The 108,825-nt window shown below is 64.4% G+C and carries 106 protein-coding genes, 1 tRNA gene, 3 pseudogenes and 2 riboswitches (1 of these 112 only partly in view); of the genes and pseudogenes, 42 read left to right on the top strand and 68 right to left on the bottom strand.

Features of this window, described 5'->3' with window-relative positions; genetic code table 11:
- Both L0D16_RS02310 and L0D16_RS02305 read right to left on the bottom strand, forming a co-directional pair.
- Positions 1-574: the 5' portion of a response regulator gene (locus L0D16_RS02310; RefSeq protein WP_243029732.1), read on the bottom strand. The gene continues 62 nt to the left of window position 1, outside the view; 574 of the gene's 636 nt are visible here — the first part of the coding sequence; its start codon is at positions 572-574; the stop codon falls past the left edge of the window.
- On the bottom strand, positions 571-2,256 hold the full coding sequence (locus L0D16_RS02305) for a histidine kinase (RefSeq protein ID WP_243029730.1): 1,686 nt from the start codon (positions 2,254-2,256) through the stop codon (positions 571-573). The genes L0D16_RS02310 and L0D16_RS02305 overlap by 4 nt, the downstream gene beginning before the upstream one ends.
- A gap of 384 nt (positions 2,257-2,640) precedes the next feature.
- Between L0D16_RS02305 and L0D16_RS02300 the strand changes: the two genes are divergently transcribed.
- From L0D16_RS02300 to L0D16_RS02275, 6 genes are all read left to right on the top strand, one after another.
- Positions 2,641-3,492: a 4Fe-4S dicluster domain-containing protein gene (locus L0D16_RS02300; protein WP_243029728.1), complete on the top strand. Its 852-nt coding sequence runs from the start codon at positions 2,641-2,643 to the stop codon at positions 3,490-3,492.
- Positions 3,493-3,501: 9 nt separating this feature from the next.
- Complete coding sequence (locus L0D16_RS02295; protein ID WP_243029726.1) at positions 3,502-6,687, top strand: molybdopterin-dependent oxidoreductase; 3,186 nt, start codon at positions 3,502-3,504, stop codon at positions 6,685-6,687.
- 73 nt (positions 6,688-6,760) lie between these two features.
- On the top strand, positions 6,761-7,198 hold the full coding sequence (locus tag L0D16_RS02290) for a hypothetical protein (RefSeq protein WP_243029724.1): 438 nt from the start codon (positions 6,761-6,763) through the stop codon (positions 7,196-7,198).
- Positions 7,199-7,207: 9 nt separating this feature from the next.
- Entirely contained in the window at positions 7,208-7,651 is a 444-nt protein-coding gene (locus L0D16_RS02285) for a hypothetical protein (protein WP_243029723.1), read from the top strand.
- Between the two features lie 15 nt (positions 7,652-7,666).
- On the top strand, positions 7,667-8,218 hold the full coding sequence (locus tag L0D16_RS02280) for a DOMON domain-containing protein (RefSeq protein ID WP_243029721.1): 552 nt from the start codon (positions 7,667-7,669) through the stop codon (positions 8,216-8,218).
- Between the two features lie 102 nt (positions 8,219-8,320).
- Positions 8,321-9,523 (top strand): YeeE/YedE family protein, encoded by a 1,203-nt coding sequence (locus L0D16_RS02275; protein WP_243029720.1) that lies wholly within the window; start codon positions 8,321-8,323, stop codon positions 9,521-9,523.
- Here L0D16_RS02275 and L0D16_RS02270 read toward each other — a convergent pair.
- Genes L0D16_RS02270 through carH form a run of 3 tightly spaced genes read right to left on the bottom strand, consistent with a single transcriptional unit; the run spans position 9,495 to position 11,797 of the window.
- A complete protein-coding gene (locus L0D16_RS02270; protein WP_243029718.1) occupies positions 9,495-10,376 on the bottom strand; it encodes a complex I NDUFA9 subunit family protein in 882 nt (293 codons plus the stop codon). The genes L0D16_RS02275 and L0D16_RS02270 overlap by 29 nt on opposite strands.
- The gene (gene ldrP / locus L0D16_RS02265) at positions 10,377-10,964 is read right to left on the bottom strand and encodes a transcriptional regulator LdrP (RefSeq protein WP_243029717.1); all 588 of its coding nucleotides are present in this window, start codon (positions 10,962-10,964) and stop codon (positions 10,377-10,379) included. It lies immediately after the preceding gene.
- Positions 10,961-11,797 carry an HTH-type transcriptional repressor CarH gene (gene carH / locus L0D16_RS02260; RefSeq protein WP_243029715.1) on the bottom strand — a complete coding sequence of 279 codons (837 nt, stop codon included), beginning with the start codon at positions 11,795-11,797 and terminating at the stop codon, positions 10,961-10,963. The genes ldrP and carH overlap by 4 nt, the downstream gene beginning before the upstream one ends.
- 107 nt (positions 11,798-11,904) lie before the next feature.
- Here carH and L0D16_RS02255 point away from each other — a divergent pair, with 107 nt between their 5' ends.
- From L0D16_RS02255 to fni, 9 genes are read left to right on the top strand one after another with little or no spacing between them, the layout of a single operon-like run.
- Positions 11,905-12,753, top strand: a complete 849-nt coding sequence (locus tag L0D16_RS02255) for a phytoene/squalene synthase family protein (protein ID WP_243029713.1) — start codon at positions 11,905-11,907, stop codon at positions 12,751-12,753.
- A gap of 24 nt (positions 12,754-12,777) precedes the next feature.
- The gene (locus L0D16_RS02250) at positions 12,778-14,031 is read left to right on the top strand and encodes a cryptochrome/photolyase family protein (protein WP_243029711.1); all 1,254 of its coding nucleotides are present in this window, start codon (positions 12,778-12,780) and stop codon (positions 14,029-14,031) included.
- Positions 14,032-14,075: 44 nt separating this feature from the next.
- A complete protein-coding gene (locus L0D16_RS02245) occupies positions 14,076-14,258 on the top strand; it encodes a hypothetical protein (protein WP_243029709.1) in 183 nt (60 codons plus the stop codon).
- Positions 14,255-15,418: a cytochrome P450 gene (locus L0D16_RS02240; RefSeq protein ID WP_243029708.1), complete on the top strand. Its 1,164-nt coding sequence runs from the start codon at positions 14,255-14,257 to the stop codon at positions 15,416-15,418. Before L0D16_RS02245 ends, L0D16_RS02240 begins: the two co-directional genes overlap by 4 nt.
- On the top strand, positions 15,415-16,116 hold the full coding sequence (locus L0D16_RS02235) for a lycopene cyclase domain-containing protein (RefSeq protein WP_243029706.1): 702 nt from the start codon (positions 15,415-15,417) through the stop codon (positions 16,114-16,116). The genes L0D16_RS02240 and L0D16_RS02235 overlap by 4 nt, the downstream gene beginning before the upstream one ends.
- On the top strand, positions 16,113-16,781 hold the full coding sequence (locus tag L0D16_RS02230) for a 1-acyl-sn-glycerol-3-phosphate acyltransferase (protein ID WP_243029705.1): 669 nt from the start codon (positions 16,113-16,115) through the stop codon (positions 16,779-16,781). The genes L0D16_RS02235 and L0D16_RS02230 overlap by 4 nt, the downstream gene beginning before the upstream one ends.
- Positions 16,778-17,818, top strand: coding sequence for a glycosyltransferase family 2 protein (locus L0D16_RS02225; RefSeq protein ID WP_243029704.1), 1,041 nt, complete (start codon positions 16,778-16,780; stop codon positions 17,816-17,818). Before L0D16_RS02230 ends, L0D16_RS02225 begins: the two co-directional genes overlap by 4 nt.
- Before the next feature lie 44 nt (positions 17,819-17,862).
- Positions 17,863-19,431, top strand: a complete 1,569-nt coding sequence (gene crtI / locus L0D16_RS02220; RefSeq protein ID WP_243029703.1) for a phytoene desaturase family protein — start codon at positions 17,863-17,865, stop codon at positions 19,429-19,431.
- Positions 19,428-20,441, top strand: a complete 1,014-nt coding sequence (gene fni / locus L0D16_RS02215) for a type 2 isopentenyl-diphosphate Delta-isomerase (protein ID WP_243029702.1) — start codon at positions 19,428-19,430, stop codon at positions 20,439-20,441. Before crtI ends, fni begins: the two co-directional genes overlap by 4 nt.
- On the opposite strand, the gene L0D16_RS02210 is transcribed toward fni, so the two are convergent.
- From L0D16_RS02210 to L0D16_RS02200, 3 genes are all read right to left on the bottom strand, one after another.
- Positions 20,419-21,363: a YbgA family protein gene (locus L0D16_RS02210; protein WP_243029701.1), complete on the bottom strand. Its 945-nt coding sequence runs from the start codon at positions 21,361-21,363 to the stop codon at positions 20,419-20,421. The genes fni and L0D16_RS02210 overlap by 23 nt on opposite strands.
- A gap of 257 nt (positions 21,364-21,620) precedes the next feature.
- Positions 21,621-24,206, bottom strand: a complete 2,586-nt coding sequence (locus L0D16_RS02205) for an arsenate reductase (azurin) large subunit (RefSeq protein ID WP_243029700.1) — start codon at positions 24,204-24,206, stop codon at positions 21,621-21,623.
- 12 nt (positions 24,207-24,218) lie between these two features.
- Positions 24,219-24,701: an arsenate reductase (azurin) small subunit gene (locus L0D16_RS02200; RefSeq protein ID WP_243029699.1), complete on the bottom strand. Its 483-nt coding sequence runs from the start codon at positions 24,699-24,701 to the stop codon at positions 24,219-24,221.
- 210 nt (positions 24,702-24,911) lie between these two features.
- Between L0D16_RS02200 and L0D16_RS02195 the strand changes: the two genes are divergently transcribed.
- The 3 genes from L0D16_RS02195 to mntR all read left to right on the top strand — a co-directional run bounded on the left by L0D16_RS02195 (position 24,912) and on the right by mntR (position 26,964).
- Complete coding sequence (locus tag L0D16_RS02195; RefSeq protein WP_243029698.1) at positions 24,912-25,256, top strand: ArsR/SmtB family transcription factor; 345 nt, start codon at positions 24,912-24,914, stop codon at positions 25,254-25,256.
- Positions 25,257-25,354: 98 nt separating this feature from the next.
- A complete protein-coding gene (locus L0D16_RS02190) occupies positions 25,355-26,263 on the top strand; it encodes a DUF72 domain-containing protein (protein WP_243029697.1) in 909 nt (302 codons plus the stop codon).
- A 29-nt stretch (positions 26,264-26,292) separates the two neighbouring features.
- Entirely contained in the window at positions 26,293-26,964 is a 672-nt protein-coding gene (gene mntR, locus L0D16_RS02185; protein ID WP_243029696.1) for a manganese-dependent transcriptional regulator MntR, read from the top strand.
- Here mntR and L0D16_RS02180 read toward each other — a convergent pair.
- From L0D16_RS02180 to L0D16_RS02155, 6 genes are all read right to left on the bottom strand, one after another.
- On the bottom strand, positions 26,946-28,112 hold the full coding sequence (locus L0D16_RS02180) for a serine hydrolase domain-containing protein (protein WP_243029695.1): 1,167 nt from the start codon (positions 28,110-28,112) through the stop codon (positions 26,946-26,948). The two genes, mntR and L0D16_RS02180, sit on opposite strands and share 19 nt — an antisense overlap.
- A gap of 32 nt (positions 28,113-28,144) precedes the next feature.
- Positions 28,145-28,882: an SDR family oxidoreductase gene (locus tag L0D16_RS02175; RefSeq protein ID WP_243029694.1), complete on the bottom strand. Its 738-nt coding sequence runs from the start codon at positions 28,880-28,882 to the stop codon at positions 28,145-28,147.
- Between the two features lie 117 nt (positions 28,883-28,999).
- Positions 29,000-29,311 (bottom strand): hypothetical protein, encoded by a 312-nt coding sequence (locus tag L0D16_RS02170; protein ID WP_243029693.1) that lies wholly within the window; start codon positions 29,309-29,311, stop codon positions 29,000-29,002.
- Positions 29,292-30,044: an ABC transporter ATP-binding protein gene (locus L0D16_RS02165; protein ID WP_243029692.1), complete on the bottom strand. Its 753-nt coding sequence runs from the start codon at positions 30,042-30,044 to the stop codon at positions 29,292-29,294. The genes L0D16_RS02170 and L0D16_RS02165 overlap by 20 nt, the downstream gene beginning before the upstream one ends.
- On the bottom strand, positions 30,031-31,059 hold the full coding sequence (locus L0D16_RS02160) for a FecCD family ABC transporter permease (protein ID WP_243029691.1): 1,029 nt from the start codon (positions 31,057-31,059) through the stop codon (positions 30,031-30,033). The genes L0D16_RS02165 and L0D16_RS02160 overlap by 14 nt, the downstream gene beginning before the upstream one ends.
- Before the next feature lie 3 nt (positions 31,060-31,062).
- Positions 31,063-31,917 carry an ABC transporter substrate-binding protein gene (locus tag L0D16_RS02155; protein ID WP_243029690.1) on the bottom strand — a complete coding sequence of 285 codons (855 nt, stop codon included), beginning with the start codon at positions 31,915-31,917 and terminating at the stop codon, positions 31,063-31,065.
- Positions 31,918-32,046: 129 nt separating this feature from the next.
- Positions 32,047-32,205, bottom strand: a riboswitch (cobalamin riboswitch).
- Positions 32,206-32,335: 130 nt separating this feature from the next.
- Here L0D16_RS02155 and L0D16_RS02150 point away from each other — a divergent pair.
- Genes L0D16_RS02150 through L0D16_RS02130 form a run of 5 tightly spaced genes read left to right on the top strand, consistent with a single transcriptional unit; the run spans position 32,336 to position 37,608 of the window.
- Positions 32,336-33,529, top strand: coding sequence for an ROK family transcriptional regulator (locus L0D16_RS02150; protein WP_243029689.1), 1,194 nt, complete (start codon positions 32,336-32,338; stop codon positions 33,527-33,529).
- Positions 33,486-34,721, top strand: a complete 1,236-nt coding sequence (locus tag L0D16_RS02145; protein ID WP_243029688.1) for an ABC transporter substrate-binding protein — start codon at positions 33,486-33,488, stop codon at positions 34,719-34,721. The genes L0D16_RS02150 and L0D16_RS02145 overlap by 44 nt, the downstream gene beginning before the upstream one ends.
- Positions 34,722-34,774: 53 nt before the next feature.
- Positions 34,775-35,884, top strand: coding sequence for a carbohydrate ABC transporter permease (locus L0D16_RS02140; RefSeq protein WP_243029687.1), 1,110 nt, complete (start codon positions 34,775-34,777; stop codon positions 35,882-35,884).
- Positions 35,884-36,690 carry a carbohydrate ABC transporter permease gene (locus L0D16_RS02135; RefSeq protein WP_243029686.1) on the top strand — a complete coding sequence of 269 codons (807 nt, stop codon included), beginning with the start codon at positions 35,884-35,886 and terminating at the stop codon, positions 36,688-36,690. Before L0D16_RS02140 ends, L0D16_RS02135 begins: the two co-directional genes overlap by 1 nt.
- 9 nt (positions 36,691-36,699) lie before the next feature.
- Positions 36,700-37,608, top strand: a complete 909-nt coding sequence (locus L0D16_RS02130; RefSeq protein ID WP_243029685.1) for an NADPH:quinone oxidoreductase family protein — start codon at positions 36,700-36,702, stop codon at positions 37,606-37,608.
- Here L0D16_RS02130 and L0D16_RS02125 read toward each other — a convergent pair.
- Positions 37,605-38,450, bottom strand: coding sequence for a Rossmann-fold NAD(P)-binding domain-containing protein (locus L0D16_RS02125; protein WP_243029684.1), 846 nt, complete (start codon positions 38,448-38,450; stop codon positions 37,605-37,607). The two genes, L0D16_RS02130 and L0D16_RS02125, sit on opposite strands and share 4 nt — an antisense overlap.
- Positions 38,451-38,459: 9 nt before the next feature.
- Here L0D16_RS02125 and L0D16_RS02120 point away from each other — a divergent pair, with 9 nt between their 5' ends.
- On the top strand, positions 38,460-39,362 hold the full coding sequence (locus tag L0D16_RS02120) for an AEC family transporter (protein ID WP_243029683.1): 903 nt from the start codon (positions 38,460-38,462) through the stop codon (positions 39,360-39,362).
- Here the strand turns inward: L0D16_RS02120 and L0D16_RS02115 are convergent.
- From L0D16_RS02115 to L0D16_RS02095, 5 genes are read right to left on the bottom strand one after another with little or no spacing between them, the layout of a single operon-like run.
- Positions 39,321-39,713 carry a hypothetical protein gene (locus tag L0D16_RS02115; protein WP_243029682.1) on the bottom strand — a complete coding sequence of 131 codons (393 nt, stop codon included), beginning with the start codon at positions 39,711-39,713 and terminating at the stop codon, positions 39,321-39,323. The two genes, L0D16_RS02120 and L0D16_RS02115, sit on opposite strands and share 42 nt — an antisense overlap.
- Positions 39,710-40,396: a 16S rRNA (uracil(1498)-N(3))-methyltransferase gene (locus L0D16_RS02110; RefSeq protein ID WP_243029681.1), complete on the bottom strand. Its 687-nt coding sequence runs from the start codon at positions 40,394-40,396 to the stop codon at positions 39,710-39,712. Before L0D16_RS02110 ends, L0D16_RS02115 begins: the two co-directional genes overlap by 4 nt.
- A gap of 3 nt (positions 40,397-40,399) precedes the next feature.
- Positions 40,400-41,164: a 50S ribosomal protein L11 methyltransferase gene (locus L0D16_RS02105; protein ID WP_243029680.1), complete on the bottom strand. Its 765-nt coding sequence runs from the start codon at positions 41,162-41,164 to the stop codon at positions 40,400-40,402.
- Between the two features lie 4 nt (positions 41,165-41,168).
- Complete coding sequence (locus L0D16_RS02100; protein WP_243029679.1) at positions 41,169-41,765, bottom strand: helix-turn-helix transcriptional regulator; 597 nt, start codon at positions 41,763-41,765, stop codon at positions 41,169-41,171.
- Between the two features lies 1 nt (position 41,766).
- Complete coding sequence (locus tag L0D16_RS02095) at positions 41,767-42,819, bottom strand: Mrp/NBP35 family ATP-binding protein (RefSeq protein WP_243029678.1); 1,053 nt, start codon at positions 42,817-42,819, stop codon at positions 41,767-41,769.
- Positions 42,820-42,912: 93 nt separating this feature from the next.
- On the opposite strand from L0D16_RS02095, the gene L0D16_RS02090 reads away from it, so the two are divergent.
- A complete protein-coding gene (locus L0D16_RS02090) occupies positions 42,913-43,518 on the top strand; it encodes a hypothetical protein (protein WP_243029677.1) in 606 nt (201 codons plus the stop codon).
- A 40-nt stretch (positions 43,519-43,558) separates the two neighbouring features.
- Here L0D16_RS02090 and L0D16_RS12365 read toward each other — a convergent pair whose 3' ends face one another.
- Positions 43,559-43,684 carry a hypothetical protein gene (locus tag L0D16_RS12365; RefSeq protein ID WP_279231110.1) on the bottom strand — a complete coding sequence of 42 codons (126 nt, stop codon included), beginning with the start codon at positions 43,682-43,684 and terminating at the stop codon, positions 43,559-43,561.
- 55 nt (positions 43,685-43,739) lie between these two features.
- Between L0D16_RS12365 and L0D16_RS02085 the strand changes: the two genes are divergently transcribed.
- The gene (locus tag L0D16_RS02085) at positions 43,740-46,328 is read left to right on the top strand and encodes a valine--tRNA ligase (RefSeq protein ID WP_243029676.1); all 2,589 of its coding nucleotides are present in this window, start codon (positions 43,740-43,742) and stop codon (positions 46,326-46,328) included.
- Here the strand turns inward: L0D16_RS02085 and L0D16_RS02080 are convergent.
- The 5 genes from L0D16_RS02080 to trpC are packed head-to-tail and all read right to left on the bottom strand — an operon-like array spanning position 46,312 to position 50,727.
- On the bottom strand, positions 46,312-46,875 hold the full coding sequence (locus L0D16_RS02080) for a DUF6812 domain-containing protein (protein WP_243029675.1): 564 nt from the start codon (positions 46,873-46,875) through the stop codon (positions 46,312-46,314). The genes L0D16_RS02085 and L0D16_RS02080 overlap by 17 nt on opposite strands.
- Positions 46,868-48,883: a single-stranded-DNA-specific exonuclease RecJ gene (locus L0D16_RS02075; RefSeq protein WP_243029674.1), complete on the bottom strand. Its 2,016-nt coding sequence runs from the start codon at positions 48,881-48,883 to the stop codon at positions 46,868-46,870. The genes L0D16_RS02080 and L0D16_RS02075 overlap by 8 nt, the downstream gene beginning before the upstream one ends.
- A gap of 42 nt (positions 48,884-48,925) precedes the next feature.
- A complete protein-coding gene (locus L0D16_RS02070) occupies positions 48,926-49,240 on the bottom strand; it encodes a LapA family protein (protein WP_243029673.1) in 315 nt (104 codons plus the stop codon).
- A gap of 4 nt (positions 49,241-49,244) precedes the next feature.
- Positions 49,245-49,955, bottom strand: coding sequence for a 1-(5-phosphoribosyl)-5-[(5-phosphoribosylamino)methylideneamino]imidazole-4-carboxamide isomerase (hisA, locus tag L0D16_RS02065; RefSeq protein ID WP_243029672.1), 711 nt, complete (start codon positions 49,953-49,955; stop codon positions 49,245-49,247).
- A 4-nt stretch (positions 49,956-49,959) separates the two neighbouring features.
- Entirely contained in the window at positions 49,960-50,727 is a 768-nt protein-coding gene (gene trpC, locus L0D16_RS02060; protein ID WP_243029671.1) for an indole-3-glycerol phosphate synthase TrpC, read from the bottom strand.
- 28 nt (positions 50,728-50,755) lie between these two features.
- On the opposite strand from trpC, the gene L0D16_RS02055 reads away from it, so the two are divergent.
- A complete protein-coding gene (locus L0D16_RS02055; RefSeq protein ID WP_243029670.1) occupies positions 50,756-51,595 on the top strand; it encodes a patatin-like phospholipase family protein in 840 nt (279 codons plus the stop codon).
- Here the strand turns inward: L0D16_RS02055 and L0D16_RS02050 are convergent.
- The 21 genes from L0D16_RS02050 to ychF form a co-directional block, all read right to left on the bottom strand.
- Positions 51,592-52,011, bottom strand: coding sequence for a hypothetical protein (locus tag L0D16_RS02050; protein WP_243029669.1), 420 nt, complete (start codon positions 52,009-52,011; stop codon positions 51,592-51,594). The two genes, L0D16_RS02055 and L0D16_RS02050, sit on opposite strands and share 4 nt — an antisense overlap.
- A gap of 2 nt (positions 52,012-52,013) precedes the next feature.
- Positions 52,014-52,757, bottom strand: coding sequence for an amino acid ABC transporter ATP-binding protein (locus L0D16_RS02045; protein WP_279231109.1), 744 nt, complete (start codon positions 52,755-52,757; stop codon positions 52,014-52,016).
- Positions 52,754-54,724, bottom strand: a complete 1,971-nt coding sequence (locus L0D16_RS02040; protein WP_243029668.1) for a TRAP transporter permease — start codon at positions 54,722-54,724, stop codon at positions 52,754-52,756. The genes L0D16_RS02045 and L0D16_RS02040 overlap by 4 nt, the downstream gene beginning before the upstream one ends.
- A 55-nt stretch (positions 54,725-54,779) precedes the next feature.
- Positions 54,780-55,730, bottom strand: a complete 951-nt coding sequence (locus L0D16_RS02035) for a TAXI family TRAP transporter solute-binding subunit (protein WP_243029667.1) — start codon at positions 55,728-55,730, stop codon at positions 54,780-54,782.
- 61 nt (positions 55,731-55,791) lie between these two features.
- A complete protein-coding gene (locus tag L0D16_RS02030) occupies positions 55,792-56,580 on the bottom strand; it encodes an amino acid ABC transporter permease (protein WP_243029666.1) in 789 nt (262 codons plus the stop codon).
- 55 nt (positions 56,581-56,635) lie between these two features.
- Entirely contained in the window at positions 56,636-57,358 is a 723-nt protein-coding gene (locus L0D16_RS02025; protein WP_279231115.1) for an ABC transporter substrate-binding protein, read from the bottom strand.
- Between the two features lie 386 nt (positions 57,359-57,744).
- Positions 57,745-60,204 (bottom strand): alpha-glucan family phosphorylase, encoded by a 2,460-nt coding sequence (gene glgP, locus L0D16_RS02020; RefSeq protein WP_243029664.1) that lies wholly within the window; start codon positions 60,202-60,204, stop codon positions 57,745-57,747.
- A 91-nt stretch (positions 60,205-60,295) separates the two neighbouring features.
- Positions 60,296-61,768, bottom strand: a complete 1,473-nt coding sequence (locus L0D16_RS02015) for a TrkH family potassium uptake protein (RefSeq protein ID WP_243029663.1) — start codon at positions 61,766-61,768, stop codon at positions 60,296-60,298.
- Positions 61,740-63,077, bottom strand: a complete 1,338-nt coding sequence (gene trkA / locus L0D16_RS02010) for a Trk system potassium transporter TrkA (RefSeq protein ID WP_243029662.1) — start codon at positions 63,075-63,077, stop codon at positions 61,740-61,742. The genes L0D16_RS02015 and trkA overlap by 29 nt, the downstream gene beginning before the upstream one ends.
- Before the next feature lie 12 nt (positions 63,078-63,089).
- Positions 63,090-64,394 (bottom strand): 30S ribosomal protein S12 methylthiotransferase RimO, encoded by a 1,305-nt coding sequence (gene rimO / locus L0D16_RS02005; protein WP_243029661.1) that lies wholly within the window; start codon positions 64,392-64,394, stop codon positions 63,090-63,092.
- A gap of 93 nt (positions 64,395-64,487) precedes the next feature.
- Positions 64,488-65,366: a helix-turn-helix domain-containing protein gene (locus tag L0D16_RS02000; RefSeq protein ID WP_243029660.1), complete on the bottom strand. Its 879-nt coding sequence runs from the start codon at positions 65,364-65,366 to the stop codon at positions 64,488-64,490.
- Positions 65,367-65,370: 4 nt separating this feature from the next.
- Positions 65,371-66,216, bottom strand: coding sequence for a pseudouridine-5'-phosphate glycosidase (locus L0D16_RS01995; protein ID WP_243029659.1), 846 nt, complete (start codon positions 66,214-66,216; stop codon positions 65,371-65,373).
- Between the two features lie 19 nt (positions 66,217-66,235).
- Positions 66,236-66,997, bottom strand: a complete 762-nt coding sequence (locus L0D16_RS01990; protein ID WP_243029658.1) for a DUF4388 domain-containing protein — start codon at positions 66,995-66,997, stop codon at positions 66,236-66,238.
- A complete protein-coding gene (locus L0D16_RS01985; RefSeq protein WP_243029657.1) occupies positions 66,973-67,761 on the bottom strand; it encodes a fructosamine kinase family protein in 789 nt (262 codons plus the stop codon). The genes L0D16_RS01990 and L0D16_RS01985 overlap by 25 nt, the downstream gene beginning before the upstream one ends.
- Complete coding sequence (locus L0D16_RS01980; protein ID WP_243029656.1) at positions 67,724-68,230, bottom strand: low molecular weight protein-tyrosine-phosphatase; 507 nt, start codon at positions 68,228-68,230, stop codon at positions 67,724-67,726. The genes L0D16_RS01985 and L0D16_RS01980 overlap by 38 nt, the downstream gene beginning before the upstream one ends.
- Positions 68,231-68,243: 13 nt before the next feature.
- Positions 68,244-69,791, bottom strand: coding sequence for a sensor histidine kinase (locus L0D16_RS01975; RefSeq protein WP_243029655.1), 1,548 nt, complete (start codon positions 69,789-69,791; stop codon positions 68,244-68,246).
- Positions 69,784-70,539, bottom strand: coding sequence for an RNA methyltransferase (locus L0D16_RS01970; RefSeq protein WP_243029756.1), 756 nt, complete (start codon positions 70,537-70,539; stop codon positions 69,784-69,786). Before L0D16_RS01970 ends, L0D16_RS01975 begins: the two co-directional genes overlap by 8 nt.
- A 22-nt stretch (positions 70,540-70,561) precedes the next feature.
- Positions 70,562-72,658 carry a transglycosylase domain-containing protein gene (locus L0D16_RS01965; RefSeq protein ID WP_243029754.1) on the bottom strand — a complete coding sequence of 699 codons (2,097 nt, stop codon included), beginning with the start codon at positions 72,656-72,658 and terminating at the stop codon, positions 70,562-70,564.
- Positions 72,659-72,735: 77 nt separating this feature from the next.
- A complete protein-coding gene (locus L0D16_RS01960) occupies positions 72,736-73,095 on the bottom strand; it encodes a response regulator (protein WP_243029654.1) in 360 nt (119 codons plus the stop codon).
- Positions 73,096-73,139: 44 nt separating this feature from the next.
- A tRNA-Gln gene (locus L0D16_RS01955) sits at positions 73,140-73,213 on the bottom strand.
- 74 nt (positions 73,214-73,287) lie between these two features.
- The gene (gene ychF, locus L0D16_RS01950; protein WP_243029653.1) at positions 73,288-74,412 is read right to left on the bottom strand and encodes a redox-regulated ATPase YchF; all 1,125 of its coding nucleotides are present in this window, start codon (positions 74,410-74,412) and stop codon (positions 73,288-73,290) included.
- A gap of 73 nt (positions 74,413-74,485) precedes the next feature.
- Between ychF and deoC the strand changes: the two genes are divergently transcribed.
- The 7 genes from deoC to L0D16_RS01915 are packed head-to-tail and all read left to right on the top strand — an operon-like array spanning position 74,486 to position 80,356.
- Positions 74,486-75,145 (top strand): deoxyribose-phosphate aldolase, encoded by a 660-nt coding sequence (deoC, locus tag L0D16_RS01945; RefSeq protein WP_243029652.1) that lies wholly within the window; start codon positions 74,486-74,488, stop codon positions 75,143-75,145.
- On the top strand, positions 75,135-76,286 hold the full coding sequence (locus tag L0D16_RS01940; protein WP_243029651.1) for a phospholipase D-like domain-containing protein: 1,152 nt from the start codon (positions 75,135-75,137) through the stop codon (positions 76,284-76,286). The genes deoC and L0D16_RS01940 overlap by 11 nt, the downstream gene beginning before the upstream one ends.
- Positions 76,262-76,837: a Maf family protein gene (locus tag L0D16_RS01935; protein ID WP_243029650.1), complete on the top strand. Its 576-nt coding sequence runs from the start codon at positions 76,262-76,264 to the stop codon at positions 76,835-76,837. Before L0D16_RS01940 ends, L0D16_RS01935 begins: the two co-directional genes overlap by 25 nt.
- Positions 76,834-77,622 carry a rod shape-determining protein MreC gene (gene mreC / locus L0D16_RS01930; protein WP_243029649.1) on the top strand — a complete coding sequence of 263 codons (789 nt, stop codon included), beginning with the start codon at positions 76,834-76,836 and terminating at the stop codon, positions 77,620-77,622. The genes L0D16_RS01935 and mreC overlap by 4 nt, the downstream gene beginning before the upstream one ends.
- Positions 77,619-78,077, top strand: a complete 459-nt coding sequence (locus tag L0D16_RS01925) for a rod shape-determining protein MreD (RefSeq protein ID WP_243029648.1) — start codon at positions 77,619-77,621, stop codon at positions 78,075-78,077. Before mreC ends, L0D16_RS01925 begins: the two co-directional genes overlap by 4 nt.
- Positions 78,074-79,819: a penicillin-binding transpeptidase domain-containing protein gene (locus tag L0D16_RS01920; protein ID WP_243029647.1), complete on the top strand. Its 1,746-nt coding sequence runs from the start codon at positions 78,074-78,076 to the stop codon at positions 79,817-79,819. The genes L0D16_RS01925 and L0D16_RS01920 overlap by 4 nt, the downstream gene beginning before the upstream one ends.
- Before the next feature lie 9 nt (positions 79,820-79,828).
- On the top strand, positions 79,829-80,356 hold the full coding sequence (locus L0D16_RS01915; protein ID WP_243029646.1) for a septum site-determining protein MinC: 528 nt from the start codon (positions 79,829-79,831) through the stop codon (positions 80,354-80,356).
- Here L0D16_RS01915 and L0D16_RS01910 read toward each other — a convergent pair.
- The 6 genes from L0D16_RS01910 to argF all read right to left on the bottom strand — a co-directional run bounded on the left by L0D16_RS01910 (position 80,343) and on the right by argF (position 85,293).
- Complete coding sequence (locus tag L0D16_RS01910) at positions 80,343-80,780, bottom strand: DUF420 domain-containing protein (RefSeq protein ID WP_243029645.1); 438 nt, start codon at positions 80,778-80,780, stop codon at positions 80,343-80,345. The genes L0D16_RS01915 and L0D16_RS01910 overlap by 14 nt on opposite strands.
- Complete coding sequence (locus L0D16_RS01905; RefSeq protein WP_243026703.1) at positions 80,777-81,055, bottom strand: hypothetical protein; 279 nt, start codon at positions 81,053-81,055, stop codon at positions 80,777-80,779. Before L0D16_RS01905 ends, L0D16_RS01910 begins: the two co-directional genes overlap by 4 nt.
- 28 nt (positions 81,056-81,083) lie before the next feature.
- On the bottom strand, positions 81,084-81,656 hold the full coding sequence (locus tag L0D16_RS01900) for a hypothetical protein (RefSeq protein ID WP_243029644.1): 573 nt from the start codon (positions 81,654-81,656) through the stop codon (positions 81,084-81,086).
- A gap of 521 nt (positions 81,657-82,177) precedes the next feature.
- Entirely contained in the window at positions 82,178-83,323 is a 1,146-nt protein-coding gene (gene argJ, locus L0D16_RS01895) for a bifunctional glutamate N-acetyltransferase/amino-acid acetyltransferase ArgJ (RefSeq protein WP_243029643.1), read from the bottom strand.
- Entirely contained in the window at positions 83,314-84,354 is a 1,041-nt protein-coding gene (gene argC, locus L0D16_RS01890; protein ID WP_243029752.1) for an N-acetyl-gamma-glutamyl-phosphate reductase, read from the bottom strand. The genes argJ and argC overlap by 10 nt, the downstream gene beginning before the upstream one ends.
- 33 nt (positions 84,355-84,387) lie before the next feature.
- Complete coding sequence (gene argF / locus L0D16_RS01885; protein WP_243029642.1) at positions 84,388-85,293, bottom strand: ornithine carbamoyltransferase; 906 nt, start codon at positions 85,291-85,293, stop codon at positions 84,388-84,390.
- Positions 85,294-85,383: 90 nt separating this feature from the next.
- Positions 85,384-85,507, top strand: a riboswitch (molybdenum cofactor riboswitch).
- 35 nt (positions 85,508-85,542) lie between these two features.
- On the opposite strand from argF, the gene modA reads away from it, so the two are divergent.
- From modA to L0D16_RS01870, 3 genes are read left to right on the top strand one after another with little or no spacing between them, the layout of a single operon-like run.
- The gene (gene modA / locus L0D16_RS01880) at positions 85,543-86,397 is read left to right on the top strand and encodes a molybdate ABC transporter substrate-binding protein (RefSeq protein WP_243029750.1); all 855 of its coding nucleotides are present in this window, start codon (positions 85,543-85,545) and stop codon (positions 86,395-86,397) included.
- Position 86,398: 1 nt separating this feature from the next.
- A complete protein-coding gene (modB, locus tag L0D16_RS01875) occupies positions 86,399-87,070 on the top strand; it encodes a molybdate ABC transporter permease subunit (protein ID WP_243029641.1) in 672 nt (223 codons plus the stop codon).
- On the top strand, positions 87,052-88,062 hold the full coding sequence (locus tag L0D16_RS01870) for an ABC transporter ATP-binding protein (protein ID WP_243029640.1): 1,011 nt from the start codon (positions 87,052-87,054) through the stop codon (positions 88,060-88,062). Before modB ends, L0D16_RS01870 begins: the two co-directional genes overlap by 19 nt.
- Positions 88,063-88,523: 461 nt before the next feature.
- Here L0D16_RS01870 and L0D16_RS01865 read toward each other — a convergent pair whose 3' ends face one another.
- Positions 88,524-88,859, bottom strand: a complete 336-nt coding sequence (locus L0D16_RS01865) for a hypothetical protein (RefSeq protein WP_243029639.1) — start codon at positions 88,857-88,859, stop codon at positions 88,524-88,526.
- A 39-nt stretch (positions 88,860-88,898) separates the two neighbouring features.
- On the opposite strand from L0D16_RS01865, the gene hisS reads away from it, so the two are divergent.
- The 5 genes from hisS to asnS are packed head-to-tail and all read left to right on the top strand — an operon-like array spanning position 88,899 to position 94,953.
- The gene (gene hisS / locus L0D16_RS01860; protein ID WP_243029638.1) at positions 88,899-90,155 is read left to right on the top strand and encodes a histidine--tRNA ligase; all 1,257 of its coding nucleotides are present in this window, start codon (positions 88,899-88,901) and stop codon (positions 90,153-90,155) included.
- 24 nt (positions 90,156-90,179) lie between these two features.
- The gene (aspS, locus tag L0D16_RS01855) at positions 90,180-91,925 is read left to right on the top strand and encodes an aspartate--tRNA ligase (protein WP_243029637.1); all 1,746 of its coding nucleotides are present in this window, start codon (positions 90,180-90,182) and stop codon (positions 91,923-91,925) included.
- Positions 91,918-92,811, top strand: coding sequence for a PhzF family phenazine biosynthesis protein (locus L0D16_RS01850; protein ID WP_243029636.1), 894 nt, complete (start codon positions 91,918-91,920; stop codon positions 92,809-92,811). The genes aspS and L0D16_RS01850 overlap by 8 nt, the downstream gene beginning before the upstream one ends.
- Complete coding sequence (locus tag L0D16_RS01845) at positions 92,811-93,626, top strand: HAD family hydrolase (protein ID WP_243029635.1); 816 nt, start codon at positions 92,811-92,813, stop codon at positions 93,624-93,626. The genes L0D16_RS01850 and L0D16_RS01845 overlap by 1 nt, the downstream gene beginning before the upstream one ends.
- A 10-nt stretch (positions 93,627-93,636) precedes the next feature.
- The gene (gene asnS / locus L0D16_RS01840; RefSeq protein ID WP_243029634.1) at positions 93,637-94,953 is read left to right on the top strand and encodes an asparagine--tRNA ligase; all 1,317 of its coding nucleotides are present in this window, start codon (positions 93,637-93,639) and stop codon (positions 94,951-94,953) included.
- On the opposite strand, the gene pdxT is transcribed toward asnS, so the two are convergent.
- The 14 genes and pseudogenes from pdxT to L0D16_RS01770 all read right to left on the bottom strand — a co-directional run bounded on the left by pdxT (position 94,950) and on the right by L0D16_RS01770 (position 108,714).
- The gene (gene pdxT, locus L0D16_RS01835; protein ID WP_243029633.1) at positions 94,950-95,525 is read right to left on the bottom strand and encodes a pyridoxal 5'-phosphate synthase glutaminase subunit PdxT; all 576 of its coding nucleotides are present in this window, start codon (positions 95,523-95,525) and stop codon (positions 94,950-94,952) included. The two genes, asnS and pdxT, sit on opposite strands and share 4 nt — an antisense overlap.
- A 7-nt stretch (positions 95,526-95,532) precedes the next feature.
- Positions 95,533-96,771 carry a Na+/H+ antiporter NhaA gene (nhaA, locus tag L0D16_RS01830; protein WP_243029632.1) on the bottom strand — a complete coding sequence of 413 codons (1,239 nt, stop codon included), beginning with the start codon at positions 96,769-96,771 and terminating at the stop codon, positions 95,533-95,535.
- Between the two features lie 7 nt (positions 96,772-96,778).
- Positions 96,779-98,857 (bottom strand): heavy metal translocating P-type ATPase, encoded by a 2,079-nt coding sequence (locus L0D16_RS01825; RefSeq protein ID WP_243029631.1) that lies wholly within the window; start codon positions 98,855-98,857, stop codon positions 96,779-96,781.
- A gap of 31 nt (positions 98,858-98,888) precedes the next feature.
- Positions 98,889-99,248 carry an ArsR/SmtB family transcription factor gene (locus tag L0D16_RS01820; protein WP_243029630.1) on the bottom strand — a complete coding sequence of 120 codons (360 nt, stop codon included), beginning with the start codon at positions 99,246-99,248 and terminating at the stop codon, positions 98,889-98,891.
- Positions 99,249-99,252: 4 nt separating this feature from the next.
- Positions 99,253-100,134 carry a pyridoxal 5'-phosphate synthase lyase subunit PdxS gene (gene pdxS, locus L0D16_RS01815; RefSeq protein ID WP_243029629.1) on the bottom strand — a complete coding sequence of 294 codons (882 nt, stop codon included), beginning with the start codon at positions 100,132-100,134 and terminating at the stop codon, positions 99,253-99,255.
- An 87-nt stretch (positions 100,135-100,221) separates the two neighbouring features.
- The gene (locus tag L0D16_RS01810; protein ID WP_243029628.1) at positions 100,222-101,433 is read right to left on the bottom strand and encodes a M23 family metallopeptidase; all 1,212 of its coding nucleotides are present in this window, start codon (positions 101,431-101,433) and stop codon (positions 100,222-100,224) included.
- A gap of 40 nt (positions 101,434-101,473) precedes the next feature.
- Positions 101,474-102,191: pseudogene (locus tag L0D16_RS01805) on the bottom strand (integrase core domain-containing protein); the annotation flags it as partial.
- Positions 102,187-103,122, bottom strand: coding sequence for a hypothetical protein (locus tag L0D16_RS01800; RefSeq protein ID WP_015717263.1), 936 nt, complete (start codon positions 103,120-103,122; stop codon positions 102,187-102,189). The gene L0D16_RS01800 and the pseudogene L0D16_RS01805, both read right to left, overlap by 5 nt.
- Positions 103,123-103,225: 103 nt before the next feature.
- Positions 103,226-103,522: pseudogene (locus L0D16_RS12360) on the bottom strand (helix-turn-helix domain-containing protein); the annotation flags it as partial.
- Between the two features lie 146 nt (positions 103,523-103,668).
- Positions 103,669-104,239, bottom strand: a pseudogene (locus tag L0D16_RS01790) (transposase); the annotation flags it as partial.
- On the bottom strand, positions 104,227-104,550 hold the full coding sequence (locus L0D16_RS01785; RefSeq protein ID WP_243029627.1) for a hypothetical protein: 324 nt from the start codon (positions 104,548-104,550) through the stop codon (positions 104,227-104,229). The pseudogene L0D16_RS01790 and the gene L0D16_RS01785, both read right to left, overlap by 13 nt.
- A gap of 393 nt (positions 104,551-104,943) precedes the next feature.
- Positions 104,944-106,536: an outer membrane protein assembly factor BamB family protein gene (locus L0D16_RS01780; RefSeq protein WP_038032562.1), complete on the bottom strand. Its 1,593-nt coding sequence runs from the start codon at positions 106,534-106,536 to the stop codon at positions 104,944-104,946.
- A 75-nt stretch (positions 106,537-106,611) separates the two neighbouring features.
- Positions 106,612-107,874 (bottom strand): MFS transporter, encoded by a 1,263-nt coding sequence (locus tag L0D16_RS01775; protein WP_243029626.1) that lies wholly within the window; start codon positions 107,872-107,874, stop codon positions 106,612-106,614.
- Positions 107,875-107,964: 90 nt separating this feature from the next.
- Complete coding sequence (locus L0D16_RS01770) at positions 107,965-108,714, bottom strand: C1 family peptidase (protein WP_028493938.1); 750 nt, start codon at positions 108,712-108,714, stop codon at positions 107,965-107,967.
- Between the last annotated feature and the right edge of the window lie 111 nt (positions 108,715-108,825).

Here is a 108,825-nt window from a genome sequence, read left to right as displayed (position 1 = left end):
TCAGCCCCAGCTTCTCCATGCCTCGCTCTCGGTAGGTGGCCACGGTTTTCTCTGAGATGCCGAGTTGCTCCGCTACCTCTTTATGGGAAAGCCCCTGGGCCAGGAGGCGGAGCACCTCCTCCTCTCGGGGAGAAAGGGCTCCCTCCTCCTCCTCCTTCCGCACCATCTCCATGGCCAGGCGCATGGCCAGGCTGGGGTTAAGGTACCGCTCCCCCCGGGCCACGGCCAACACGGCATCCAAAAGCTCCTTATCTACCGCCGCCTTGCTCACATACCCGTAGCCCCCCGCCTGTAGGAATCCCCGCACATACTCCAGGTCCTCGTGCATGGAAAGAGCGAGAAGCTTGAGCTGGGGCAAACGTTGATGCATCGTTCTGCAGAGCTCAATGCCCGTGCAGTCGGGAAGGGAGACATCCAAAATGGCCACATCCGCCTCCACCCCTTCCAAAAGGGCCAAAGCTTCTTGTCCCGTACTGGCCTCCCCCACTACACGGATGGGCCCTCGAGCCTCCAAAAGATGGCGGATGCCTGAACGCACCAGCGCGTGGTCCTCCACCAGCACCACCCGGATCACGCCGCCACCTCCAAGGGAAGCCGTACCTGGATGCGGGTACCCTCCCCGGGGGCGCTTTCCAGAATCAGCCTACCCCCCACCAGTTCCACCCGCTCCCGCATGCCCAGTAAGCCCTGATGGCCGAGGCCCACCGCCTTGGGGTCAAAACCCTTCCCCTCATCCTCCACAAACACGCGGACCTCCCCGCCCATCTCCAACACCCCCACCGCTGCCTTGGGGCTTCCAGAGTGGCGGGCCACGTTGGTGAGGGCCTCCTGCACCACCCGATAGATGACGATCTCCAGCTCCTGGGATAAGGGCCTACGCAAGTGGAAGGAAAGGTCCACCTCAATACCCGTGCGCTCGCTAAACTCCCGGACATACCGGCGCAAGGCTGCCTCGAGGCCCAGGTGGTCCAAAACGCTGGGCCTGAGGTCCAGGGCCAGCCGCCGCACCTCAGCCAGAGTATAACGGGCCAGCTCCTTTAAAGCCGATGCCTTTTCCCCCGCGAGCCCCTCCAGGCCCAGGATAATCCCCGTCAGGGCCTGGCCCACCTCGTCGTGCAGTTCCCGGGCGATACGCTTCCGCTCCTCCTCCTGGGTTCTCAGCCAGGCCCGCAAAAGCTCAGCCCGCTGCCTATCCTTCTCCTCCAAAAGCTCATACAGGCGGGCATTCTCCAAAGCGGTGGCAAGGGGACCCGAAAGGGCAGTCAGAAGACCCTGCAGCCAAGGCTCCACCTGGGGGCTTCCATAGAGGATCAATGCTCCTCTGGGAGGCACCGGCACCGCCAAAGCGCCCCTTGTACCCACCACCTGCCCCCGCCGCAAGGCCTCCTCCGCCAAACCCCCGGCCTCGCCCGCGGGGCAGGCCTCCGGGCGGCCCCGGCTCCTCAGCACCCTCCCCTCCAGCCAAAACTCCCCGCAGGTGAAGGCCAACTCCCGCACCAAAAGGGAAAGGACCCGGTCCACCAGCTCCTCCACCCGAAGGGCATGGCTTTCCGCCAGGATCCGGTTGAGGAGGGTGAGTTCCCGTTGCCGCCTTTTTACCTCCTCAACCATACGGTTCAAGGCCCGGCCCAGAAGGCCCAGTTCCCCCTTGGGCTCAGGAAAACGGACCCACTCCCCCTGGCCCAAACGGGCCGCGCCTTCCGCCATCTGGTAAAGGGGCTCGAGGGTCCGGGTGAGGAGGAAGTACCCCAGGCCCACCCCCAGGCCCACCGCCCATAAAAGACCAAAAAAGCCCGTCCGCACAACCCGCCCCACCTGCTCCCACAAGGGAGCCTGGTACAACCCCAGGCGCACCCAACCGGCCTCACCCCCCTGGACAGGAGCCTCCGATTGATAGACCACCTCCCCCCCTAACCTCAATACCCCTTCACCGCCCACTTGGGCCAAGGCTTCGGGAACCCCATCCTTAAAGGTGTGGGCCACCACCCTTCCCTGAGAGTCCAGGACATAGGCGTAAGCGAAACCTGGGTACTGCTCCTGGAGAAAGTGGAGCCTTTTCTGAACCTCGAGGGCGTCACCTTGCAGCAAAACGTCTGTTATCAAGGTGGCCAGATTCCAGGCCCCGAGGCGCACCTCCTGGCGAAGCGCCTTCTCTCCTTCGGCATACAGGAAAGCCCCTCCCCCCAGGATGAGAACCCCCCCGGTGGCCGTGGCGGCCAAGAGCACAGTGAGTAGGAGCTGAACGCTAAGCCTCATGGCAAAACCCCTTTGGCCCTTGGGTTTACGGCTCGGTTGCGACGGGCCTCCACCTTGTAAAAACCCGTAAGGCCCAAAGCCTGATCCCAACCCTGCGGGAAAACCCGGTACGGCTCTGGTTGCGTAGGTGACCGCATCCCCGCCACCGCCCCGCCCACCTCCGCCTCCTGAAGGTTAGGGTATAAGGCCAGGTTCGGGGGCCCGTGCAACCCAACAGGAAACAAGCCCAAACCAGGCTGGCCTCACTACCCCCAAGATAGTGAGCCCCCGGGAGTATAGATGTCCCCAGGACTGTCGGAAACCCACCCGACAGAGTTGTCCGTCCATACCCCGCTACCTGGCCCAACTCATCCGCCTTAGCGTAAGGGCGAGAGGAGGTGGAGGATGGATAAGGAAATGCGAGCAGGACCGGACGCTTCCCTGGAGCGGCGGCGTTTTTTGGCCAAGATGGCCAGCGCTGTCTTCGCCTCCATGGTGGCACCCGGCCTAGCCCAAGGTCTTCCCCAGGCCCCAACCACACCCCTTACACCCGAAGAGGAGGACGTCCTTCTTCGCATGCAAAAGGAGCTGGAGCGGGCCCTCAAAAACCCCAACCGCCGCTGGGGGATGGTTATAGACCTGCGGAAATGCGTGGGCTGCCACGCCTGCACGGTGAGCTGTATGGCAGAAAACCGCTTGCCGCCAGGGGTGGTCTACCGGCCAGTGAGCGAGGAAGAGATCGGCACCTTCCCCAACGTCACCTACCGCTTTGTGCCCCAACCTTGCATGCAGTGCGATGAGCCCCCTTGCGTTCCCGCATGCCCCTACAACGCCACCTGGAAGCGGAAGGACGGCATCGTGGAGATCGATTATGAGCTTTGCGTAGGGTGCGAAAAATGCATCCCCGCCTGCCCATACGACTCCCGCCATAAGGACGACGGTTACTATTGGACGGAAAACACCCCGGGCCAAGGCCAGATGCCCTACGAGGAGCTACCCGTATACGAGTGGGGGAAGAAGGTCAACCGGGATGACGAGGCCGGCCCCATGGACAAGGTGCGCAAGTGCCACTTCTGCCTGCACCGCATCGAGCGGGGCCTTCTACCCCAGTGCGTGGTCACGTGTATCGGCCGGGCCACCTACTTTGGGGACCTCGAGGACCCTTCCTCCTTGGTCTCCGAACTTATCAGAAAACCCAACGTGATGCGCCTAAAGGAAGAAGCGGGCACCAAACCCCGCGTCTACTACCTGGTTTAGGAGGTGAGCATGGAAAAGCTTTCCCGGCGCGAGCTTTTGAAACTTTCCAGCGCAGGCGCCCTGCTGGGACCTGTGGGCCTGGCGCTGCAGGAGCAAAGCGCCCAAGGCATGGAGGCCTACGAGATCCAACTTCCAGAAAACACCATCTACTCTACCTGCCTCCAGTGCAACACCGGCTGCCCCATCAAGGTGAAGCTCTACGAGGGCGTGGCCAGCAAGATTGACGGCAACCCCCTCTCCCCTTGGACCTTCCGCCCCCATTTGCCCCTCAACACCGATATCCACACCCTGGCCAAGGTGGATGGAGCCCTCTGCCCCAAGGGCCAGGCAGGCATCCAAACCACCTACGATCCTTACCGGATCCGCAAGGTGCTCAAACGGGCAGGCCCCAGGGGAAGCGGCAAGTGGGAAGAGATTCCCTTCCACCAAGCGGTTAAGGAAATCGTGGAAGGTGGGAAACTTTTTGCCCACCTGGGGGATGACCGGGTCTACCCTGGCCTTAAGGACCTCTGGGCCCTCAGGGACCCGGAGATCATGAAGCAGATGGCCCAGGCGGTGAGGGCCATTTGGGCGGAAAAGGATCGGGAGAAGAAGAAGGCCCTGGTGGAGAAGTTCAAGGAGGACTTCAAGGAGCATCTCCACACCCTCATTGACCCCGATCACCCCGACCTCGGCCCCAAGAACAACCAGGTGGTCTTCGCCTGGGGCCGGCTCAAGGCAGGCCGCTCGGACTTCATCCGCTGGTTCTTCTCGCAAAGCTTCGGTACCGTAAACCTCCACGGCCACACCACCGTCTGCCAGGGCTCCTTGTACTTCACCGGCAAGGCCATGAGCGAACAACCCACCTTTGATACCACCGGGAAGCTTTCCTGGTCGGGTGGGGCCAAGTTCTACTGGCAGGCGGACCTGTCCAAGGCCCGCTTCGTGGTGTTCGTGGGAGCCAACGTCTTTGAGGGAAACTATGGCCCTCCCCTAAGGGTGGGCTGGATCACGGAACGGACCAGCAAGGGGGAACTGGAATACGCCATCGTGGACCCGTGGGCGCAAAAGGCGGTAAAGGGTGCCAGCCGCTGGATCGCTCCTAAACCCGGCCACGACGCCGCCATCGCCATGGGGGTGATCCGGCTCCTGATGGAGTGGGGCAAGATAGACCGCAAGTTCCTCTCCGCTGCCAATAGGGCCGCGGCCAAGGCCATGGGTGAAAGCAGCTGGACCAACGCCACCTGGCTGGTGAAACTCAAAGACGGCAAGCCAGAAAGGCTTCTTAGGGCCAGCGACCTGGGCCTTGCCAAGCCTAAGGCCAAGGTGGGGGATAAGGAGGTGGAGCTGGACGCTCCTGTGGTCCTGCAGGAGGGCCGGCCCGTGGCCTTCAACCCCAACGACGAGGGCCAGCCGGTCTTTGGCGACCTCTGGGTGAACACCACCTTGAACGGCATTCCGGTGAAGAGCGCCCTCGAGCTGATCAAAGAGGAAGCCTTCCGCCACCAGGTGAGGACCTGGGCAGCCTTCGCCGGGGTACAGGAGGAGGACATCCGCTTCCTGGCAGAAAAACTTGCCCAATATGGCAAGAAGGCCGTAGTGGACGTCCACCGAGGGGCCAGCCAGCACACCAACGGCTTCTACAACGCCCTGGCTTGGTTCACGGTGAACGCCCTCCTGGGCAACATCGACCACCAAGGCGGGTTTGTCCAGGCCAGCACCTACGACATCACCGGGGGCAGGGCGGGCGGTCCCTTCCCCATGGGCAAGCTTCATCCCAAGCCCCTCTCTCCCTTTGGCATTAGCCTCATCCGCCATGAGGTCAAGTATGAGGACACCACCCTCTTTGCGGGCTTCCCCGCCAAGCGGCCCTGGTATCCCCATGCCTCCGACGTCTACCAGGAAATCCTGCCCTCCGCAGCCCAAGGCTACCCCTATCCGGTGAAGATCCTCTTCCACTACATGGGCTCTCCCGCCTACGCCCTCCCCGGGGGTAGCGAGCAAATCCAGGCCATGCTGGACCCGGACAAGATCCCCCTCATCGTGGCCTTTGACATCGTGGTGGGGGACACCTACCTCTTCGCCGACTACATCATCCCCGACCTCTCCTACCTGGAACGCTGGGAGTTCCACGGGAGCCACCCCTCCATCATCTGGAAGGTGCAGCCCGTGCGGCAGCCCGCCATCGCCCCCATTCCCGAGGAAGTGGAAGTCTTCGGGGAAAAGATGCCCATCTCCCTGGAAAGCTTCCTCATGGCCTTGGCGGAGCACCTAGGCTTGCCCGGTTTTGGGGAAAAGGGGTTCGCCAATGGCATGCCCTTCACCCACCCCGACCACTTCTACCTGAAGCTGGCCGCCAATCTGGCCTTTGGGGAGAAAGCGGATGGGTCCGATGCCCTTCCTGAGGCCAGTGAGGAGGAGCTCGAGGTCTTCCGCCAAGCCCGCCGCCACCTTCCCCCCACGGTCTTTGCTGAGGAACGCTGGCGCAAGGCCATCGGCGACGAGAGCCTCTTCCGCCGCACCGTCTACCTCCTGAACCGGGGCGGGCGCTTCCAGGAGTTCCACAAGGCCTACGCCCCGGGCGATCTGGTGGCCAACCGTTACGGAAAACAGGTCAACCTCTTCCTGGAAAAGCAGGCCCTATCCCTCCACCCCATGACGGGGAAGCCCTACTGGCCCTTGCCCGCTTACTTCCTCCCCTACCAGGATGTCTTGGGCAACCAGCTCCGCGACCCTGGATATGGCCTGACCCTCCTCACCCACAGGAACATCCTCCAGACCAAGAGCCGTACCATCAGCAACTACTGGCTCCTGGCCATCAAACCCGAGAACGAGATCCTGGTCAACGCCCAGGATGCGGCACGCCTTGGCCTACGGGATGGCCAGTTGGTCAAGGTAGTTTCCGCCACCAACCCCAAAGGGGAATGGGATCTGGGGCCTTTCGGCAAGAAGCCTATGGTGGGGAAGGTCAAGGTGGTGCAGGGGCTTAGGCCCGGTTGCGTGGCCTTCCCCTTAGGCTTTGGCCACTGGGCGTATGGCGCCAGCGACATCGTGATCAACGGCCAGGTGGTGAAAGGAGACCCCAGGCGGGCCAAGGGCATTCACGCCAACGCCGCCATGCGCCTGGACCCCTACCTCAAGGACATGGCCCTCACCGACGTGGTGGGAGGGAGCGTGGTCTTCTACGAAACGCGGGTTAACCTGATTCCCGTCTAGGAATGTCCCCCGGGGTTGCTCCCGGGGGACATCCTTCCTGGGCCACTTAGGATAACCTTTAAGGAGGTGAAGGATGATACCCGCCTTTAGAAGCGCAAACACCACAACCCAATGGGCTTTGGAGTTCATCCGCCTGGTCATGCTCCTCCTATGCCTGGTGGGATGGGTGATGTATCCGGTGGAGCTTCTGCTTCTGGACCACTGGACGGAAAGTTGGCAGAGCAAGATCCCTTTCTTTGTCGCTATCCCCGGCTTTGTCTTCACCCTGTGGATGCTCTTTGACCGTAGTACTCCCTGGGTGCGCTGGGCCTTCATCCTTACCATGTGGGCCTCGGTGTTCACAGGGGTCTTGGGGGCCTACTTTCACCTGCTTTGGAACTTTGAAGGCGAGGTGGCTTGGAACTTTGAAGCCGCCATGCAAGCCATGGCAGGAAGCCGCCCGGTGCTGGCGGCCATGGCCTTCACCCATATGGGGGTGACCGGGCTTCTGGCCATTTACCGGGCCAGGTAGGAGGGGGATATGGTAGAAGCCTTGATCAAAGCCAAAACCGAGGAGGAAAGGCTTCTGGAGTTTCTTCGCTCCGCCTTTCTTCTCATCGCCATGGTGGGTTTTGTCTTCTACGGCATGGAGCACTGGGTTTTGGACCACTGGACGGATAGCTGGCAGAGCCGAATTCCCTTCTTTGTTTCCCTGGTGGGATTTCCCCTGACCCTTCTCATGTTCCTCCACCGGGGCAAGTGGGTGCGCTATCCCTTCCTGCTTTGGATGCTGGTGAGCGTGCTCACCGGGGCCGTAGGGGCTTACTACCACCTGGTTTGGAACGCCCAGGATGCCGAGGTAAGCCTCTGGAGCCTTTCCGGTTTCCTCGAGGCCTTCAAGGGAAGCCGGCCGGTTTTAGCAGCTTTGGCCCATACCCACGTGGGCGCGGTAGCCTTCGTGGTGGGGATCACCATAAAGGACTAAGGAGGTGATGGGAAGATGAGACGATGGATCTGGCTTTTGGTGTTGGCCCTAGGCGTGGCGGGAGCCCAGGCTCCCAAGGTGGATGGAAGGATTGCAAGCGGGGAGTACGCCAAAACCTATAAGCACGAGAAAAGCGGCATTACCCTCTACTGGAGCGTCGTAGGGGATACCCTCTACCTGGCCCTCGAGGGCAAGAGCAAGGGCTGGATTGGCATCGGCTTCTTGTCGGAAAAGACCGACAAGAAGAAGGGGGGCGACCAATACATTTTCTACATGGACGGGGGCAAGCTGGTGGCCCTGGATATGTACCAGACCAAGCGGACAGGAGCCCCTGTAGCCGACGAAAAAGAGGGCGGTAAAAACTCCATCCTGGCCGCTGCGGCCACCTATGAGAACGATACCTGGGTGGTGGAGTTCAGCCGCAAGCTGAAGACTGGAGAGGCCACGGACGTGGAGATCGTACCCGGCAGGAAGATGTTGGTCATGTTGGCCTACGCCGGGAAGATGGACCCCAAGGAGGAGCACAAGAAGACGGAGCGCTGGTACCTGGAGGACTTCGCCTTCTAAGGGCTTCCGTGTTGCGGGCCTGGAAGAGGATTCCAGGCCCCTTACGTTTGGCCCGGATCATATACCCTTGACTTTTATAGGCTCATGGGTACCATGAATAGCATGAACCGCGCCCAACCCACCCAGCCCCTGTACCTGGGCCTTTTTCTCCTACCCGCCCTAGGCCTTTCCTACGCCGTTTGGCTGGCCTCCGGCTCTAGGCTGGTCCTGGCCTTCTGGGTAGCCATTCTCCTAGGCCTAGCCCTCTTCCACGCCAAGTTCGGCTTCGCCTCGGGGTTCCGCCGCTTCCTCCTCACAGGGGAAAGCAGGTTATTACGGGCCCACTTCCTCCTCTTTGCCCTCACAAGCCTCCTCTTCTTCCCCTTCCTGGTTCGGGGGGAGGCCTTTGGCCAGGCGGTACAGGGCTTCCTGGTACCCTTGGGGGTGGCCCTGGCGGTGGGGGCCTTTCTCTTTGGCATCGGTATGCAGTTGGGGGATGGCTGCGCCTCCGGTACCCTCTACCACACGGGAAGCGGGGACACGCGTGGCATCTTGGTTCTCCTGGGCTTTATGGTGGGCTCTTTGCTGGGGGTCTACCAGCTTCCCTACTGGCAGGGCCTGCCCGCCTGGAACCCAGGTAGCGCCCTCACCTGGTTTCCCTCCCCCTACATGGGCCTTTTCCTCTGGATCGGCCTTTTGGCCTTCCTCTACCTCCTGGTTTCCTGGGTGGAAAAAAGGCGCACGGGCCAGGTGGTACCCCTTTGGCAGAGGGAAGCCACCCACCCCCTCTTCGGCCCCTGGGGCCTGGTGGGAGGTGCGGCGGTTCTAGCCCTGGGGAGCCTCCTCATCCTCCTCCTTTTGGGCCGACCCTGGGGGGTAACGGCGGCCTTCGCCCTTTGGGGGGGAAAGCTCGCCCAAGGATTGGGTATACCGGTTCTGGACTGGGCCCTTTTCCACAACCCGGCCTTCGCCGAGAAGCTCCAGCAGAGCATCCTTCAGGACCCCACCAGCGTCACCAACTTCGGGATCTTCCTGGGGGCTTTCCTGGGAGCGGCCTTGGGTGGAACCTTTAGGCTTCGGGACCTTCGCCAGGTGCCCTGGACCACCCACCTGGGGGTGTTCCTGGGCGGGGTACTTATGGGCTACGGGGCCCGGCTGGCCGGGGGTTGCAACATCGGGGCCTACCTGGGGGGCACAGCCTCCTTCAGCCTCCACGGTCCCCTCTGGGGCCTCTTCGCCCTCCTGGGCACGGCCCTTGGGGTACGGATACGCCCCGCCTGCCGCTTGGAAAACGAGGCTAGGAGGGAAGGGCTCCCGAGCACCTGAGGTAGGTGGGTAAGACCTCCTCCAGGGCCTTGGGGGCCGGAAGGAGGTCCCTTAAGGCCTCGGGAAAGGGGGCGGTGTTCCCCTCCTTCAGCATCAGGTACTGGTCCCGGGTGAGGGGGGCAAAAGGCAGGCGGGATAGAAGGGGTACGGCTAGGTCCGTAAGCCACAGGGGTACGGAAAGGAAGGGCTTTTTCCGCCCCAGAATCCCCTGGCAAAGCTCCAGGAGCTCGCGGAAGGTGTACTCCTTCGGCCCCACCAGGTCAAAGGTGCCCTCGAGGACCCTTTCCAAGGCCTGGGCGAAGGCCTCGGCCACATCCCCCACGTACACGGGGCGGAAGGGGAAGCGGCCATCCCCAATCAGGGGCACAAAGGGCCAGGGCCCACAGATGAGGCCCCTAAGCACCTGGCCGAAGAACTCATCCCCTGGACCGAAGATCAGGCTCGGGCGGAAGATGGCGTAGCTTAGGCCGCTTTCCCGCACCAGCTCCTCCGCCTCGGCCTTGGTTTCGTAGTAGCGGCTACCCGTCCCCCGCCTGGCCCCTAGGGCCGACATGTGGAGAACCCGCTTCACCCCAGCTCGCTCTAGACCTTGCAGGAGGTTCCTTACCCCCTCCACATGAACCTGGTGGAAGGTCTGGCCCCTTTCCCGGATGATCCCCGCCAGGTAGATGCCGGCCTCCACCCCTCCCAGGTCCGGCACCTCCCGGGTGATGTCCCCCGGGAGGTGGACCGCCCCCGGGGGAAGGTGCCGGGGGGTGCGGGAGAGGACCAGGGGGGTATGGCCCCTTTGCAGGAGGAGGGCCACCAGGTGGCGGCCCACAAACCCTGTACCCCCCACCACCAGGACCCGCATCTAGGCCGCCTCGAGGACCCCCTGGGCCTCCCTTTCCAGGGCCTGCAGGTTTAGGAGGTAGACCTTGCGATACGCGGTGGTGATGAGCCCCTCGTAACGCAGGTCCGAAAGGATCTTGGAAACGGACTCCCGCGTGGAGGCGGTGGCATCGGCGATCTCCTCGTGGGAAGCGGTCACGTACAGGCCCTGCTCATCGCGGAAGGAGGCTGGGGTATCCGCCAAAAAGAGAAGGTAGCGGGCAATGCGGGCCCTGAGCTCCCCCGACTGTAGGTGGGCCTCGTAGGCCTGTACCCGCCGCATCTGCCGGGCCAGGTTGCGGGCTACTTGGTGGAGGGCCTCGTGGTTCATCCCCTTGGGATCCAACCCCTCCACCACGGCCTCCGTCATGGCCTCCGCGGCGTATCGGTAACGCTTGCCTTCCAGGGCCTCCTCGCCAAAGTAGTCCCCGGGAAGGACGTGCCGCAAGGTGAGGGTGCGCCCATCGGGAAGAAGCTCCACAATGCGCACCAGCCCCGACTGCAGACGGTACAGGGTGTCCGCCCGATCCCCGGCCAAAAACACCGTCTCCTTACGATTGAACCGCTTCATGCTGCCTCCTCCAACACCTGGGGCAAGGCCTCCAGGTCCTGCACATACCGGGCTCCAAGCCGTTTAGCCTCCTCGGGATTCGCTCCCGGCCCGCCCAGCAAAACCAGGGGGGCCAAATCCTCGAGGGCTCCCTCGGGAAGGGACTTAAGGGTCTCCGGAAGCAGGCACGAAAGCACCACCGCCTGCGCCCTAAGCTCTTGCGCCAGACCCTTGAGGTCAGGGAGGGGGGTATCGGGCCCCAAGTACAGGGCGGGAAATCCCCGCCGCCTGAGGTGGTAAGCCGCCAACATGGCCCCCAGCTCGTGCCGCTCCCCCGGGGGCGTGGTGACCAAAAGGGGTGCGCCCCGGGGATACCCCGCCAGGTCCAAAAGCTCCTGGAGCCTAGAGCGGAGGAACTGGGTGGCCAGGTGCTCCTGGGCCACGTTCACCTCCCCCCGGTGCCAACCCTCCCCCACCTCCTTAAGCACGGGCACCAGGAGGCCCCGCAAGGCCCCTTCCGGCCCCAGGAGCTTGACTCCCCGGCGAAAAAGGGCCTCGGCCCGGGAGAGGTCCGCCTGCAAAAGGGCGTTAAGGAGCTCCTGGGGAAGCCCCTCAGGTCTGGACTCCTGGGCCAGGTAGCGCCGGATGGCCGCCTGGGGAGAGGCCCCCTCCTCCAGCCAGCGGCGGATCAGCAAAAGGGCCTCCACCTCCTCTGGCCGGTACAGGCGGTGGCCGCCCGGGGTCCTTTCCGGCTTGGGGAAGCCGTACCGCCTCTCCCACTGCCGCAGCACCTCGGCGGAAAGGCCAGTCATGGCTTCCACTTGGGCAATGGTGTATACCCCAGCTTGGGTCATGACCCCAGCTTAGCGGGTCGTCCAAGTTCTGTCAAGGCTATGTACAATAGGGGAGTGTGGCAGGGACAAAAGTCTTTCCCTCCTTGTAGAAGGATGATAAAAAAGTTATGAAACCCGATTGGAAGGCCCTGGCCCGTATCCTCCGCCGCCACTCCGCCACCTTCTACTGGGGAAGCCTCCTCTTTCCCAAGGAGGAGCGCAAGGGGGCGTGGGCCGTCTACGCCGCCTGCCGCTTGGGGGATGAAGCCGTGGACGGGCCCAACGCTGGGGAGGAGGCCCTGGAAGCCTGGTGGCAGGGGGTGGAACGCGCCTTTTCGGGAACCCCCCAGGAGGAATGGGAAAGGGGGTTAGCCTGGGCTTTAGCCCGCTGGCCCATACCCAAGGAGGCCTTTGAACACATGCGGGAAGGCTTCCGCCTAGACCTCGGGCCCGTGCGCCTAAAAACCGAGGAGGAACTCCTGCGCTACTGTTACCAGGTGGCGGGAACCGTGGGCCGGATGATGGCCCCCATCGCTGGCGGTGGCAAGGAGGTGGAGGAAAGGGCCATCCTCTTGGGGCAGGCCATGCAGCTCACCAACATCCTCCGGGATGTGGGGGAAGATCTGGGGCGGGACCGGATCTACCTTCCGGCAGAACTCCTGGAGCGCTTTGGCGTATCCCTGGGCCACTTGGAGGAGGGCCGGATCACACCCGAGTACCAAAACCTCATGGCCTACCTGGAAAGCCAGGCCCGCCTCCTCTACCAGGAGGGGCTTAAGGGCCTTTCCGGCCTTCGGGTGGGCAAGGGAGCCGTAGCCCTCGCCGCCTTGCAGTACCAGGCCATTCTGGACAAGCTAAGGCTTTCCGGATACGACAACCTGCGCCAAAGGGCCCATCTGAAGCCTTGGGAAAGGCTTTGGCTTCTACCCCAGGCCTTCAGGATGTCGCAAAAAGCGTCCCTGGCCACGGAACTCTGACCCAAGGAAGGGTAGCCTCCTCCCATGTACCTGGTTTGGCACCGAGGGGATCTGCGGCTCGCCGACCACCCCGCCCTCCTGGAAGCCCTATCCCAGGGACCGGTGGTAGGCCTGGTGGTCCTGGACCCCAATAACCTAAAGACCACGCCCCGGCGCCGGGCCTGGTTCCTGGAAAACGTCCGCGCCCTCAGGGAGGGGTACCACCGGCGTGGGGGAAGCCTATGGGTGGTCCAGGGTTACCCTTGGGAAAGGGTGCCGGAGATTGCCCGCCGCCTTCGGGCCAAAGGGGTGTACGCCCTGAAGGCCTACACCCCTTACGGGCGGTACCGGGACGCCCGGGTGCGGGAGGCCCTTTCCATTCCCCTTCACCTCCTCCCTGCCCCCCATCTGATCCCTCCTGACCTCCCCCGGCCCTACCGGGTCTACACCCCCTTTAGCCGCCACTTCCCGGGGGTGGAGCCCCCCTTGCCGGCCCCCGAGGCCTTACCCCCGGCTTTGGAGGAAGGGGAAATCCCCCAGGAAGACCCCGGCCTCCCCCTGCCCGAGCCCGGTGAGGAGGCGGCTTGGGGAAGGCTGCGCCATTTCCTGGAGGGAGGGTTACCTGCGTACCACCTGAGGCGGGACCGGCTGGATGGGGAGGGGGGCTCGAGGCTCTCCCCCTACTTCACCCTAGGGGTCCTCTCCCCCCGACAAGCCGCTTGGGAAGCGCTAAAACGGGACGGGGAAGGGGCAAGGAAATGGGTTTCTGAACTCCTTTGGCGGGACTTTTCCTACCACCTCCTCTACCACTTTCCCAAGATGCAGGAAGAACCCCTAGACCCCAGGTTCGCCCACCTCCCTTGGCGGGAGGACGAGGAGCTTTTCCAAGCTTGGCTCTGGGGCAAGACCGGCGTGCCCCTGGTGGACGCCGCCATGCGGGAGCTCTGGGCCACGGGCTTCCTCTCCAACCGGGCGCGGATGTGCGTGGCCCAGTTCGCCGTGAAGTACCTTCTCCTCCCCTGGAAGCGGGCGGAGCGAGCCTTCAAAGACCTCCTTCTGGACGGGGACACCCCGCAAAACCTCCAGGGTTGGCAGTGGGCAGGGGGCCTAGGGGTGGACGCCGCCCCCTACTTCCGGGTTTTCAACCTGGTGGAGCAGGGCAAGCGCCACGACCCAGAGGGCCTTTGGCTCAGGCGCTTTGCCCCTGAGTACCCCTCCTACGAGCCCCAAGACCCCGTGGTAGACCTAGCGGAGGCCCGAAGGCGTTACCTGGCCCTCGTCCAGGGGCGGCTACGGTAGCGGGGGCCACAGGCCCCCTGGCCCTCATGGGCTACCATGGGCCTATGTTCAAGACCAGCCACCCCGAAAAAGCCCTCAAGGCCATCCGCATCCTCCGCTACGGCCTATCGGGTCTCTTCCTGGTCTTGGCCTTGGTGCGTCCGGAAACCCTCCTCTTCCTAAGCCTTAGCCTCCTGGCCTTCCTCATGGCCCGCTCGGACTTCTGCCCCGTCATCCGCCGCTCGTGACCGCCACCCTTGACCTCAAGCAGGCCTTTCCCGATCTCAGGCGACTCCGGGACGACCCCTTGGGGACCCTCCTGGCCTGGGGAAAGAGGCATTCCCGCCTCCTCCTCCCCCTACCCCGGATGCCCCTGTACCTGGTCTTTGACCCCCAAGGGGTGGAGCGGGTCCTCCACGGCACCGACAACAAGGCCACCTTCCAGTACCAAGAACTCTCCCGCCTTACGGGCAAGGGCCTCCTCACGGACTGGGGTGAAGCCTACCAAAAGGCGCGCCGGGCCCTCAAGGAACCCTTTCTTCCCCGAAGGGTGGCCGGGTACCGGGAGGCTTTGGAGGAGGAGGCGGCGGCCTTCTTCTCCACCTGGAAGATCGGGGAAAGAAGGGAGCTGGACCATGAGATGCTGGCCCTCTCCTTAGCCTTCCTGGGGCGGGCCCTTTGGGGAAGGCCCCTGCCGGAGAGGATCGCCTCTTTGGCCCTCTCCGCTTTGGAGCGCATGGTCCAGCGCATGCAACACCCCCTCTCGCGGCTCAATCCCTGGGCGGAGTGGCGCTTCCGCAAGGTCCACCGGGCGCTCCTCGAGGAGGCCGAAGGGATCATCTCCGAGCCCCCCCTTTCCGCCCTACCCCGGGAAAGGGCCCTTTCTGAAGCCATCACCCTCCTGGTGGCCGGCCACGAAACCACGGCCAGCGCCCTCACCTGGAGCCTCTACCTGCTCTCCCACAGGCCTGAGTGGCAGGAAAAGGTGGCCCAAAGCGAGGCCCACGCCTTGGCCGCCTTCCAAGAGGCCCTGCGCCTCTACCCTCCCGCCTGGATCCTCACCCGCAAGGCGGAGGCCCCCCTGGACCTGGGAGGGGAGGCCATTCCCCCGGGGGCCACGGTGGTCCTCTCCCCATACGTGACCCACCGCCTCCACTTCCCGCAAGGTGAGGCCTTCTTGCCGGAACGCTTCCTGGAAGACCGGGGTCTTCCCAGCGGACGCTACTTCCCCTTCGGCCTAGGGAAACGGCTCTGCCTGGGGAGGGATTTCGCCCTCCTAGAAGGCCGCGTAGCCCTGCAAGCCTTCTTCCGGCGGTTCCGGCTTGCCCCTTTACCCGAACCCCAGGTGCACGCCGGGGTCACCCTGAGGCCCAAGGGAGGCCTTTGGGTTAGCCTGGAAGGGGCATGACTTACCTCCAGTTTCATCTGGTCTTCCTCCTCCCGCCCCTTCTCGTCCTGCTCTTCCTGGCCCGGCCCAAGCCTCCCAGGCTTTGGCCCTACCTCCTCATGCCCCTCATAGCCCTGGTCTACACCACCCCTTGGGACAACTACCTGGTGTGGAAGGAGGTCTGGGGGTACCCCGAGGGCCGGGTTCTGTTCCGCCTTGGCTATGTGCCCTTTGAGGAATACCTTTTCTTCCTCCTCCAGCCCCTCCTTACCGGGGCCCTGCTCCTCAGGCTGGCCGGGGCGCCCCCTGCGGCGGGGCCGGGCTGGGCCCGGGTGGTGGGGGGAGGGATGTGGCTTCTGGTCACCGCCTTGGGGGTGCTCCTCCTGGCCTTGGGGGGGAAGTACCTTTACCTGGGCCTGATCCTAGCCTACTTCGCCCCCATCTTCCTGCTCCAGTGGGCCTTTGGGGGGGATCTCCTCCTGGCCTGGCGCCGGCCCTTGGTTCTGGGCGTAGCCTTGCCCACCCTCTACCTATGGGCGGCGGACCATTGGGCCATTACCCAAGCAGGCATCTGGTGGATCTCGGAGGCCTATACCCTAGGGCTAAAGGCCTGGGGCCTGCCCCTGGAGGAGATGGTCTTTTTCCTCCTCACCAACCTGGCCGTGGTCCAGGGGCTTCTGCTGGCCTGGCACCCCGAGGCCTTAAGGCGCCTGCGATGAGGCTAGAACCCGAGCGTCCCTTCGCCCGCTTTCTCAAGGGGGTGGTGGAAGCCCTCCTCCTCCAAAGCCTCAAGGGAAGCCTTAGGGGGGTATACCTCCAAGGGGAGCTCCCCTCCTCTCCCCTGGTCCTGGCCATGAACCACCACAGCTTCTTTGACGGGCACCTGGTCTGGCTTTTGGGCCGCCTAGCGGCAAGGCCCACCAGCCTTCTGGTGGCGGAGGAAAACCTAAAGGCCTTCCCCATCCTCTCCCTGGTGGGGGCCTTGGAGGCGGGGCGGGTGCGGGAGGCCCTAAGGCGGCTTGGCCGGGGGGAGTGGGTGGCGGTCTTTCCGGAAGGGGCCATGGGCTATCCCGGGCCCCTCAGACCCTTGCGCCCCGGAGCCCTTTGGCTTTCGGCGAGGGCGGGGGTGCCCCTCCTGCCCGTGGCCGCCCGGGTGGTCCTGCGGGGTTTTGAGCATCCCGAGGCCTTTATCCTGGTGGGGGCCCCCCTATCCCCTGGGGAGAGCCTGGAGGGGAAGCTGGGAGAGCTTCTCGGCCAGCTGGACCGCCTGCTTCTTGCCACCCATCCCCGCCAGGTTCCCGAAGGGTTCCGCGAGGTCCTGAGGGGAAGGCGGAGCCTCGAGGAAAAGATGCGCCCATGGATGGAAGCCCTCCGGCGGCTATGAACCCCTTTGTCCTGTACGATTTTTTCTTCGGCGTTTTCCTCTTCCTCCTCCTGCGCTGGCTAGCCCTCCTCTATAACCTCCTATCCTTTCCCCGCCTTAAGCCCCTTCCTACCCCCCCTAGGCCCACCGCCTCCATCCTGGTTCCAGCTCGCAACGAGGCGGAAAACCTGCGCCGTAGCCTCCCCAGCCTCCTTAGGCAGGGGGCACTCGAGGTCCTGGTCCTGGACGACCTCTCCCAGGACGAAACGGCCCGGGTGGCCGAGGCCTTGGGCAAGGACCACCCCGGCTTCCGCCTCATCCCCGGGACCCCCCTTCCCGAGGGTTGGCGGGGGAAGAACTGGGCTTGCTGGCAACTGGCCCAGGAGGCCCAGGGGGAGGTGCTGGTCTTCACCGATGCCGACGTGGTCTGGGAGGAGGGGGCCTTGGGAGGCCTTCTGGCCGGCCTGGGGAAGAGGCCCCTCCTCTCCGCCCTGCCGGGGCAGGAGGTGGTGGGCCTGGGCGCGGGGACCGTGGTCCCCTTCGTCATGGGGGGGCTTTACTCCTTCCTCCCCCACCCCCTTTTGCACCGCCTGGGGGTGGCCAACGGCCAGGTGCTGGCCTTTCGCCGGGAAGCGTATTTCGCCCTGGGAGGGCATCGGGCGGTGAAGGAGGAGGTCTTGGAGGACGTGGCCCTGGCCCGGAAGGCCCCCGGTTACGCTCTGGCCTTGGGCACGGGACTCTTTCGGGTGCGCATGTACCGGAGCTACCGGGAAGCCCTGGAGGGCTTGGGCAAGAACTTCCTGGATATACATCTGAAAAACCCCGCCATCCTCCTGGGCTCCGCCTTCTACCACCTGGCCCTCTACACCCTTCCCTGGCTCTGGGGCCGGCTGGACCTGGGGCTTTTGGGCCTAGGGGAGAGGCTTCTCCTGGGGCTAGCCCTAGGGGGGCCCCTCTGGCCCGCCCTCCTCACCCCCTTGGCCCCGGTTCTCCTCCTGCCCGTCTACCTTCGGGCCCTCCTTCCCGGCAAAAAGTGGAAGGGTAGGCCCATAGTGTAGGCGAAAACCCACGTTTCCCCGGGAGGGGTGGGTAGACTTGGCCTATGCGCGCTCTGGTGATTGGAAGCGGTGTAGGTGGGCTTTCCGCCGCCATCCGGTTGGCGGCCATGGGCCTCGAGGTCCTGGTCCTGGAAAAGCTGGACGGCCCCGGGGGCCGGGCCCGGGTGCACCGGGCGGAGGGTTTCACCTTTGACATGGGTCCCACGGTGATCACCGTTCCCAGTTTTTTGGAAGACCTTTTCGCCACCCGCCCGGGAGACCCCAGGCTCTACCCGGATTTTCCCCAGGAGGAGGGCCTTACCCACACCGCCCGTTACGTGAAGCTGGTCCCCCTGGACCCCTTTTACCGCATTCACTTTCCCGACGGCACCCATTTTGACTACAACGACGACCGGGACCACCTCCTGGCCGAGATCCAACGCCTGGCCCCCGAGGACCTGGAGGGCTACCTGCGCTTTGAACGGGACGCCAAGGCCATCTTCCAGCGGGGCTTTTTGGAACTGGGCTTCACCCACTTCGGAAGCCTCCTAGACCTCTTGCGGGTGGCCCCCGAGCTCATCCGCCTGGATGCGGTCCGCCCCCTCTTCTCCTTCGTAAGGAAATATTTCAAAAACCCCAAGATGCAACGGGTGTTCTCCTTCGAAAGCCTCCTGGTGGGAGGCAATCCCCTTTCGGTGCCCGCCATCTACGCCATGATCCACTTCGTGGAGCGGAACTGGGGGGTGCACTTTGCCATGGGGGGCACGGGCGCCTTGGTGCAGGGCCTGGTGCGGAAACTGGAGGAGCTTGGGGGAAGGATCCGTTACCGGGCCCCCGTGCGCCGCATCCTCACGCAAAACCGCCGGGTCAAGGGGGTGGTCCTGGAGGATGGGGAAAAGCTGGGGGCGGATCTGGTGGTCTCCAACGCCGACTACATCCACACCTACGGCGAACTCCTGGCCCCCGAGGACCGCTTCTGGCATGGAGACTGGCGGCTTAAGCGCACCCGGCTTTCCATGGGCCTTTTCGTGGCCTATTTCGGCTTCCGGGCCCGGGGGGACGAAGGGGAAAACCTGCGCCACCACAACGTGTTGCTTTCCGAACGGTATGAAGGGCTGCTCCGGGACATTTTCCAACGCAAGGCCCTCCCCGAGGACTTCGCCCACTATTTGCACCTGCCCACCCTCACCGACCCCAGCCTGGCCCCAGAAGGCCACCACGCCGCCTATACCCTGGTGCCGGTTCCCCATAACGGAAGTGGCCTGGACTGGCAGACCCTGGGACCCAGCTACCTGGAAAAGGCCCTTAGGTACCTGGATGAGGCCGGCTACCTCCCCGGGCTTATGGACCGCCTGGTCTACACCCACTTCGTCACCCCCGACTACTTCCAGTGGGCCCTGAACAGCCATCTGGGAAACGGCTTTGGTCCCGAGCCCGTCCTGTGGCAGACGGCCAGTTTCCGGCCCCACAACCGCTCCGAGGACGTGCGGGGGCTTTACCTGGTGGGGCAGAGCTACCAGCCGGGGGCAGGGCTTCCCAGCGTAATGATGTCCGCCAAGATGACGGCCCGGCTCGTCGCCCATGACCTGGGGCTGGAGAGGGCCTCCAAGGCCCTGCTGGAGGCCACCCCTTGAACACGGCGGAAAGGAAAAGGAAGCACCTCGAGGCCTGCCTGGAAGGAGAGGTGGCCTACCAAAGGGTTACCACGGGCCTCGAGGGTTACCGCCTCCGCTACCAGGCCCTGGCGGGGCTAAGCCTTTCCCAGGTGGACCTCACCACCCCCTTCCTGGGCAAGGAGCTAAAGGCCCCCTTCCTCATCGGGGCCATGACCGGGGGGGAAGCCCTTGGGGAACGCATCAACCTGGCCCTGGCCGAGGCTGCCGAGGCCCTGGGGGTGGGGATGATGCTGGGCTCGGGCCGGGTGGTGCTGGAGCGGCCCGAAGCCTTAAGGAGCTTTCGGGTGCGCAAGGTAGCCCCCAAGGTCCTCCTTGTGGCGAATCTGGGATTGGTGCAGCTTAGGCGCTACCGCCGGGAGGACCTGGTACGGCTGGTGGAACTCCTGGAGGCCGATGCCCTGGCCCTCCACATCAATCCCCTTCAGGAGGCGGTGCAGAGGGGGGACACGGACTTCCGCGGGCTCCTTAGCCTTCTGGAAGGGCTTCTTCCCCTACCCTTTCCGGTCCTGGTCAAGGAGGTGGGGCACGGCCTGGGCCGCGAGGCCGCCTTGGCCCTAAAGGGCCTTCCCTTGGCGGCCTTGGACGTGGCCGGGGCCGGGGGCACCAGCTGGGCCCGGGTGGAGGAGTGGGTGCGCTTCGGGGAGGTGCGCCACCCCGAGCTCTGCGAGATGGGCATCCCCACCGCCCAGGCCATCCAGGAGGTGCGGGAGGTCCTGCCCCAGATTCCCCTCATCGCCTCCGGGGGGGTGTACACGGGAACGGATGCGGTAAAGGCCTTGGCCCTGGGAGCCGACCTGGTGGCGGTGGCCAGACCCCTCCTCCGACCCGCCCTGGAGGGACCCGAGGCCGTGCAGGCCTTCTTGGAGGACTACCTGCAGGAGATGCGCACCGCCCTCTTCGCCATCGGGGCCAAGGGCCCAAAGGAGGCCCGGGGACGCATTGAGCCTAGGAGCTCCTCAGGTCCATGAGGGGCCTGGGGTAAGGCTCAAAAAGGGCCTGGGCCTCCAGGTAATCCTCCCCAAAGCGCAAGGCCCAGGAACGGAGGAGGGCCAAGGGGGCCTCGAGGGGCACCCGCTCCTCGCGAAAGTCCGCCAAGAGGTCCAGGAAATGGGCCTTCTCCTTGGGGGAAAGGGCCTTTTTGAAGTACCCAAAGGCATGGAGCAGGGCGTCGGCCATGGCCGGAAGGCGGAAAGGATGCCGGGTGGCCCGGAGAAACCCCTCCTCATAGGCCCCCCGCACCTCCAAAAAAGGCCTCCCTTTAGCCTCCGCCAAGAGCCTCCCCAGGCCTCGAGTCTCGGCTTGGTGGTGGGCGTGGAGCAGGAGCTTATACCGGGCATGAAACGCCATGAGACCTCCCAGGTCCCGCACCTCCCTAAGCCGGGCCAAACCGAAAATCCGGGCGAGAAAGTGGGACCGGATCCGGGCACTGGTTAGCCGCCCCTCGTCCTCCTTGGGCAGGAGGGGAAAGGCCTCCTCCACCCTCTTTGCGAAAAGCCCCGGCCCCCTGGCCACCGCCCCACCCCGGTCCGCGTAGGCGTAGACCTTGGCGTCCTTAAGGGCACAGGAAGGAGAGCGGTTCTTGAGGATAAACCCCTCCACCTGGCCTAAGGAGGCAAGAAACCCCTGGCTGAAGGCCTGCATTCTCCCGGTGAGGTCCTCCCCGGTAAGGGGCTGGACCATGCGCACCCCCTCCCCCTCTCGCACCAGCCGCACCGTGGGCCTGGGCACCCCTAGGCCAATCTCCACCTCCGGGCACACGGGAATGAAATCCACATGCTCCCGCAAGGCGGCCACAATCCGATCCGGTATCAGCTCCCCCGAATAGCGCACGGCGGCAAAGCCCAAGCAGGCGCTCACCACCACCTTCGGCCGTGGCCAAAAGGCTCCCATGCCCCCATTGTCCCACGGAACCCATAGGGGAAACGTAGCCCCCGCCCTTCAGAACCCCCCTCCTGACAGTCCCCGCCCGTCCGACCCCTTCCCCCAGGATTCCGTCCTCCCCCTTGGGATCAACCTGAAAGCAGGCTAGGGAGATCCCGCAAAACCCGGGCCGCCCTATGGCCAAGTCCTGGCGCCCCCAGGTTGGGCCCTGAGGAAAGGGAGGCCCCCGCCCCCTTTGGGGGCGGGGGATAGGCGAGCGTTAGGGGTTAGTCAAACTTGTTCTGCTGCAGGAGGCTTGCCGTCTGCTGCACCGAGGGGATGCTTCCCGCAAGCTTGCGCAGGTTGGCCCGGGTCCCCTTGTACCAGGGGATGGTGGTCTTGGGATCGGTGTAGCCGGAAGTGAGGGAGTTGGACGTACCCCGCCAGTGGTACATGACCAGGAAGATCAGGCCCGGCTTCACCGCATCGGTCACGTAAACCATGAAGGTGCCGTTCCCCTCCTCGTTGTACACCTCCACCAGGTCCCCGGACTGGAGGCCAAGCCGCTTGGCGTCCTCAGGGTGGATCTCCACATAGGGCAGGGGCAAGGCCGCCGCCTTTACCGGCAAGTGGCGGTCGTGGTAGGCCGTCTGCCAGATGGTCTGGGCCCGCCCCGTGGTGACCCAGAAGGGATACTGCTTGGCCTTTTCCCCTTCCAGGTACTTGGCCACCTCAGCGGGGTAGCCCTCCCAGTCGTCCGAGCCGTACCACTTGAACTTGCCGTCGGGGGTGCCGAACTTGTGGGTGTACCGGCGCACCGTACCCACCAGCTTCCCGGTCTTGGGATCGCGGCGGACGGGGGTGCGGATGCCCTGCTGGCCCACCTCCTTGAGGAACTTGTAGGTGACGCCCTTGTAGTTCTCGGCCTCGAGGGTGGCCTCATCCTCCTCGCTCACCCGGTTGTCCTTAAACTCCTCGGCCCCGGCCAGGAAAACGTCCTCGTCCGTCTTCCAGTTCTTGCCGAACTCAAACTTGGCCGCCTCCTGGGCCTTGCCCTCGGCCCGGTAGAGGTCGGCAAGGCGGAGGCCCACCAGCTTGAAGATCTCCCAGTCGGGCTTGGCCTCGCCGGGCGGGTCCATGAACTTCTCGTAGAGGCGAAGGAGCCGGCCCTGGCAGTTGATGGAGGTCTCGTTGGCCTCGCCCCAGCCGGCAGCAGGCAGGATCAGGTGGGCATCCCTGGCCGTCTCCGTCATGTAGATGTCCTGGACCACCATGAAAAGGGCATCGGGATCCGAGTAGAGCACGTCCAGGATTTTTCTCACCCGCTCCTGGATGGTTCCTGGCTCCCCGCCTTGGCCCAAGGCCCTGGTGAGCTTTTGCGTCCGCTCGTGGATGCGCTTGCGGAACACCTGGCTATTGGGGGTGGAAAGGTAAGGATCCGTGGCCACCACCCAGTAGAACTTGCCCTTGCCCTCCACCAAGAACTTGTCCACGTTAACCGGCGGGCCGCCCCGGTAGATGGAGCCCGGGGTAGGGGACTTGGGACGCACATACCCCTCCTGGTGCCCGCCCAGACGGCCGCAACCCGTGCCCGGACGGCCGACGTTGTGGGTGAGGACCGCCAGCTGCACGATGGCCGCCACCTGGTCGTAGTTCTTCATGTTCCAGATGATGCCCTTCTCGTAGATGGTGAGGGTGCGGCGCTTGAACTTGCCAGCCTTGGGCTTGGCGATCCAGTCGGCGGCCTTCTCAATCTGGGCCCGGGGCACCCCAGTGATCCGCTCCACCTGGGCCATGAACTCGGCGTAAGGCACCTGGAGCTTGAGGCTCTTCTGCTTGTACTCCTCAAAGAGGCCCATGTCGGTGCGGGCCTGGAGGTAGGCCATGTCGTAGTAACCCCGCTCCCAGACCACCCGGGCAATGGCGTTGGCCAGGATGTAGTCCGTGCCCAGGTTGGGCCTTAGGAGGAGGACCCGGTCCTTGGCCACGGTCTCAGCGACGGTGTAGGAAGAGGTCTTCCGGGGGTCAACGACGATCAGGTAGCCGGGCTCGGCGGGCTCTCCCTTGGCAAAGGCCTCCTGTTTCTCAGCCACCGTGTTCCCCTGGATGTTGGGGAGGATGTGCTCCGCGTAGAAGACCGTGGCGGTTTCAAAGGGGTTAGCCCCCCAGAGCACCACCGTGTCCGCCAAGCGGGCATCGGTGTAGTCGTAGTTGAGCTCGTGCACTCCCCGCTCGCGGCTTCCCCAGACCTCGGAGTTGTAGGCGGGGCGGTTGTGGATGGCGATGTGCTTCACGGAAAGGGCGGCAAAGAAGAACTTGCCTAGACCGTAGTTATCCTCAAAGCCCTGGCCCGAGCCCCCGTGGTCGTAGGCCTTCACGGTGATGTTGTCGTCGTTGCCATCCCGGTCGCGGATCCCCTTGATGACCCCGGCCACCAGGGTGAGGGCATCCTGCCAGGTGATGGCCTGGAACTGATCCCCAATCCGAAGGAGCGGGTATTCAAGCCGGTCCTGGGTGCCCCGGTCCAAGCTCCAGACCGTAAGGGCGTTGGTGCCGCCACGGATGGAGTAGTTGCCCCGGTTGTAGGGGCTGTCCTTGGCCGGCACGATCACCACGTGGTACTGGCGGCCATCCTTGCCCGTGGTGACCGCGTGCATGGTCTCGGTGTAGCTCAAGCCTGCCAGGGGCGGCTGGGGCTGGGACAGGTCCACGCCGAAGGCGTTCTGGTCGGCCTTAAGGCCGCCCTGCTGGCCCACGGGCCAAACGTAGACCTTGTAGCCGCAACCCGCCGTGCAGTACTGGCAGACGGTGTTATGCACCCGGGCGTTCTTGGGGGGGATGGGAAGCTGGTCCCTTCTTGGAATGAGCGCCATACTCTATACCTCCTAAACGTTCTTGACACGGCCCCAGATGAGGCCGGCCACCGCTACCGCATAGATGTCGCCCTTACCGTCCACGCGCAGGGGGATCTGGGGGAGCCAGGAGCTGGCCAGGCCCTGGTAGGTCTGGCCGGCCTTGGCGGGGTCAAACATGGAGTAGTGGCACCGGCAGATAAACCTCCCCCCCTCGTACTGGACAGGACAGCCCATGTGGGTGCAAAGGGCGGAATAGGCCACGATGTCCCGCCCAGGGCCCACACCCCCAACGGCCGGCTTACCCAGCTTGACCAAGATGGCGGGGCTGGAGGCATCCGGGTAGCTGAAGGTAACGGGCTGGCCCGTCTTCACCTGGGAAACATTAGCCACCTTCACCGCCGGGTAGGTGAGGCTGGGAGCATACCCCAACTGGGCCTTGCCCCCTGCGGTAAAGAGGGCGGTGGCCGCCGCTGTAAGCTTTACAAACCGCCTACGGGAAAGGGTTTGTGTCATACCTACACCTCCTTGGGTGCGATTGAAGGCTATCAAATGCCAGGGACATTTGTCAACCCAGGATCCGACGATTTCACATACTTCCTGGGGGGTATCGCGGCTTTAAGCCTGTTCCGAAGGGCTATTTTCACACATAAAAATACACCCTTACCACTCATAACCTGTTTTCCTTCACTTTGTCCCAGGACCCCTCTGGCTAATGTGGAGGCTATGGAACACGATCTCGCACAAAGCCGCCTCGAGGCCCTGGCCCACCCCGCCCGCCTCACCATCGTCCGGCTTCTGGCCGAGCTCCCCGACGGGCACACCGCCTTTGACCCGCGGTGCGGAAGCGCCTACGGGGTCTGCTTCTGCCACCTGAAGGAGAAGACTGGGCTTTCCGGTCCCACGGTAAGCCACCACCTCCGCATCCTTCGCGAGGCCGGGCTGGTGGAAGGGGTGAGGGTGGGGCGTTGGACGTATTTCCGCCTGCGGCCGGGGGCCTTGGAAGCCTTGGCCCACGAGCTCCTTCGCCTGGCCCGCCAGGCCAAGAGTGCCCTGACCGAGGCGGTATGAAACAGTAGGGCCCCCACCCTCAGGGGACGCAGGCCCGGGACCCGGCAACCCCTCGGTAACCCTTGCCCCCCTTCCCCGCCTTTTGCCAGTATGGGAGCATGGCGGAGATCCGCGTAGGCACCGCCAGCTGGACGGACGAGACCCTCCTTAACTCCGGCTGGTACCCGCCTGAGGTGCGCAACCATCCGGAAAAACGCCTCCGCCATTACGCCCGCCACTTTGACACCGTGGAGGTGGACAGCACCTTCTACGCCCTGCCCCGGCGGGAGGTGGTGGCCAAGTGGGCGGAAAGGACCCCAGCGGGCTTCCTCTTCCACGTGAAGGCCTTTTCTGCCTTCACGGGGCACGGCCTCGAGGCCCCTGCGCTTCCCAAGGACCTCCGCACCCTGTTGCCCCGGCAGGAAGGCCACCTCTCCCAACGGGAAGTGCCCAAGGAGGTGGTGGAGGAAGCGTGGAACCGCTTCTTTGCCGCCATAGAACCTTTACGGGAAGCGGGCAAGCTGGGCTACCTGCACTTTGGCCTCCCCCCCTGGACCGAACCCAAGCCCCGTAGCTTCCAGTACCTGGAGCACCTGGCGGAAAGGACCCGGGGCTACTGGGTGGCGGTGGAGTTCCGCAACCCCAGGTGGTACGTGGCCTGGGGCTTCGTGAAGAAGGAGCTTCTGCGGCTGGGCCTCATCCACGTGAGCGTGGACGCCCCGCCCCACCCCGAGGCCCCACCCCGGGTCCTGGAGCCCACCCATCCCGTGGCGGTGCTCCGCTGCCACGGAAGAAACGTGGCCTCCTGGAAAGGCCCCCACCTCAAGCCCTACGAGCGTTTCAACTGGCGCTATTCGGCGGAGGAGCTGGAAGACCTCGCCCAGGCCACCCGTACCCTGGCGGAGAAGGCCGAAGCGGTTTTCGTCATTTTTAACAACAACTACGGCACCCAGGGGGTGGAAGCGGCCATGGGGCTTAAGGGTCTTTTGGGTCTGGGTCCACCCCCCTGGGCGGAGCAACTCCTCTAGCCGGGGGGATTCGTGCTACCTTGGGGGGGATGGGACGCCCTCCCCTGTCCGAGGCCCAGGAGGACTACTTGAAGCAGCTTTTCCTCCTGGAGGCGGAGCGGCAAGGCCCGGTGCCCACCCAGGCGCTTGCCGAGCGCCTGGGGGTTAAACCTCCCTCGGTGACGGAGATGCTTAAGAAGCTCACCGCCTTAGGCCTGGTGGAGCACGCCCCCTACCAGGGGGCCCGGCTCACCGAGGCCGGGCGGCGGATCGCCCTGGAGGTCCTAAGGCACCACCGGCTCCTCGAGGCCTACCTGCACCAGGCCCTGGGCTACGGCTGGGAGGAGGTCCACCAGGAAGCGGAAAGGCTGGAGCACGTGATCAGCGAGGCCTTTGAGGAAAGGATCGCCGAGCTTTTGGGCCACCCCCCCTTTGACCCCCACGGGGACCCCATCCCTACCAAGGACCTGGCCCTGCCGGAAGCCCCTGCCCTCCCCCTCTCGCAGGCCCCTTTGGGGGAAGCCCGGGTGGTGCGGGCCCTGGCCCAGGACCGGGGTACCCTCAACCTCCTGGCCAAGCTGGGCCTGGTTCCTGGAAAGACCCTTAGAGTGGTGGAGACCGGAGACGGGGTGGGCATCGAGGTGGCAGGGGAGGTATTCCGACTCCCCGAGGAGCTGGCCCAGGCGGTGGGGGTGGTGGCCCTTCAGGAAAGGGCTCCGTAAACCAGGGTGCGGAAGGCCAGGCCAAGCCTTTGCCCGAGCCGGGAGTGAAGGGCCTTTTCCGGCTCCAGCAGGGAAAGGAGATTGGGGGCCTGGGTAAACAGCAAGGCGCTCAGCTCCAGGGCAGGATCCACCAGGAAGTAGGTGCCGGCAAACCCCCACCAGTAGAAGTCCCCGGGGCTCCCTGGGGCCAAACCCCCATGGCCCAAACGCACCGCCACCCCCAGACCGAAGCCGTAGCCAGGGCCAGGGGTGTACTCCAGGCCCCGCCGCAACCCCGCCTCGTACAGGGGGCCCAGGTGGTCCTGGGTCATGAGGCGGCATAGGCGGGGATGTAGGAGGCCCCGGCCCGTGCGTAGGGCCTCCAGGAACTGCAGGTAGTCCAAGGCCGTGCTCACGCCACCCAAGCCCCCCGCATACCGGGGCGGCTCCGCCTCCACGGGGATGAGGCGGATGGACCTACCCGTTTCCGGATCCTGGAGGAAGGGCCTGGCCAAGCGGGAAAGGTCCTGGGCTAGAAAACCCGAATCCCGCATCCCCAAAGGGGCAAACACCCGCTTCGCCAAGAGCTCCGCCAGGCTTTTACCTGTAAGGGCCTCCAAGAGGTGCCCAAGCACATCGGTGGAAAGCCCGTATTCAAAGGCTTCCCCAGGCTGGAAGCGGAGAGGCAAGGCGGCAAGCCGCTCCAAGAAGGCCTCCCGGGACAGGTCAAACCGATCCACCCCCGCTTCCAGGTAGAGCCTCTTCACCGGGGAGCGGAAAAAGACCCCATAGGTGAAGCCCGCGGTGTGGCGAAGGAGGTCGTAGACGGTGAGGGGCCGCCTCAGGGGCTCGAGGACCACCTCCTCCCCCACCTCCCGTCCCACCTTTACCCCAGCGAAGACGGGCAGATACCTCTCCACAGGGTCCAGAAGGGAAAGGCCGCCCTCCTCCACAAAGGTGAGGGCCAAGGCGGAAACCCAGGGCTTGGTCATGGAGTACACGCGGAAAAGGGCATCCTCCTGCATGGGTAAGCCCTTCACCGGGTCCAAGTAACCCCCCACCCCGTGGTAGACCACCTCTCCCCCCCGGGCCACCAAGGCCACATACCCGGGCAGAAGGCCCTCAGCCACCTGCCTGGTTAAAAAGGCATCCAACCGGGAAAAATCCATGCTTCCCCTTTCGGGCCTTAATGCCTAAGCCCTCAGGCAGGAGCCGCCCCCACGGTCCTCCCCCCATCCACAAAGAGCACCTGGCCGGTGATGAAGCTGGACTCGTCGGAAACCAGGAAAAGGGCGGCGTAGGCCACCTCCAAAGGCTTGCCCGTTCGGCCCAAGGGGGTGGCGGCGATGGCCTTCTCCCGCACCTTCTCCGGCACCTTGGCGGTCATGCGGGTTTCAATGAAGCCAGGGGCCAGGGCGTTGACCCGGATGCCGTACCGCCCAAGCTCCAAGGCCAGGGTGCGGGTAAGCCCCACCACCCCCGCCTTGGAGGCGGCATAGTTTGCCTGCCCCGGGTTGCCCAGGTACACCCGGGAGCTGGTGAGCACGATGGAACCCGTATTCCTCTCCCGCATGGCCTCGGAAGCCGCCTTGGCTACCAGGAAGCTTCCCGTGAGGTTCACCCTTACCACAGCCTCCCAGTCCTCCAAGGACATCTTCCAGTGGAAGTTGTCCCGGGTGATGCCCGCATAGTGGACCACCCCATCCAGGCGGCCCAGGGCCTCGAGGGCCTCCTGGAATCCTCTCTCCACCGAGTTGGGATCGGCCACGTCCATGGGTATGGCCAAGGCCCCCGTGGCCTCCGCCGCCTCCCTTAGCGGCTCCTCCTCTAGATCGCAGGCCACCAGCCTCGCTCCTTCCCGGGCAAAAAGCTCCAGGGTGGCCCGGCCGATCCCATGGGCCGCCCCAGTGATCAGCACCACCTTGTCCTTAAGCCGCATCCCCCACCTCCCGCGTGCGACCGAACGGTCGGTAAGTCCACCCTACCCCGGGGCCAAGCTCCCCGTCAAGGACCACTGGGGCGCCTTTGCCCTCCATGGACCCAAGGAGATCCCAGCCTATAGCCGCCAGGCGTAGTACGGGGTTTCCACAAAGGCGGGCGGGCCTCCCAGATACACCCTGAGCCCGGGAAGGACCAGGGTTTCCCCCTCCCACTCAAAGGCCAAGGGGTCCACCGGCAAGGGATAGTGGAGAACCCCTTCCCCGGGCAGGCCAAGCCGCAGGCGCTCGGGCTGGGAAAGCCGGCCCACCAGAAGGTAACGGGCCCTCTTGGGTCCAGACTCCGTGTAGAAGGCCACCTCCTCGCCGAGGTCCAAGAGGAAGGCCCGGCCGCGAATGTAGAGCCTGGCCCTATGCGTCCAGGTAGACATGGGGCCTCCCCCCAAGGTGGGCCACCCGAACCCCTTGGCCATAGAGGCCTTGGAGAAGGGGCTCGGTAAGGACCGCCTCCGGCCTTCCCTCCGCCAAAAGCCTCCCCCCCTTGAGCACCGCCACCCGGTCGGCCAGGGCCGCCTGGTTGGGATCGTGGAGGACGGCCAGGACTCCCATACCCTTGGCGGCCAGGCCCCGCAGGAGGGCAAGAAGCCCCCCCAGGTACTCCAGGTCCAGGAAGGTGGTGGGCTCGTCCAGAAGGAGGTACCGAGGCCTGGCCGCCAGAGCCCGGGCCAAAAGAACCCGCTGACGCTCCCCCCCGGAAAGGCTACCCAGGTACCGCCCCCGGAAGCGGGAAGCCCCTGTAACCTCCAAGGCCCACTCCACGGCTTCCCCGTCCTCCCGTCCCTCCTGCCCCCAAAGGCCCAGGTGGGGAAGCCTTCCCAGGCGCACCACCTCCTCCACCAAAAGCCCCTCCGGGTAGGGGCCCCCCTGGGGCAGGTAAGCAAGGAGCTGGCCCCGGGCATAGCTACCGTAGGCCCGAAGGGGCCTGCCCTCCAGCAACACCTTCCCCGACCTGGGCCAAAGCAGCCCCGCCATAACCCTCAACAGGGTGCTTTTCCCTGAGCCGTTAGGGCCCAAAAGGGCCACCCACTCCCCCGGCCGTACGGCCAGGTCCACCCCCAAGAGGGCATAGGGGCCCACGATGCCCTTAGCCTCAAGCCCTTCCACGCCGCCTCCACATGAGGTAAAGGAAAAAGGGTCCGCCCAAGAGGGTGGTGACCACCCCTACGGGAAGTTCCGCCGGACGGGTAAGGGTGCGGGCCAAAAGGTCCGCCAGGGCGAGGAGGGCCGCTCCCCCCAAGGCGGAAGCGGGCAAAAGCAGGCGGTAGTCCTCCCCCAAGAGGCGCCGAAGGAGATGCGGGGTAATCAAGCCCACGAAACCGATGATCCCCGCCTGGGCCACGGCAGCGGCCACCAAAAGGCTTGCGGCCAGGAGGAGAAGGAGCTTAAGACCCTCGAGGGGCAGCCCCAGGCTCTTGGCCACCTCCTCCCCCAGCTGAAGGGCGTTCAACACCCGGCCCAGCAGCAAGAGGGGGGGAAGAGCCAGCAGGAAAAAGAGAACCAGGACCCTCACCCCAGGCCAACCCAAAAAGGCCAGATTCCCCAAGGTGTAGGCGAACACCGCCCGCACCCGGTCGGCATCCTGCAGCATCAGGTAGGTGGTGGCCCCCGTCAGGACGCTTCCCACCACCACCCCCGCCAGAACCAGCTCCCCCGTTCGGGCCGCCCCCCCCGCCAGGACCAGGGTAAGGAGGGTGGCGGAAAGGGCTCCCAGGAACCCGAAGAGGGTGGCGGAGAGGGGCAAGCCCTGAAAGATGGCGTGCTGGGCAAAGGCGGGAGACAATCCCCCCAGCAAGGAGGCCAACAGGGTCACGGCAAAAGCTGCTCCTGCCGCCGAGCCCATGAGGTAGGGGTCGGCCAAGGGGTTGCGGAAAAGCCCCTGGAAGCTGGCCCCCGCCACGCCCAAGGCCGCCCCCACCAGCATTCCCCCTAAGACCCTGGGAAGCCGCATCTCGGTGACGATGGGATTCTCCTTAAGGCCCAAAAGGGCTTGGAGCACCTCGCCTGGCGGCAGGTTCACCGCCCCCAGGGCCACCCCCAGCACCAGAGCCAGAAGAAGGAGGAAAAGTAACCAGAGGAAGACCAGGCTCCGCCTAAAGGCCAGGGGGAGGGCTTGAATCATGGCCTAACGCCCATGGAAGCAATCCACCAAGAGCCTAAGCCCCTGGGCCACCCGGGGGCCCGGGCGGGAGAGAAGGTTATCCTGGCCCCCGGTGAACACGCAGATGCGCCCCGTCTGGACCGCCTGCACCCGGCTCCACCCAGGCCTGGCCCGGATGGTTTCCAAAGCACCCGGGTAGGTGGCCACGATCACCTCGGGGTTCCTCTCCACCACGAACTCCGGAGCGATCTTGGGGAAAAGGCCTAGCTCCCTAGGGATAATGTTCGCACCCCGGGCCTTTTGGATCAGAACCCCGATGAAGCTCTCAGGACCCACGGTATAGGGAGTAGGGTCGATCTCGTAGTACACCCGGGGCCGGGTCTTGGCCTTGGCCGCCCGGGACTCCTCCTGGTATACCTCCCGCTGGATCTGGGCCACCAGGCGCTCCGCCTGGGCCTCGAGGCCCAGAAGTTTCCCCAGGGTACGGGTGGTGCGGAAGATGTCCTCATAGGTTTCCGTCCTGACCGCAAAGACCACCAGGCCCGCCCGCTCCAGGGTTTCATAGAGCCGGCCGTACTTGGAGACCAGAACCAGGTCCGGCCTTAGGGAAACGATAAGCTCGGGATTGGGGTTGTATAGCCCCCCCGCCTTAGGCAAGGCCTTCACCCTCTCCGGCCAATCGGAGTAGTCGTCGGTGGCCACGATCCGGTCACAAGCACCCAGGGCACAGACCGTCTCCGTCACCGAGGGAAGCATGGTGACGATGCGCTTGGGCGGGGCCTTAACCGTAACCGTGCGCCCCAGGTCGTCGGTGAGGGTTAGGGGAAAGGCGAAGGCTAGGGCCAAAAGGACCGTTATTGCCGCAAAAACTCTCCTCATACCTACCTCCCTCGGGCCGCTAGGGCCAGGCCCGGGGGAGGTAGGGAAAACCCCTGCCGGGAGGCAGGGGCGCAAATGGCTTTGCAAACCCCCATCGCTCCCCCATCCGCGTGAGGTGCCCGCCTAGGGGTCTTGCGGGCGGCCCTGGCAGGTATTCGGGCTTCCGGCCTACATAGACAGGCACGTAGGAGGACCGGTTACCGTTGCGGGACAGCGCCGGACTTGCACCGGACTTCCCCACTTTAAGCCTGGACTACGCGCCCAGGCACCAGGGCAACGGACCTGGCTTTAAGGCCCTAGCGGGCCCTATCGCCAGCCTAAAGCTTAGGGGATGAAAAGGCAAGGCCTTGACAGACTTGGTACCCGGTGATTTACTTAGTCCCAAGAACGAACTAAAGGCGGGGGCGGAGGGGAACGGATGCGCAAGGGGGATACACAGGAAATACGCAGGCTAAACCGACGGGCCATCCTGGCCCACCTCAGGGGGGGCCCCCTTACCCGTGCGGATCTTTCCCGGCTTACCGGCCTGGCCAAAAGTGCCGTAAGCCGCCTGGTGGACGAACTCCTGCAAGAAGGCCTCTTGGAGGAAGGGGCCTTTACCTCTCCCCCTGTGGGCCGACCCGGCACCTTGCTCCACCTGCGCCCCGGTGCCCGCTTCGCCCTAGGGGCGGAGCTAGGGGTGGAGGGAACGGTCCTTTTGGCCCTGGACTGGCGGGGGGAGGTCCTGTGGGCCAAGGAATGGGGCCATCTTCGGGAGGCCGGGCCCAAGGAGCGTTTGGAAAAACTTTTACGGGAGATACTTCCCCACGTGCCCGGACCCTTGGGCTTAGGGATCACCCTGCCCGGGGTGGTGGTGGAAGACCGCCTCTTGTTAGCTCCTAACCTGGGCTGGAGAAACCTGAACCTCCGGCCCCTGCTTGCCGATTTCCCCTTGCCCACGGCCCTGGAAAACGATGCCAAGGCCTCGGCTTTGTCCGAGGTCTTCTTCCACGGGGAGGCAAACTTAGCCTATCTGGTGCTCAGCACGGGCCTGGGGGTTGGGGTGGTATCGGAAAGCCGGGTTTTGCGCGGAGCCAGCGGGGCTGCTGGGGAACTTGGACATTGGCTCGGCCAGGGGAATAAAACCTGCGCCTGCGGCCGGATAGGGTGCCTGGAAACTGAGGTCGGCCTCGGAACACTTCTGGAGCATTACCGGGCCCTTGGAGGCAAGGCCGAAGTTCTGGAGGCCCTCCTCCACCTGGCCGAGCAAGGGGAGGATTTGGCCCTCGAGGCCATCCACCATCTGGGCGAGGTCTTAGGGCGGTTCCTCGCCAACCTGGCGGTAGCCTACGACCCGGGTCGGGTGGTGGTGGGAGGCAAGGCAGCCGAGCTCTTCACCCATCTGGAACACCCCATGCGCCAGTCCTTGGAGGCCCACGCCTTTTTGGAGGCCCACCGCTCCTTACCCGTGCAACCTTCCGTCTACGGACACCTGGCCCCGGCCGTGGGTGGGGCCAGTCTCTTTTTGGTCAAGTTTTTTGAGCTGGGCGGCCTGTGGGCGGAAAGCCCACGTCGCAATGGAGGTAGGTATGAGGAAGTGGCTTTTAGCGATCGGCGTGGCCCTGGGGTTTAGCGCCCTGGCCCAGACGGGCAAGCTGGAGATCTTTTCCTGGTGGGCAGGGGATGAGGGACCAGCCCTCGAGGCCCTCATCCGGCTTTACAAGCAAAAGTATCCCGGCGTGGAGGTGATCAACGCCACGGTGACGGGAGGAGCTGGGGTCAACGCCAAGGCGGTACTGAAAACCCGCATGCTGGGTGGGGATCCACCCGACACCTTCCAGGTGCACGCGGGGCAGGAGCTCATCGGCACCTGGGTGGTGGCAGACCGCATGGAGGACCTCACCAGCCTATTCCGGCAGGAGGGCTGGCTCCAAGCCTTCCCCAAGGGCCTTATCGACCTCCTCTCTTACAAGGGGGGTATCTGGAGCGTGCCCGTCAACATCCATCGTTCCAACGTCATGTGGTACATTCCCGCCAAGCTCCGGGAATGGGGGGTGACACCACCCAAGACCTGGGCGGATTTTCTCGCCACCTGCCAGACCTTAAAGCGTAAGGGTCTCGAGGCGCCCTTAGCCTTAGGGGAGAACTGGACCCAACAACACCTCTGGGAAAGCGTAGCCCTGGCCACCCTGGGGGCTGACGGCTGGGCCAACCTCTGGAACGGCAAGCTCAAGTTCACCGACCCCAAGGCGGTGGCGGTCTGGGACACCTTCGGCAAGGTGCTGGATTGCGCCAACAAGGACGCCGCAGGCCTGTCCTGGCAGCAGGCGGTGGACCGGGTAGTCCAGGGTAAAGCTGCTTTCAACATCATGGGCGACTGGGCCGCTGGCTACATGAGCACCACCCTTAAGCTCAAGCCGGGCACCGACTTCGCCTGGGCACCCTCTCCAGGCACCTCCGGGGTTTTCATGATGCTCTCCGATTCTTTCGGCCTGCCCAAGGGAGCCAAGAACCGGCAGAACGCCATCAACTGGCTCAAGCTGGTGGGCTCCAAGGAAGGTCAAGACACCTTTAACCCCTTAAAAGGCTCCATCGCCGCCCGGTTGGACTCTGACCCTGCCAAATACAACGCCTATGGTCAGTCGGCCATGAAGGACTGGCAGTCCAATCGCATCGTGGGCTCCTTGGTGCACGGAGCCGTGGCACCCGAAAGCTTCATGAGCCAGTTCGGCACGGTGATGGAGATCTTCTTGCAGAGCAAGAACCCGCAAGCGGCAGCCAACGCCGCCCAGGCCATCGCCAACCAGGTAGGCTTGGGCCGGTAACGCCTCTCGGCCCGTGGGGGCTTTAGCCCCCACGGGCTTTTCCCGGAGGTAGCATGCGCGACCGGATCACGGCCTTTCTGGTCCTCCTTCCCTCCTTGGTGGCGGTGGGCATCTTTGTCTACGGCTTCATCGGGCAAAACCTTTGGGTTTCCTTCAGCGACTGGGGGAAGAACCCCACTCAAGCTTTGGCCCTGAGACCTGAGCTCCAGTTCGTGGGCCTGGAGAACTACCGCGAGCTCTTTAGCGGCTTTGTGGACGTGCGGTTCCGCCAGAGCGTGGTCAACTTGATCTTTTTTACCCTCTTCTTCATGGCGGGAACCCTGGGCCTGGGCCTTCTATTGGCCATAGCCTTAGACCGAGGCCCTAAGGGGGAAGGCTTTTTTCGCACTGTTTTTCTTTTTCCCATGGCCCTCTCCTTCGTGGTAACAGGCACCATCTGGCGTTGGCTTCTGCAACCCCAAGGTGGGGTCAACGTTTTACCCACTCTCTTTGGCTTTCCCCCCTTCAACTTTCCCTGGCTCACCACAAGGCAACAGGTGCTGGTCTTCGACTGGAATCAACTCCCTTTCTACACAGCCTTGGCCGTGGGTCTAACCCTTCTGTACCTTGCCTGGCAAGCCCACCGCGGAGGCGAAAGGAAGCGTCTTTTCTGGAGTCTCCTATCCAGTGGGCTGCTTCTCCTTTGGGCCCTAACCCTGGGTCGGAACATCCGCCTTCTTCCCTACGCCGAGCCCCACGGCTTCAGCCTGGCCTTGGTGGGCGTGATCCTGGCAGCGGTGTGGCAGATGTCGGGCTACACCATGGCCCTTTACCTGGCGGGCCTGAGGGGCATCCCCGTGGAAATTTTGGAGGCCGCCAAGGTGGATGGGGCCAGCGAGTGGCAGACCTATCGGTACGTTATTTTTCCCCTCCTCGCCCCCATCACACTTTCCGCCCTGATCGTCCTAGGCCACATTGCCTTGAAGATCTTTGACCTTATCTTCGCTATGGCTGGGCTAGACTATGCTCCCACCGACGTGCCAGCCATCTACATGTACCTTTTGGCCTTCCGAGGCAACCAGTTTGCCAAGGGTGCTGCCATCGGCATACTCCTATTGCTTTTGGTGGCCATGGTGGTCATCCCCTACCTGGCGAGCCAGCTGAGGAAGGAGGTCAGGCGCTGATGGGCCGGATTCTTCTATACACCTTTCTCCTCCTTGCCACTCTCTTCTTCCTCCTTCCCGTATACCTGGTGATCCTCACCGCCTTAAAGGAACCTGCCAGAATCACCCTGGACACGGTCTGGCATTGGCCCAATCCCGTATACTGGGAAAGCTTCAGGGTGGCCTGGGAGGCCTTCCGCCCCAAGTTCCAAAACAGCGTGATCCTGGCCCTTTCTGCCACCGTTCTCTCTGCTGTAGTGGGAGCGCTCAACGGTTACGTCCTGGCCAAATGGCCCTTCAGGGGATCTAACCTCCTCTTTGCCCTCATGCTCTTCGGCATGTTCATCCCTTACCAAAGCATCCTGATCCCCCTCTTCCAGTTCGTGAAGGCCATAGGCCTCTATGGCACCCTCTGGGGCCTCATCCTGGTACACGTGGTCTACGGAATTCCCATCGTCACCCTGATCTTCAAGAACTACTACAGCGAAATCCCGGATGAGCTGGTAGAGGCAGCCCGCATAGACGGAGCGGGATTCTTCGGTATCTTTCGGCACGTGATCCTACCTCTTTCCGCTCCCGCCTTCGTAGTGGTGGCCATCTGGCAGTTCACACAGATCTGGAACGAGTTCCTCTTCGCCGTGACCCTAACCCGGCCGGAAAGCCAGCCCATCACTGTGGCCCTGGCCCAGCTGGCAGGGGGTGAAGCCGTGAAATGGAATCTGCCCATGGCCGGGGCTATCCTGGCTGCCCTACCTACCCTCTTCGTCTATATCCTCCTGGGCCGGTACTTCCTGCGGGGCCTTCTAGCTGGTTCCGTAAAGGGGTAAGCTCCCCCCATGCGCGCCTGGGTGCAAGAACGCTTGCGTGGTCCATTGGTCCTTAAAGAGCTTCCCGACCCCACACCGGGCCCGGGAGAAGTGGTGTTGGAGGTGGAGGCGGTGGGCCTGAATTTTGCCGACCACCTTATGCGCCTTGGTGGGTACCTCACCCGCGTCCACCCACCCTTCGTGCCCGGTATGGAGGCCGTAGGTCGGGTGGCAGGCCAGCGCTTTGCCGCTTTAATGGGGCATGGGGCTCTAGCAGAGCGGATAGCTGTGCCCAGGGAGGCCCTTCTCCCGGTGCCAGAGGGGCTTTCCCCTGAGGAAGCCGCCGCTTACCCGGTTTCTTTCCTCACCGCCTATTTAGCCCTGCGGCAGGCGGGGGCCAAGCCCGGGGAAAAGGTCCTGGTGCAGGCAGCGGCAGGGGCCTTGGGAACCGCCGCCGTGCAGGTGGCCAAGGCCATGGGCTTGCGGGTGCTGGCCGCCGCCTCGAGGCCCGAGAAGCTGGTCCTCCCCCAAACCCTAGGCGCCGAGGCCACCGCCACCTATGGGGAGCTTCCGGAAAAGGCCAAGGCCTTCGGCGGGGTGGACATCCTTCTGGAGGTGCGCGGCAACCTTCTAGAGGAAAGCCTGGCCCTTCTGAACCCGGGAGGAAGGCTGGTCTATATCGGGGCCGCAGAGGGGGAGGCCGCTTCCCTGAATCCCCTGCGCCTCATGCGCCGAAACCTTACAGTCACGGGCTTTTGGCTGGCTCCCCTCCTCAGGCAACAGGCCTTGGTGCAGGAAGCCTTGGGGTTTCTCCTGCCCCGGTTGGGCCGTGAGCTCAAGCCGGTGGTGGGGGCGGTTTTCCCTTTCCTAGAGGCTGAGGCCGCCTTCCAGGCCCTCATAGACCGGGGGCATACCGGAAAGATCGTGGTTCGCCTTTAGTCCAAGCCCAGGAGGTGCCGCACCGCAGCCAGGTCAAAAAGGGCGTGGCCCACGCTCTTAAACAGCACGGGATCCCCTTCCGCCCGCTTGCCCAAGAGGGCTTCCCTTAAGGTGACCACGGGTTTAGAAAGGCCCTGAAGTTCCCCCGCCTCCACGAGGGCGTCCTCCGTGTCGCAGTAGACGGCAGCCCTTTCCACCAGGGCCCGGGGGACCTCCTCCATCTCCGGGCGGAAACTGCCAACGGCGGCGATGAAGGCGCCCTCCGGTACCCTTTCCGGTAGCACCGGGGTGGGACTGGGGGTAGCGGTGACGATGAAGGCCACCTCCTCGGGCACTTCCTCGCCCAACCATTCCTCAACAGGAAAGCCTATCTCTCGGACCTTCCGCATAAAAGCTGCCAACCTGTCCCGACTCCTTCCCCGCACAAAGACCCTGGTCAGGCGAAGACCTTCGGCGAAGGCCTTGAGGTGGGCTTCCCCCTGCGCCCCCGGCCCCACCAATAGAAGCGCCCCCTCTTGCCTGGGCGCAAGAAGCCTAGCCGCCAAAAGAGAAAGGGCGGCCGTGCGCCTTTTCGTGATCTCCTCTCCCGGCAGGTGGAAGACCTCCCCGGTATCCAGCCTCTTGGCCCAGACCTCCGCCTGCACCGAAGGCCGGCGCTGAGGCCCATCCTCTTCCCTTGGGGAAGCCTCCACCGTAACCAGCTTGCAAAGGGCCACCTCCTGGTCGGCGGCGGGCATCACCAGAAACTGCCCCTGGGGAAGGGTTAGAACCTGGCGCCTGGGGGCCACCCCTCCCCGGAGGAGGACCTTCCTTAAGGCCTGGGAAAGAGCCAGGTAGCCCATGCCTTTAGAATGCCCCACATGCAGGCTCTCCTCAACACCGTGCTCCCCGTGGCCTTGGTGGTTTTGGCCGGTTACCTGTTGGGCAAGCGCATCCCCATGGACCTCACCACCCTAAGCCGGCTTACCCTGTACCTCCTGGTGCCGGCCCTCATCTTTGACGCCATGTACCGGGCGGAGTACTCCCGGGAAGGCCTTTGGGGACTGACCCTAGGCTTTAGCCTTACCTACTTTCTTCTCTTTCTGGCCATCCAGGGAGCGGGAAAGCTCCTCCGCCTCTCCCCCGGCGTCACCAAGGGGCTTTTGGTGGGCAGCCTCTTCCCCAACTCCGGCAACATGGGCCTCTCCCTGGTCTATTTCGCCCTAGGGGAGGAGGGCTTAAGGCGGGCCGTGGTCTACTTCATCCTCTCCAGCGTGGTGATGTTCGGGTTGGGACCGGCCTTTATCCGGGGCGGAAGCCTTAGGGAGGGGCTTCTTTTCACCCTACGCCTACCCCTTTTCCACGCCCTTTTCCTGGGCCTGATGCTAAAAGCCTTGGGGATTAGCCTCCCCTTCCGCTTGGACGAAGGGGTGCGCCTCATGGGCCAGGCCGCGATCCCCGTCCTGCTCCTGACCCTGGGAATGCAAATGGGCCAAACCCGCTTTGCCATCGGGGCCTTTGAGGGCCTAACCAGCTTCCTCAGGCTCCTTTTGGCACCCTTCTTGGCCTATGGCGTCGGGCTCGCCCTTGGACTTCCCCGCCTGGAACATCAGGTCCTGGTGTTGCAGTCCGCCACCCCAGTGGCGGTGAACGCCTTTCTCCTCACCCGGGAGTTCGGCAGCGAGGCCAACCGGGTGGCGAGGAGCGTGGTGGTTTCCACCTTTTTATCCTTCCTAACGATTCCCCTTTTCCTCCTCCTGATCGGGGTCCGGTAGGCTGGGGGTTCCCAGGTCCAGCTGGAAGAGCACCCCACCTTCCCAAAGCCCCACCAGGCGGTGGTACCCCTCCCCGAAGGGAAAGGCAACCCCATAAAGGCCCGGCCCCTCCAGGAAAAGAACCTTCTCCTGGAGCAAAGCCTCCTCCCGGAACCACTTAAGGTGAAGGTAGCCTGGCCGGGGAAGGCGCTCTACACGAAGGGCCACGTGGGCCTCGCCCGCACCTTTCTCCAGACGGGCCACCAAAAAGGGCCGTTCCGGAGAAAGCGGCCTCCCGGGGTCCAGGGGCAAAAAGGTATAGCGGCACCCCGCCAGGAGGAGAAGAACCCCCAAGAGCCACCCTAGCCTCATCTCCCCTCCCCCGCCGTGCAAAGGGCGAGGAGGGCGATGGCCGCGGTTTCCGCCCGCAGAATCCTGCGGCCCAGGGAAACGGGGGTAAAGCCCCTTTCCTGAAGAAACTCCACCTCCTCCTCAGCAAACCCCCCTTCCGGCCCCACGGCCAAGGCCAGGGGTTTCCCAAGGTCCAACACCTCCCGCACCCGGCTTCTTGCTCCCAGATGGGCCACCATACCCTGTTCCACCGGCGGGACGGAACCTAGGGGAATGGGCGGCAGCACCTCGGGCACCCTAAGCCTTCCTGACTGTTTGGCCGCCTCCACGGCGATGGCCTGAAGCCTCCTTAGCTTTCCCTCCCCCATCTCCTTGGGCACGCTATGCCGGGTGATAAGAGGCTGGATGCGGGTGGCCCCTAGCTCCGTAGCCGCGCGCACCACCTCGGAAAGCTTATCGCCCTTGAGAAGGGCGGGGTAAAGGGCCACCTCCACCCCCACCTCCCTTTCGGGGCGGCGCTCCTCCAGGATGCGGTAGCGCACCGGGGGGCCCAGCTCCACCACCTCCGCCAAGGCCTCCCGTTCGGCATCAAAGACGGTGAACCGGTCCCCCACCTGGGCCCTTAGGACCTCGAGGAGGTGCCGGCTTTCCCTCAAGGAGAGCACCCCGGTAAGGCCTGGGCTATAGGCGCGGTGCGGGCGCATGCCTTACCCCCTGTAGGCCAAGAGGACCCACTCCCCCTCCCTCTCCTCTTCCAGAAAGGTGGGTCCCGCCTTCGCCATGGCCTCCTTCACCCAGGAGGCCTTTTCCGCCAGGATCCCCGTGAGGAGAAGCCTTCCCCCAGGGGCCAGGGCCTGGCGGTACCGGGGGGCCAGCTCCTGGTGAAGCTCCGCAAACAGGTTGGCCACCAAAAGGTCAAAAGGGCCATAGGGTAGGGCTTCCTCCAGGCTTCCCTGGAGGAAGCGCACCCTAACCCCGTTCCTCCTGGCGTTTTCCTCCGCCTGGGGGAGGACGGCCTCGTCAATGTCCACCCCCAAGGCTTCCCCACCCAGCTTCGCGGCGGCGATGGCCAGGATGCCCGAGCCCGTGCCCAAATCCAGCACCTTCTCCCCAGGGCGCAAATGGCGGGCCAAGGCGGAAAGAGCCAGACGGGTGGTCTCGTGGTGCCCGGTGCCGAAGGCCATTCCCGGCTCTATCACCAAGGGGATGCCTTGGCCCTCGAGGGAATGCCAAGGGGCCAAGACCCAAAAGGGCCCCGCCCTTACCGGCCTAAGGTCCCGGCGCCAGGCAGCAAGCCAATCCTCGTCGGGGAGCTCCTCCCACACCCCCCCAAAGGGAAGGTCCACGGGAGCGGGGAAATAGGCCCATACCTCCCCCTCCCGCTCCTCGAGGCCCCGGGCCCCCCGATGGAAGAGTTCCGGGACCAGGGGGTCCAGCTCCGTCGCCGTGCCCTTGAGGCGGTAAACCCACACCCCGCTATTCTACCCGGTAACGACAACAGTTCCCCCCCTCCGCCAACCTCTCCTCCCGCTGAAGAGGCAGGCCCAGTAACTCCTGGTAGGCGAGAAGCTCACTTTGGCAAAGGGCCTCGTGCTCCCGGGAAAGGGCCAGCTTGGGGCAACGCTTCTGGCAGAGGTAGAGTTTCCCTTCGTGCTCCAACACCTCCGCCTCGTAGCCCTGCTCCCGAAGGAACTGGGCCAGGCGGGTAAGCCGATCCCGTAAGGGCAGGGTCTCCAGATTCAGGGGGGCAAACAGGCTCCGGTTCCTTTCCAAAAGAAGACGCACCACCCCCTCCCGGCCCAGAACCCTTTCCACCCCTTTAAGCACATCCCCGCACAGGGCGGCGTAGGGGGCCTCCCTGTCTTGGGCCACATAAAGGCGGTAGGGCCGGCCTCGGCCCAGGCACTTCCTCACCTCCGAACGCACCAGGCCCCGGGCCTCGAGGTCCCGGAGGTGCTTTAAGGCGGCCACCCGGCTCACCCCCAAAGCCTCCGCCACCTCCTTGGCCGTGTGGGGCCTGAGCCTCAAGAGGTCTAGTACCCGCTCCTTGGTGCCCTCCAGGACTAAGGCCATCTTAAGCCATGGGCAGGGCGATAAAGGCCTGCACGCTCAAGGAGGCGGCCAGCTCCCGGGCCGCCCTCCTGAAGGCCTCCGCCTCGAGGCCCTCCGGATCCTCCACCAGGATGGGCCTTCCCCGATCCCCGCTTTCCCGCAGGGGCATGGTAAGGGGAATCTCCCCCAGGAAACGGGTCTTGAGCTTCTCCGCCAGCCGCCTGCCTCCGCCTTCCCCAAAGATGGGGGTGGGCTTACCGCAATGGGGGCAGAGGAAGTGGCTCATGTTCTCCACCACCCCCAGGACGGGCACCTGCACCTTCCTAAACATGTCCGCGGCCCTTTCCGCATCTATAAGTGCCACCTCCTGCGGGGTGGTTACGATCACCCCACCGGAAACCTGGGTGAGCTGGGCCAGGCTCAGCTGCACATCCCCGGTTCCAGGGGGAAGGTCCACCACCAAGTAGTCCAGCTCCCCCCAGTTCACGTCCTCCAGGAACTGCTTGATGGTGCCGTGGAGGATGGGCCCCCGCCAGATCATGGCCTGGCCCGGGGGAACGATGTTGGCGATGGAGAGGACCTTGAGGCCAAAGGCCTCGAGGGGCAGAATCTTGCGGTTTTGGTCCACCTTAAGCCTCTCCCCCTCCAGGCCGAACATCTTGGCCTGGCTGGGCCCGTAAAGGTCGGCATCCAAAAGCCCTACCCTGGCCCCCTCCTGGAGAAGGGCCAGGGCCAGGTTAGCGGCCACGGTGCTCTTGCCTACCCCGCCCTTGCCCGAGCCCACCGCCACCACGTGCTTCACCCCGGGGATGGGGTACTGCTCGGGGGGCCTTACCCCTCCGCCAAAGCGCACCCGCACCTCCTCCACTCCCAAAGGGGCTAGGGCCTTGTGGATATCCGCCTCAATCTGGCCCTTTAGGGGGCAGGCGGGGGTGGTGAGGTGGATAAGGAGGTCCACCCGGCTTCCCTCTAGCCGTATTTCTCCCACCATGCCCAAGGAGACCAGGTCTTTCCCCAGCTCGGGGTCCATCACCGTGCGCAGGGCCTCGAGGACCCCTTCTTCCGTAAGCGCCATACCGGGCTCAGGGTATACCCGGGGAGGCTTTTGGGCAAGGGGTGGACTCACGATCCCAACCCAAAGGACCCCCTTGGCCTAAAATGAGGCGGCATGTACCCTGAATGGCAAAAACAACCCTTTTATGAACTCCACCTGGCCTGGCTGGTCCAGGGGCCCCGGGGCTATGACCTCCTTTTCAAGGTAAACCCCTATAGCCTCTACAAAACCCGCGAGGAAGCCCTGGAAGCCGCCAAGGCCCTCCTGCAAAAGGAGAGGCTGGACCAGGACCCTAAGGTGGGCCCGCATAGGGCCCCGGTCCTCCTTTCCGAGGAGGACCGTACCCGCTTCCTGGTCCTCCTGGAAAGCGGCAAGGCCCTTTTGCCCCTAGACCGCTACGCCCTTTTGGGCGAGATCGCCCCCGTGGAGGAGCGCCTCCTTCACCGGGCACCCTTCCAAGACAGGAGCAACGTGCTCCATAGCCTGGAAGGCCTTCCCGTGCGCCTCCTCTACACGCCCCTCAACGACCCCGAGGCGGAGGCTCAGGAGTTGGCCCAAGGCATCCTCCGCCTGACCCCTGAGGGCCTATGGGTGGGGGAAACCCCTCTGGCCATCCCCCCGGACACCCCCATTGAAGGCCTAGCCTACGAGGAGGCCTTCTTTGACCTGGGGGAGGGTCATTACTACCTCTACGCCCTTTCGGGCTCCACCCCCTCGTAGGGGGCCTTTAGCTCCAGGGTGGCTTCCGGGCAAGGTAGGATCACCCTTCCTCGTAGGCCAGGTTCTGGAGCAAGAGGTTAGGGACCCCTCCTGGCCCCGGCCGTAGCGTGAGGGGAACCCCTAAATAGGCGGCAAAGGGCATGGGCCCCTGGGCGGCCTTTCCCATGGGCCCCATCCCCGCATCCCAAACCCTTCCCGGCTTGGGTAAACTATCCCACAGCATGGACCTACCCAAGGCCTACGACCCCAAAACCGTGGAACCCAAGTGGGCGGAGAAGTGGGCGAACAACCCCTTTGTGGCCAACCCCAAAAGCGGCAAAACGCCCTTTGTCATCTTCATGCCTCCTCCCAACGTTACGGGTAGCCTGCACATGGGCCATGCCTTGGACAACTCCCTGCAGGATGCCCTCATCCGCTATAAGCGCATGCAGGGCTATGAGGCCGTCTGGCTACCGGGCACCGACCATGCGGGCATCGCCACCCAGGTGGTGGTGGAAAGGCTCCTGCTTAAGGAGGGGAAGACCCGGCACCAGCTGGGCCGGGAAGCCTTCTTGAAGCGGGTCTGGGAATGGAAGGAGGAGTCCGGGGGAACCATCCTGAAGCAACTCAAGCGCCTGGGGGCCAGCGCCGATTGGAGCCGGGAGGCCTTTACCATGGACGAGGCCCGCTCCAAGGCGGTGCGCTATGCCTTTAGCCGCTACTACCACGAGGGGCTGGCCTACCGCGCCCCCCGCCTGGTGAACTGGTGCCCCCGGTGCGAAACCACCCTTTCGGACCTGGAGGTGGAAACCGAACCCACCCCGGGCCAGCTCTACACCCTGGCCTACGAGGTGGAGGGTGGCGAACGCATCGCCATCGCCACCGTTAGGCCGGAAACGGTCTTCGCCGACCAGGCCATCGCCGTCCACCCCGAGGACGAGCGCTACCGGCACCTCATCGGCAAAAGGGCCCGCATCCCCCTCACGGACATCTGGATACCCATTTTGGCCGACAGCGCCGTGGAGCGGGAGTTCGGCACCGGGGCCCTTAAGGTCACCCCCGCCCACGACCCCTTGGACTACGAGATCGGCGAGCGGCACGGACTGAAGGCGGTTTCCGTCATCAACCTGGAAGGCCGGATGGAAGGGGAAAGGGTGCCGGAGGCCCTCCGGGGCCTGGACCGGTTTGCGGCCCGGAAAAAGGCGGTGGAACTTTTCCGGGAGGCAGGCCACCTCCTCAAGGAGGAGGAGTACACCATCCAGATGGCCACCTGCTCCCGCTGCGGCACCCCCTTGGAGTACGCCATCTTCCCCCAGTGGTGGCTGTCCATGAGGCCCCTGGCGGAAAAGGTCATCCGCGGCCTGGAGCGGGATGAGATCGCCTTTGTTCCCGAGCGCTGGAAAAAGGTCAACCTGGACTGGCTGAGAAACGTGCGGGACTGGAACATCTCCCGCCAGCTTTGGTGGGGGCACCAGATCCCCGCCTGGTACTGCCAGGATTGCGGTGCCGTTAACGTCCCCCGCCCTGAGCGCTACCTGGAAGACCCCAGCACCTGCGAAACCTGCGGAAGCCCTAACCTCCAGCGGGACGAGGACGTATTTGACACCTGGTTTTCCTCGGCCCTCTGGCCCCTTTCCACCCTGGGCTGGCCGGAGGAGACGGAGGACCTCAAGGCCTTCTATCCGGGCGATGTCCTGGTGACGGGCTACGACATTCTTTTCCTCTGGGTGAGCCGGATGGAGGTATCCGGTTACCACTTCCGGGGGGAACGGCCCTTTAAGACCGTGCTCCTCCACGGCCTAGTGCTGGATGAAAAGGGCCAGAAGATGTCCAAGTCCAAGGGGAACGTGATAGACCCCTTGGAGATGGTGGAGCGCTATGGGGCCGATGCCCTGCGCTTCGCCCTCACCTACCTGGCCACGGGGGGCCAGGACATCCGGCTGGACCTCCGGTGGCTGGAGATGGCCAGGAACTTCGCCAACAAGCTCTACAATGCCGCCCGTTTCGTCCTCCTAAGCCGGGAATCCTTCCAAGGGCAAACCGACACCCCTACCCTGGCGGACCGTTGGATGCAAAGCCGCCTAGGCCGGGGTGTGCGGGAGATCACCGCCCTTTACGAGGGCCTGGACCTGGCCCAGGCGGCCCGGGAGGTGTACGAGCTGGTCTGGAGCGAGTTCTGCGATTGGTACCTGGAGGCCAGCAAACCGGCCCTTAAGGCAGGGAATGCCTTTACCTTACGCACCCTCGAGGAAACCCTCGCCACCCTCCTCAAGCTTCTCCATCCCATCATGCCCTTCCTCACCAGCGAGCTCTACCAGGCCCTTACGGGCAAGGAGGAGCTGGCCTTGGAGGCCTGGCCCCAGGCTGAGGCCACGGACCAGGAGGCCGAGGCCCGGTTTGAAGCCCTGAAACAGGCGGTGACCGCGGTGCGGGCCCTAAAGGCCGAAGCCGGGCTTCCCTTGGCCCAGGAGGTGCGGGTGTTCGTGGAAGGAGAGGCCGCACCCCTTTGGGATAACCTAGAGGTGTTCCGCTTTCTATCCCGGGCTGAGCTCCTGGAAAACCGTCCTGGGAAAGCCCTGGTGAAGGCCATGCCTAAGGTGACGGTGCGCATGCCCCTAGAAGGCCTCTTGGATGTGGAGGAGTGGAAGCGCCGGCAGGAAAAGCGCCTGCAAGAACTCCTTGCCCTGACGGAAAGGAGCCAGAAAAAGCTTGACGCCCCGGGGTTCCGGGAAAAGGCTCCCAGGGAGGTGGTGGAGGCGGAAGAGGCAAGGCTTAGGGAAAACCTGGCCCAGATGGAGCGGATCCGGGAAGCCCTCAGCCAAATAGGGTGAGCCGGGGATCCCGGGCTTCCCCGGGGGCCTCGGCCACCGCCTCGGCCAGGCGCAGGTTTAGGGTCACGAAGGGAAAGCTTTCCAGCGGCTCCAGGTCCAGGATGGGCTTATTGGGGGTAAGGGCGTAAAGCTTGGCCTCGAGGAGGGTTTGGAAGGGTTTGGCCTGGGAAAGGTGGTCGGAAAGCCGCACCCCTCGGGGAAGCAGAAGATCGCCCGCAAGGAGGTAGTCCCCGTAGAGGAAGGCGAGCTTCCGCCTTTCCAATAGGCTGGGGCTGGTGCGGGGTTCGCTGGGTTTGCCACCCACCACCCACAGGATCCGCTCCTTCCGCAGGGCCAGAAAACCCGTGCTGGCCTTAAGGTCCTTGGCCTCCGGGGGGTGGGCATAGCCTGGGGTGTAGATGAGAGCCCCGGTGACGGGAAGATAGAGCCTTTCCTGGTTCAGGAGGTCGGCGGTACCCGCCCCGGGCATCAGGTGGATGAGCCCGTAGACCCGGTAGGCCTGGGTGTAGATCCTGGCCTCATGTACTTCCCGAGGTTGTTTATACACCCTTCACCCCCTCTTCAGAGGGAAGCCTCTGCCCCACCGCCCAGTAGGCCAAAAGGGCCTCGCTGAAAAGAGGGGCGTGCTTCCTCCCGTAGGCGAAGAGCAGCCTCTGCCCCACGGAGGCCCTGAGCCGGTCCTCTGGGGTTTCCAGGATAGGCCAAGCGGCGAGTCGCCTCTGTGTGGCCCCTCCTAAGGCCACGTAAACGGGGGACTTCTCCACGGGAAAAGGCGGCAGGCCTAGCCAAAGGGAGGCCTCCTCGGGGAGCAGCAAACGGAACCCCGCCTTTTTTGCGTACTCCAGCCCCTCGAGGTTATCCTCGGGCACATAAACCCCCTCCCCCGCCTGGGCCCTGGCCAAAGCCTCCCGCAAGGGGATGGGATAGGCAAAGGGGGGTATTCCGCCTTCCAGATCCCCCGGTTCCCGGAAGTCCAGGGCTTGGGCCTCATAGGACAGGGTGCCGTTCCAGCGGTTTTCCAGGAGCAACACCGCCGCCTCCAGTTCAGGGGGAAGGGAATCCACCCGCTCCCCCATGCGCCAGGCCACCACCCTAACCCCCTGCAGGCGGAAGGCGAGGTGCTTCCCCTCCCCCAGGGAGCGGGCCTCCTCCGGGGAGCCTTGGAGGAGGAAGAGGGGCTCGGGATTCCCTTCCCCAAAGGGCTCTAAGGCTAACAAGGCCTGGTAAAGGTCCGGAAGGGACGCCAAAGGGGGCAAAAGCCCTACAAGAGGCACTTCCCGCACGGGGTCGGGAAAGGAGGCGGCAAAGGCCTCAATCCGTTTCCTAAAGGCAGGGAAGCAGGCCTCGTCCAAGGCAAACCCGGCGGCTTCCCGGTGGCCGCCAAAGCGCAAAAGGAGGTCCTCGGCACTCCTTAGGGCCTCCACGGCGCTGAGGGGCGGAAGGCTCCGCACCGTGCCCTTCCCTTTGGCCACGATGAAGACGGGGCGCAAGGTGGCCTCGAGGATACGGCTGGCCACGATGCCCATCACCCCCGGGTGGCCCTCGGGGTCGTGGAGGACAACGGCCTTGGCCTGGGGGTCCGCCTGGGGGAGGAGCCTTCTGAGCATCTCCTCCTCTATGGCCTGGCGGCGGGCGTTCAGCCGATGGAGCTCCTCCACCAAGCCCCTGGCCTCCTCCTCATCCTCGGTGAGGAGAAGACTGAGGGCCTTCTCCGCCTCCCCCAGGCGGCTTGCCGCATTGATGCGGGGAGCGATGCGGAAGGCCACCTCCACCGCTTTCCCCGTGTAGCCCACGCTTTCCGCCAACAGGCGAAGCCCAAGGATGGAGGACTCCCTCAGGCGGGCAAGCCCTTCCCGCACCAAAGCCCGGTTCCACCCCCAAAGGGGGGCCACGTCGGCGATGGTGCCCACCGCCGCCAGATCGGCGTACTCCAGGGGTGGGGGCAGGCCCAACCTTTCATGGAGGGCCCAAAGGAGCAAAAAGGCCACCCCCGCTCCCGTGGGGTGCTCCTTAAGTTCCGGGGTGTAGGCGGGATGGAGGATCAGGCCCGGAGGAGGGGTATCGCGGGGCGTGTGGTGGTCGGTCACCAGAACCTCCACCCCGTTTTCCACAAGCTCCCGAAGCTCGGCGTGGTTGGCGATACCGCAGTCCACCGTCAGGAAAACGTCCGCCGCTTCCCGGTGCTCCGGTATACGGGCGGGATGAATGCCATACCCCTCCTCGAGGCGATGGGGGATGAAGGGGTGGACCTCCGCCCCCAAGGCCCTGAGGCCCCGCACCAGGATGGCGGTTCCCGTCAGCCCGTCGGCGTCGTAGTCCCCATGGACACGAATACGCTTTTTCTCCTTTAGCGCCCCCAGGAGAAGCTCCACCGCCTCCGACAGGCCCCGCAGGGGAAGAAGGCCCAAGCTGGGTTGCAGGTCCTCCGGCCGGCGCACGCCCCGGTGCCAGTAGGCCAAGGCGGCCTCAGGCCCCACCCCCAAAGCCCCCATCAACTCCCGCCACTCCCTCACAGGCGGCAGGGGAAGAAGATGCCAGCGCACCCGATCCTTCATACCACTAGGCCTCCTTCCTCTAGCCCCGCAGCGCGGAGCTGGCTATACCTCTTCCCGATCGGGGATTTTGGGAATCTCCTCTATGCGTTCCCGCTTTAAGGCGTTGATCTCCCCCTGAAGCCGCCGCACCTCCCTTAGAAGGGCGCGCCTCTCCCCCACGCCCCCTAGCCAAAGGGCAAGGGCATAAACTCCCCCCACCAACACGCCCAGGGCATAGGCCCCCGGAAGAAGATAGTAAAGGGGCCAGGGTCCCCAGGGCGTGGGCACCTCCAGGAAGGGAAAGGCCAGGTACAGGTAAAGCCCCGCGCCCGCCACCCCCAAGGTGGCCAGAAGGAAAACCCAGTTCGCCAGCTTCATGGCCTTAGATTACCCCTTCCTTGTAGTCGGTTAGGCGCACCCGCCCCTCGTAGAGGGCTTTGCCCAAAAGGGCGCCTTCCACCCCGAGGCGCTTTAGGTCTAAAAGGTCCTCCGGGCCCGCAATGCCCCCGCCCGCAATGAGCTCGTGGGGCCAAGCCTCCCGTACCCGGGCCACCACCTCCAGGTCCAGGCCCTTCAGCGTCCCATCCCGCCGCACATCGGTGTAGATCACCGTGCGCACCCCCATGGCTTCCCAACGCCTAAGGAGGTCCAGGGCGGAAAGGGAGGCCGCCTCCAGCCAACCCGAAACCACCACCTCGAGGCCCCGGGCATCCAAGGCCACCACCAACCTGGCAGGACCCACCGCCTCCAGCATGGCCTGCAAAAGGGCAGGGTCCTTTACCGCCACCGTACCCACCACCACCCGGGAAGCGCCCAGGGCGAGAATCTCCCGCAAGGCCTCCAAGGATCGGATTCCACCCCCCACTTGGAAGGGGATACGGAGGGCTTCGGCAATGCGGCGAAGGGCCTCGAGGTTATCCCCCCTCCCCAGGGCCCGGTCCAGGTCCACCAGGTGGAGAAGCCTAGCCCCTTCCTCCTGCCAGCGCAAGGCGGCGGCCACCGGGTCCCCGTACTGGGTCTCTCGTTCAGGGTCCCCCTCGTAGAGGCGCACCGCCTTGCCTCCCTTCAGGTCCACGGCGGGAATCAGCAGCATGGGGCTATCCTACCAGCGCCCTTAGGGCTTCCTCCAAGCTGGGGCTTCGCATCAGGCTGGTGCCGATGAGAACGGCATCAAAAAGCCCTTCCAAAGCCTTCAGCTCCGCCTTGCGGGAATACCCCGACTCCGCCACCAAAACCCCACTAAACCCCCTCCTCCGGGCTAAACGGCCGAGCCTCGGGGCCGTGGCCAGGTCAATCTCCAAGGTGGTGAGGTTGCGGTTGTTGATGCCCACGATACTGGCCCCCGCCTCGAGGGCCAGCTCCAGCTCCTCTTCCGTGTGCACCTCCACCAGGGCCTCCAGGCCAAGCCGCCTGGCCTCCTCCAGGTAGACCCCGGTGAGCTCCCGCAAAAGGGCCACGATGAGCAGCACGGCGCTTGCCCCATAGGCCCGGGCCTCCTCCAGCATGAAGGGGTCCACCACGAAGTCCTTGCGCAGGAGGGGTAGGTCCACCGCCTGGCGGACCCTAAGAAGGTCCTCGAGGCTACCCCCAAAGCGGTGGGGCTCCGTAAGGACGCTGATGGCCCTGGCCCCACCCCGGGCGTAGGCTTGGGCCGCCTCGGCGGGGTCTATCTCCCTAATGGCTCCTTGCGAAGGGCTCGCCTTCTTCACCTCGGCGATGACGGAAAGCCCTGGCTGGAGAAGGGCCTCACGGAAGGAGGGCAGGGTTTCGGGAAAAGGGGGAAGGGGGCGGGGCACTACCTCCTCGGCCCGCCTGCGGGCGATGGCCCCCAGTACCCCACCCATGCGATCCACATCCGGCCGCATACCGACCACTATAGAGTATAGATAAGGGATGCGCGGTGTGGCCTTGGCCTTGGGGGGCGGCGGTGTCCGCGGGTACGCCCACCTGGGAGTGCTGGCGGTGTTGAAGGAGGCCAGAATCCCCATCCGGGGGCTCGCGGGAAGCTCTGCGGGCGCCTTGGCCGCTGCCGCCTATGCCTTTGGCCACAAGGACCCCTGGAAGGTGCACGAGGCCATCTTGGACCAGGAGATCGCCGGGCTCCGGCAAGGGGGTAACCTCCGTACCCTGGCCAGGCTTTTTGCCGCCTTACGGCACCCCCATCTCTTTGCCACGGAGAAAATCGCCCTAGGATTGCAGCGCCTCTTTGGGGAAGCCCGCCTCGAGGATAGCCCCATCCCCCTGGCCATCCAAGCGGCGGATCTCCTCACCGGGGAGGCCATCGTCCTCCGCAAGGGACCCGTGTGGAGGGCCGTCCTGGCCAGCATGGCCATACCCGGCCTCTTTCCCCCGGTAACCTGGGACGGCAGGCTTTTGGTGGACGGGGATGTGGCCGAGAAGGTGCCCGTAGGGGCGGCCAAGGCCCTCTTTCCCAAGGTGGTGGCCGTGGACGTATCCAACCCCCCACCCCAGGAAGGCCCTAAGACCGCCTTGGAAGCCGCCCTCCTTGCCGGCGAGGCCAGCCGCAGACGGCTGAAGGACCGGGCCCTGCGAGAGGCCGACCTGGTCCTGGCCCTCAATCCCCCCATGACCATTGACACCTTTGACCACGAAAAAATCCCCTTGGTCTATGAGCTTGGCAGGAAGCGGGCCCAGGAACGCCTAAGGGAAATCCGCGCCTTAGCCCAGATTCGCCTAAAAGACCTGGCCCTCGCCCTCAGGGTCCGGCCTTAGCCCCCCTGGGTTAAGGCTAAGGCGGCCCGGCGCCAGAGGTAGGCGAAGCCCGCCATCCCCAATCCCCAAAGCAGGGAGCCCCCAGGCCAAAGAAGAAGGCCCATCACCCCCAGGAAAAAGAAAAGGGCGGCCCCCAAACCCACGGCCACCAAGGGAGCCAAGGGCTCCTCCTGTGCCAAGGTCCCCTGGGCCTGGGCCAGAAGCCATGCGCCTCCCCCTAGGGCCAAGGCCCACAGAAAGGGGTGCGCCGCCCGGGGAAGCACCCAGGCCAGAAAGAGGAGCAAGAGCCCTTGAAGGGAGAGGAGAAATCCCGCATAGAGCCTTAGTCCCCTTAACCGCAAGGCCGGGGGTGCCTTGGGGTCTTGCAGGGCCCGTAAGGCCTCCCAAAGGGCCTGGCCAAGCCTAGGACCAGGCATGGCTAGTGGTGGAGCACCCGCTCCAGGAAGGCCCGGGTCCTCCCCTCCTTGGGCTGGGTGAAGATCTCCTCCGGCCTCCCCTCCTCCACGATCTGGCCCCCGTCCATGAAGATCACCCGGTCCGCCACCTCCCGGGCAAAGCCCATCTCGTGGGTCACCACCAGCATGGTCATACCCCCGCGGGCCAGGTCCCGCATCACGTCCAGCACCTCCCCCACCATCTCCGGGTCCAGGGCGCTGGTGGGCTCGTCAAACAGCATCACCTTGGGCTCCATGGCCAAGGCCCGGGCAATGGCCACCCGCTGCTGCTGGCCCCCGGAAAGTTGGGCCGGGTTCTTCCTGGCCTGGTCCCGAATCCCCACCCGCTCCAGGAGTTCCCAGGCCTTGCCCTCCGCCTTCTCCCTCGGCCACCCCCGCACCCGCATGGGGGCCAGGGTGATGTTCTCCAACACCGTCAGGTGGGGGAAGAGGTTGAACTGCTGGAAGACCATCCCCACCTCCCGCCGCACCTGCCTCAGGGCCCTTTCGTCCTTCACATTGAGCCCGTCCACCACCACCTCCCCCTCCTGGAAGTCCTCCAGGCGGTTGATGCACCGGATCAGGGTGCTCTTCCCCGAGCCCGAGGGCCCGATGATCACCAGCCTCTCCCCAGGGGCCACCTCCAGGTGGATGCCCTTGAGCACGTGCAGGGGGCCGAACCACTTGTGCAGGTTGTGGATGCGGATGATGGGGTCCACCGCCTTCATTTTCTCACCCGCTGCATGGCGTAGACCAGGAGGAAGAGCGCCAGGCCTAGGGCATCCGTAAGGAGGCCGGGCACCACCAGGGTGAGGGCCGCCGCCATGAGAAGGGCCCTCTCCAGGAGGGTGGTGCGCTTGTGCAGGAAGCCCACCAGGCTGGCGCTGAAAGCGGTCATGCCCAAAAGGGCGGAAAGGACGATCCCCACCCCCTCTCCCAGGCTTTCCACCCCGATGAGGAGGAGCTTGGGGCTGAAGAAGAACATGTAGGCGAGAAGGGCGGTGCGAAGCTCATACACGAAACCCTGGACCGCCGTTTTCCAGAAATCCGACTTGGCGATGGCGCTGGCGGCATAGGCGGCCAAGGCCACGGGAGGGGTGGAGTCGGCCATGATACCGAAGTAAAAGACGAACATGTGGGCGGCCACGGGAGGCACCGCATACCCGGCCTTCTCCGCCAGCTGGAGCACCACCGGCACCACCAAGGAGGCCATGACGATGTAGTTGGCGGTGGTGGGAAGGCCCATGCCCAGGAGGAGGCTGGTGATCTGGGCCAGGATCAGGACCAGGATAAGGTTGCCCCCCGAAAGGCGCTCCACAATGTCCGTGAGGCCAAAGCCAATCCCGGTCATGGTGACGATGCCCACGATGACCCCGGCGCTGGCCGTGGCCAAGGCGATGCCCACCATGCCCCTGGCCCCCGCCTCGAGGCCCTCCAGGATGAGCCTCCCACCCCGCACCAGGCCAAAGCCCAAGCCCACCCCACTCCTCCGGGCCCGCCACACCTCCTGGAGAAGGATGAGAAGCAGCATGAAAAAGACGGTGTTCAGGGCTGCCCGCTCGGGGGTAAGGCGCAAGCCCACCAGGGCGTAGATCAGGTAGACCAGGGGCAACAGGTAGTGGAAACCCGAACGCAGAATGGGGCCCACGGGAGGAAGCTCCGAACGCGGCACCCCCTTCAAGCCCAGGTGAAGGGCCTCGAGGTGCACGGTGATGAACAAGGTGGCGTAGGCCAACACCGCGGGGATCAAGGCGATGAGGATCAGCTGGCTATAGGGGATCCCCAAAAACTCCGCCATGATGAAGGCGGCCGCCCCCATCACCGGGGGCATCAGCTGGCCGTTGGAGGAGCTGGCCACCTCCACCGCCCCCGCCTTCTCCGGCGGGTAGCCCACCCGCTTCATCAGCGGGATGGTGAAGGTCCCGGTGGTGACCACGTTGGAAACCGAGCTTCCCGAAACCACCCCCGTGAGGGCGCTGGCCACCACCGCCGCCTTGGCCGGCCCCCCACGGAAGTGGCCCAAAAGGGCATAGGCCACCTGTATGAAAAAGTGCCCCGCCCCCGCCTTCTCCAAAAGGGCCCCAAACAGGACGAAAAGGAAGACAAAGGTGGCGGAAACCCCCAAGGGCACCCCCCAGATGCCCTCGGCGGTGGTGTAAAGCTGCCCCATGAGCTGGCCCCACTGGCTGCCCGCATGGAGCTGGAGCCAGGGAGGAAGGGTAAAGGGCAGAAGCCCCTTGGGCCCGGTAAGGGCGTAAAGGACAAACACCGAGGCGATGATGGGCAAAGCCGGCCCCACCACCCTCCAGGCGGCCAGAAAGAGGACCAGAAGGGTTAGGGTCCCCAGGTAGACATCCCGGTGGCTGGGGATGCCCCCCCTGAGCTGGGTGATGCCGTAGTAATCCCAGACCACGTAGAGGGCCCCCACCACCCCAAGAAGGGCCAGGACCCAATCCAGCAGGGGAATGCGATCCCTCGGACCCCGCCTCCCCGGGTAAGCGAGAAAGGCTAAGGCCAGGGCAAAGGCTAGGTGGACCGCCCTGAGCCGTATGGGGTCCAGGGTACCCAGCTCGGTGGCCCAAAGCTGGAAAAGGCTCCAGATGACTCCCAGGCCGAAGAGGAGGTACCGGCTACCTCCCTTGGGCCTCCGCCCCCCCAGCTCGCTTTCCTCCACCAGCAACGAAGCGTGGTCCATGTTTCCTCCAGGCAAAAGGGGCCCCAGGCGGGGCCCCCAGGGTCTAGCCAAGCGCCTACTTGAGGACCCCAATCTCCTTGTAGAAGCGCTCCGCCCCCGGATGCAAGGGAATGGGAAGACCCTTCGCCGCCCTCTGGAGGCTGAAGAAACGCTCCAGGTTGGGGTGAATCTTCTTGAAAGCCTCCTGGTTCCCGAAGACCGCCTTCATGAACGCGTACACGGTATCCGCGGAGAGTTTCTCCGAAGCGATCAGCATAGCCTGCACCGCCACCGTGGGCGTGGTCACGTCCACCCCTTTGTAGGTCCCCCCGGGAATGTTGAAGCCCACGTAGAAGGGGTACTTCTTGGCAAGGGCCTGCACCTTGGCCAGGTCCACCGCCACCAGGGTGATGGGGGTGGTGAGGGCCAGTTGCTGGATGGCGCTAGCCCCCAGGCCCACGGTGTAGAAGAGGGCATCCGCCCGCTTATCCTGCATGAGCTGGATGCCCTGGGTGGCGCTCACCCGGATAGCCTGGCCCAGGTCCTCAAAGCGGAGGCCGTAGGCCTCGAGGATCTGCCGGGCGTTCTGCTCGGTGCCCGAGCCCACGTCGCCCACCACCACCCGCTTGCCCTTGAGGTCGGCCACGGTGCGGATGCCCGCATCCGCCCGGGCCACGATATGCACCACCTCGGGGTAGAGGGCTGCCAAGGCCCGGATGCCCTTCACCGGCTTGCCGTCAAAGGCCGTGATGCAACACCCTTGGTAGGCGTAGTAGGCGATGTCGTTCTGGGCCAAGGCCATCTCAAACTCCCCGGCGGCGATGGCGTTGATGTTGGCCACGCTTCCGCCAGTGGAACGGGCATTGGCCCGGATGCCCACGCCCGCATCGTTCACCAGCTTGGCCATGCCCGTGGCCACGGGGAAGTAGACCCCCGTGGTGGCACCCGAGCCAATGGTGATAAACTCCTGGGCTAGGCCCAGACCCAGAAAGGCTAACCCTGCCAACAACAGGTTCCGTGTCCGCATAAACCCACACCTCCTTAACGCCCAAGGCAGTATACCCACACCTTCCCCCGGGCCGCAAGCCCTAACGCGTGGCCACCTGGAGGCGTTTCTCCAGGAGGTTGGTAAAAAAGGTAAGGATGGTGGTGAGGAGCAGATAAATGGCGGCCACCGCCAGGTACACCTCCACCGGCCGGAAGGTGGCGGAGATGATGCGCTGCCCGGAAAGGGCTAGCTCGGTGAGGGCGATCACGCTGGCCAGGGAAGAGTCCTTGAGAAGGGCCACCACGTTGTTCACCAAAGGGGGCACCACGATGCGCAAGGCCTGGGGCAAGATCACAAAGCGCATGGTGTCCGCTGGGGTAAGCCCCAAGGACCAGGCCGCCTCCCACTGCCCCTTGGGGATGGCCTGGATCCCCGCCCGCACCACCTCGGCGTTGTAGGCCCCCACGTTGAAGGAAAGGGCGATGAAAGCCGCCCAGTAAGGGGTGAGAACCTGCTGGGCCGCGGGCCAGAGGGGCTGAAGCAAAAGGGGCAAGGCATTGTAGGCGAAGAGGATCTGCACCAAAAGGGGTGTGCCGCGGGTGACCCAGATGTAGAAGCTGGCGGGAAGCTGCACCCAGGGGCGGCGAGAGAGGCGGAACATCCCGGCAAACACACCGATGACCAGCCCCGCCAAGCTGGAGATAAAGGTGAGCTTTAGGGTGATCTCCGCCCCCAGGGCCATGGCCGCGCCCGCGGAGGCAGCCCGCTCGGGACCAAACCCCATGAGGAGGAAATAACGCTCCAAGGCCACGCCCAAAAGGGCAAACAAAGCAAAATACCCCCCGAGGAGGAGCCCCAGGAACGAGAGGATCCGCAACCAAGATGGCATCTTCACGGCAGGAAAAGGGCCCAGGGCCTCCCGCTACCCCGGGCCCAGACGAGGCCTACTTGCAGCGCACGTCCTCCCCGAACCACTTCTTGCTGATCTGGGCGTAGGTGCCGTCCTTCATCAGGTCGGCAAGGGCTTGGTTAAGGGCCTGCAGCAGGCTCTTGTTGCCCTTGGCCACCGCCATGGCCACCCTTTCCTGGAAGACCAGCTCCCCCACCTGGAGGGTGTTTTCCAGCTTGCGCTCCTTGATGGCCTCCTTGGCCACAAAGCGGTCGGTGATCCAGGCATCCAGGCGGCCAGCCAATAGGTCCTGCAGGGCATCGGGGTCCTTCTGGTAGGTGCGCACCTGCTTGACGCCGGATATTTTCTGGGCCGCCTCCATGTAGGTGGTGCCGATCTGCACCCCCACCACCTTGCCCTGGAGGTCCTTGGCCGTCTTTGGCCCACCCCTCTTGCTCACGATAACCCCGCCCGTGCAGTAATGGGGATTGGTGAAGTCCACGGCCTTGGCCCGCTCCTCGGTGATGCCGTGGGAGGCTATGACGAAGTCAAACCGCCCTTGGTTCAGCTGAATGAGAAGGCTATCAAAGGCCTGGGTAATCCAAACGGGCTTTAGCCCCAATCTCTTGGCAAGGGCGTTCCCCAGGTCAATCTCAAAACCGGTGAGCTGGTTTTTCTGGTCAAAGTAGTTGAAAGGAGGAAACTCTCCTTCCGTACCGATGCGGATCTCCCCCGAACGCTTAATCTGGTCCAGGGTGCGCACCTGGGCCAAGCCCATGGCCAGACCCAGTACCCCAAGCACCAAAAGCCACCTTTTCACGCCCCACCTCCCTTGTAACACGGGCTGATTATACCGGCTAGGCCTCGAGGGTCAAGCAAAGAGACAAGCGCCTTGCCGGGTATGCGCCTCCGGCCATGGTCAAGACAGCCGGACCATCAACTTCCTCGCCCCAGAACGCGGGCACTCTGGCGAAGGCCAATCCCCAGGAGACCTGCCACACGATCCTCAACGGCCCGCCTGGCGACCTGGTCACGCCTGGGTTCTTTTCCTCCGGTCCCAACCGCAAGACCTCCTTGCCTACCTGCAAACCCTCCCCGAGAGGTAAAAGAGGCCACGGCCAAGGGGCCTCGGTTGCCTCGAGGCCCCTTTTTACCCATGCGCCGTTAGGCCCAGCGCACCCACTCCACCCGACCGGTGATGGGATGCCTAAGGGCCAACCTCACCCCATAGGCATAACTTCCTGGGCGCGAGGGCCGGTAGGAAACCGCGTACCTTCCTCCCTCCCCTTGGGTCATGGGAACCAGCTCCAGCCCACCCCCTGAACGGCGCACCACCAGCTGGACCTCCAAAAAAGGTCTTAGGGCCTCGGGAATCTCCCCCTCCACATAGGCCCACACCTGCACGGGCTCGCCGTTTAGGGTTAGGTCCCCCGGGGCCTCGGCCCTGAGGCCCAGGGTATAGAAGGCGGGAAATGCCCGATGAAAGGCTTGAAGCACCCTCTCATGGCCCCGTGCGCTCTCCGCCCAGACCTGGCCCTGGCGGTATAGCCTCAGGTACTCCCCCACCATGCGGGCGGCGCTGAAGCGGGGGCCCACGGTGCGCAGGCTCTCGTGGACCATGGAAAGCCACCCCGAGGAGTAGCCCTCAGGACCCTTAGCGTAGAAAAGGGGGAGGACCTCGCCCTCCAGCACGTCATACAGGGCCTGGGCGTCCGCCATGTCCTGGGCCTCCTCGTTCTCGTAAACCCGATCATCGCCGATGGCAAAGCCGTTCTTGCCGTTATAGGCCTCGGCCCACCAGCCATCCAGGACGCTCAGGTTCAAGACCCCGTTCAAGGCGGCCTTCATCCCGCTGGTGCCCGAGGCCTCCATGGGCCGGCGGGGGGTGTTAAGCCAGACGTCCGAGCCGTGCACCAAGACCCGGGCCAGGTACATGTCGTAATCCTCCAGGACCACCATGCGGTCCTCGAGGCCGTACTCCTTGATCCTGGCCACCAGCTCCTGAAGGTAAGCCTTACCGGGCTCGTCCTTGGGGTGGGCCTTCCCCGCAAAGACAAACTGTACGGGATAAGGGCCTTGAAGAAGCTTTAGAAGCCTCTCCGGGTCCTTGAAAAGGAGAACCGCCCGCTTGTACGTGGCAAACCGCCGGGCAAAACCCACGGTAAGCGCCTCCGGATCCAAAACCCGTTCCGCCTGGCGTAGACGGCCTGGGCTTTCCCCATTTCTACGCCGTTGCTCGTAAAGGCGCAGGCGCACCTCGCGCACCAAATCCGCCCGGAGGTCCCGGTGGATGCGCCAAAACTCCTCCCCCAATCCCTCCACCTTCCAGGTGGCTGGGTCCTCGGGCCGCCTTAGCCAATCCGGGCCGAAGACCTCGGCGTAGTGGCGGCGAAGCCTGGGGTGGAGGAAGGTCCAGGTATGGACCCCGTTGGTGATATGGCCAATGGGCACCTCCTCCCGTAATAGCCCCGGCCATAGATGGTGGAACATCTCCCGGGAAACCTCCCCGTGGAGGCGGGAAACCCCTCCCGCCTGGGCGCTGGTGCGAAGGGCCAGATTGGACATGGAAAAGACCTTGCCCCAGGGCTTCTCCTCCAGACCCAAGGCCACAAACCCCTCCCAGTCCGTGCCCATGCTTTCCCAAAAGCCATGCAGGTAACGGCCCACAAGATCCAAGGGGAAGGTATCATGGCCCGCAGGCACGGGGGTGTGGGTGGTGAAAAGGGCTCCCGCTTTGGCCAGCTCTAGGGCCACGGGAAAGGGATGCCCCTCGGCCACTAGTTCCCGTATCCGCTCCAGCCCCAAAAAGGCGGAGTGCCCCTCGTTCATGTGGAAGACCTGGGGGTTAAGCCCCAAGGCCCTAAGAAGCCTCACTCCCCCAATGCCCAAAACCATTTCCTGCTGGATGCGCGTCTCCAGGCCTGGCGCATAGAGCCTGGCGGTGATGGCCCGGTCTTCGGGAGTATTTTCGGGCAGATTTGCGGTGAGAAGGTAGACCGGTACCGCCCCCACCTGCACCCGATAGGCCCCGAGCCATACGGTGCGGCCCGGGAACTCCAGCCCCACCCTCACGGGGTGGCCCTCCTGATCCTGCACAGGCGAAAGGGGAAGCTCCTCTGGGTGGAGGGTTTCGTAAACCTCCACCTGGACCCCCTCCGGGGACAGGCGCTGGTGGAAGTAGCCCTCGTGGTAGAAAATCCCTACTCCCACCAAGTTCAAGCCCAGGTCGCTGGCCGCCTTGATGTGGTCCCCCGCCAGGACCCCAAGCCCCCCGGAGTAGATGGGCAAGGAGCTATGAAACCCATACTCTGCCGAGAAGTAGGCCACTAGCGGCCCTTCCTTCCGCTCCCGATCCTTTAGATAGCCTTCCAAGGCCGCCACCACCGCCTGGACCCGGGCTGGGTAACTGGTGGCGGTGAGAACCTCCAAACGGGACGGGTCCACTTCCAGAAGAAGCTTGACCGGGTTCCCACGGAAGCGCTTCCAAAGCTGGGGGTTTATCTCCTGAAAGAGTTCGGCTGCCTCCGGGTTCCAGCTCCACCAAAGGTTATAGGCCAGCTTCCTTAAACCCTTAAGGGCCTCGGGAAGCTCGGGCATGGCGGTAAGGTGTCCCAGTACCTTCACAAAGGGGATTATACCCGCTGCTCCTCGAGGCTCCAAACGCCCCCCTTATGGAAGCACAACGGCCCCATTCCAGGCAGCAGGCCTTCCCCGCTTAGCGCAAGCGCCGCCATAGTTCCGGGCTAAAGAGGAGCACCACCGGCAGGATCTCAATCCGGCCCGCCCACATCTGCAGGATCAGAATCAGTTTGGAAAGGGGGTGAAGCTCAGCATAGGAACCCATAGGCCCCACCGAACCTAGCCCTGGGCCGATGTTGCCGATGGCCTGGGCACTGGCGGTAAAAGCCTTCACAAAATCCCCTTCCAAAAGCGCCAGGGTCAGGGTACCGAAACCAAAGAGAAGGGTGTAAAGGAAAATGAACACGGAAACCTGCCACAAGGCCTCCTCGGAAACCACCCGGTGGCCCAGGCGCAGGGGAAGGACCGCCCTGGGGTGAAGGGTGCGGGTGATCTCTCGCCGGAGAAGGCCGAAGAGGAGAAGCCAGCGCACCACCTTGATGCCTCCCGCCCCCGAGCCGGCACTTCCCCCCACGAACATCAGGATCACCAGGATGGCCTGGGCCGGTACCACCCACTGGGCAAAGTCCACGCTGGCGAAGCCGGTGGTGGTGATGATGGAGATCACCTGAAAGAAGGCGTGGCGGAGGCTGGCCTCGAGGCCGTACATGTGGTGGGTGTACAGGTAAAGGGATAGGAGCGAGCCCGCCAGGAACACCAGCAACACATAGGCCCGGAACTCCGCATCCTTGAGGAGGGGCTTGACCTCCCGGCCGAAGAAAAGGCGGTACTGCAGCAGGAAGTTCACCCCCGCCAAGAACATGAAGAAGCTACCCAGCCACTGGGCAAGGAGGGGGTAGGTGGCAAAGCTTTGCGGGTTGGGGCTGAACCCCCCCGCTGGGATGGTGGTGAGGGCGTTGGCCAAGGCCTCAAAGAGGGGTATGCCCGCCCACCAGTAGGCCAAGAAGGCCAAAGCGGTAAGGGTCAGGTACACCCGCAAGACCGCCTGGGCGGTGTGGCGAAGCCTGGGGGTGAGCCTCTCCTTCTCCACCCCCGTGCTCTCGGCGAAGAAGGCCTGGCGGCCCGCCACTTGAAGCTGGGGAAAGACGCCCAAGAAGAGCACCACGATGCCGATGCCCCCCATCCATTGGGTAAAGCTCCGCCAAAGAAAGAGGCTTTGGCCAAACTGCCCAAAATCCGCAAGCACCGTGGCCCCGGTGGTGGTGAAGCCGGAAAAAGCCTCAAAAAGAGCATCCAGGTAGCCCAGCCCCCCAGAGATCCAGTAGGGTATGGCCCCCAGGGCAGGCACCATCAGCCACAACAGGGCCACGGCGGCAAAGACCTCGGCCCGGGGCGGTTGGGCCTGGGGATGCCCCACCCCCTGCAGGGCCTTGCCCAACCCTATCCCCAGCACCGCCCCCAGGAGAAACCCCTTGGCGTCCTCCTCCCAGCCCAGGGCCAAGAGGGCAAAGGCCAGCATGAGAAGGCCGAGACCCTGATACGTTAAGCCCAGGAGGTACAGGCTGGAGCGAAACCCTTGCCTAGCCGACGATGCGGGCCACGGCTTCATCCGCCACCTCCCGGGCCACCACCAAAAAGAGTCGGTCGTTGGGAAGGGCCTCGAGGTCCTCGCGGTAGAGCATCACCCGATGGTCGCGCTCCAGGGCCACCGGGGCCACCTGGGACGTGGCCAAAGCCCGCAGGTACCTGGGCCTGAAGGTTTCCGGAAGCTCCACCTCTAAGAGCTCAATGTTCTCGTCCATGGTGGACACATGCTCCACGTTTTCCGGCCCCAGGTAGTCCAAAACCGCCCGCACCGCCGCCTGGCGGGGGGTCAGGGGCAGGTCTATGCCCACCTGCTCAAAGAGCCTGCGGGTTTCCGAGCGGGACACCCGGGTGATCACCTTGCCTACCCCAAGCTGCTTGGCCAGCAAGGAAGCCAAGAGGTTCTTCTCGTCGTTGTCGGTCACCGCCACCACCGCATCGGCTTCCTGTAACCCCTCCGCCTCCAAGAGCTCTAGATCGGTACCGTCCCCCTGGATGGTGAGGGCGCCGGGAAGCTCCTGGGAAAGCCATTCGCACCGCTCGCGGTTGGGCTCGATGATCACCACCTCCAGGCGCCGCCTTAAAAGCTCCTGGGCCACCATGAAGCCCACGTTGCCCCCACCGATGACCATCACCCTCCGCACCCCCCGCCCCGTGGCGAAACAGGCCTCCAGCTCGGGGAAAGCCCGTAAGGTGGTGACGAAGAGGATTTTGTCCCCAGGCTCCAGGATGACCTCGGGGTACTCGGGGTGGGCAAAGCTCCAAAAAGCCCCCTCCCGCACCACCCCCACCACCAAGACCCCCTCGGGCCAGGGGAGCTCAGCGAGAAGCCGGTGGGCGTAAGGGCCACCCTCCTTCACCCGGTACTCCACAAAGCGGAGCCGTCCCTCCGCCAGCACCTCGGTATCCACCGCCCCGGGGACCAGGATCACCTCCACGATCTCCCGGGCCATGGCCCTTTGCGGCCAGAGGACCTTGTCAATGCGGGTACCCAGGATCTCGGCGGTACGGGGGTCGGTGAGCACCTCCACATACCCTCCCTTGCCCACAAAGCAGAGGGTCTCCTTGGCCCCCAGGCCCTTGGCCAGAAGGGAGGCCAGCAGGTTCACCTCGTCGGAATCCGTGCTGGCGATGAAGAGGTCGGCCCGGTCCACCCCCGCCTCCCTAAGGGCGTCCGGGTCCGTGGCCCCGCCCACCACCACCTTTACGTCCAGATGGGCAAAGCGCTCTTTGGCCTGAGGGTTGCGGTCCAGAACCACCACCTCATGGGCTTTTTCCAGGGTGCGGGCCAGCTCCCCGCCTACCTCCCCGCCCCCGGCGATGACGATGTACATACCGCCCCTATCCTAAACCTGGATCCCGTAAAGGTCGTAGGTGTCGGCCCGGGTAATCCGAACCTGGATCCTCTCCCCCACCCGGGCCATGCCGTCCGTTTCCACGTAGACCAACCCGTCAATACCCGGGGAGTCCCGGTAGCTCCGGCCCACGGCCAAGCCCGGCTCCGGAAGCTCGTCCACCAGGACCTCGAGGGTCTGGCCCACGAAGCCTTGGTTCTTCCTTAGGCTGATCCTGGCCTGGAGCTCCAAAAGGCGCGCCTTCCTTTCCTCCTTCACCTCCTCGGGCACGGGGTTGGGCAAGGTGTTGGCCTCGGCACCCTCCACCGGGGAGTAGGGGAAAACCCCCACCCGGTCCAGCTCCGCCGCCTCCAGGAAGTCCAGAAGCTTTTGGAAGTCCTCCTCCGTCTCCCCGGGAAAGCCCACGATGAAGGTGGACCGGATGGCCAGCTCCGGCACCACCTCCCGCCAGGCCCTCAAGGTCTTAAGGTGGCTCTCGTACCCCCCGGGGCGGCGCATGAGGCGCAGTATCCTTTCGGAAGCGTGCTGAAGGGGAACATCCAAATAGGGAAGCACCTTGCCCTCGGCCATAAGCGGAAGGAGGTTCCGGACATGGGGGTAGGGGTAGACGTAGTGCAGGCGGATCCAGGCCCCGAGCTCCGACATCTGGGTCAAGAGGTCTTTAAGTTCGGCCTTCACCAAGCGGTCGCCCCAGAAGCTTTCCCGGTGGCCGATGTCCACCCCATAGGCGGAGAGGTCCTGGGCGATGAGGAGGAGCTCCCGGGTTCCGGTGGCCACCAGCCGGGCGGCCTCCGCCAACACCTCCCCGGCGTCGCGGGAGCGCAACGACCCCCTGAGTTTGGGGATAATGCAGAAGCTACAGCGGTGGTCGCACCCCTCGGAAAGCTTCAGGTAGGCGTAATGCCGGGGCGTGAGCTTCACCTGGGGCGGGACCAGGTCCAAGAGGGGGTTGCGGGACGCCGGCAACGCCTCCTGCACCGCCTGCAAAACCCGCTCCACCTCCCCCGGACCGGTGATCTCCAGCACCTGGGGGTGCCTCTTGCGGATCACCTCAGGCCGGGCCCCCAGGCACCCCGTCACCACCACCCTGCCGTTTTCCCGCAAGGCCTCCCCAATGGCCTCGAGGCTCTCCTCAATGGCCGGGGTGATGAAGCCACAGGTGTTCACGACCACCAGCTCCGCCTCCTCGTAGGTGGCGCTGGTTTCGTAACCCAAGGCTTTCAGCCGGGAAAGGATCTGTTCCGAGTCCACCAGGGCCTTGGGGCAGCCCAGGCTCACAAAGCCGATCTTCGCCATAAACCTCCAGGAGCCCGCCCAGCCCGAAGGGATCTCTTCGGGGCTCCAAAAGACCAGTATAGCCCCCTTCCAGCCTCCCTGCGAGCAGGGGCCTCAAGGGGCTTCAAAGCGACGGGTGAGGGGCTTTCCCGGCTCCCCCAAGGGGCCCAGGTCCTTGCCGTCCAGAAAAACCCGCACCGCCCCAGGGTTCCCCGAGCGCACCTCCACCGGCAGGTCAAAGCTGAGCTCCGCCCCCACCTCAGGAATGCCCTCGTAAAGCCGCTTATCTCCCTGGGTGACCCTAAGCCAACTCCGGCCCTCCAGGCGAAGGACCAGCCTCCCGGAAGGGGCCAAAGAAGGCGCGGGAGCCGGTACAGCCTGAGGCTCCTGGGGCTTGGGGGAAAGCCGGTAGCGTAGGGCGCGGTCACGGTCCAGTACCACCTCCTCCTGAAAGGGCTCATACCCGGGCTTTTCCAGCCGGATCACCCGCCGGCCTCCTTCCAGGGGGGGGCTCTTCAAGGGGGTCTGCCCTAGGTAGAATCCATCCAGGTACACCCGGGCCCCTGGGGGTTCGCTGGCCACCTCGAGGCTAAAACGTTCCGGGGATTTTGGAGGCGGCTCGGGCGGCAGGCTTACCGTTTGTACCGGCGTAGGGCGCAGGACCAGGTAGGCCCCGTACCCTAAAACCCCCAAGAGGGCCAAGGCCAAGAGAAGAGGCCAGGGCCAAGGGCGCCGGGAAGCCGGCGGGGGTGGGGGCGGAGGGGTGGGGGTTACGGGATAGAGGGCCAGGAGGGGCTCGGGGTCCAACCCCAAAAGGAGGGCGTAGCGCCGGAGGTAGCCCCGGGCCAAGGCGGGTTCAGGGAGGTCCTCAAAGCGGCAGGCCTCGAGGGCCTCCAAGACCTTGATCTTTAAGGCCAGCCGCTCGGCCGCCTCCTTTAGGGAAAGCCCCTTTTCCTCCCGGGCCCGGCGAAGCCTTTCCCCCAGTTCGCACACAAGGCTATTCTAGCGCGGCTAGGGCCAAGGCCGCCCTGGCCGCCAGGCGGGCGTTTTCCACGAGAAGCCTTTCGTTGATCCGGTCGGTCTCCCCATGGGAAAGCTCAGAGAGACGCCTCAGCAGGTAGGGGGTAAGGGCCTTGCCGAAGATCCCCTCCCGGGCCGCCTGGTGGTTGGCCTCCTCCACCCAAAGGGCCACCTCCTCGTAGGGCAGGCCCTGGGAAACGGGGTTTACCAGGAGGACCGCCCCCAGGCCCAGCTCCCGGGACTTGCGGAGGATCCGGGCGGCCTCGAGGGGGGTTTCCACCCGGGTGGGCACCGGAAAAGGGGAGTCCGAAGAAAAAAAGGCCGGCAGCCGGTCCGTGCGGTAACCCACCAGGGAAACCCCCAGGGTTTCCAGGCGCTCCAGGGTGGCCCTCAGGTCCAGGATGGCCTTGGGCCCCGAAGAGACCACCAGGATGGGGGTACGGGCAAGGGCCAGAAGATCGGCGCTTTCGTCAAAGGGCTCGGGATGCACCCCGCCGATCCCTCCGGTGGCCAAGACCTCTATCCCATGGCGGTGGGCCAGGTGCACCGTGGCCGCCACCGTGGTCCCGGCGCTCTTTCCCTGGACCAGGAGGGCAGGAAGGTTCCAGAGGCTGGCCTTCTCGGCACCCCCCTGGGCCAAGGCCTCCATCTCCTCTTGGGAAAGGCCCACGCGCACCTCGCCCCTTACGATGCCAATGGTTTTGGGCATGGCCCCTTCGGAGCGCACCGCCTCCTCCAGGGCTTTAGCGGTGTGGAGGTTCAAGGGGTAGGGTAACCCGTGGGTGAGGAGAGCCGACTCCAGAGCCACCACAGCTTCCGCCATGGGGGAAGGATACCACGCCTCAAACCTCCGGCCACACCAGGACCTCTTCCCCCACCTTGAGCCCGTGGAAGAGGAGAAGCTCGGGCGCAAGCCGGATCTCCACCCCCAGCCCCCCCACGCCCTCCACGGATAGCAGAACCTCCTTATAGGCCTTTACCCGCACCTGCTGGAAGAGGCCGTAATGCTCCCGCCAAGCGGAAAGGAGCAAGGCGTCCACCTGCGCCCCTTGGCGTCCCAGGGCCACCCGCAGCCGGGCGGTGCGGGGCACCCGGGGGAACACCTCCACCAGGCGCAACCGGGCCAGGTGGCCCAGGCGCCTCAGGACCTCCCCCAGGGGAAGAGCCAGCCGGGAAGCCAGATCCAAGGGGCTTTGGCCGCTTTCCAGGGCCAAGAGCAGGGAAAGCTCCACGGGGTCCAGGGTACCCTGGACCGCCTGGGCCCGGGAACCGGGCTGCACTAGGTCAAAAGGGCCCACCTCCACCCGCTCATCCAAAAGGCGAATGGCCTGCAGGAGATGGACCTCGAGGGGCCCTTCCAGAGAGCTCAAGGGTGGGCGCACGGCACGCTGGAACTGAAACCGACCCTCCTTCAACGCCAGCACCTCCAACAAGGCCTCCCGACCCACCCTTTCCCCAAACACCGCATGGACCGGCCGGCCCCCCTCCAGGTACACCTCTCCCCTTCCCCCCTGAGCCTCCACCACGAAAACCCCCGTCCTTCCCCCTTGGGCCAGGAGCTGCAACCAGTCCATGGGACCTAAGAGGCGGAAATCGCCTTCCATAAGGCACCGAGATACCCCTTGCCAAAGAAGTGCACATGGGCCAGGAGGTAGTAGACCTGGTACCGGGGCAGGGCCCTTTCCACCTCTTCCGGTAGGGGATAAAGGACCTGGTACGCCCTCCAGAAGTCCTGCGGAAAGCCTCCAAACAGGCGCATCATGGCCAGGTCCACTCCCCGCTCCCCCACGAAGAACGAGGGATCCAGAAGGGCGGGCCCCTCTGGGGTGAAGCGAAGGTTGCCGTGCCAAAGATCCCCGTGAAGGGGAGCAGGCCCCTCCGTGGGCAAGGGCTCGCGGAAGAGGGCTTCCACCCTCGGACCCAGGCCCTCCAGGCGATCCCAGGTGGCCTTCAGGAGGGGCTCTATGCACCGCAGGAAGAAGAACTCCGTCCACTCCTTTCCCTCCCCACCGGGCAAGGGAAAGGTGCCCAAGAATCCCGCTTCGGCCCAGTAGAAGGCTTCGCGTTGCCGGTGCAGCCCCGCCAGCATGCGGGCCAGTCCCTCCCAATCAGCAGGACCCTCCGGTAAATATTCCAGGACCAACCCCTCCTCCGCCGCAAAGAAGACCCGCGGCACCCGCACCCCCCGCTCGGCCAAAGCCCTAAGCCCCCGGGCCTCCGCGGGAAAGAGGCCGGGAGGAGGGTTGGGGGAAAGCTTCACCACATAGGCTTCCAAGCGATATACCCGGGAAATATCCCCGCCATACAGAGGCTGAGGCGGACCCTTGGCCTCAAGCCCCGCCCGACGCAGAAGTTCCCTGGGATCCATCTCTCTCCAACAAATGGTCAAGAAAGGCCCGGACGCCCGCCTCAATGGTCCAGTAGGCCTCGAGGCAGTCCTGCAGGTCCCCGTAGTAGGGGTCGGGCACCTCTCCCCCGCCCAGGTGGTCCAGGAGGAGGCGCACCTTATCCCTGGCCTCAGGGAAACGCCTCAAGACCTCGGCCAGGTTCTCCCGGTCCATCACCAGGATGTGGTCGTAGCGCTGGGCATCCTCCCGGGTCATCTGCCGGGCCACATGGGGGAAGTAGGCCCCTTCCCGCTCCAGTACCCGGCGTGCCCGGGGATCCATGGGCTCCCCAGCGTGCCAAGCCCCTGTGCCGGCGGAATCCACCTCAAACCGGGCCTCGAGGCCCCGCTCCCGGATGAGCTTGCGGAAAGCCCCCTCCGCCATGGGGCTTCGGCAGATATTCCCCATGCAGACAAAGAGCACCCGTATGGGACGGTCCATGTCTCCCATGATACGCAGGCCCTCAGTAGGGAATCTCCGCCACCACCTCCGTGCCCTTTCCCGGCTCCGAGCGCACCAAAAAACGCCCGCCCCGGGCCTCCACCCTTTCGCGCATCTGGGTGAGGCCAAAACCACCAAGCCCCTGGCTCTCCGGGTTTTGGAAGCCTTTCCCGTTGTCCCGCACCACCAGCCTGGCCCCCCGCTCCCCCAAGGGACGGAGTTCCACCTCTACCCGGCTGGGCTTCCCGTGCTTGGCGGCATTGGTGAGGGCCTCCTGCAAAACCCGAAAGAGGACCAGCTCGCTGGCCTGGGAAAGGCCTATCCCCTCCGGCAGGGTAAGCTGCACCCGGAATCCCGCCTGCTCGGCAAAGGCCTGGGCATAGCGGCGCACGGATTCCAAGAAGCCATAGCGCTCCAGGTCAATGGGGCGAAGGGCGAAGATGCTCCTCCGCACCTCCCGGATCTGCGCCCTAAGGGTTTCCTTCACCTCGTGCAACGCCTTCAGGGCCGCTTCCTGGTCCTTAGGCAAAAGCCTCTCCGCCAAGTCCAGCTTTAAGGCCATGAAGGCCAGGCTTTGCGCAATGCCATCGTGGATCTCCCGGGCGATGCGGGTGCGCTCCTCGTTGATGGCCAGTTCCTCAGCCCGCAGGTAAGCCTGGGCATTGCGCACCGCCAAGGCCACCTGGGAGGCCAGGAAGGACAGGAAGGGGATACGCCGGGAAAGATCCTGGCCCTTTAGCACCAGCACACCCACCGTTTCCCGGGCCTTGAGGGGCAAGGCCAGGACTCCGTCGTCCACAAATACCGGGCCCTCGAGGCTTCCCCTCCAAACCCCCTCCGCCAGAAAAGGATGGGAAGGCAGGTCCAGACCCCGCACCACCCGGGGCACCAAGAACCCCTCCTCGTCCAGGAGAAGAACCCCACCCCCCTCCGCCTCCGCCCAGGACTGAATCCGCTCCAAAAGTCCCTCAAGAAGCCGGTCCAGATTGGCCTCAGCCTTAAGGGCCTGGTCCACCTCAAAGAGGGTGAGCCGGTCCCGGCTACGGGCCACCACGGATTGCAAGGCCCCCGCCACCTCATGGGCCAGCACCTCCAAAAACACCCTTTCCGGCTCCGGAGGGCAGGCCTCCAGGTATCCCCTTAAACCCGGAAGCTCCACCCGCACCCCACCGCACTCCTCTCCGGCATGGACCCCCTCGGCCTCCAGGGCCACGGGATACCCCAGGGTTTCCCCCAAAGCCTGGGCGATCCGGGAGACCGCTTCCTCCAGGTTCTCGCTCTCCAAAGCCTCCCGAAACACCCTCCCCGCCGCCAAAAGGCGGCGGTTTGCCTCCTCCAAGGCCCTTTCCGCCCGCACCTTCTCCAGGGTTTCCTGGGCAATCCACTCCAGCACCGCATAGGTGACCAAGGGGCCCACCAGGCCGTAGAAGCCCAGCCGTAACCACAAGAGGCTATCCACGTGCCGGTAGGGCAAAAGGGCCAGCTCAAAGGCCACCACCACCGCGGCGATCAGGGGCGGCAAAAGCCGCTGGGCCAAGCGCACCAATCGGTAGAGGCTGTGGCTAGCCATCCTTTTCCTTCGTACCCTCCTTTTTCCGGGAAGAGGCTACCGCATACCGGCTTTGGTGCAGAAGCCCCCTAAGAAGTTGCACCTCGCCTGGGGAAAGCCGGGCCTTGTGAAAGATGCGGCGCAGGCGCCGCATGGCGTAAGGGTGGCGGTGCTGGTCGGTGAAGCCGATTTCCAGCACATACCGCCCTAGGTCCGCAAAAAATCCCTCCAGGGCCGCCAGGTCCGCCAGCTCCTCCTTGGAGGCCAAAGCGCCCTCCTGCACCCAGGCCTGGTAAAGCTCGTAGGCGAAGACCACCACCGCTTGGGCCAGGTTCAGGGAAGGTTGCTCGGGGGCGGTGGGGATGGTGCCGATGAGGTGAGCCAGGTCCAACTCTTCGTTGGTGAGGCCAAAGGTTTCCCGACCGAAGACCAAGGCCACCTCCCCCTCCACAGAGAGCACGTGAACGGGCACCTCCTTAGCCGTTACCACCGGGGCCGGGTACAGTTCCCGGGGCCTTCCCGTGGTGGCCACCACAAAACCCACCCCCTCGAGGGCCTCCCTAAGGCTTTCCACCGCCACCGCCCGGTCCAGCACCTCCTCGGCATGCACCGCCAACCAGTAGGCCTCCCGGGCCCAAGGAGGGCCTACCCGGGGGCCTGGGTTCACCAAGTAGAGGCGAGAAAGGCCAAAGTTGCGCATAGCCCGGGCCACGGCCCCCACGTTCATGGGCTCCTGGGGTTCTACCAAGACGATGCGAACACGTTCCAGCACGGCTTCCTCCTCGAGATCCTCACTGCCCGGGTGGAAAGGCAGGAAAACCTTCCTGGGTAGAATCCGGGGGGTGGTCCGCAGGGCTCACCCCGGCCGGGACAGAAGGTGCCGGGGAAGCGCCCTGGGAACGTCCCTCCCCTTCCTGCAAGGAAGGCGTTAGGACCGGCACGGGCACCTTCCCCTCAGGAAACCAGGCCTTCACCCCCTGCGGGGAGGGCTGGCCCGAAAGCAGGTCCACCTCTACCTGCACCAGGCCCGCTGGCGGGGGGAAATCCCCTCCTGGACGTCCCCTCAAGGCCGCAGCCACAAACTCCCGCCAGATGGGGGGGTTGACCACGGAGCTGGAAGGCTCCCTCCCCCCCATGCGCAGGGGCTTGTTATCGTCGCGGCCCACCCAGACCACCGCAGAAAGCCCCCGGGTCACCCCAGCAAACCAGAGGTCGCGGGCCTCGTTGGTGGTCCCCGTCTTCCCCCCCACCACCCGGCCGGGGATACGGGCCCCCTTGGCCAGGCCCTTCTCCCCCAGGTCGTACACGTATCCCTTCAAGAGGTCCCACCCTTGGTAGGCCACCTGGGGGTCAAAAAGGCGGCGCCGTTCCGGAAAGGCTTGGTAAAGCACCTGCCCCTGGGCGTCCTCCACCCGCTTCACGTAGATGGGGGTCACCCGATACCCTCCGTTGGCGAAGGCAGCGTAGGCTGCCGCCAGGTCCACCGGGGTGATGGAGGCGCCCCCGATGGCTATGGCCAGGGTGGGGTACTTGACGGCAAACCCCGCCTGGGAAAGCTTCTTGGCTACCTTCTCCACCCCAATGGCCTGGGCGGTATAGATGGCGGGCAGGTTGAGGGAGAGGTCCAGGGCGTAGCGCACCGTAACCTCCCGGTTAAGGAAGGTACCGGAGAAGTTCTTGGGCCGCCATACCCCTCCCTTCTGGCTGGGGTCGGGGAACTCCAGGGGGCGGTCGGGAACCCAGCTGGCCTGGGTCCAACCCTCTTCAAAGGCGGTGGCGTAGACAAAGGGTTTCACCGCACTCCCTGGGTTGCGCAGGGCCCGGGTGGCCCGGTTGTACTCGTCCCCTTCCCGCCGCACTCCCCCTACCAGGGCCAGAACCTCCCCTGTTTCGGGGTCCAGTCCCACGATGGCCAGCTCCGCCCCCTCCGGCAACCTGGCCCCCTTGGCGGCAGCCTCCGCCGCCCGTTGCATGGCTGGGTCCAAGGTGGTGTACACCTTCAGCCCCCCCTCGCTGTAGACCTTTTCCTTCCCGAAACGGGCCTCGAGGAAGCGGCGCACCTCGAGGACAAAGTGGGGGGCCATCCGGTAGTCCAGCTGCCTGAGGATGCGATCCTCGGGATCCACCAGCCTGGCTTCCAGAAGGTTTCCCTCCCCGTCGTAGCGCACCTCCCACCCCCTGGGCGCCAAGGGCTCCCGCCAAGCGGCCTCGGCCCCCTGCGGACTCACCCAGCCCTCGGCCACCATCTGGTTCAAAAGGAGGCGCATCCGCTCCCGCACCCCCTTCAGGTCTTGGTAACGGGCGTTGGGAGCCGGGATAAGGGAGGCCAGGTAGAGGCCCTCCGCCAGGGTCAAGGCCGCCGGATCCTTCCCAAAATAGGCTTCCGCTGCCCCCTTGATGCCCACGGCGTTACCCCCCCAGGGCACCACGTTGAGGTACATCTCCAGGATCTCCTCCTTGGTGTAGCGCCTCTCCAGCTCCAGGGCCAAGGCCCATTCCTTGAACTTCCGCTCCAGGGAACGGGCCTGGGCCAGCTCCTTGAGCAGGGTGTTTTTGATCACCTGGGTGGTGATGGTGCTTCCTCCCTGGAGATCCCCGCGAAGGATGGCATAAAGGGCCCCAAACAGGCGCACGAAATCCACGCCGTAGTGCTGGAAGTAGCGGCGGTCCTCCGAAAAGACCACGGCCGCCACCGCTGCCGGGGAAACCTCGGTAAGCCGCACCAGGCTCCGGTGGATGGCCCGCCCCTCCTCCACGCTGGCGATCTGGGCCAGAGGGGTGCCGTCCCGGGCATAAAGGGTAGAAGTGGCGGTGAGGCGCAAGCGGTCAAACTGGGAGAGGTCAGGGAGGTCGCGGGTATAGGCATAGGCCAAATACCCCAAGGCCATGCCTGCTCCCAGGAAAAGGCCGGCCAGCAAGAGGAACAGGAAGCGGAGCACCCGCACGCCCCTCAGTTTACATGGGCCTACCCCAAACCCAAAAAGCCGAAGAGCTTGTCCCGGGTGAGGGGTTTTTCTATGGCCCTCACCCGCACCACCTCCGCGGTGGTCCTGAGCCTCTCGTTGGGCTCTATGAGCACCGCCAAGGGCACCTCCTTAAGCCGGCGCACATGCCGGATGCGGGCAGCCACGGCAAAGGGGTCCACGTCCAGATCCTGGTCTAAAAGCACATACCGGGGCGTGTGGTCCAATAGCCAAAAGAGCCCTTCCCGGGCCAGGTCAAAGTGGCGAACAGGGATGCCCTTCTCGGACAGCACCAGGTCCACATAGGCCCGCAGGGCTTCGTTGCGGCTTAATAGGAGAAGCCCCGGATAATCCGTCGCCACGGGGCCAGTCTATCCAAGGGGTGCGAAAAGGATATGAAAAGATTTGGCTGGGGCGCGTGGACTCGAACCACGACCGGCGGATCCAAAGTCCGCTGTCCTGCCATTAGACGACGCCCCAGCATTCAGGCGCTTGCCCCAAGGGGCAAAGCCATCCAGATTGTAGGGCAACGGGCCTTTCCCGTCAAACCCCCCTCACACGTTAAAGAGAATGTAGAGGACATCCCCATCCTGCACCAAGTAATCCTTGCCCTCGAGGCGCACCCAGCCCCTCTCCTTAGCCCTGGCCCATCCCCCAGCCTCCACCAGCTTTTCCCAAGGGATGACCTCAGCCCGGATGAAGCCCTTCTCCATGTCGGAGTGGATCTCCCCCGCCGCCTCGGGGGCCTTGGTCCCGCGGCGCACCGTCCAGGCCCGCACCTCCTTCTCCCCGGCGGTGAAGAAGGTGATGAGGCCAAGCGCCCTATACCCCGCCTGGGCCAGGCGTTGCAGGCCGCTTTCCCTCAAGCCATAGGCGGCGAGAAGCTCCTGCCCCTCCTCCGGAGAAAGCTCGGCCAGTTCCGCCTCCAGACGGGCCGAGACCACCACCACCTCCGCCCCCTCGGCCATGGCCTTTTCCCGGACCGCCCGGACATGGGGGTTATCCTCACCTTCGGGCAGGTCCTCTTCGCCCACATTGGCCACATAGATCACCGGCTTGGCGGTGAGGAGAGGGGTTTCCCTGAGCAGGCGGCGGAGCTCGGTATCCTCCCCCTCCTGCCCGTTTCCCAGGAAGGTGCGGGCGGGCTTCCCCTCCTGCAGGTGGGCGTAAAGGGCCTCCGCCACCTCGAGGACAGGAGCCAGGTCCCGGTTGGCCCGGGCCTCCTTCCGCAGCCGTTCAAGACGCCTTTCCCAGGTGGCGAGGTCAGCCAAAAGGAGTTCGGTTTCCACCACCTCGGCATCCCCCAGGGGATCCACCCGGCCCATCACGTGCACCACATCGGGATCGGGAAAGCAGCGAAGCACGTGGGCGATGGCCGCCACCTCGCGGATGTGGGCCAGGAACTGGTTGCCCAGGCCTTCCCCCCTATGGGCACCCTTCACCAACCCAGCGATGTCCACAAACTCCACATGGGTGGGGATCACGGGAGGCAGCCTATCGCCCTTGGCAAACACCCTCTGCAAGGCGTAAAGCCTTGGGTCCTCCAAGGCCACCACCCCCACGTTCTTGTCAATGGTGGCGAAGGGGTAGTTGGCCGCCACAGCCCTTGCCCGGGTGAGGGCGTTGAAGAGGGTGGATTTGCCCACGTTGGGTAGACCGACGATTCCCACAGCCAGCATCTTGACCTCAAAAAAAGCCCCACCAAGGGGCCTCTTTTCATCCTATCACACCCTTTGCGTATGATGGCAGGGTATGGACCTGGCCGCCCACATTGACCACACCCTTCTACAACCCACCGCCACCCCCGAAGCGATCCTAAAGGTGGCGGAAGAAGCCCTGGAATACGGGTTTTTCGGCCTCTGTATCCCCCCGTCCTACGTCCCCTTGGTGCGGGAGCGTTACCCCCATGCCCCCTTTCGCTTGGTGACCGTGGTGGGCTTCCCCTTGGGCTACCAAACCCAGGAGGTCAAGGCCCTCGAGGCGGCCATAGCCTTCGCCCATGGAGCCCATGAGGTGGACATGGTGATCCACCTGGGCCGGGCCCTGGCCCAGGACTACGCCTATGTAGAGGGAGAAGTCCGCGCCGTCCGCCAAGCGGTGCCGGGTACCGTCCTTAAGGTGATTCTGGAAACAGGCCACTTCACCCCCAAGGCTTTAGAAGCCCTGGCCGAGGCCGCCATCCGGGGTGGGGCCGACTTCCTGAAGACCTCCACCGGCTTTGGGCCCCGGGGAGCCAGCCTCGAGGATGTGGAACTCCTGGTAACCATAGCCCAGGGCCGGGCCCAGGTGAAGGCGGCAGGCGGCATCCGTGACCCGAAGATGGCCCGCAAGCTTCTGGAAGCAGGGGCCACCCGGCTGGGCACCTCCAGCGGGGTAGCCCTGGTGAAAGGGGAAAGTGGGGATGGGTACTAAAAGGCGGCGGCGAAAATCCACCCTGGCCGGACTTCCGGGGTACGTGCTCCTCCTGGTCATTCTCCTCCTTTGGCTTTTCCAGGAGCTCCGCCCAGGCCCGGTTTCCTCCCCCGCCCAGGCGGAACGGGGAGGGGTTGAGGTCTATTTCATGCCCCAGGAGGGGGAGGCCGCCAAGGCCCGCCTCGTGGCCCTCATAACCGGGGCCAAGGAAAGCCTGGAGGGCGCCTTTTACGAGTTTCGCGACCTGGAGATCGCCAGGGCCCTCCTGCGGGCCAAGGAGCGAGGGGTAAGGATCAGGGTGTACGGGGAAAGCGATTACCGAAGCGATTTTCGCCGCTACCTGGTGGGAGCCGCCTTGGGCCAACAGGGGGAAACTCCCAGGGTGCCCCAGGAAGCCCTGAGGCAACGGGTTAAGCCCCTATCCTTGGATTGCGAAGAGATCGCAGGCATTCCCGTCTGCTTTGACGAACGGGAGGGCTTCATGCACCATAAGTTCCTGGTGGTGGACGGCAAGGCGGTCTGGACTGGGAGCACCAACATGACCTGGAACGCCTTCGCCCGCAACAACGAGAATAGCCTTCTCCTTCCGTCCCCCACCCTGGCCCAGGGATACGCCAAGGAGTTCCAAGCCCTTTTTGGCGGCAACAAGGAGGGCTTGGGAGAGCCCGTGGCCTTCGCCCTTACAGACGAAAACCTCTCCCTGGAGGGCACCGCCTATTTCAGCCCAAGAGGGGGTCCAATGGCGCGAGGAGCCCTCCTGGAAAGGCTAAAAGCGGCCAGGGAAGAGATTCTGGTGGCGGCCTTCGTCCTCACGGACCAGGAGGTGGTGAAGGCCTTGGTCCAGGCCCAGAGGAGAGGGGTGGGGGTGCAGGTCCTCCTGGAAACCCGCAACCTCCGGGATAGCCGGGAAGACGACCTCCTCCGGGCCGGGGTAGCGGTGCGCAAGGATGGCAACCCTTACACCCTGCACCACAAGGTCATGGTGATAGACGGTACCTGGGCGGTCACGGGTAGCTACAACTTCACCGCCAGGGCCTGGCAGGTAAACAACGAAAATCTCCTCATCCTAAAAAGCCCCTCCCTGGCCGAGCGCTACCGGCAGGAGTTCCTGAGGCTATGGCAGGAAGGAACGCCCCTTTAGTGCTCACCCTAGCCTCGGGTAGTCCGAGGCGTAGGGCCCTCCTCGAGGCCCTGGGCTTCCCTTTAAGGGTGGTCCCCCCTGGGGTGGAAGAGAAAGGGGAAAGCCTCCCCCTAGACCCCAAGGAGCTGGCCCTGGCCCTGGCCCGGCGCAAGGGGGAAGCGGTGCCAGGGGAGTGGGTACTGGCGGCGGATACCGTGGTGGACCTGGAAGGGCGGGTGCTCGGGAAACCCAAGGATCGGGCGGAAAACCACCTCTTCCTCCGCCTCCTTTCCGGCAGAACCCACCGGGTCCACACCGCCATCTACCTGCGTACCCCAGGCGACCTGGTGGCGGAGGTGCACACCACCCAGGTGCGCTTCCGCAGGCTTTCCGAAGAGGAGATCGCCTGGTACGTGCAAAGCGGCGAGGGCCTGGACAAGGCGGGGGGCTACGGGGCCCAGGGCTTGGGAATGGCCCTTTTGCAGGGGATCGAGGGGGATTTCTACACGGTGGTGGGCCTGCCTGTGGCCCGGGTTTTTGCTCTCCTTTGGGAGAGGGGGTTTAGGCCATGAGGGAAGTGGCCCTGCGCCGGGGGCTTTTCCTCCTCCTCTTGGCTTTGGGCCTGGCCATGGCCGCCTTAACGCGCCCCCTTGCCCCCCGCCTGGCCCTAACCCTTTCCCCCCTCACCGCCCCCCTTCCCACCTTGGGCCACCGCCTAGGGCAGAACCTGCGGGCCGCTCTGACCGCCCTCCTCAACCGCCAAGACCTCTTCGCGGAAAACCGAGCCCTAAAGGCGCGGCTGTCCCAACTGGAAAGCGAGAATCGGAGGCTTCGCCTCGAGGTGGCGCGCCTCTCCCGGGCCCTCAAGGTCCAGGCCACCCAGGCCCCCGGGGTGGTGGCGGTGGCCCCAGTGGTGGGGGAGGACCTTTCCGGGCTTTACCGCCGGCTTATCCTGGGCCTAGGGGAACGGGATGGCCTCCGGGTGGGTATGCCGGTGACCGCTCCGGAGGGGCTGGTGGGGCTCATCGTGGAGGTGGAGGAACGCCGAGCCCTGGTGCGTACCCTTCTGGACCCGGAAAGCCAGGTGGGCGTGCGGCCGGAGAAGGCCCCGGGACGGGGGATAGCCCGGGGTGTTCCCCCTGACCACCTGCTGGCGGAGTTCCCCCCCACGGTCAAGGTGGCCCCGGGGGATCTGCTCCTCACCGGAGCCCCCCTGGGCCTTTTCCCCGATGGCCTCCCCGTGGGCCGGGTGGAACGTGTGGAGCGCGTCCAAGGTGGATTAAAGCTACGGGCCTGGGTCAGGCCCCTGGTGGAGCTATCCCTATTGGAAGAGGTTATCGTGCTGAGGCCGTTATGATGGGCCTTTTGCTCCTGATCACCCTCGCCCTCTCCGGATTCCTAGGGGCCCTTTGGCCTCAGGGGCTGATGGCCCCGGACCTCTTCCTGGTCCTGGCCCTCCTCTACGCCCGAAGCCTTCCCTACTACCTGGGCCTCCCCTGGGCCTTTTTCCTGGGGCTTGTGCAAGACCTCCTGGGATATGGGCTTTTGGGTCTCCATGCGGTAGGGCTTTTAAGCGCCAGCTACGCCTATTATGCGGCGAGCCGCCGCCTGGCCCCGGGGGAGGCTCCTGGGATCCTCTTCTCCTTCATCTGGGCCTTTTCCGCCAAGTGGGCGGGCTACTTCCTGGTAGCCTACTGGCTGCGCCTGGAACTTCCCGCCTTCTTGCCCCTAGACCTTCTCCTCGAGGGCCTCCTCACCCTTCCCTTGGCCCTCCTGGCGTGGCGCCTCCTGCCGCCTCCCCGACGACCATGACCAGCAGGCTTTACGCCCTCATGCTCTTCTTTCTCCTGGCCTTCGGCCTCCTGGCCTTAAGGGCCTGGCACCTGCAAGTTCTGCAGCATGAGAAGTACGCCCTGCGGAGCCAAGGCAACTACCTGAAGACCGAGGGCCTACCCGCTCCCCGGGGCCGCATCCTGGACCGCAAGGGCCGGGTGATCGCCCAGGACCGGCTGGTGGTGGACCTGGTTTACGAAGGGGGGGAGGTGGCCTTTGCCGAGAGGCTTCTACCCCTTTTAGGCCTGCGGGAGCTTCCCAAGGTAGAGGGCCCCCAGGTCCTGAAAGCAGGAGTGCCTGAATACCTGCTTCCCACCCTGGCAGAGATCACCGCCGGACAGAAAAACCTCAGGCTGGTGGAGCGGATTGAGCGCCACTACCCCAACCCCATCTCGGGGCCCGTCCTCGGGTATGTGCTTCAGGCCAACGCCGAGCAGGTGAAGCGGGGATACAGCCCCGACGAGCAGGTGGGCCAAGCGGGCCTCGAGGCGGCCCTCGAGCCCTACCTGAGGGGCAAGCGCGGCCTGAAGGCGGTGGAGGTCAACGTCCGGGGGGAACGCCTCAGGGAAAACATCCTGGAGGAGCCTAGCCCGGGGCAGGACGTGGTCCTGACCCTGGATCTGGACCTGCAAAGGGCTGCGGAAAAGGCCTTGGAAGAAGCCTTGGCCGACATCAACGCCGGACGGAGAGCCAAGGGCCTTCCTCCCGCCACCCGGCCCAAGGGGGCCATCGTGGCCGTGAACCCCAAAACAGGGGAGGTCCTGGCCATGGCCAGCGCCCCTTCCTTTGACCCAGGCCTCTTCGCCAAACGACCCGTCCCGCCCGAAGTGCAAGCCCTTTTGACCGACAAAGACCTTCCTCTTCTCAACCGGGCCGTCCAACCCTATGCTCCCGGTTCTACCTTCAAGTTAGCCACTAGCTACGCGCTTCTGGAGGAGGAGTATGTGAGCCCCTCCACTCCCTACCGGTGTAGCCCCTATATCGTCTTTGGCGGCCAGGTGCGCCGCAACTGGGCCACGTGGGACATGGGGCCTATGACCGTGAAAGAGGCCATCGCCTGGAGCTGCAACACCTGGTACTACCAGGCGGTGGCTCAGGACCCCCTAGGGGTGGTGGACCGCCTGGCGGCCAGGGCTAAGCTCCTGGGCCTTGGGGAGGCCACAGGCTTGGAGGTGGCGGAACGGACCGGGCTTCTCCCGACCCGGGCCTGGAAGCGGGAAGCCCTGAAGGAACCCTGGTACCCTGGCGAAACCCTCTCCCTGGCCATTGGCCAGGGAGCCATCCTGGCCACCCCAGCCCAGGTGGCGCGCATGCTTTCCACCATCGCCAACTCCGGGCTAAAGCCCAGCCTTCATCTGGTCAAGCGCATCGGTCAGGTGGAGACTAGGCCCAAGCTTGAGCCGGTACCTGGGCGTTTTTGGGGGATTCTCCAGGACGGATTACGAAAAACGGTGGAGCAAGGTACGGCCCGCCATGTCCTTGGGAACTTCCCCGTGCCCACGGGTGGCAAAACAGGTACCGCGGAAACCCCAGGCAAGCGGGCAGGCCTGGAACACGCCTGGTATATGGGCTATGGCCCCACCGACCCCACCTCCCCTTATCCTCCACTGGTGGTGGTGGCCTTCTTTGAGAACGGGGGCGAGGGAAGCCGCGTGGCCCTTCCTGCCGTGCGCAAGGTGATGGCCGCTTACTGGCGGGTAGAGGAGGCCCAGGCCAGGTAGAATAACCCCATGCGGCTCCGCGCCACCCCCAAGGCCCTAGCCCTACGCTTGGACGGGGGAGAAACCCCGGAAGAAATCCGAAACCTCAAGCTACCGGAAGACCTTCCCCTCGAGGTGGAGGTGGCCGGGCCCGTACCCGGGAACGTGCTCCAAGCCTTACTGGAGCTGGGCCGGCCCCTCACCCTAGTCCCTCCCCGAAACCGCCCCCCCGCCGGTACCCTGGTCCTCAGCAAAACCCTTCGCTCCGGGGAACGGGTGGAACACCCCGGCACCGTGGTGATCCTGGGCGATGTGAACCCGGGAGCCGAGGTGGTGGCGGGGGGGGACGTGATCGTGGTGGGCAAACTGCGGGGTCTGGCCCATGCAGGGGCAGGGGGGGACGCGGAGCGCTTCATCTTTGCCCTGGAACTGGCCGCCAAGCAGGTGCGCATCGGCCCCCACCTGGCCCAAGCCCCGGAGGGCCTTGACACACGGGGCCCTGAGATCGCCCGGGTCCAGGAAGGAACCATCGTGGTGGAACCGGCTAGAAAGCGATAGTTCCCATTTCTACCCCGTACCGCTTCAGCACGAGGTAAATGACCCAACCCGATGCGGCCACGTACAGCCAGATGGGCACCAGCACCCTGGCCCAACGCTTGTGCAGAACGAACTCCCCCCTAAAGGCCCGCCAGATCACATAAAGGGCCAAGGGTCCGTTGAGGGCGGCCAGGAGGGTGTGGGTGATGAGCAGGAAGTAGTAGGCACCCCGCCAGGCCTCAGGCCCCCCGTAGGCGGTGGTGCCGTGAAGGGCCCACTTGGCCAGGTAAAAGACCAGGAAAATAAGGGCTAGGAAGGTGGCCGTAAGCATGGCCCGGTGATGCCAGACCCTCTTCCCCCTTTTGATCAGGGCAACCCCCGCCAGTAGCGCCAACCCCGAGAGGACAATGCTCCAAACCGCCAGCAAGCCCAAAAGCTCTTTCACGCCCTTTCCTCCCCGAGACGCTCGCCCAGAAGCCGCACGGGCTCCAGCTGCGAGGTGCGCGCATAGCTGTAACCTCTCAAATAATCCTCTTCTTGACCTAAAAGCTGGTAAAGCCTAAGGTAGGCCACCGCCAGAAGCCCATCCCGTTCCCGCCCAGGGGGAAGCCGGTGAAGAAGCCTGGCGATCTCGCGAAACCTGGGGACCTGGCTGGCCTCGAGGGGCGTACCCCTCAAGGCCCGGGCCAGGTCCGCCAAGGTGTCGCCGCTCCGCCCCATAACCCCAAGGAGTGTACCATACCTACCCCTATGGAATGCGCCGGCCCGTACGGTTACCAGCAGCGTCTACCGCAAGCAGCATAGCCCCAGCGGGCACCTCTGCAGAAAAGGCCACCGAGGCCTCCTTGGGAAGGGAAAGGGGACTGTAGCGACCGCCCACCTGAACCACCACCCGGTCCACCTGGACGTTGTCCTCCACCCGTCCGTACACCCGGTACAAGCCGCCTTCCCTCTCCACCCTTTCCACCACGATGCGGGGGGGCACGGCATCCAACACCAAGGGGACCCGCTTCTCCCCCCGGTTTCCCCGCGCGTCCTCGGCCTCCAGAAGAAGCTCCACCTTTCCCGAGGCCGGGGCCTGGAGGCGGAAGCGGAAATGGACCAGGCGCTTGCCCCTCTCCTCAGGGAGCAAGACCTCCTGCCCGTTGGCCTGGACCTTTACTACCCCCGCGGGGTCAAAGGCATACCCCTGAACCCTGAGCTCCTTTCCCGGGGCCACTGCCCCACCCAAGGGCTCCACCAACCCTATCTCGGGGGAAGCGGTATCCGGCCGAGCGCAGGAAGCCAGAAGGAAAAGAAGAAAGAGGAGACGCGTACGCATCTCCTCTATGGTAACGGCAAGCTTACCTTAGGATTACCCCTACGCGCGCGTATGCGAACGGGATCACAAACGCATTGTCACCGAGCCAGGTAGAGACACCGAGCCCAGTTTCAAGGTAGGTACTAATCGCTGGGTCAGGAAGCTGAACCTCCGTACCCATAAAGCCGTGAGGAAATATCACAAACGAACGCCCACTCAGATTGGCGCTCACCCCCAAGCCAAAACCGTAGTACCGAATCATCCCTGGGCCCGGAGAGGAAGACAAGCTATCTTTGCCCAGGATGAAAGCGACATCTCCTCCAATACCCCCGACCATGATGGCAGGGCCTAGCCCCAAGCGCAAGATACCGCTCTGATACTGGACACCGATAGGCGTGAAGAAACTAGATGAGTAAAAACCCAAGCCCGGAGTTTGAGCTAGGCCATAAGATAAAACCATCATTCCCACTAGAGTCCAAAGAAACCTTCTCATAACTCACCTCTCTGCTCCAATGTTAGAAAGTTACTCCGAACAAGTCAAGTTACGTGGTATAAAGCGCGTTAATCCTCACATATCCTTCTGTCAGGTCGCAGCCCCAGGCCACCCCTTCCCCAGGGCCTTCCCCCAGGTCCACCCAGACCTCCACCTCTTCGGCCCGCATGGCCTGGCTGGCCCTCTCCCGGTCAAAGGGAAGGGCACCCCCGGCGTAGAGGGCAAGCCCCTGAACCCGAATCCTCACCCGCAGGGGGTCAAACCGCGCCCCCGAGTTGCCCAAAGCCGCCAGAATGCGGCCCCAGTTGGGATCGTTTCCGTAAAGGGCGCTTTTCCAGAGGGCGCTTCCCGCTATGGTCCTCGCCGCCCGCCTGGCCTCCTCCTCCGTGGCCGCCCCCACCACCCGCACGGTCATGAGCTTGGTGGCCCCTTCCCCATCCCGGGCAATCTTCCTGGCCAGCTCCCGGGCCACCCCTTCCAAGGCGGGGGCGAAGGCCTCGAGGGACACCCCACCATAAGCCCCGTTCGCCATCACCAGGGCGAGATCGTTGGTAGAGGTATCCCCGTCCACGGTAACCTGGTTGAAGGTGCGGTCCACAATGCCCCGCCAGATTTCCCTTAAGGCCTCCTGGGGCAAGGCAGCATCCGTCACCAGGAAGGCCAGCATGGTGGCCATGTTGGGGTGGATCATGCCGCTTCCCTTGGCAACGCCCACGATCCTGGCCCCCTCCACCTCAGCCTCGGCCACCTTGGCCACCAGGTCGGTGGTGAGGATGGCCTCGGCGAAGGCCTCGGCATAGGGGGTGAGCTCAATCTGGGGTAGACCCGCCTCCACCTTCTCCACGGGAAGGGGCACGCCGATGACCCCAGTGGAAGCCGTCAAGACCTCCTCCACGGAAAGCCCCAAACGCAGGGCCGCGGCCTCGGCCATGCGCCGGTCGTCCCCAAAACCACGCTCCCCGGTAGCGCAGTTGGCGTTGCCCGCGTTAACCACCACCGCCCGTAAGGGACCCCCTTGGGCGTGAAGGGCCCTGCCCCGATGTATGGAAGGGGCAGCGGCTCGATTCTGCGTAGCCACATAGGCCCAGGAAGCGGGAAGGCCGGACACCAAAAGGGCCAGATCGGGTTTTCCCGAAGGCTTGATGCCCGCCCGGGTGGCCCCTGCGCGGAACCCCAAAGGCAGTCTCACGGCCATATCCCCTCCTTGGGAAGCGCGGTTTCTTCAGGAAAACCCAGCATCAGGTTCAGGTTCTGCACCGCTTGGCCCGCCATACCCTTGACCAGGTTATCCAAGGCGGCAAACACCAGGACACGCCCGGTTCGGGGCTCATATAGGGGCTTCAGGTCCACCCGGTTGGAGGCGTAGGTGCCTTTAGTCTCGGGCAAAGTCTCCCGCAGCACCCGAACAAAGGGCTCCCCTATGTAAAAATCCCCATAAAGCTCGTCCAAAGTACCCTGGCTCCAGTCCCCATCCACCTCGGCCTCCGCTGTGACCAGGATGCCCCGGGTCATGGGCACCAGGTGGGGCACAAAAGTCAAGCGCATCTCCCCCACTGGCCCGTGGGTCCTCACCCTCGGCCCCTGGGCCAATAAACGCCCCAAGTTCCTCTCCATCTCCGGGATATGGCGATGGGTACCCCCCACCTTGTAGGGCTTGAGGTTCTCGTTGACCTCGGCAAAGAAAGTCCCCTCCCCCTCTCTCCCCGCCCCGGAAACTCCGCTAAGGCCCACCACAAAAGCCCTCCGCAGGACCCCTGCCGAGGCCAGGGGCGCCAGGGCTAAGGTGGTGGCCGTCACGTAGCAACCGGGATTGGCCACCAGCCTTGCCCCCTTTAGCTCCTCCCGGTGGAGTTCGGGAAGGCCGTAAATGGCCTCCGGGTAAAGCCCCGGGCTCTTATGGGGAATGCCATACCAAGCCTCGTAAACCTCCGGCGGAAGCCGATAGTCCCCGGAGAGGTCTATCACCCGTTTACCCGCCTCCAGGAGCCCGGGGGTAAGCCCCATGGCCAGACCGTTGGGCAGGGCCAGGAAGACCACCTCGGCCTGCTCCAGGACCTCCTCTTGGGAATGGAAGGGCCTTCTGTCCCACAGCTGGGGCCAGGCAGCCGAAAGGGGCTTCCCCTCGTATTTGCGGCTGCTAAAGCCCACCACCTCCACCCCGGGATGGGCCTTCAGCAAGCGGAGGAGCTCAGCCCCCCCGTACCCCGAAGCCCCCACGATTCCCACCCTCACCACGGTACCTCCAAAGGGATGCCGCCCCTAGCTTAGTAGGCGCAAGAGCACGGCCTTGGCGGTGTGGAGGCGATTTTCCGCCTGGTCAAAGACCCGGCTCCGGGGCCCGTGCACCGCCTCCTCGGTGGTCTCCTCCCCATAATGGGCGGGAAGGCAGTGGAGAAAAATACCCTCGGGCCGGAGAAGCCGCAAGAGCTCCCCGTTAACCTGGAAGCCATTGAAGTCCTGGAGCCTTCTTTCCCGTTCTGCCTCCTGGCCCATGCTGGTCCAGACATCGGTGTAAAGGGCATGGGCCCCTAGGGCTGCTTCCTGGGGGCTATGGGTGAAAAGGGCCCCTGCCTTTTGCACCAGGGCCGGATCCGGCTCGTAGCCCCTTGGGGTGGCCACCCGCACCCGCAGGCCCACCAAGGGGGCCACCTCCAGAAGCGAGTTCAACACGTTGTTCCCATCCCCCACCCAGGCCACCTCGAGGCCCTCCCATCCCCCGAAAGCTTCCTTCAGGGTGAGGAGGTCCGCCAGGGCCTGCAGGGGATGGGCCCGGTCGGAAAGGGCGTTGATCACCGGGATACGGGCGTGGCGGGCCAGTTCCTCCACGGTTTCGTGCCGGTACACGCGGGCGGCGATCCCCTCCACAAAGCGCTCCAGGTTCTTGGCGATATCCCTGACAGGCTCGCGCTCGCCGATGCCCACCTGCTTTTGGTCCAGGTAAACCGCATGCCCTCCCAGGTGGAGCATGGCCACCTCGAGGGTGGTGCGGGTGCGCAAGGAAGGTTTCTCAAAGAGCAAGGCCAGCACCTTGCCCTTGAGGTCCTCTCCCCGATAGCGCTCCCGCTTAAGGGTTTCCGCCAAGGCTAAAAGGTCCTCCACTTCCCTTTTGCCATAGAAGGTAAAGTCTAAAAGGTCCTTGGGCCGGGTGAGGGCATCTCCCACCATGAGGCTTATAGGATAGCGCAATCCTGCAAACTTATGCAACCCCCGCCCACCTCCTTGCCCCTTGCCTCGCTCCCCCTAGGGGGTTCCTTATAATGCAGGTGCCTCCGAGCCCGGGTAGGCCCCTGGGGCTTCCCGGGCCGGGTCTATGGCCCCGGGGTGGTGGGGGTAACCCCGTCGCCTGCCATGGTTGCAAAGGAGGTAACAGTGGCCAAGCTGCCGTCCATACTGGTCCTCGCCGGCATCCTGGGGATGAGCCTAACCTGGGCTCAGAACCTAGAGGTGCGGGTGGTGGCCGCAGCCGACCTACAGTATGCCCTTTCCCAGGTGGCCAAGGCCTTTGAGGCCAAGAATCCGGGCATCCGCATCCTCCTCTCCTTCGGTTCTTCGGGAAAGTTCTACACCCAGCTCACCCAAGGCCTCACGGCCGACCTTTTCTTCTCCGCGGAAAGGATTTACCCCCAGCTTCTAGAAGAAAGGGGCCTTGCCGAAAGGGGTAGCCGCAAACCTTACGCCATTGGGCGCATGGTCATCTGGCTGGATCGCCGGCTGGGTCTAAAACCGGGCCCCGAAGCCCTCAAGGACCCACGGGTCACCCAGCTGGCCATCGCCAGCCCCGTCCACGCCCCCTATGGCCGGGCCGCCGTCACCCTTTTGGAACACTACGGCCTTTTAAAGCGCCGGCAGGACGCCCCCATCCCCGGCCTCAAGAAACCTTTCCTTAGCCTCTCCTGGGAGGAGATCCCTTGGGAGAAGCTCTCCCGCGGGGTGGAAGCCTACTGGGATGCCAGCCCCCTCCGCCAGGGCAAGCCCAGCTTCCTGTTCGTTTATGGCGAGAACATTTCCCACACCGCCCAGCTGGCCCTGACCACCACCCAGGCCGGCATCCTGGCCCTATCTTTAGCCATGAACGAGACGCTTGCCCGCTCTGGGGTCTACTGGCTTGCCCCGTTGGAGAGCCATCTGCGTCTGGAACAGGATTTCGTGATCCTAAAGGGGGCCAAGCGCCCTGAGGTCCTAGCCTTCTATACCTTCGTGGATAGCCCCGAGGCCCGGACCATCTTCAAGCGTTACGGTTTCCTCCTGCCGGAGGAAAAGGCCGAGTAGCATGGACCCCTTATTCTGGACCGCCCTCCGCCTCTCCCTCGAGGTGGCCCTTTTGGCCTCCCTTATCCTTCTCCTCTTGGGGATCCCTCTGGCCTGGCTTATGGCCTTCCATCGTTTTCCAGGAAAGTCCCTGCTGGAAGCCATCTTCCTCCTCCCCCTGGTCCTGCCCCCCACGGTGCTAGGCTTCTACCTCCTCCTCTTCCTGAGCCCGGAGGGTCCATGGCACAAGCTCACGGGCCTCTCCTGGGCCTTCCGCTTTGAAGGCCTGGTCTTCGCCAGCGTCCTCTTTAGCCTACCCTTCGCCCTTACCGCCTATCGGGAGGCCTTCTTATCCCTGGACCGGAACCTCCTGGAGGTGGCCCGGACCCTCGGGGTGGGCAAGGCCAAGATATGGACACGGGTGGTCCTGCCCCTGGTCTGGCCGGGCCTCCTTTCCGGTACCCTCCTGGCCTTCGCCCACACCCTGGGGGAGTTCGGGGTGGTCCTCATGGTGGGGGGCTCCATCCCCGGAAAGACCCAGATGGTGAGCATCTACATCTACGACCTGGTGCAGGCCCTGCGTTTTGCGGATGCAGCCAAAGCCGCCCTGGTCCTCCTAGGCCTGAGCCTAGCCCTATTGGTGGCCGTACGCTCTTTGGAAGCTAAGGGGCGGGCATGGAAGTCCATTACCTGATAAGAAAGCCCATTCTCCTCGAGGCCTGCTTCCACATCCAGGGCTTCACCGTCCTCTTGGGGGAAAGCGGCGTGGGCAAGACCACCCTCCTAAGGGCCCTGGCCGGCCTGGTACCCGCAGAGGGCCGGCCCTATGGGGGGCTTCCTCCGGAAAGGCGGCCCGTGGGCTACCTACCCCAGGACCTGGCCCTTTTCCCCCACATGACCGCCTGGGAGAACGTGGCCTTTCCCCTAAAGGGCGGAAACCTCAAGGAGAGGGCCCTTGCCCTTTTACAACGGGTGGGGCTTCTGGACCACGCCCATAAACGCCCGCACCAGCTTTCCGGTGGGCAGAGGCAACGGGTGGCCCTGGCCCGGGCCTTGGCCAGAAGCCCGGAACTCCTTCTCCTGGACGAGCCCACCAGCGCCCTGGACCCCCTCACCAAGGACCGCATCCTGGGGGAGCTGGTGAACCTCATCCGCCAGGAGGGGATCCCGGCCCTGGCCGTAAGCCACGACCCCGCCTTGGCCCGCATGGCCGACTGGCTTCTGGTGATGGGGCGGGGGAGGATCCTTCAGGAAGGCCCCCCCGAGGAAGTCCTGGCCTCCCCCAAGGAGGTGGAGGTGGCCCGGCTTCTGGGGTACGAGAACCTCTTTCCTGTGCGCATCGGGGAAGGAGGGGTCTGGCTCGGCCAGGTCCACCTCCACCTACCCCTTCCCCCCTGGGCCCGCCCAGGGCAAGAGGCCTGGCTGGGGGTGCGGGCCGAGGAGGTGATCGTGGTGCGGGAGGATCGGCCGCCCCCGCCCCAGAACGTGCTAGAAGGCGTTCTCGCAAGCCTGTATCCCGAGGGATTGGCCTACCGTGGGCACTTCCAAGGACCCGTGGCCTTGAGCCTCCTCCTGCCCCGCCACGTGCAGGAAAGGCTTCGCCTGCATCCCGGCCAGCGGCTTCGCGTGGCCTTGAAGCCCCACTACCTGCACCTGATGCCGGGCCAGGCGGAGGAGGTCCCCTAAGGGTAAGCCAAACTTGTTATGGAGGCCCTTCAGGAAAAAACGCGCCCGATGGAGAGGCCACCCCAGGTGTTCGGCCAGGGGCTTCCCCTTTGCCTCCACTCCCCTCCCCAAGGCCAAAAGAACCTCCTTTTCCCCCAGGAGGAGCCGCAAGCCCCTCCGGCCCTTTAACCCCGGGACCAAGGACTTGGGGTCATCCCGTTGGGTCAAAAAGGCAAAGTTAAAGGGATCGTAGGCCCTAAGCCCCCAAGGGGTGGACCACACCACCACCTCCCCCTTCTCCAACTGGTCCAAACCGGCTAGGGCCAGGCCCTGGCCCTCCTTCCAACCCACCTTCCAACCCTCTTTACGCAAGGCCCCGTACACAGAAGCGTAAAGGTGCAAGCTATCCGTATACACCACTGCTTGCAAAGGTCTACCCTCCTTTCGCCCAGAAGACCTTTCGCCTTACGCCAGCAAAAACCCTAGCTCTGGGCAAAAGGAGGGGAGCGGGGAGATATAGCCCTTTCCCGGGGCTCAGGGTAACCGGGCTTGGGGATGACCCGGGACCGCAAAACCTCCACCAGGGTGGGAGGCGCCACCTCCCCTATGGGAGGCAGGCCCGGGGCCACCTGCAGGCCGCAGAAGAGGGAGTGGTCCACCTCCCTCTCCTCACCCGGGACCTGGCAAAGGTCCGTTCTGAGCCCGGGGTTTTGCACCTGCATGAGGTACATCTGCAGGGCCACCCCGGTGGAGGCGGTGAGGGTGAGGAAGAGGTAGAGGAAAACGGCCAACATCCGCCCCAAGCCCCTTGCGGCCATGGCCCCAATATACAAAAGGTTGCGGTAAAGTGTAAAGGTATGGCGGTTCGCGGCGCCAAGGACCTCTTCGGCAAGGAGCTTAGGCTCCACCAGCACATCGTGGCCACCGCCCGCCGGGTTTTGGAGGCGGCGGGGGCCTTGGAGCTCATCACCCCCATCTTTGAAGAAACCCAGGTCTTTGAAAAAGGGGTGGGAATCGCCACCGACATCGTCCGAAAGGAGATGTTCACCTTCCAGGACCGGGGCGGGCGCTCCCTGACCCTACGCCCTGAGGGCACCGCCGCCATGGTGCGGGCCTATCTGGAGCACGGGATGAAGGTCTGGCCCCAGCCGGTAAGGCTTTGGATGGCGGGGCCCATGTTCCGGGCGGAAAGACCCCAGAAAGGGCGCTACCGCCAGTTCCACCAGGTGAGCTACGAGGCTTTGGGCTCGGATAACCCTGTCCTGGACGCCGAGGCCGTGGTGCTCCTTTGGGAAAGCCTCAAGGAGCTGGGCCTTAGGCAGCTTACCCTGAAGCTCTCCTCCGTGGGGGACCCGGAGGACCGGGCCCGCTACAACGCCTACCTGAGGGAGGTGCTCAGCCCTTACCAGGAAGAGCTTTCCCCCGACTCCCAAGAGCGCCTGGAGCTTAACCCCATGCGCATCCTGGACTCCAAAAGCGAAAAGGACCAGGCCCTTTTGCAGGAACTTGGCGTCAAGCCCATGCTGGACTTCCTGGGAGAAGAGGCTCGAGCCCACCTGAAGGCGGTGGAACGGCACCTGGAGAGGCTATCCGTGCCCTACGAACTGGACCCCACCCTGGTGCGGGGCCTGGACTATTACGTGCGCACGGCCTTTGAGGTGCACCATGCGGAGATCGGGGCGCAAAGCGCCTTGGGAGGCGGGGGAAGATACGACGGGCTTTCCGAGCTCCTGGGGGGACCGAGGGTACCCGGGGTGGGCTTCGCCTTTGGGGTGGAGAGGGTGGCCCTGGCCCTCGAGGCGGAGGGGTTCGGCCTTCCCGAGGAGGGAGGACCCGACGTCTACCTGATCCCCCTGACGGAGGAAGCGATGGCCGAAGCCTTTTATCTGGCGGAGGCCTTAAGGCCCCGCATCCGGGCAGAGTACGCCCTAAGCCCCAAGAAGCCCGGCAAGGGCGTGGAGGAAGCCCTAAAGCGGAACGCGGCCTTCGTGGGCTTCTTGGGAGAGGATGAGCTGAGGACCGGTGAGGTCACCTTAAAGCGCCTGGCCACTGGGGAACAGGTGCGCCTTCCCCAAAGGGAGGCCCTGGGCTTCCTCCTTTCCGCCCTGGCCTGAGCATCCGTTAAGATTTGGGGGATTATGCGCCGCACCCGCTTCGCCGGAAGCCTAAGGGAAGAACACGTGGGGGAGGAGGTGGTCCTCGAGGGGTGGATCAACCGCCGCCGGGACCTGGGAGGGCTCATCTTCCTGGACCTCCGCGACCGCGAAGGGCTGGTCCAACTGGTGGCCCACCCGGAAAGCCCCGCTTACCAGGAAGCAGAACGCGTCCGCTCGGAGTGGGTGGTCCGAGTGAAGGGCACCGTACGCCTGCGCCCCGAGCCCAACCCTCGCCTGCCCACGGGGAAAGTGGAGGTGGAGCTTTCCTCCTTGGAGGTGCTTTCCGAAGCCAAAACTCCTCCCTTTCCCATAGATGCCGGCTGGCGCGGCGAGGAGGAAAAGGAGGTCTCGGAGGAACTCCGCCTAAAATACCGCTACCTGGACCTCCGCAGGAAGAGGATGCAGGAAAACCTGCGCCTACGCCACCGGGTCATCAAGGCCATTTGGGACTTCCTGGACCGGGAAGGCTTCATCCAGGTGGAAACCCCCTTCCTCACCAAGAGCACCCCGGAAGGGGCCCGGGACTTCCTGGTGCCTTATCGGCAGCAACCTGGCCTCTTCTATGCCCTGCCCCAATCCCCGCAGCTTTTCAAGCAGATGCTGATGGTGGCGGGCTTTGACCGCTACTTCCAGATCGCCCGCTGCTTCCGGGACGAGGACCTCCGGGCCGACCGCCAACCCGACTTCACCCAAATGGACCTGGAGATGAGTTTTGTGGAGGTGGAGGATATCCTAACGCTTAACGAAAGGCTCATGGCCCACGTGTTCCGCGAAGCCTTGGGGGTGGAGCTTCCCCTTCCCTTTCCCCGCCTCGCCTACCAGGAGGCCCTGGAGCGCTTTGGCTCCGATAAGCCCGACACCCGCTTTGGCCTAGAGCTCCAGGAAGTGGGGCACCTCTTCCGGGAAAGCGCCTTTCAGGTGTTCCGGGAGGCGGAAAGGGTAAAGGCCCTGGCGGTGCCCAAGGCCCTCTCCCGCAAGGAGATCGCCGACCTGGAGGAGTTGGCCAAGCGCCACGGGGCCAAGGGACTGGCCTTTGCCAGGGTGGAGGAGGGGGGGTTGGCAGGCGGGATCGCCAAGTTTTTGGAACCCGTACAGCACCATCTCCTGGAGACCACCAAAGCCGGCCCGGGGGAAACCCTCCTCTTCCTGGCGGGGCCCGCCAAGGTGGCGGCCAACGCCCTGGGACAGGTGCGGCTTAGGCTGGCGGAGCTCTTGGGCCTCTCCCGGGAAGGCTTCCGCTTCCTCTGGGTGGTGGACTTCCCCCTCTTGGAGTGGGACGAGGAAGCAGGCCGCTACACCTACATGCACCATCCCTTTACCAGCCCCCATCCTGAAGACCTACCCCTTCTGGACACCGACCCCGGGAAGGTGCGGGCCCTGGCCTACGACCTGGTGCTGAACGGGGTGGAGGTGGGCGGCGGCTCCATCCGCATCCACGACCCCCAGCTGCAGGCCAAGATGTTCCGCATCCTGGGCATCGGGGAGGAGGAGCAGCAGGAAAAGTTTGGCTTCTTCCTCGAGGCCCTCACCTACGGGGCCCCACCCCACGGGGGCATCGCCTGGGGGCTGGACCGCCTGCTGGCCCTCATGACCGCAAGCCCCTCCATCCGCGAGGTCATCGCCTTCCCCAAGAACAAGGAGGGCAAGGACCCCCTCACCGGGGCCCCAAGCCCTGTGTCCGAGGAGCAGCTTCGCGAACTGGGTCTTATGGTGATCGCCCATGGCTAGGATTCCCTACGTGATCGTGGACGCCTTCGCTTCCACCCCGGGAGCCGGGAACCGGGTGGCCCTGGTTTTGGATGCCAGGGGGATGGGCCTGGAGGAGATGCAAAGCCTTGCCCGGCGCCTGGGCGAGCCGGAAACCGCCTTTGTCACGGAAAAACAAGGCACCCTTTTTGCCGTGCGCTTCTTCACCCCTACAGGGGAGGTGGAGTTCTCCGGCCATGCCGCCTTGGCCCTGGGCCTGACCCTGGTGCGCCTGGGCCTGGCCCCGGAAGGCACCGAACGGCTCTACCTTCACACCCCCACGGAGGCCCTGCCGGTGGAGATCCTCTATGAGGCCGGGGAGCCCAAGAAGGCCTTGGTGCGAGGCCCTGCCCCCAGGTTCCGCGACCTCCCTCCCTACCAGGCCTTGAAGGAGGTCCTCGAGGCCCTGGGCTCCGACGAGCGCTACCTGCACCGGGGACTCCCTTACGGCATTGCCTATACCGGGCTTTGGAGCCTCTTTGTCCCCCTGATCGCTCCCGGGGTAGTGGACGCCCTGGAGCCGGAGATGGCGGCCCTGGCAACGGCCTCCCGCAAGCTAGAAGTGGCCACGGTGCACGCCTACGCTCCCATGGGGCCGAGGAGCTTCTACGCCCGGGACTTCGCCCCCCTCTTGGGCATCCCCGAGGACCCGGTAACGGGTTCCGCCAACGCCGCCTTGGGGGCCCTGTTGGCCCGGGCTGGGGTGGTGCCCCGGAGGGAGGGACGGGTGGTCCTCACCATCTATCAAGGCCACCGCCTGGGCAACCCCGGGGTGGTGGAGGTGGTGGTGGAGTATAGCCCCACCGGCCAGCCCTATGGGGTCCAGATCGGTGGGGAAGCGGTCCAGGTCTTTGCTGGGGAACTCTGATGGTGGGGTTGGTCTTCATAGATGTGGACGGCACCCTGGTGGGTAGGGACGGAGTCCCAGATTGCGTCTGGCCCGCGGCAGAAGCCCTTAGGAACCAGGGGGTGCGGCTTAGCCTCATCACCGGCCGGCCGAGTCGGGGCCACGCCCTGGCCTACGCCCGCAGGCTGGACCCCACAGGCCTGCACGTGTTTGAGTCGGGGGCGGTGGTCCTGGCCCTTTCCCGGGATCCCCACTCCCCACCTACCCAACCCCTCCTAGTGGAGGCCCTGCCCCAAGAGGCCGCCCGGGAAGCCGTTCGCCTAGCCCGGAGACTCCAGCTCCCCCTGGAAGGGTACACCGCCGACGGGGGCTTCTTTCTGGAGGGAGAAGACCCTCTCCTCCAAGCCCACCAGGAACTTTTGGGCCTAAAGGCGGAACCGGCAGACCTCATGGCACTTCCAAGCCCTTTGGTCCGCCTCCAGGTGCTAGCCGAGGCCCACGCGCCCTTAGGGGCACTTCTGGATGCCCTCCCCCCAGGGCTGCAGGCCCACGTGGCGGAAAGCCCCCGGATGCCTGGGGTGCGCTTCGTTTCGCTCACCAAACGGGGGGTGAGCAAGCTCACCGCCGCCCGCTTTGTGGCGGAAAGCTACGGCCTTACCCTGGCCCAGTCCGCCATGGTGGGGGACGGGGAGAACGACCTGGAGGTGATCCGAGGGGTGGGCTTGGGCATCGCCATGGGGAACGCTGCTCCTAAGGTGAAAGCCGCCGCCAAACGGGTGGTGGCCCCTGTGGAGGAGTGCGGCCTGGCAGAGGCCCTCTTGGCCCTTCTGGATTAGACTTAGGGGTATGCGGGTCTTCATAGACGAGATCGCCCAGCATGAGGGCCAGGAGGTGGAGATAAGGGGCTGGCTCTACCAGAAGCGCTCCAAGGGCAAGATTCACTTCCTCATCCTCCGGGACGGCACCGGCTTCCTCCAGGCCACCCTGGTCAAAGGGGAGGTACCCGAGGACGTCCTTGAGCAGGCGGATCGCTTGCCCCAAGAAACGGCCCTAAAGGCCTTCGGCCTGGTGCGGCAGGACGAGAGGGCCCCCGGGGGGTTTGAGCTTTCCGTGCGCCACCTCCAGGTGATCAGCCTTCCCCAAGGCGAGTACCCCATTGGCCCCAAGGAGCACGGCATTGACTTCCTCATGGACCACCGCCACCTCTGGCTCCGCCACCGCCGGCCCTTTGCGGTGATGCGCATCCGGGACGAGTTGGAAAGGGCCATCCACGACTTCTTCGCCCAGCGGGGCTTCCTCCGCTTTGACGCCCCCATCCTCACCCCCAGCGCGGTGGAGGGCACCACCGAGCTCTTTGAGGTGGACCTCTTTGACGGGGAAAAGGCCTACCTCTCCCAGTCCGGGCAGCTTTATGCCGAGGCCGGGGCTTTGGCCTACGGCAAGGTCTACACCTTTGGCCCCACCTTCCGCGCGGAGAGGAGCAAGACCCGGCGCCACCTCCTGGAGTTTTGGATGGTGGAACCCGAGGTGGCCTTCATGACCCACGAGGAGAACATGGCCTTGCAGGAGGAGCTGGTGAGCCATCTGGTGGGCCGGGTTTTGGAAAGGAGGGCCAAGGAACTGGAGATGCTGGGGCGGGACCCCAAGACCCTGGAACCTGCCGCAGAGGGCCGCTACCCCCGCCTCACCTACAAGGAGGCCGTGGCCTTGGTGAACCGGCTGGCGGAAAAGGACCTCGAGGTGCCCCCCCTGCCCTACGGGGAGGACTTCGGGGCTCCTCAGGAAGCCGCCATCAGCCGCCAGTTTGACCGGCCCGTCTTCATTGAGCGTTACCCCGCCCGGATTAAAGCCTTCTACATGCAACCAGACCCAGAGGATCCGGAACTGGTCTTGAACGATGACCTCCTAGCCCCCGAGGGGTACGGGGAGATCATCGGGGGTAGTCAAAGAATCCACCACCTGGAGCTCCTACGCCGGAAAATCCAGGAGTTCGGCCTCCCGGAGGAGGTCTACGACTGGTACTTGGACCTGAGGCGCTTCGGCAGCGTACCCCATTCGGGTTTCGGGTTGGGCCTGGAGCGCACCGTGGCCTGGATCTGTGGCCTAAGCCATGTGCGGGAGGCCATCCCCTTCCCCCGGATGTACACCCGCATGCGGCCCTAGAGGCCGGCAAGGTCCAAGAAATAGCGGTGGAGCCTGGGGTCCGGCGTGAGCTCGGGGTGGAAGGCGCTGGCGAGGATCTTCCCCTGGCGCACCAACACCGGAAGCCCCTTCAGCTCCGCCAGCACCTCCACCCCCTCCCCCAGGTGGCGGAAAGCAGGGGCCCGGATGAAGACCCCGTGAAAGGGCCCCAAGCCCCGAACCTCCAGGTCCTCCTCAAAGCTTTCCACCTGGCGGCCGAAGGCGTTCCGCTCCACGGCCACATCCAGCACCCCTAACCGGGGTTGCTCCGGATAACCCAAAATCTCCCGGGAAAGCCATATGGCCCCAGCACAGGTGCCGAAGACGGCAAGGGAGCCCTCCTCTACCCGCCTGCGCACCTCCTCCTCAATCCCATACTCCCGGGCCAGCTTGCCGATGGTGGTGGACTCACCCCCGGGCACGATGAGGGCCTTAACCCCCTCCAGGTGCTCCCTCTTGCGTACCTCCTTAGCCGCGATCCCAAGCCGCTTCAATGCCTCCTTGTGCTCGCGGAAATCCCCCTGTAGGGCCAAAACGCCAACCACGCCCTTCATCCTGGACCTACCCCTGGCCCCTGTCAAGGGAAGCCCGCACCAGAGTGAAGCCCAAAAGCCCGGCCAATAAGGAGGCGGCCATCACCCCCACCTTGGCCTGGTCCAAAAGGTCCCCTTCAAAGGCCAGGCCCGCAATGAAGAGGGCCATGGTAAAGCCGATGCCCGCCAACAAACCCACACCCAACAAGGACTTTACGTTCACACCCTCGGGCAGGGCGCCCAGACCCAACCGCAAGGCCAGCCAGGAAAAAAGAGAGATACCCAAGGGCTTTCCCAAAAGAAGGCCCAAGCTTGCGCCCCAGGCCACCGGGCCAAATCCTACCCCCCCCAGGGCAACCCCGGCATTAAAAAAGGCAAAAACCGGCAAGACCCCAAAGGCCACCCAGGGATGCAGGGTGTGCTCCAGGCGGTGTAAAGGGCTTTGGGCCTCCTCCACTTCCTCCTCGAGGCCCTCCAGCTCCCCCTCCAGATCCTCCGGATCTTGGGCCGAAGTAGCTCCTTGGAAGGGTCTAGCCCGCCGCAAAGGAATGGCCAAGGCCAGAAGCACCCCAGCCAAGGTGGCGTGGAGGCCGGACTGGAGGACAAAATACCAAAGGGGCAATCCTAGGAGCATGTACGGCCACAGGTACCAGACCCCCATGCGGTTTAGGAGCAGGCCTAGCCCCAAGGTCAGGGCCGCCAAGCCCAGATGTAGGGGTTCTAAGCCCCCCGTGTAAAAGATGGCGATTACCAAGACGGCCCCCAGGTCGTCCACAATGGCCAAAGCAGTGAGAAAAAGCTTTAGGCCCAGAGGTACCCGGGGTACCAAGGCCAACACCCCGAGGGCAAAGGCGATATCGGTGGCCATGGGCACCCCCCAACCCCGGGCCTCGGGCATACGGGGATTGAGCATGAGGTACAGAAGGGCTGGTACCGCCATCCCCCCCAACGCACCCGCCAAGGCAAGCCCTGCCCTTTTTGGGTCTTTAAGCTCACCGAAAACCAGCTCCCGCTTGAGCTCCAAGCCCACCAGCAAGAAGAAAAGGGCCATCAAGAGATCGTTGATCCAAAGAAGCAGGGGCTTTTCCAAGGAGAAACCCCCAAAGCGCAGGCCCACCGGGATTTCCCGCAACCCAAAATAGCCTGAAGCCCCCGCAGAGTTGGCCAGTATAAAGGCAAGAAGAGCGGCCAAGAAAAGAACCAACCCCCCTTTAGCCTCACTCTCCAGGAACTGCTCCAGTAACCGGGCGTAACGGCGCTTCGGCATGTCCCGACTATACCCGGCTCCACAGGAGGCGCAAACTGTTCAGCGTCACCAATACTAAGGCCCCATTGTCTGCCAACACTGCAGCCCAAAGCCCTGTATACCCCAACAGGGTAGTGATGAGCACCAACCCCTTGAAGCCCAGCGCCAAAGCGAGGTTCTGCCTCACCACCCCCAAGGTCTTGCGGCTTAGGCGTATGGCCCTGGGCAGGGCCGTGAGGGAAAGAAGCCCCACATCGGCAGCCCTCAAAGCAGCCTCCGTTCCCTCCACCACCGCCAGCCCCACCGTGGCCCGGGCCAAAGCAGGGGTATCGTTCACCCCATCCCCCACCATGGCCACCCCACCCCTTTCCGCCAGTTCCTCCACCAACCGGAGTTTGTCCACGGGGGAAAGGCCGGCCTTCACCTCGTGGACCGAAAGCCCCAACTGGGCAACCGAGGCCAAAGCCGAGGCCTCTCGGTCCCCAGTCAAAAGGAAAGGCTTAAGCCCCAAAGAGCGAAGGCCCTTTATCGCCTCCCTAGCCTCGGGCCGGGGTTCATCCTGGAAAACCAAGAGGGCCAAGGGCTCACCTTCCCGCAGCAAAAGGGACAGGCTATACCCCTCCCAAGCCTCCACCTGCCGCCTTAGGTCCTGGGGAAGGTCCGCCACCTCGGGGCGTACCAAGCCCACCTCTTGCCCCCCAACCCGGGCAAAGGCCCCCAGGCCAGGTTGCGTGCGATGCCCCTCAGCGGGTAAGGCCATACCCTCCGCCTCCCGCACCGCTCGGGCCAGGGGATGCCCTGAGCCTTCGGCCACCGCCTTGGCCAGGGCCAAGGCCTCCTCCCGGGAGACCCCAAAGGGAACCACCTCCACCAGCTTGGGCCGCCCGAGGGTCAGGGTACCCGTCTTGTCCAGGGCCACAAAGGTTACCCTGCCCAACCGTTCCAAGGCGGCCCCCGTCTTGAAGAGAACCCCGCTCCGGGCCCCCCGGGCCACCCCGGCGGCGATCGCCGCCGGCACGGAAACCACCAAGGCACAGGGACAGGCGATGAGGAGGAGGGCCAAGGCCTTGTACACATGTCCTAGGAAATCCCCCTGGAAAAGGGGCAGGATGAAGGCCACCACACCGGCCAAGAAAAGCACCGCTGGCGTATAACGACGGCTAAAGGCGTCCACCACCCGCTCCACCTGGCTCTTCTTGGCCAAGGCCTCCTCGGCCATGCGCTCCATCTGGGCCAGGAAACCTTCCCTGGGCAGGCGCTCCACCCTTAGGACCAGGCTTCCCTCCACCAGGAGGCTACCCCCATAGACCCGGTCCCCTGTCCCCTTAGGCTGAGGCAAGGGTTCCCCCGTAAAAGCCGCCTCCTCCACAGCCCCTTCTCCCGCCAGCACCACCCCGTCGGCGGGGACCCGTTCCCCCGGGGGCACACGCACCAGGTCCCCCACCTCGAGGGCGCTCAGGGGCACCTCCTCCAACCCGCCCTCCTTCAAGCGGTAGGCCCTCTGGGGAAGAAGCTCTCCCAAAGCAAAAAGGGCCTTTCTGGCCTGGGCCACGGAGTAGGCCTCCAGCACCTCCCCCACCAGAAAGAGGAAGACCACCAAGCCGGCCTCCGCCTCGGCGCCGATGAACAGAGCCCCCAAGGTGGCCACCGTGACCAAGGCCTGCATGCTGAAGGGGTTTTGCCGGAATAGGGCTGCCGCCCGACGGGCCAAAGGGAACACCCCCACCAAGGCGGCCAAAGCGTAGGCCCAGGTGGCCAAGGACGGTACAAAACGGGAACCCAAAAAGGCTCCAAGGAGAAGCCCTCCCGAAGCCAAGGCCCATGCCCAAGGCCCGGGAAGGCGGGGGTCCCAGGCCCCACTTTTCTTCTGCCCCCCGATTTCCGAGACCTGGGTTGGAACCAGGCGGTAACCCAAGGCAGCCACCGCCATCTCGGCTTCCTTCTCCGCCTGGGGAACCTCGAGGTGGAGATAGGCCTTCCCACTGGCAAAGCTCACCTCAGCCCGCACCACCCCGGGAACCCGGGAGAGGGCCTTCTCCACCTTCAAGGCGCAGTCGGCGCAGTCCATCCCTTCCACCTGGAACACGCGAACCCTGGGGGCCTCCATGCCCCCAGGGTAGCATCGTTTGAGCATTTATTCAAGTGTTCTCTGCCGCGTGCTCCAGAGCCCCATCCAGAAGCCGCTCCACATGCTCATCCGCCAGGCGGTAATAGACCTGCTTTCCCTCCCGGCGGAAGGCCACCAGCCTAGCCTGGCGTAGGAGCCTAAGCTGGTGGCTTACCGCAGAAACCGAAACCCCGGCCAAAAGGGCTAGGTCGCACACGCAAAGCTCCCCCGCCGCCCTCAAGGCCAAGAGAAGGCGCATCCGGGTGGGATCGGCCAAGGCCTTGAGGAGGAGAGCGGCTTCCTTAAGCACCGCCTCCTGCGGCAAGCCGGCACGGGCCTGGGCCACCCGCTCGGGGTGGATCTCGTAGACCCCGCAGACCGCCTTGGCCATGCCCTCACCAGCCCCGCTTGGCCAAGCGCTCCTCCTCCTTAAGCTGGTCTAGGTTGATGCCCACCATGGGCTCACCCAGGTCCTCGGAAACCTCGGCCAACACCTCGGGGTCGTTAAAGTGGGTCACCGCCCGCACGATGGCCCGGGCCCGCTTCCTGGGATCACCGGACTTGAAGATGCCGCTACCCACGAAAACCCCATCCATCCCCAGGTGCATCATCAAGGCGGCGTCGGCGGGGGTGGCGATGCCGCCAGCGGCAAAGTTCACCACCGGGAGGCGGCCATGCTCATGGACCCAGCGAACCAGCTCCAAGGGAGCCCCGATCTCCTTGGCGTAGGCCACCAGCTCGTCCTCCCTCAGGGATTGGACATAGCGGATCTGTTTCCACATGGTGCGGGCGTGGCGCACCGCCTCCACCACGTTGCCCGTACCCGCCTCCCCCTTGGTGCGAATCATGGCCGCCCCTTCGGCGATCCGCCTCAAGGCCTCCCCCAGGTCCCGGGCCCCGTTCACAAAGGGCACCTTGAACTTCCACTTGTCAATGTGGTGCTCCTCGTCCGCAGGGGTAAGGACTTCGGACTCGTCAATGAAGTCCACCCCGATGGCCTCGAGGATCATGGCCTCCACGAAGTGGCCAATGCGCACCTTGGCCATCACGGGAATGGAAACCGCCGCCATGATCTCCTTGATCACCTTGGGGTCGGACATGCGGGCCACGCCCCCCTGGGCCCGGATGTCGGCAGGCACCCTCTCCAGGGCCATCACCGCCACCGCTCCCGCCTCCTCGGCGATCACCGCCTGCTCGGGGGTGGTCACGTCCATGATCACCCCACCCTTGAACATCTCGGCGAAGCCGGTCTTGATCTGGAAGGTTCCCTTCTCCATCCCGTCCTCCATCCTCAAGCTTACCGCCCAGAGGGTCAAGCCAAAAGAAGCCGGGGGCCCAAAGGCCCCCGGTCCGCTCACGTACGCCTAAGGGAGGTAGGCCAAGGGGTTACGGGCCACCCCGCCCACCCGTACCTCAAAGTGCAGGTGGGGACCCGTGGACCATCCCGTGGAGCCCACGTAGCCGATTACCTGCCCGGCCTCCACCCACTGGCCAGGCCGCACCGCGATGCGGGACATGTGGGCGTAAAGGGTTTCCACCCCCCCTCCATGGTCCAGCACCACGTGGAAACCATAGCCCATGGAGCTCCAACCCGCCACCTCAACCTGGCCCGCCTTGGCGGCCACGATGGGCGTTCCATAAGGCGCTGCCAGATCAATCCCCGTGTGGTAGCGCTGGAAAGCCCCCCGCTGGCCAAAGTAGGTGGTGATGCGGAACCCCGAAAGGGGCCAGCGCATGCCCCCCTCCTGGTAGCTCACCCGGCGCACCTGGGGCTGTTGGGTCTGGGCGCGCCGCACCTCCCGTGTACGCTGCTGAGCCAAAGCCCGTTGCTGGGCCAAGGCCTGCTGCCGTCGCCTCTCCTCCGCTAGGCGCCTAAGCTCCTCCTGGCGGCGGCGTTCCGCCTCGAGGCGCGCCTTGCGCTCCTCCTCCTGCTTGGCCAAAAGGCGCTGGTAGGTGGTCTTGGCCTGGATACCGGGCAGGAGTACCAAATCGCCAGGGCGAAGCTCTGTGGGGTTCTCCACCCCATTGGCTCGGGCCACCTGCACCGGAGAAAGGCCAAAGCGGGCTGCTAGGTCCACCAAGGTTTCCCCCTCGGGCAAGGCCACCAGCAAGCCCTTGGCTTTTTTAGGAACGTACAAGACACCACCTGCTACCAAGCGATCCAAGCTCTCCAAAGAGGGATTGGCGGAAACCAGTTCCAGGATAGATATTCCAAACCGGCTAGCCACGCTTTGCAGGGTATCTCCCGGGCGAACGCGGTAGGTCTCCACTCCAGGAGGTATACGGGGAGGACGTTCCTTTTCGGCCGTCAGCGGGATAAGAATCCGCTGCCCAGGTTGCAAGCGGTCGCTTTGCAAGCCGGTGGACCACATGATGTGCTTGGGGTCTACCTCATAGCGGGCGGCGATCCCCGCCAAGGTATCCCCAGGCTTGACCACGTAGAGAACCCACCCCTTATTGGCCGCCCGGCCCACCTCCACCGTGTTCTCGGGAAGGGGAAGGGGGCTAAGAACAGGCAGCTTAGCGAAGGCCAAAGAGGAAACCAAAAGCCATAAACTTCCCCATATTCCCCGCAACGCTCACCTCCAAACGAACCTAACCCCAACCTCGGGGGGATTATACCAGGGGCAAGCGGGGCCAATGCAAGGGGCTGTAGTCGGCCAACACATCTGAGACTCCTGGGGGACCGACTCCCTCCGCATCTTAGCCAGGTATTCCAAAGGGGCCAAACCCCCTAGAGCCCGGTGCGGCCTCCGCCGATTGTAGTAGTCCAGGTAAGCGTTAAGCTCCCTCTGGAGCTCAGGAATCCCAGACGGCAACGACCGGGTGTAGAACTCGTCCCTGAAGGTCCGTTGTATGCGCTCCACGTGACCGTTGAGCTTGGGGCTCCTGGGAGGCAGCACGAAGAGCCGGATGCCCAACCCCTCGCAGGCCTTTTCAAACCCGGCCATGAACTCAGCCCCCCCGTCCACCTGGATGGCCGGATGGGAAAGGGCGCTTGCGCAATCAGGTAGGCCAGGAAGCCGGCCGCAAGGTCGGCCGTAGCCCGGGTGTGCACCTCCGCCAGCGCAAAGCGGGTGGCAAGGTCCACGGCCGAGAAGTGCCGGATCATCTCCCCGGGTCCTAGGGTGACGGTGAAGGTGTCCACCTGGATGAGGTCGCCCGGCGCTTGGGCCTCGTAGCCCTTGGGCTTCCTTTGGGCGTAGGGACGCCGGGGTTTCCTCCTTGCCTTCCCCCGCCGGGCCCGCGCCGAAAAGGCAGCCACGCTCGCCACCCTCCCTAGCCTCTCCAGGTAGGCCAGGATGCGCCCCACCGTGCGCTTGCTCACCTCAAAACTTGCACCTCCCGCATATCCCGCATAAACACGCATCTTCTACCCCTTTCCCTGGAGGTGGAGGCCAGAGCCCCAGGAGCGAGAGCTCGCGCGAAAGGATCAGGGCCACCGGCTCAGGAAAGAGCCGTCTCGCCGCCTCCCACCAGGTACACCCTTTCTCCTCAGAGGCCAGCTTTACCCAGTGGGCCAGCAGGTAGGCCAGGGGGGAAAGCACCAGAAAACGGTGCACCCCCAAAGCTGTCCGCTGCCCAAACTGACCCAGGGAGAACTCGCTTTTCATGGCCTTGAAGAAGTGCTCGATGCTAAACCGCCGCATCCCTACCACCGCCTCCAATCCCAGCTCCCTGACCCCCCGCAAAAACCGGATGGTGCCGAATGCGGTATCGGCCACCACCCGCACCCGGAAGGCCTTCCGCATCCAAGGGGGCAGGGAGGCTAAGAGCCTGAGGGCCAGGAGGGAGAGGCTCTTTTCCCCCTTGCCCCGCCATACGCGGTAGCTCCAGGGGATGCGGAGCTCGCCGTGGACCAGGTAGACCACCCCCAGGTGGAGGCCCCACTTGCCGTGGAAGAAGGAGAGAGGCAGGGCCCTGAGGAGGCCCCGCTTCTCCAGGGTGACCAGGTCCAGGACCACCAGGAGCCTGGGCTTGGGACCCCGTCTGGGCCTGGCGCGGTCCAGGGCCCTTTCCGCCTCCCTTCGGGCGAGGCGGATGAGGGTGCGGGTGGGCCAGGCATACCGGTTGAAGAAGCGGGAGAGGGCGGCTGCTTTCCCGTGAGGGAAACACCTTGCGGGGGACTTGGTCTGGCTGTGCTGGGGTCTGGCTTTGCCGTGGCCCTGCAAGAGCAGGAGGAGGAGGGCTTCGAGGGACTCCTGGAGGTGGGGGCTTGGCAGAAGGGCTAGGATGGCCGAGAGTAGGTACTGGGCTGTGGGCATGGCACCCGTCATCAGACGGGAAACCCGCAGCCCTTTTCAAGTGCCCCGGTTGCATAGGGTTGAGAGGGATGGATAAGTGCAAGTTTTGAGTCACCCCAAAGCCCTCCTTCCTCAAAGCCTCCACCTTCAGGAGAAGCTCAGGAGTCCAGTGTCGCTTCCGCCGCAAGCGTTTGGGGCGCCTGGACCTGGGGACCAAACCCTTGAGCCCCTCTTCCTTGAGCCTCCTCTTCCAACGGTGGTAGGTGGCCCGGCTGAGGCCCACCAGGTCCTGGACCTCTTCCCAGTCCACCCCGTGGCGGCGTAGGGTCTCCACCTGCTTGAGCTTGCGCAGGCGTTCCTTGACTTTGGGGTCGCCGGCTTGAGCCTCGGCGAGCTGGAAGGCGAGCTTGGCCCCTCTTATGACCTCTTTGCTAACTGTGGCAAGCTGCGCTTGGGGGACCTCCTTTCGGAGTCGGTCCCCCTCCTTTTTATCCCATCCCGGGTCTCTAGAGTCTCACATGTTGAGTCTCACATGTTTCTGTCCGGGCTCAGGCCCCCTGGGCTTGCCTAGTAAATTGGCTTGAACCCCTTGGGAACAGGGGTGAGGGTAAGGAGGATCCGGAGGTCATAGGCGATGGCCTCCAGGAAGATCCGCTTCATCGCCGAAGAGGGCTTGCGCTCCATCAAGTAGCCCCCGGCCCACCGGCTCTTCATCCCCCCAAACACCCCCTCCACCACTCCACGAAACCGATACAGCGCATCCTCCCAGTGGAAAGCCGCCCAACGCCGCACTGCATCCCGGACCTCCCCCTTCTCCCGCAACCGGATCAGGGGCCGCACCCCAAGCCCCTTCACCACCCGCCAAACCTCCTCCCCGTCAAATCCCGCGTCCCCCAAAAGCACCCCACCCTCCCGACCAAACCGCCGCAACCCTCGGCCCAAGCCGGGGGTCCGAGGCATACCCTGGCCCCACCCAAACCCCCTCCAGAACCAGAAGCCTTAGCCCCCTCCACCATCGGGCAAGGGCCCAGAGCCTCCCATGCCCTCGCACCCGCCGCGCCTCCTGTCCCCTGCGCCACCGGGGGAGGCGGTCCTTGCTTCGGTAGGGAAGCCCCGTGGTGTCCCTTAGGCGAAAGGGCCCGCCTCATCCTCCCGGGAAAGCCTTTCCTCAGGTCTCGCCCGGAGCTTTTGCAGTAGGGCCTCCAGCATGGCCTCGTCCAGGTAGCGGTGGGCAAACCAGACCAGGGACTGGTGGGAAGGCGGGGGCTCGGGAAAGAGATCCTGGGCCCAGGCCTGGGTGGCGTGGTAGGTGATACCCTTTTTACCCCCATGACCGTCGTTGATCACCTGACCCTCCCCTAGCTCCAGCAACGGATCAAGAAGGCTCTGGCGGCGTACCACGCCAAGCAGGGCCTCACCGCCCAGGAGGTGGCCGCCATCGCCCTCCATACCTCCCGCTGGGTTTGCGCCACCGTGGCCCGCTACAACCGGGAGGGCCTCGAGGCCCTCCCGGATAGGAGGCACGACAACCGCCAAAGCTGACCCCAGAAGAACGGGAGAGGGTTCTGCAGGCCCTCATCTACCGCCAAGGCCTCCCGCCTGAAGGCGGCTTGTGGACGGGGCTCAAGCTGCAACGCTGGGTGGCGGAGGCGCTGGGGAAGGAAGTCTCTCTCTACCCCATCTACCGCCTCCCTATCTACCTGCACGCCCTGGGCCTGAGCCTTCTGGTGGACACCCGGGTGATGGGCTTACTGCAGGGGCTAAGGGCCTGGCTGAGGGCGGGGGAGGTAAAAGCGGATCCTAGGGGCCATGTAAAATCGAGGCGAGTTTTCCCGTTGACCTTTACGACGGCTTCTTAGCTCGCACATCGCGGGCGCCTGCGTGGGAAATTCGCATTGCCACGCCAGACCACTTGTGGTGTGGGTCCACCTGCCACGTTTCCACCAGATAGTCCGCCATCTCCTTGACGTGCTGCTGGGACACCTTCAGCCCAAAATGCCCAAGCAGCATCGACAACGCGGCAGCACCGCTGGCAGTTGGCTCGGCCTGGGGCTCAAAGATGAGATGTGAGACCCGCGCTTGCTGAGGTAACCCCAATGTAGGCCCACGGTTCATTCCGAGATCGACGAGAATCGTGTTCCAGATGAGCTTATCCTGGCGCCACAGTGCCACAGGGAGGGCGTACTTTCCGATGCGCTTGCCGGGGGCGAGCGCAATGCGAAAGTAAGCCCGATCTGCCCGACGAACAGGACGAATCACCGCATCCGCCCCCAGGGGCCGTCCATCGAGCCAGAGGTCTGTAACCAAAGGTGGAACCCGGAAGGAAATCTGAATTTCCCAATCGTTAGCTTGGATTTCAAGATCGGCGAGGTTTTGGTCCGCCATGCTGGTGGGATCGGCCACCGCCAGGTCCACCGCGAAGAGATAGCCCGTGAACGGGGGATCCCCACCGCCCACGAATACATGAGTTCCGGAGGGAACGGGGGCGGAGTAGGGGCCATGACCCACCGCAACTTGTGCCACGGACGACCCGTTGGACGGGTCGATGGCCTCGAGGACACCACCACCCAGGACGATCAGAAGTCCAGCCGCCAGGGCTGGAGGGGCCCAGATCCCCTCCGCGTACAATTGCCGCTCCCACAACCGGGCCCCCGTGTGCAGGCTGTAAGCGAGAATGGAGCCCCCGAGTGTGGTGACGTAGACACGTTCCCCATCCGTAAAGGCAGCGCTGCGAATCGTGACCTCCCCCACGTGATCTGTCCACAATACCTGCCCCGTGGCGCATGCGAAGCAGGTAACTGTGCCGTCGAGCGATCCGATCACGATACGGTCGGCGCCCACGGCAGGTCCGGCCGTTTCCGACGACACAACTCCGGTCTTACCAATTGGCCGTTTCCACTCAAGACTGACGGGTGCTCCCGTGTCGTCTAGGGAGACGCAGTACAGGTAATTGTTTGACGGTTCCGCACCCAAGACAAACAACAAAGGATGGGAGTCAATAAGGGAGACGCAGGGGTTGCCGAACAGAAATGTTCGCCCCACCTGGAACCTTCGTGTTTCCCGCCCATCTTCTTTGTTGACGGCGATGATAGAGTCTCCAGCACATAGGTAGACCATGTCTTTAAAAAGAACCGGGCCGCTCCTGATCCGCCACGGTGTTTTCCATGCCCACTGCAGGTCTCCGTTCTCGACGTTTAGGGCAGCCAACCCGGACTGGCCCCAGAGCATGTAAAGCCTCGATCCGTCCGTTGCTGGACGTCCGTAGCCGCCGGCAGGGAGAGCTAACTTCCACCTGAGCTCCCCGTCGTGGGAGCGGCAGGCCATCACCTCGTACTGGTGTACCGTCCGGTTATATGCCACGATCATGACTTTGTCGCCAGCCAGAACAGGATACCGTGGGACTCCTTGGATGTACTGGATCCACCGCAGCTTCATCTTTGTATCACCTCCTCTTTGTAGCTTCTCCTCGCAGTCTCTCCCCAACCCGGATGGCCCTATTGGAACCCCACCTCATCGGTTTTTCTCTCGCGCACCCCGCACCCTGAGCTGGAGCAAGAGCGCCGCGATGAGAACAGTTATAGAACCCCCCACGATCAAGAACGTTTGCACGCCGAACGTTTGGAGAACAGAACCGGCACTCAGGAACACGACCGCGGGGACGATCCGTAGGGCCGTAAACTGGGCAGCAAAGGCCCGGCCCAGGACATCCGAAGGAAGGGTCCGCTGCAGAATGCTGGAGGTGTAGACCGAAACCAATTCGGCCGTCAGACCGATAAGCGTCATCGCCAGCAGCCCCCACTCCAGTGCCCTCACGAAGCCCAGGGAAACAACCAGGAGGCCGAACAGGACCGTGGCAAGCCCAGACAATCGGCCCTCGTCCATGCGTCCGACCAGCAGAGCGGCTATCAGGGTGGCAACGATGGCCCCGAGCGCCATCGCTCCGGTGAGGAGCCCATAGCCAGCGGCACCCTGGCGCAGGACCTCTTCAGAAATGACGGGAAGGGCTATTGCCAGGACCGGAATACCGACGTTGATCACCACCAGATCCGCCATGGCAAGCACAGCCGCGCTGTGGCGGCGCAGGATACCCACTCCACTCACAAAGTCCTGTAGTACCTTTGGCCGCCAGCCCCGCACCACTGGGGATCCCCCGTCTATGCCCCGGAGCGGCAACAACAGAGCCGCGGACGCGAAAGTCAAGGCGGCATTCGCCAGGAACGTGTACGCCGGGCCCAGCCAGGCCAAGAGTAGGCCGGCCATGACCTTGCCCAAGATGTCGCACAGGTTGCGGCTCAACCTGATGAGCGCGTTGGCGCGCGTTAAGTCAACCTGGTCCACGAGGGCCGGAATAGCAGCCCCGGCTGCCACGGTAAGAAAACTGGCGGTGACCGCATGGGCCACCACCGCGAGATACAGGTGCCACACCTGGAGGCTACCCAGGAGGGACAGCCCAGTCACAGCCAGACCGAGCAGTGCCCGGCAACCCTCCGAAACGAGCATCGCTCTTTTTCTGGAAGCGGCGTCCACGTAAACGCCAGCAAAGGGAGCTAGCAGCAGTGAAGGGACAACCTGGAGGGCAAAGGCCAGTCCGAGTTGTAGGGTGCTGCCCGTCAGCTGAAACACCAGCCACGGGACGGCGATGGAGAATACATTCTCGCCAATGCGGGACAGGGTCCTGCTGATGAAAAAGTACGAGAATGGGAGTTCTCGGGTGAGAAGTACTAGCCCTAACCTATCCTTCAAGGCCTTCAAGGTGGCGATGGCTTTATGCATAAAACGCCCCCGCAGAGGCTAGTGTTTGAGGAAGCATGGCCTCCGTGAGATGACGGAATAGGGGATACGGTAAGGCTATGCGCTACCTGGCTAGACCATGGCCCGCTCAATAGCAGTGATACGATGACGGGAGACGACCCGGATGGTCTCCTTCCAGTCTCGCAACCAGAGGGAGCGGATGACAAGATCAATCTCTGCCGTAATCTCGCCGTTTACAGGGTCTTCCAAGATCACGGGAATAACCACGGAGCGTGTTTCCCCCGGCTGCAGCTGGCCAAGGCTTATCTGGTCCCCGTCCGTGTCCAGCTGCAAGCCTTTTGGCACGGTCAGCGTCAGGAATGCCTCCTCTGCAATAAAGGTCCGGAAGAGAGGCTCGGGACAAGAATACGTGACGTTGCATTGGAGTGCATCCACGCCGTCGAACTGGATTTCCACATTCGGCAAGACACCGGTAATCACAGCGTCTCTAGTGCAGTCCACGGCAAGGAGGCCAAGTTCACGGTAGCCGATACGCCACTCTCCGCCCCTGCTTCCCCCCCAGTGGCTTTGATCCCACGGGTCGAGAAGGATGAATTCCTCGGCGGCGTCGTCATAGCCCACCACCAGCACCGCGTGCCCAGTGCGGTCGACTTCCTTCCGGAGGATGTCCTCCTCCATAGGGTAGTTCCACCCCGGATGCAGACGGACCAGAACAGGCAGGTTCTGGGCCACCAGTAAGCGGATATAGTTGACAAAGCGCTCGTGATAGGGGTCATGGTACATGAAGCATGGGAGCCCCGTCACCGCCAGCTCGCCAACCTTACTAACAACAATTCCAATATCCCTGGTCGGTGCGCTCATGGTTTTTTCACGCTCCTTTCTATCATTATATATCCTGGTCTGAGGTCGTGTCAAGAGTTTGTAATCGGTCAATACATCTGAGACTGGGGGACCGACTCCGCTTGCATTTTA

The organism is Thermus altitudinis (genome assembly GCF_022760835.1).
Lineage (GTDB): Bacteria > Deinococcota > Deinococci > Deinococcales > Thermaceae > Thermus > Thermus altitudinis.
Note: the sequence above shows the minus strand (reverse complement) of the source record. Positions and strands in the feature narration are given on the sequence as shown.

What these genes read in the sequence shown, in the direction of transcription:
- L0D16_RS02170 (WP_243029693.1), bottom strand. Translation starts at nt 29,311, where the DNA reads ATGTCTACCTGGACGCATAGGGCCAGGCTCTACATTCGCGGCCGGGCC.
- L0D16_RS02235 (WP_243029706.1), top strand. Translation starts at nt 15,415, where the DNA reads ATGACTTACCTCCAGTTTCATCTGGTCTTCCTCCTCCCGCCCCTTCTC.
- L0D16_RS01780 (WP_038032562.1), bottom strand. Translation starts at nt 106,536, where the DNA reads ATGAAGCTGCGGTGGATCCAGTACATCCAAGGAGTCCCACGGTATCCT.
- L0D16_RS02155 (WP_243029690.1), bottom strand. Translation starts at nt 31,917, where the DNA reads ATGAGGAGAGTTTTTGCGGCAATAACGGTCCTTTTGGCCCTAGCCTTC.
- L0D16_RS02120 (WP_243029683.1), top strand. Translation starts at nt 38,460, where the DNA reads ATGCCCCACATGCAGGCTCTCCTCAACACCGTGCTCCCCGTGGCCTTG.
- L0D16_RS02110 (WP_243029681.1), bottom strand. Translation starts at nt 40,396, where the DNA reads ATGCGCCCGCACCGCGCCTATAGCCCAGGCCTTACCGGGGTGCTCTCC.
- L0D16_RS02225 (WP_243029704.1), top strand. Translation starts at nt 16,778, where the DNA reads ATGAACCCCTTTGTCCTGTACGATTTTTTCTTCGGCGTTTTCCTCTTC.
- L0D16_RS02250 (WP_243029711.1), top strand. Translation starts at nt 12,778, where the DNA reads ATGTACCTGGTTTGGCACCGAGGGGATCTGCGGCTCGCCGACCACCCC.
- L0D16_RS02305 (WP_243029730.1), bottom strand. Translation starts at nt 2,256, where the DNA reads ATGAGGCTTAGCGTTCAGCTCCTACTCACTGTGCTCTTGGCCGCCACG.
- L0D16_RS01965 (WP_243029754.1), bottom strand. Translation starts at nt 72,658, where the DNA reads ATGGCCTTGGGGTATTTGGCCTATGCCTATACCCGCGACCTCCCTGAC.
- L0D16_RS02130 (WP_243029685.1), top strand. Translation starts at nt 36,700, where the DNA reads ATGCGCGCCTGGGTGCAAGAACGCTTGCGTGGTCCATTGGTCCTTAAA.
- L0D16_RS02190 (WP_243029697.1), top strand. Translation starts at nt 25,355, where the DNA reads ATGGCGGAGATCCGCGTAGGCACCGCCAGCTGGACGGACGAGACCCTC.
- L0D16_RS02050 (WP_243029669.1), bottom strand. Translation starts at nt 52,011, where the DNA reads ATGCCTGGTCCTAGGCTTGGCCAGGCCCTTTGGGAGGCCTTACGGGCC.
- L0D16_RS01900 (WP_243029644.1), bottom strand. Translation starts at nt 81,656, where the DNA reads ATGCGTACGCGTCTCCTCTTTCTTCTTTTCCTTCTGGCTTCCTGCGCT.
- L0D16_RS01940 (WP_243029651.1), top strand. Translation starts at nt 75,135, where the DNA reads ATGGGTACTAAAAGGCGGCGGCGAAAATCCACCCTGGCCGGACTTCCG.
- L0D16_RS01935 (WP_243029650.1), top strand. Translation starts at nt 76,262, where the DNA reads ATGGCAGGAAGGAACGCCCCTTTAGTGCTCACCCTAGCCTCGGGTAGT.
- L0D16_RS01925 (WP_243029648.1), top strand. Translation starts at nt 77,619, where the DNA reads ATGATGGGCCTTTTGCTCCTGATCACCCTCGCCCTCTCCGGATTCCTA.
- L0D16_RS02230 (WP_243029705.1), top strand. Translation starts at nt 16,113, where the DNA reads ATGAGGCTAGAACCCGAGCGTCCCTTCGCCCGCTTTCTCAAGGGGGTG.
- deoC (WP_243029652.1), top strand. Translation starts at nt 74,486, where the DNA reads ATGGACCTGGCCGCCCACATTGACCACACCCTTCTACAACCCACCGCC.
- L0D16_RS01775 (WP_243029626.1), bottom strand. Translation starts at nt 107,874, where the DNA reads ATGCATAAAGCCATCGCCACCTTGAAGGCCTTGAAGGATAGGTTAGGG.
- L0D16_RS02245 (WP_243029709.1), top strand. Translation starts at nt 14,076, where the DNA reads ATGTTCAAGACCAGCCACCCCGAAAAAGCCCTCAAGGCCATCCGCATC.
- L0D16_RS01980 (WP_243029656.1), bottom strand. Translation starts at nt 68,230, where the DNA reads ATGGGAGACATGGACCGTCCCATACGGGTGCTCTTTGTCTGCATGGGG.
- L0D16_RS02075 (WP_243029674.1), bottom strand. Translation starts at nt 48,883, where the DNA reads ATGAAGGATCGGGTGCGCTGGCATCTTCTTCCCCTGCCGCCTGTGAGG.
- mreC (WP_243029649.1), top strand. Translation starts at nt 76,834, where the DNA reads ATGAGGGAAGTGGCCCTGCGCCGGGGGCTTTTCCTCCTCCTCTTGGCT.
- L0D16_RS02040 (WP_243029668.1), bottom strand. Translation starts at nt 54,724, where the DNA reads ATGGACCACGCTTCGTTGCTGGTGGAGGAAAGCGAGCTGGGGGGGCGG.
- L0D16_RS02290 (WP_243029724.1), top strand. Translation starts at nt 6,761, where the DNA reads ATGATACCCGCCTTTAGAAGCGCAAACACCACAACCCAATGGGCTTTG.
- L0D16_RS02055 (WP_243029670.1), top strand. Translation starts at nt 50,756, where the DNA reads ATGCGCGGTGTGGCCTTGGCCTTGGGGGGCGGCGGTGTCCGCGGGTAC.
- argF (WP_243029642.1), bottom strand. Translation starts at nt 85,293, where the DNA reads ATGGTGGGAGATGCCCTCACCCGGCCCAAGGACCTTTTAGACTTTACC.
- L0D16_RS02095 (WP_243029678.1), bottom strand. Translation starts at nt 42,819, where the DNA reads ATGGCGCTTACGGAAGAAGGGGTCCTCGAGGCCCTGCGCACGGTGATG.
- L0D16_RS01995 (WP_243029659.1), bottom strand. Translation starts at nt 66,216, where the DNA reads ATGGCGGAAGCTGTGGTGGCTCTGGAGTCGGCTCTCCTCACCCACGGG.
- argJ (WP_243029643.1), bottom strand. Translation starts at nt 83,323, where the DNA reads ATGGCCGTGAGACTGCCTTTGGGGTTCCGCGCAGGGGCCACCCGGGCG.
- L0D16_RS01820 (WP_243029630.1), bottom strand. Translation starts at nt 99,248, where the DNA reads ATGGCCAAGGCGGTCTGCGGGGTCTACGAGATCCACCCCGAGCGGGTG.
- trkA (WP_243029662.1), bottom strand. Translation starts at nt 63,077, where the DNA reads ATGTACATCGTCATCGCCGGGGGCGGGGAGGTAGGCGGGGAGCTGGCC.
- L0D16_RS01785 (WP_243029627.1), bottom strand. Translation starts at nt 104,550, where the DNA reads ATGGAGGGCGATGGCGGCCACCTCCTGGGCGGTGAGGCCCTGCTTGGC.
- modB (WP_243029641.1), top strand. Translation starts at nt 86,399, where the DNA reads ATGGACCCCTTATTCTGGACCGCCCTCCGCCTCTCCCTCGAGGTGGCC.
- trpC (WP_243029671.1), bottom strand. Translation starts at nt 50,727, where the DNA reads ATGCGGCCGGATGTGGATCGCATGGGTGGGGTACTGGGGGCCATCGCC.
- L0D16_RS01905 (WP_243026703.1), bottom strand. Translation starts at nt 81,055, where the DNA reads ATGGGGCGGAGCGGCGACACCTTGGCGGACCTGGCCCGGGCCTTGAGG.
- L0D16_RS02150 (WP_243029689.1), top strand. Translation starts at nt 32,336, where the DNA reads ATGCGCAAGGGGGATACACAGGAAATACGCAGGCTAAACCGACGGGCC.
- L0D16_RS01865 (WP_243029639.1), bottom strand. Translation starts at nt 88,859, where the DNA reads ATGGCCGCAAGGGGCTTGGGGCGGATGTTGGCCGTTTTCCTCTACCTC.
- rimO (WP_243029661.1), bottom strand. Translation starts at nt 64,394, where the DNA reads ATGGCGAAGATCGGCTTTGTGAGCCTGGGCTGCCCCAAGGCCCTGGTG.
- pdxT (WP_243029633.1), bottom strand. Translation starts at nt 95,525, where the DNA reads ATGAAGGGCGTGGTTGGCGTTTTGGCCCTACAGGGGGATTTCCGCGAG.
- L0D16_RS02140 (WP_243029687.1), top strand. Translation starts at nt 34,775, where the DNA reads ATGCGCGACCGGATCACGGCCTTTCTGGTCCTCCTTCCCTCCTTGGTG.
- L0D16_RS02025 (WP_279231115.1), bottom strand. Translation starts at nt 57,358, where the DNA reads ATGGGCTTGGCCCAGGTGCGCACCCTGGACCAGATTAAGCGTTCGGGG.
- L0D16_RS01870 (WP_243029640.1), top strand. Translation starts at nt 87,052, where the DNA reads ATGGAAGTCCATTACCTGATAAGAAAGCCCATTCTCCTCGAGGCCTGC.
- L0D16_RS02145 (WP_243029688.1), top strand. Translation starts at nt 33,486, where the DNA reads ATGAGGAAGTGGCTTTTAGCGATCGGCGTGGCCCTGGGGTTTAGCGCC.
- ldrP (WP_243029717.1), bottom strand. Translation starts at nt 10,964, where the DNA reads ATGAAGCGGTTCAATCGTAAGGAGACGGTGTTTTTGGCCGGGGATCGG.
- L0D16_RS01975 (WP_243029655.1), bottom strand. Translation starts at nt 69,791, where the DNA reads ATGGCTAGCCACAGCCTCTACCGATTGGTGCGCTTGGCCCAGCGGCTT.
- L0D16_RS02115 (WP_243029682.1), bottom strand. Translation starts at nt 39,713, where the DNA reads ATGAGGCTAGGGTGGCTCTTGGGGGTTCTTCTCCTCCTGGCGGGGTGC.
- L0D16_RS02295 (WP_243029726.1), top strand. Translation starts at nt 3,502, where the DNA reads ATGGAAAAGCTTTCCCGGCGCGAGCTTTTGAAACTTTCCAGCGCAGGC.
- L0D16_RS02070 (WP_243029673.1), bottom strand. Translation starts at nt 49,240, where the DNA reads ATGAAGCTGGCGAACTGGGTTTTCCTTCTGGCCACCTTGGGGGTGGCG.
- L0D16_RS02180 (WP_243029695.1), bottom strand. Translation starts at nt 28,112, where the DNA reads ATGGATTTTTCCCGGTTGGATGCCTTTTTAACCAGGCAGGTGGCTGAG.
- L0D16_RS02045 (WP_279231109.1), bottom strand. Translation starts at nt 52,757, where the DNA reads ATGAAGGCGGTGGACCCCATCATCCGCATCCACAACCTGCACAAGTGG.
- L0D16_RS02100 (WP_243029679.1), bottom strand. Translation starts at nt 41,765, where the DNA reads ATGGCCTTAGTCCTGGAGGGCACCAAGGAGCGGGTACTAGACCTCTTG.
- L0D16_RS02035 (WP_243029667.1), bottom strand. Translation starts at nt 55,730, where the DNA reads ATGCGGACACGGAACCTGTTGTTGGCAGGGTTAGCCTTTCTGGGTCTG.
- L0D16_RS02275 (WP_243029720.1), top strand. Translation starts at nt 8,321, where the DNA reads ATGAACCGCGCCCAACCCACCCAGCCCCTGTACCTGGGCCTTTTTCTC.
- L0D16_RS02015 (WP_243029663.1), bottom strand. Translation starts at nt 61,768, where the DNA reads ATGAAGCCGTGGCCCGCATCGTCGGCTAGGCAAGGGTTTCGCTCCAGC.
- L0D16_RS01825 (WP_243029631.1), bottom strand. Translation starts at nt 98,857, where the DNA reads ATGGAGGCCCCCAGGGTTCGCGTGTTCCAGGTGGAAGGGATGGACTGC.
- mntR (WP_243029696.1), top strand. Translation starts at nt 26,293, where the DNA reads ATGGGACGCCCTCCCCTGTCCGAGGCCCAGGAGGACTACTTGAAGCAG.
- L0D16_RS01850 (WP_243029636.1), top strand. Translation starts at nt 91,918, where the DNA reads ATGGCTAGGATTCCCTACGTGATCGTGGACGCCTTCGCTTCCACCCCG.
- L0D16_RS01845 (WP_243029635.1), top strand. Translation starts at nt 92,811, where the DNA reads ATGGTGGGGTTGGTCTTCATAGATGTGGACGGCACCCTGGTGGGTAGG.
- L0D16_RS02090 (WP_243029677.1), top strand. Translation starts at nt 42,913, where the DNA reads ATGTACCCTGAATGGCAAAAACAACCCTTTTATGAACTCCACCTGGCC.
- L0D16_RS01985 (WP_243029657.1), bottom strand. Translation starts at nt 67,761, where the DNA reads ATGGATCCCAGGGAACTTCTGCGTCGGGCGGGGCTTGAGGCCAAGGGT.
- hisA (WP_243029672.1), bottom strand. Translation starts at nt 49,955, where the DNA reads ATGCTGCTGATTCCCGCCGTGGACCTGAAGGGAGGCAAGGCGGTGCGC.
- L0D16_RS02200 (WP_243029699.1), bottom strand. Translation starts at nt 24,701, where the DNA reads ATGACACAAACCCTTTCCCGTAGGCGGTTTGTAAAGCTTACAGCGGCG.
- L0D16_RS01990 (WP_243029658.1), bottom strand. Translation starts at nt 66,997, where the DNA reads ATGGAAGGCGATTTCCGCCTCTTAGGTCCCATGGACTGGTTGCAGCTC.
- L0D16_RS02205 (WP_243029700.1), bottom strand. Translation starts at nt 24,206, where the DNA reads ATGGCGCTCATTCCAAGAAGGGACCAGCTTCCCATCCCCCCCAAGAAC.
- L0D16_RS02195 (WP_243029698.1), top strand. Translation starts at nt 24,912, where the DNA reads ATGGAACACGATCTCGCACAAAGCCGCCTCGAGGCCCTGGCCCACCCC.
- L0D16_RS02280 (WP_243029721.1), top strand. Translation starts at nt 7,667, where the DNA reads ATGAGACGATGGATCTGGCTTTTGGTGTTGGCCCTAGGCGTGGCGGGA.
- L0D16_RS02285 (WP_243029723.1), top strand. Translation starts at nt 7,208, where the DNA reads ATGGTAGAAGCCTTGATCAAAGCCAAAACCGAGGAGGAAAGGCTTCTG.
- modA (WP_243029750.1), top strand. Translation starts at nt 85,543, where the DNA reads ATGAGCCTAACCTGGGCTCAGAACCTAGAGGTGCGGGTGGTGGCCGCA.
- nhaA (WP_243029632.1), bottom strand. Translation starts at nt 96,771, where the DNA reads ATGCCGAAGCGCCGTTACGCCCGGTTACTGGAGCAGTTCCTGGAGAGT.
- L0D16_RS02300 (WP_243029728.1), top strand. Translation starts at nt 2,641, where the DNA reads ATGGATAAGGAAATGCGAGCAGGACCGGACGCTTCCCTGGAGCGGCGG.
- aspS (WP_243029637.1), top strand. Translation starts at nt 90,180, where the DNA reads ATGCGCCGCACCCGCTTCGCCGGAAGCCTAAGGGAAGAACACGTGGGG.
- pdxS (WP_243029629.1), bottom strand. Translation starts at nt 100,134, where the DNA reads ATGGAGAAGGGAACCTTCCAGATCAAGACCGGCTTCGCCGAGATGTTC.
- hisS (WP_243029638.1), top strand. Translation starts at nt 88,899, where the DNA reads ATGGCGGTTCGCGGCGCCAAGGACCTCTTCGGCAAGGAGCTTAGGCTC.
- carH (WP_243029715.1), bottom strand. Translation starts at nt 11,797, where the DNA reads ATGACCCAAGCTGGGGTATACACCATTGCCCAAGTGGAAGCCATGACT.
- L0D16_RS02270 (WP_243029718.1), bottom strand. Translation starts at nt 10,376, where the DNA reads ATGCGGGTCCTGGTGGTGGGGGGTACAGGGTTTGTGGGCCGCCACCTG.
- L0D16_RS02160 (WP_243029691.1), bottom strand. Translation starts at nt 31,059, where the DNA reads ATGATTCAAGCCCTCCCCCTGGCCTTTAGGCGGAGCCTGGTCTTCCTC.
- L0D16_RS01920 (WP_243029647.1), top strand. Translation starts at nt 78,074, where the DNA reads ATGACCAGCAGGCTTTACGCCCTCATGCTCTTCTTTCTCCTGGCCTTC.
- L0D16_RS01770 (WP_028493938.1), bottom strand. Translation starts at nt 108,714, where the DNA reads ATGAGCGCACCGACCAGGGATATTGGAATTGTTGTTAGTAAGGTTGGC.
- crtI (WP_243029703.1), top strand. Translation starts at nt 17,863, where the DNA reads ATGCGCGCTCTGGTGATTGGAAGCGGTGTAGGTGGGCTTTCCGCCGCC.
- L0D16_RS02030 (WP_243029666.1), bottom strand. Translation starts at nt 56,580, where the DNA reads ATGCCATCTTGGTTGCGGATCCTCTCGTTCCTGGGGCTCCTCCTCGGG.
- ychF (WP_243029653.1), bottom strand. Translation starts at nt 74,412, where the DNA reads ATGCTGGCTGTGGGAATCGTCGGTCTACCCAACGTGGGCAAATCCACC.
- asnS (WP_243029634.1), top strand. Translation starts at nt 93,637, where the DNA reads ATGCGGGTCTTCATAGACGAGATCGCCCAGCATGAGGGCCAGGAGGTG.
- L0D16_RS02210 (WP_243029701.1), bottom strand. Translation starts at nt 21,363, where the DNA reads ATGGGAGCCTTTTGGCCACGGCCGAAGGTGGTGGTGAGCGCCTGCTTG.
- L0D16_RS01915 (WP_243029646.1), top strand. Translation starts at nt 79,829, where the DNA reads ATGCGGCTCCGCGCCACCCCCAAGGCCCTAGCCCTACGCTTGGACGGG.
- L0D16_RS02255 (WP_243029713.1), top strand. Translation starts at nt 11,905, where the DNA reads ATGAAACCCGATTGGAAGGCCCTGGCCCGTATCCTCCGCCGCCACTCC.
- L0D16_RS01800 (WP_015717263.1), bottom strand. Translation starts at nt 103,122, where the DNA reads ATGCCCACAGCCCAGTACCTACTCTCGGCCATCCTAGCCCTTCTGCCA.
- L0D16_RS02135 (WP_243029686.1), top strand. Translation starts at nt 35,884, where the DNA reads ATGGGCCGGATTCTTCTATACACCTTTCTCCTCCTTGCCACTCTCTTC.
- L0D16_RS02125 (WP_243029684.1), bottom strand. Translation starts at nt 38,450, where the DNA reads ATGGGCTACCTGGCTCTTTCCCAGGCCTTAAGGAAGGTCCTCCTCCGG.
- L0D16_RS02085 (WP_243029676.1), top strand. Translation starts at nt 43,740, where the DNA reads ATGGACCTACCCAAGGCCTACGACCCCAAAACCGTGGAACCCAAGTGG.
- L0D16_RS12365 (WP_279231110.1), bottom strand. Translation starts at nt 43,684, where the DNA reads ATGGGAAAGGCCGCCCAGGGGCCCATGCCCTTTGCCGCCTATTTAGGG.
- L0D16_RS02175 (WP_243029694.1), bottom strand. Translation starts at nt 28,882, where the DNA reads ATGCGGCTTAAGGACAAGGTGGTGCTGATCACTGGGGCGGCCCATGGG.